Here is a 115,343-nt window from a genome sequence, read left to right on the forward strand (position 1 = left end):
AATTGCGGGGGGGGAGGATACGGCGACGATTATCAACGGGATGTTGAATGATCATTCGTTGAAGGTTGATACGGTGTGACTTGAAGGCTGAAACGACAAAACCCGCGATCCCGGTGATAGGGGGTGGCGGGTTTTTTGTTGTTCCTCTGCGCGACGGCTGCGATCTGATGGACGTGATTGGGTGACGGTTGCGGGCGCAGATGGCGTGATAAACAAAAACGGGCGACCTCAGGGGGGCGCCCGTTTTTTTGGGTTGGTTGATACCTGCTGCGCCTTCCTGGCATGAAGCGACAGAGCACGATTAATTAATATCGTGATCTGTCCCCGGATTTCGGTCGGGGTTAATGTCCGTTGAGAAGCTGGAACGTGTATGCAAACCGGGAATAGGGCGGTGCGGCAATGGAACGGTCGGTGGTGGTGGTTGGACTGGTAGCCCATGTTTCAAACAGCCCTCCGTAAGGGGGCGTGACATGGGCTGGATAAAAAGTAGTGTAAATGCTGCCGGCTTCACCGATGGGGGCATAAATTTGGGTGAGGTCCTGGAATTGGGAGGGGAAAAGGAAGGGGACGTAGCCAAGACCGCCAGATTCCGGATTGGCGTAGTTCCATGAAACTGCTGCTGGTCCCGAAAGGGGGGTGGGCGAGCGTATGAGGCGACAGACCCGAGAAGCGGATACTGTGTAGGAGAGACTATCACCGTTGCTGTCTGTGACGGTGATAATGGTGGTTCCGTTGCCTCGTGCTCTCACTTTTCCGTCAGTAGCGCCGACCGTTGCCACTGATGGGTTCTGCGATGTATAGCGATAAGGAGGGGTGCCCGCGGTCGCCTGTCGTGTTTCCGTTGTTCCGGGTGCGTCTTTTTCGGTCCAGCCGAAATCTTGAATGAGCTTGATACCGTTGAGTCCCATGTGGGTTGTGGGTATTTGTATTTTTTGCACCACTCTAAAGGTCCGTGCCAGTGATACGGGCAAGCTGCCATAAGTGGCTTTGGCTGTAATGCTGTGCGCAGCCACTGTCAGGCCGGTGAGGGTGTAGTTCCATTCGCCTGTTGAATCAATGGTGACCGTGTCTTTTATTGTTCCGTTGACCAGGATCTGCACCTGCAAGTTAGCGGTGGCTCTACCGGTCAACTTGACCGTGGTGTCGGCCGTGGTGCCGCCCTGCGGGATCTCTACATTCTTGGAGTTCCTCACATAGGTAATAGTGGGCTCAATCAACGCCACCGCTTTGATGGTATAGGTCCGATCCGGAAACACCGTGGCCGTGGCCAGATTGTTGCTCTTGTCCAGCGAGACCTTGAACTTGATCGTCAGCGTGGTGCCGTGTCCGAGTTGCTTGAGATAGCTGTTGGCCAGCGCGTTGGGCCAGAATCCTTGACTGATCCAGGTGGCGTTGACCTGGGACGGGAGGCCGTTCCACCGGGTCAGGTTGTGCGCCGTGCCGTCCGCCTTCTTGCCTTCCAGACTCAGCCAGCACGGCTGGCCCGCTTCGATCAGCGTGTGGAGCAGAGCGTGAATGGTCGCGTTGTTGCTGCCCAGCGCCATCACATCCAGAAAGTTGTTGGCGTCGGCCTCGACGATTTTTGGCGCGATCAGTGCCGTCGCTGGCAGCGTCAGGATGTTCAACGGCAAAGGCAATGAGGGGGCGGGTTTGCCGTTGCGTTCGACGACGTAAGTGACCGTCACCTGTTTACCCAAGCTGTAGGCCAGCACCGAGCGCGGCACGGCGATTTCCAGACCTGCGCTGACCAGCCGCTGCGGGCTGGTGTAGGAGCCCGCCACCGCTGAGCCGGTCGCGCCTTGCCAGATCACGCTCAGTTTGTCGGTGGGCAGCAGCGAGCCTTGCGGCACCAGCACTCGGACTTCTGGCTGGGTCGGGCTGAAGTTGGTGCCGGTCATGCCCTTGACAGTCGGGGCCCGCAGATCAAGTCGGTCGAGATGAATGTCCAGCCGCTTCTCCGGGGATTTGACCTGGTTGAGCAACTGGTCGACGACAAAGAACTCCGCCACCGCACTCGCGTTGTCACCCGCCTTTCGGAACGTGTCGGTGAACAGTGTGTGGGTGATTGGCGCCGTGCCATCGGGGACATCGAACTCGACTAGGGTGTCGCCCAACCAAAACTTGATGCGGTCGTGGTTGCGCCGGTTGGCATAGGTGAACCCGAACTCCACCCCTTGCGCCGCGCGTGCGGCGCTGACGCCGTCCTTGAGCACGTCGGCCGGGATTATCAGATTCAGGTTTTCCGCAGGCCGTAGGTGATACAGCACGAGCAGATCCCGAGAGGGTACCGAGTTCCCGCTGGGACGAGTGACCATGTAATGCAGCCGATTGACGCCTTGTCTCAAATTCCCGTGTGGCAGGCACAGGCGCTGGCGCAGCGTTTCCTCCCCCGGCTTGACGGTCTGGCCTGCTCCTGGGATGAGATCGCCGTTGCAATACAAATCCACGTGATCATCGGCCGCCATGATCCAGGAGCGCTGCTGCAGTTCGGTCCAGGAATCGACCAGGCATACAAGGCCCTGTGCCTGGCCGTCGTAAAGGGCTTTGGAAATACCGCCGTCGGCGATGCCGGCCGGTTTCACCGGCGTGACCCAGCCCTGGATGATCATGGGATGCAGCACAAACAATTCGTTCAACACCGCGGACTGGATATCCATTACGTTCTCCTTGGAGGTGGCAAGCCCTGAGTCCTCTCGGGACGCGGGCTCATCACACACCAGGCTGGGAAGATTGGCTACTGTCAGATCTGACAGGTAAGCGTGACTTCCAGACGAACGGTCGTACCGCATCACATCGGCTCCGGTGGCCCAATCAACCGGCCCATCACCCCAAACAATCCCCCAATCAACGGCAAATCAATGCTGTTGGTTGCCCGGAAAATCCACGCGACTGCTGGCGTCATGGTCAATCTGGGCGTGGTCGGTGCGCAGAACACCCCTGGCGCCGAGACCGACTCTGACGACGATTGAAAACCTGACCGGCATGTTGAATGATCATTCGTTGAAGGTTGATACGGTGTGATCTGAAATGCGTCCCCAATTCCCTACCACTTTCTCCAAACATCTGGTTCTGGACTTATCGTGGGTTGCTTCTTTAATTCCCGATTACCCAAACATTGTTGTCCGTGTAATTGCAGATATAGACGCGAGTGCTGTCCGGGCTGAAGGCTACACCAGCAGAGTCGCGGCCGACCGGGATTCGACGGACGCTAAAGGTCGTGGTATCGACTAACACGATGGCCTTGCCGTTAAACCACTCACTGGCACAGAGAGACTTGCCATCCGGACTGAGTGCCAATTGCCACGCGCCAAATCCGATTGGGATGTTGTGAATGACTGCATGGGTACGCGCATCGATCACCACGAGCAGGTTGCCTTCTGTCCTGACGGTATAAATGCGGGTGCCGTCCCGGCTGACCACTATGCCGTGAGGATTGGACCCAACTTCAATGTTGCTGATCACTGAGTAAGTACTCGTATCAATCACCGAGACCGTTCCGCTGTAGGCAGTGCCATTGCCATTCGCGTTGGTGGCATAGACACGACTACCGTCCGGGCTGACGGTAACTTCACTTGCATTGTTTTGAAGCACCAAGGTCCGGAGAGTCTCGAAGCGAGTCGTATCGACTATCGCCAGCCTGCCATTGGGGAAACCGGTAAAAGGATAAGTGCCACTACAAATATAGGCACGAGAGCCATCCGGGCTTATCGCAACGCCCGCTGGAGAATAACCCGTGAACGAGACATTGCGAATAATGTCGAGGCTGGTGGTATCAACTACGGTCAAAACGAAGTTAAGAGAATCAACGCCACCCCGGGTGATATAGACTCGGCTGTTATCCGGACTGACTGCAACACCGAACACATTCCTCCCTAGTGCGATAGAGCCCATCGCTTTGTGAGTGGCGGTATCAACCACCGTGAGTGCGCCATAGTTAGCGGGATGTGAAGTACTGACAACATAGGCTCGGGTGCCGTCGGGACTAATTGCGATGTTGTAAGGGTAGGGTATTCCCGGGATGGTCCCCGCGGATGTCTGAGGTGTAACTGTTGCCACGCCCGTCACGGTCTGGTTTCCATGCAAGGCAGTCAAGGAATAAGCACCGGGCACCGTGTGCCCCTTCACCCCGTTTACAGTGATCTTTCCATCTTTGTCGGTGACGAAGCGGCGGCTACCCCCGACGTTGTCGCTGAAAGTAAAATCCTCTGCCAAGGACAGTTCGACGGTTTCGTCAGGTAGATCCACGCCATTCGTCGCCAGCGCCAGCCTGACTGTAAACCGGCCTGCCGGGGCGAGCGTGTAGGGGTCATTATCAAAGGTCAGGGTCACTACCGGGGCCGAAATCCTGAGCCGCAACTCGGGTGAGGGCGTCAACGATCCCTTGCGGATCAGAACCCAGCGCAGTCTGAGGTTTCTGCCCTGATGCGCCTTGAGCAACTCGGGGCTTAGCGTAAAGTTGGCGCGTTTGTTCTGGTTCAACTTGACCGTCGCAAACGTCGGTGTGCCTGGAAGTGCATTGAGCGCCTCCAACCGCGCTTCGTCGCCCTCTTGAGCGGTCAGTAGTTCGACTCGCACTTTCACCCCTTGCGGATAAAGAGACGATTCAATCGGGTTCTTGGCCGGTGCCACCAGAAACGGTGCCTTCAGCTCAATCTGGGCATTGCCTGTCACCATGACGGGGGTTGAGTAAGAGCGTCCCAGTTCCCGGCCATTTCTAAATTGCTTGTAGTACACCCATATCTGCCAACCACTTGCGGCGGCAAAGTAGCTATTGTCCAGTGGTAGCTCGGGAAAGTCCGGGACAATTTTCACCTCCTTTGTCGTCACAAAAGTTACGTCCTTGCCCTCCGCGTTCCGGTAAGTGCAGGTCAGTTCCAGTGTGTCGCCTGTGGCCCATGGCGTGCGCACATGTACCTTGGCGATCACCGGTTGACCATTGAGTTCACCCAGGTCGATGGTTTCAGGCCCGTGCTGTGGGCTGAGGATGGGTTTGTCGAACCAGTTGCCTTTGAGGTTCACCCACAGCGGGATACTCTCCGAATACGGTTCTGGGGCAGGACCGTTACCGATCCAGTCCTCGACCGTATAGGAGAAGCGAACTGCCGTCCCTTCGCCAGCGGCAACAAGAGCGGCATGATTTACCAGAATCGGTAGCGGATTCTGGTGAGAAGTTTGCTCAGCTTCTTCGACGCTCACATTGTGTTTGATGACATGGTCGTTGCAATTGAACAGGACCATGTCGAACGCTCTAATCAACGGGTAAAACACGTAAAACCAGACCCCGCGCTGCGCCAGTTCCGGCCCTACGCCGTACTTGGCGGCGTCCTCGACCTGGATCTGTAATTGTGAATTCACACCATCGCCTGGCTGGTCGTCCCGCCCTCCCGGGCCTTCTCGGTGAAACCATGCCGCCAGGTCGTCAGAGGTGCCGATGTTCTGCGAACCGTTGGTGACGGTGTAGTGGAGGAGGTTCTGGCCATCGCGCAAATAGTCCGTCGGGATTTGGAGGTTGGCGGTTTTGTTTTCATCTCCGGGGTTCAGGTAGGTGTGGAAGTCGACCTTGAGCTTGTTTACGTACAAAGTGATGGTTTGGCCCTGCTGGCTACCGGGAAAAGGGTCCACGACAGCGACGTACCCGGAGTCCGTCTTTGCAAGAATCGGGATGCCGCACTGCGCGTTGATCCCTCCAGGCACGGTGGTTTCCATGCCCTCGATCCTGACCAGATCCAACTTGAGAATCTCTATAACTGTCATAACCTCACTCCCTGTTCGAGGCGCCCACGAGTTAGAAGCAGGGCGGCGATGAGAGTCATGACACCTGATGTCGGGTGATTTGCCTACTGTCATATCTGACAGGTTAATGAGGATTTAAGACGAACGGTCTACCGCATCACATCGGCTCCGGCGGCCCAATCAACCGCCCCATCACCCCAAACAGTCCCAACTCCCGGATCACCTCCAGCTCCCCCTTGGTCTCGACCATCTCCGCAATCAACGGCAAATCAATGCTGTTGGTCGCTCGAAAAATCGCCTCGATAAACAGCCGTTTATCACTCTGCTCATCAATGTGACGGATGTACGCCCCATCGATTTTCAAGTAAGCCAGCCCCAGTTGAGCCAGGTTGCCGATCTGGCCGAAGCTGCCGCCGAAATGCTGCAGACCGATGCGGTAACCGGTGTTGAGCAGGCTGTGGCTCAGGCGTTGCAGTTCTTCCTGAGGTGGCAGTTGGCGTTCGTCGATTTCCAGTATCAGCAACTCAGCGAGTTCGGGCAGCGATTCGAGCATGTCGAGGATGTGTTGCAGTTGCGCTGGGTCGCGCAGGGTGCTGCCGGACAGGCTTAACGCCAGGGGCCAACGGTTGACCACGAGGTAGTCGAGGGTGGCTTCGAGCATGGCCAGGTCGAATCGGGCCGACCAGCCGAGTCGCTCGATCCACGGCAGGAAATGCCCGGCGGCAATGGCCTCGCCCTGCGGGTCGAGCAGGCGTGCGAGCACTTTGTGATGCAGCACCTGGCTGGTGTCGGCGCATTGCACCACCGGCTGGAAATACAGTTGCATCTTGCCTTGGTTCAGGGCGTCGTCAATCCAGGTTTGCCAGTCGTTTTGGGGCGGGTTCGGCGCGGTGATGGAATCGGCCAAGTGGACCCACGGGCGCTCGGGATGTTGCCGGGCTTCGGTCAACGCCCGGTCCAGTCGCGTCAGCACAACACTGGCTGGTTCACCGGGGTGGTAAGGGGCGATCCCCAAATGCGCCACCGGCATGGCGTCGCTGGCGCCAGTCAGGCGCAGGTTTTCCAGGGTGGCGCTGATTTCGCAGGCCAGGCGTGCGGCGTCGGTGCTATCCAGGCCAGGCGTCAGCAGGCTGAATTCACCACCACGATTGCGCGCGGCTAGCCAGGTGCGACGTTCCGGTGGCTGGGTCAGGCGCTTGAGCAATTCGCCGACGGCGCTGATCAACGCATCGGTGCGCTGGCCGCCCAAGCGTTGGTTGAGACCGGCCAGATCGTTGATCCGCAGCATCAGCAAATGGCCGTCGCTGCTCTGCTCGGAGACCAGCAATTCGTCGGCCAGCTCTTCATCCAGCAAGCGCCGATTGGCCAAGCCCGTAAGGCTGTCCTGATAAGACTCGACCCGCAGTTTTTCACTGCGTGCGACCTCTTCGGCGAACAGCGCCTTGAGCTTCTCGACCATCTGATTCATGGCCAATACCACGCGTTTCAACTCCGGTGTGCGCGGCAGTTTCGGCAGGCTGAGGAACTCGCGTTTGCTGATGGCTTCAGCCTGTTTGACCATGGTGTCGAGTGGACGAAATTGCCGGCGCAGCAGCCAGCCTCCAAACACGGCACTGAGCAGGCCGCACACCAGTAACCAGATCAGGCTGCCGAGGGTGCTGTCCCAAAGTTTGGCCAGGGCGAACTGCGGATTGCTCAACACCTCGACCCGTGCCGCCTGGGCCCAGCCACGCATGATCAGCGCTTCGCCACCGGGTGGGTGCAGGTTGACCAGGTTCACAAACCAGGCGGGAACGCCCTCGATTTGCCCCGGCGCGCTGCGCTCTACCAGTACCTGCGCATTCTCGATGTTAATGATTCGAATGCTGCTGAAATAACCGCTGTCGAAAATCGAGCTGACCATTAATTCGATCATGGCCGGGTCATCGATTTGTGCCGTCAACGACAAACCCAGCGCGGTGGCCGCGTCCTGAGCGTGGGAGCGCAACTGGCTGAGCATCTGGTCGCGAGAGCTTTCCAGGCTGACAAAAAAACTGCCGCTGAACGCCACCAGCAAGAACAGGCAGATGGCGAGAAACAACTGTTTACGCAGTGACATAAATCGCTCCTTGCTCAGGTGGCTAGCCGTCGCCCACGGCGAACCCTTCAGCCTGCATTTTTTTCAGTACGTCCTGCCAGCGCGACAGTTTTTTCGAGTCGCCGCTGCGTTTGCCACCATTGGCTCCGGGCAAGTACAGGCCTTCTGCGTTGAAGGCGTACACCGGCAGCAGGTCTGTGCGTTGGGAGGCGGGGCGGACCTCGCCGATCAAGTTGTCCAGCACCAGTGGATCGGCCGTGGGGCTGTTGTAGAACGTCAGCACCATGTGCGCCTGGTTCTGGGTCAGGGCTTTCACGTAGGTGATGCGTAGTTTTTCGCTGGGAATTCCCAGGTAGCGCAGGCTGAAATATTTCGCCAGTGCGTAGTCCTCACAATCAGCGGCACCCTTGATCAGGGATTCGACGGGCGTGGCCCAGTAATCGGTCTGATGCCAAATGCGGGTGTCGTCCAGAAAACTCAGTTGCTGATTGAAGAAGCGATTGACTGCGTTCAGCTGCTCGCGCTCGGGCGCGTTGACTTCGCTACTGATCATTTGACTCCAGGCCTCGATCCTTCCCCGTCCCGGGCCTAGGGTGCCGTAGCGATTTTCGGCGGTTTGCAGAATCTGCGCAAAATCCCAGTTGGCCCCGACACTGCCCAGCCCGGCCAACAGAAAAGTGATCAGCAACAGCCATCCGCCGAACCGAAGTCGGAGCGTTGACCATCTTGGGCTACGCGGACTGCGGGACATGTCTGGCCGCTCGGGTGCAGATGCTTGAAGTCTAGGCGGTGTTTTTTGAAAGGTAGGGTTGATCGTCGGGTCAGTTCGCGGACTGATCGTTCCCACGCTCTGCGTGGGAATGCCGCCCGGGACGCTCCGCGTTCCTTCGACGCGGTGACGCAGAACGTCACTGGATGCATTCCCACACCAGAGCGTGGGAACGATCATTGTGGCGTTTTCAAGGTTTATGCAGGGTTTTCTGTTTGAGGATGTAGAGGGTCACCAGCACGGCGCTGGTCAGCATGAACCCCCGCGCCCACGGCAGGGGCACCAGATAGCAGGAGAGCAGGATACTCGCCCACATCAGGCCGATGGCGTAGACCTTACCCTTGAGCGGAATGCCGTTGCCGCTCAGGTAATCGCGAACCCACGGCCCAAGCCGCGGATGTTCAACCAGCCAATGATAAAAGCGCGGCGAACTGCGGGCGAAGCAGGCGGCCGCCAGCAGCAGGAAGGGCGTGGTGGGCAATACCGGCAGGAAAATCCCGATCACCCCCAGCGCTACGCTTAGCCAGCCGATGGCCAGCAGCACGTAGCGCAACATCAGGGAGCGGTTGCCTATGGGGTTGTCCATAGGCAAAACCTTAGTGGTGACGAGGCTTGAGGATCGCCGGTTTTTCGTCTGGCGCCTGGCACAGCAGGTACAGCGCGGTCAGGGCTTCCGGGATCTGCACGATCATGTCGTCCATCAGGTTGGCGTCTTTGGCGATGTCTTCGAACTCAGGCTGTTCGTCGAACAGGCCCGAACCGACCATGATCGGCAGCAGCATTTCGCTGACTTCGTCTTCGGCGGTCTCGAACCAGGCTGCTTCGCGCAGGAACACGCCTTCCATGAAACCGATGCACCAGCCGCGCAGGTCGGAATCGTCCGGCTCTTCGCCCAGGTCCAGGTCGCAAGGCAACTCGAACTCTTCATCGGACGCCAGTTGGCGAGCGATGTGAGCCTTGAGGGCCAACAGGGTGGATTCGATCGCTTCACGCTCGGTGTCGTCGGCGTAATGCGGCTCTTCGGCGAAAAGGGCGTCGATCCATTCACGGTCAGGAACGGTTTCGGAACAGATCGACAGCGCCGTGAGGTAGCCGTGGGCGGCCACGTAGTCCAGCGCCTCGTCATGCAGTTCGTCGGCGTCGAGGAAGACTTGCAGGCGGGTTAGTTGCTCAGCGAAGGACATTAAAGGGCTACCTTGGGGAATATACGATGCAGGAATTCTAGGCCTTCTTGAGCGTTGGGGCCAGCCGCGCGGCATTTTTGCGCCATTGCGGCCCTGCGAAACACCGCAACCCCTGTGGGAGCAGGCTTGCTCGCGAAAGCGGTGTGCCGGCCAGCATTAATGTCGACTGACATGCCGCTTTCGCGAGCAAGCCCGCTCTCACAAGGTCTGCAGTGCATTGACCTTCGCGTGTCTTATCAGCGGCACCCTTTGCAGGGGAGGGCTCGGGTATACTCCCGCGTTTTGTGATGCCCTGCCGGCGTCGCGGCTGAAATGTGACGCGTCATGCAATGCGCACTTACGATTTGTCGGTGCAGCCTTCGTGGTTCTGAACCAGCCTTGCAGGGATGTTTTTGTGATTTTTGGAGTTTCTATGCTCGAACAGGCTCAACGCGTCCTCAAGGACATCTTCGGCTACGACAGTTTCCGTGGCCGTCAGGGTGCAATCATTGAGCGCGTGGCCAGTGGCGGCGATGCCCTGGTGCTGATGCCTACCGGTGGCGGCAAGTCCTTGTGCTTCCAGGTGCCGGCGCTGTTGCGCGAAGGCCTGGCAGTGGTGGTGTCGCCGCTGATCGCTCTGATGGACGACCAGGTCGCTACCCTCGAAGAGCTGGGCGTCGCTGCGGCGGCATTGAACTCCACGCTCAGCGCCGAGCAGCAGCGCGATCTGGCGGCACGGATCAAGCGCGGTGAAGTGAAAATGCTTTATCTCGCGCCCGAGCGTCTGGTTCAGCCACGAATGCTGGCGTTCCTGCAAAGTCTTGAAATTTCCCTGTTCGCCATCGACGAAGCCCACTGCGTGTCCCAATGGGGCCACGACTTTCGCCGCGAATACCTGCAATTGGGCCAGTTGGCGGAATTGTTCCCCAACGTCCCGCGTATCGCCCTGACCGCGACCGCCGACAAGCGTACCCGGGAAGAAATCGTCGACCGCCTTCATCTTCAGGATGCCGAGCGCTTCCTGTCGAGTTTCGACCGTCCCAACATCTTCTATCGCATCGTGCCCAAAGAGCAGCCGCGCAAGCAGTTGCTGGCGTTCCTCGCCGAGCGGCGCAGCGATGCCGGCATCGTCTATTGCCTGTCGCGCAAGAAAGTCGACGAAGTGGCAGTGTTCCTCAGCGAGCAAGGTTTCCCGGCGCTGCCGTATCACGCCGGTTTGCCCAACGATACCCGGGCTCACCACCAGAAGCGCTTCCTCAATGAGGAAGGCCTGATCATGGTCGCCACCGTGGCGTTCGGCATGGGCATCGACAAGCCCAACGTGCGCTTTGTCGCTCACCTCGACTTGCCAAAATCCCTTGAGGCTTACTACCAGGAAACCGGTCGCGGCGGCCGTGACGGTCTGCCGGCAGACGCCTGGATGGCTTACGGCCTGCAAGACGTGGTGATGCTCAAACAGATGTTGCAGAACTCCGAGGGCGACGAGCGCCACAAGCGTCTGGAGCAGCACAAGCTCGACGCCATGCTCTCGCTCTGCGAAGAAACCCGCTGCCGTCGCCAGACGCTGTTGGCTTATTTCGACGAAGACATGCCCGAGCCGTGCGGCCATTGCGACAACTGCGTCGATGGCGTGCAGACCTGGGACGCCACCGAGCCGGCCCGTCAGGCGCTTTCGGCGATCTACCGCACCGGCCAGCGCTATGGCGTCGGGCATTTGGTCGATGTATTGCTGGGCAAGGACAACGAAAAGGTCCGCAATTTCGGCCATCAACACCTGTCGGTATTTGGTGTAGGCAAGGCGATGGGGGAGAGCGAATGGCGCTCCTTGTTCCGTCAGCTGGTTGCCCGCGGTCTGGCGGACATCGACCTGGAAGGCTACGGCGGTCTGCGCCTGAGCGACACCTGTCGACCGCTACTCAAGGGCGAAGTAACCCTGGAGCTGCGTCGCGACCTCAAGCCGCAAACCACGGCCAAAAGCAGCAAGAGCCAGGCGAGCCAACTGGTTCGCGGCGAAGAGCGCGAACAGTGGGAAGCCTTGCGCGCCCTGCGTCGAAAACTCGCCGAAGAGCATGGCGTGCCGCCGTACGTCATTTTCCCCGACTCGACACTGCTGGAAATGCTCCGCAGCCAACCGACCTCGCTGTCGGAAATGGCCACGGTCAGCGGCGTTGGTGCGCGCAAGCTGGAGCGTTACGGCGAGGCCTTCCTCGAAGTCCTCGGTGGGCAAGTCGAGGCGCCGAAAGTGGTGGCCGACCTGCGCCACGAACTGATCACCCTGGCCCGAGCCGGCATGACACCGTTGCAGATCGCCAGTCAGCTGCAATGCTCGGAAAAGAACGTCTATACCCTGCTCGCCGAAGCGATTGGCAAGCAGCAGTTGTCGCTGGAGCAAGCGCTGGATCTGCCTGAAGAATTGATGGGTGAGATCCAGGATGCGTTCCTTGACGGCGAGGGCGAATTGCCGCCCGTGTCGGAGATTGCCGCACTGTTTGCCGGGCGAGTACCGGAAGGCGTTTTGTACTGTGTTCGGGCGGCGCTGCAATCCGAATTCGAGATTTAGGTGATCTGCCACATAGATGTAACGATTCAGTACAGAGCAAGCCTTGCCTCTGGCCAAGGGTCATGCTTAGCTGACTAATAATTAGTTTTTCTTTATTTCAGTCTAATCATGAGTGTTTTATGCCGTTAACCGAACAACACCGCTTTGGCATGCAACTGGCCCAGATGTCGCGCGGCTGGCGTGCCGAACTGGACCGCCGTCTGGCTGGCTTGGGGCTGTCCCAGGCGCGCTGGCTGGTGCTGCTGCACCTGGCGCGTTTTGATGATGCCCCGACCCAACGTGAGCTGGCGCAGAGCGTCGGCGTTGAAGGGCCGACCCTGGCTCGTCTGCTCGACAGCCTCGAAAGCCAGGGACTGGTGCAACGTCAATCGGTGCTGGAAGATCGCCGGGCGAAGAAAATCGTCCTTTGCGCGCCTGCGCTTCCCTTGATCGAACAAATTGAAACCATTGCTACCCAACTGCGCCACGAGTTGTTCGAAGGCGTCGATGAGGCAGACTTGAAGGTCTGCATGCGTGTCCACGGGCACATTCTGGCCAACCTGGAAAAATCTTGAGGCATTAACGCCCCCAAGACTTTTGAGATACTCCGTTGGGCAGACTATAAAGAACTACTTGGCAATATCGTGTTCGTACCGGATGTGCGAACGCGCACAAGATGGTTCTGGTTATCTAAGGGATGCTCATGCTCGAGAGTTGGCACATGGCTTTACGGTGTTGCGCCAGGCTGCTTCTGGTCGGTGGTGCTGTCACTTACTCGGCATTGGCGCCCGCCTTGGGCTTGGGTGATATCACCCTGCATTCAGCGCTGAATCAGCCGTTGCGCGCCGACATCGCACTGGAAGATGCCGCAGGTCTGGAGGAGGGCGAGCTCTCCGTCAGCCTGGCGACTGCAGACGAGTTCAGCCGCGCCGGCATCGATCGGGTGTTCTTTCTCAATAATCTGAAATTCACCCCGATCCTGCGCGGCAACCGCAGCCTGATCCGGGTGAGCTCCAGCAAACCGGTCAATGAACCTTTCCTGAATTTCCTGGTGCAGCTCAATCAGCCCAACGGGCGGGTGCTGCGCGAGTACACGGTGCTGATCGATCCGCCGGGTTCGCCGGGGATTGTTCCCGTCAATGACGAACCGGTGACCGACGTTCAGCCCTCTGGATTCCCGACTGTTGAGCCGGCTGTTGCGAAGCCACCCGCGGCGAAAGGCAAACAGTCGCCACCCCCTCCTGCCGCCGCGCCTGTGAGTGATCCCGTTGCCGAACAACTGGCCGCCAGCGTGCTGCGAAACCAGCAGCTGCAAGCAACTATCGATGAATTGACTGCGAAGCTTCAGGCCCAGGAGGAGCAGATCTCCGGTCAGAAAAAGCAGGTGACTGAACTGCAAACCCAATTGGCGGAAATCAAGACCGCAACGGTGGAGCCGGCTGCACCCGCCGTTGTGGCTCCCGCGCCGGCTATTGTTGAAGAGCCTGAGGCTACTAACTGGGGGCTGATTCTCGGGTTGTTGGCGGTGGTGGCTCTGGTGTTGCTGGGGTTGTTCGTGAGGCGTCAACGACAACAGGTTCAGGCATTGCCCGACGCTTTACCTGATTTGCCGTCACGGCATGAACCGGTGCTCAATCGCACGGCAGAACCGGTTTCACAATCGTCAGAGGTGCAACCGGCAACTGAATCGGGTGAAGAGTCGCCCGCAGGCGATGTGCTTGAAGGGGTTGATATCTATCTGGCCTATGGCCGTTTTTCCGAAGCCGCCGGTTTGTTGCGAGAGGCGCTGATCAAAGAGCCGCAACGCACGGATCTTGCCGTTCAGCTGTTGGAAGTCTTGGGTAAACAGGGTGACGCACCCGCTTATGAAACACAGGAAAACAACCTGCGTGACGCCGGATACGACCTGCAAGAACTTCAGAATATTCGCGCCCGACACCCGAAATTGAACAGTGCGGCACCGTTGGCCGTTGCAGCGTCAATGACTCCCCCCAAGGCGGCGATCGCCGAAGCAGCACCCAACGATGAGTTCCAGTTGAACCTGGATGACCTGTCGATGGATTCGAGTTGGGACCTGATCAGCCCTTTTGAACACTCGCCGTCGGCCGCGAAGCCATCGAGCGAATCCGCGCCGGTCGAGCCGCCGTTTGCCTCGAACCTGCACGTCTTGCCCGAGGTGTTTGAAATGCCCGACGAGTCGACGCTGGACGAGCCTGAACTTGAATGGGTCGCCGAGCCTGATTCACAGACTCTGGATGACACCTTTCTCAACGAGTTCAGCGATCCCGGCCAGTCGCTGGAACTGCAACCGCTGAACTTGGAACCGCCCGAGCCGAGCAGCGCCGAAAAACTCGAACAAGCCCAGACCTGCATTGATGACGGCGATCTGGACAGCGCCATCGAATTGCTCAACGAGTTGCTCAAGGAAGGTAACGAGCCGCTTAAGCAGACCGCCCGGAACCTGCTCGCCGGGCTATCATAGCGGCGCCCTCTGGCTCAGGAGTTTCGCCGATCATGACTGCACGCAAACCGGAAATCATCATCACGTATTGCACGCAATGCCAGTGGCTGTTGCGTGCTGCCTGGCTGGCCCAGGAACTGCTCAGTACCTTCGGTGACGATCTGGGCAAAGTGTCGCTGGTGCCCGGCACCGGTGGGGTGTTTCACATTTTCTGTGACGATGTGCAGATCTGGGAGCGCAAGGCTGATGGCGGTTTCCCGGAGGCCAAAGTGCTGAAGCAGCGGGTCCGTGATCAAATTGATCCGGAGCGCGACCTGGGGCACAACGACCGCACTCAGTGAGAGGCGGCTTCTACCGCAACGGCTTTCTTGCTTGAGCCGCCCGAGAGTCGGCTGGAGACCACGATCGCCACGATGATCAACGCGCCGCCGATCAGCATGCGCAGTGTCGGGTTTTCATCAAACAGCAGCCAGGCCATGGTGATGCCGTAAACCGGCTCCAGGGCGAACACCACGGCCGCGGTCCGCGCCTTGATCACTGCCAGGCTGGCGACAAAAAGACTGTGAGCGACGCCAGTGCAGAACACCCCGAGCAGACCGATCCACAACCAGTCGATGGCGCGCACTTCGCTTAACTGCGGTGCCGCCACCGGCAACAGGCACAACGCGACCACCACGTTCTGACACAGCGCTGCCTGCACCGCCGGGATTCGCCCGGAGCTGGCGCGGTTGGTCAGCGATAGCAGAGAGAACAGCAAACCTGAGCCGACCGCCCACAGCAGACCCATTGTGGCGCCGCTGGCCAGATCGAAATCAGGGGTGACCAGCACCAGCCCGACACTGACCAGCACCACCAGCAGGATTTCGTTGGCGCGAATTCGCTCGCGGAAGATCAACCCTTCAAGGATCACGGTAAACGCCGGGAAGCTGGCGAAACCCAGGGTCGCAATCGCCACGCCCGCGACCTTCACAGCAATGAAAAAGCTCACCCAGTGTCCGGCCAGCAGTAAGCCGCTGAGCAACAGTCGGCGCCAGTCCACAGCCTCGAGTTTCTGCCAGCGAGTAGTGCTGGCGAATCGCGCAAAAACGGCCAACGCCAGCACAGCGAATGCAGCACGCCCGAAGACGATGACGGCGGGGGAGGCGGCAGCCAGTTTGCCGAAGACACCGGTCAGGCCGAACATCAATGCGCCAATATGCAAAGCGCCAAGGGCGGTACGGGGGGTCATTGCAATCCTTGAAAAACGTATAAAACCAGGCCCTACATTGAACCGCGCAACGTCCCGTTGTGTCTGTCGCCAGACTATCGTCCTTTGTCGCCAGCCTCTCGGCGCAACTTGCCAGGCGATGCGCCAAACTCCCGCAACACCGCTGCAGCAAATGCACTCTGGGAACTGTAACCGACCCGACTGGCAACCTCGCCGATGGGCAATGGCGAATCCCGCAGCAGTCCCACAGCGATATGCAAACGTCGACTGCGGATGTAATCCATCGGCGTCTGCCCGCATTCAGCAACGAACCGCGCATGCAGCCGTGCGCTGGACAGACCGGCGACGCGTGCCAGATCGGCGACTTGAAGTGGATAGGCGGCGTACTGATCGATGTGCGCATTCAGCGCCGCATAAGGCAGGCGCCGACCGCCGACGATCTCGGGTTTGGCGTTGTTGAGGCTGGCCAGCAACAACACCGCGCCTTGTTGCGCGATCAATGGATCGTTGACCTGACTGCCCGCCAACCAACTGACCAATTGGCTTTGCCCGGCATCCAGCGGCAGGCGACCGGCATTGTCGAGCAAACGACGGCTGGCCTCGGCGTGGTCACCCAGGGACTGAGAAACCCATTGGTCGCTGGGCACATCCAGCACCAGGCAACGGCTGCCATTGGCGCTACCGCAGGCGTGATGGAAACCGGACGGCACCACCACGAAACTCTGTTGAACCACCTGACTGCCACGCCCGTCGACCTCGAAATCCAGCGCACCCGACAGCCCGAACACCAGTTGCGCGTGGTCGTGACTGTGGATGATCAGGTCATGAGTGTATTGGCGTAGCGTGAGGATCGGTCTCATCGCAGGTCTCCTGGTCAAGGTGCGGTCAGTCTACACCGGCCCGGCGCTGTCACAGGACTGACTCGCCACTGTCATGGGCGATTAACCCGACCGGCGCAAGCTTGCAAAAACTTTTCCAGAGGGTTGCCCATGACCAGCGCCGAGCTCGCCAAACCCAGTCGTAAGCAACGTGTGCGAACCTTGTGGATTTCCGACGTGCATCTGGGCACCCGGGATTGCCAGGCCGAACACCTGTCGCAGTTTCTCAAGGGCTATCACGCGGACAAGATCTACCTGGTCGGCGACATCATCGATGGCTGGAAGCTGCGCGGCGGCATGTACTGGCCTCAGGCGCACACGAACGTGATCCGCCGCTTGCTGACCATGAGCAAGCGCGGTACCGAGGTGATCTACGTCACCGGCAACCACGACGAATTCCTGCGCCGCTATTCGAAGCTGATTCTGGGCAATATCCAACTGGTGGATGAAGCCGTGCACGTGACCGCCGATGGTCGCCATCTCCTGGTCATTCATGGCGACCAGTTTGACGTGATCACGAGGTATCACCGCTGGCTGGCCTTTCTCGGCGACTCGGCCTACGAATTCACCCTGACCCTCAACCGCTGGCTCAACCATTGGCGCGCACGCTATGGCTACGGTTACTGGTCGCTGTCGGCGTACCTCAAGCACAAGGTCAAAACCGCGGTCAGCTTCATCAGCGATTTCGAAGAAGCCATCGCTCACGAATGCGTCAAACGCGAGTTGCACGGCGTGGTATGCGGGCACATTCACCATGCCGAGATACGCAAGGTCGGCGGGGTGGATTACCTCAATTGCGGGGATTGGGTGGAGTCGTGCACCGCGCTGATCGAGCATTGGGACGGAACGATCGAGTTATATCGATTGGCGGATGCCCAGGCGCGGGAGGCCGAGTTGAAAGCCATCAAAATCGCAGAGCCGGCTTGAATCGTTAGAGATGTGGTGTATGGATTGGCCTCTTCGCGAGCAAGCCCACTCCCACAGTTGACCGCATTCTCAAGTTAGACAAAGTCCAATGTGGGAGCGGGCTTGCTCGCGAATGGACCGCGCAGCGGTCCCACTGGATCGATCAGGCCGACGCGTGTTCTTCCATCGCCGCCTTGTAAATCGAGTACTTGGGCTGCGCAAACAACCGTTCCATCATCGGTTCAAAGAAGCTCAGCGGCAGCGTGTCATACGCTGGGTCAAACGCCGCGGCGTCATATTTGGCGCAAAACTCAATGGTCGCCTGATACTGCGGATGCCCGCTGAATTGCTCGCGCAAATGCCGGTCCATCCCTAGATGATGGAAGAAGTAATACCCCTGGAAAATTCCGTGTTTCTCGACCATCCACAGGTTCGCGGCACTGACGAACGGCTTGAGGATTGCCGCAGCGATGTCCGGGTGGTTGTAGGAACCCAAGGTGTCGCCAATGTCGTGAAGCAGCGCGCAGACCACGTATTCTTCATCGCGGCCATCACGCCAGGCACGGCTGGCGGTTTGCAGGGAATGGGTCAGACGATCCACCGGGAAGCCGCCAAAATCACCCTCCAGTAATTTCAGGTGCGCCACAATCCGTGTCGGCAATTGCCTCGCATAGGCACTGAAATCTGCGGCGATGATCGCCCAGTCTTCCTGCGTGCCGTCCTGCATGTGGGTGAAACGGGCGTGGGCGTTCATCGGCTCTCCGCTTGTTCTTATCGAAAGGGATTTTTTGAGTGTAGAGCCTGGATCCAATACCGCACTGGCTGCGCAGGACGCTTTTGTGGCCCGTCGGGCCTAGAACGGCACGCGACCCAGAATCATGTCTCGGTACATGACGAAATCGCCGAGCAGACTGTAAAACGGATGTTGAAAGGTCGCGGGACGGTTCTTCTCGAAAAAGAAATGCCCGGCCCAGGCGAAGCTGTAACCCGCCAGAGGAAGGGCCCATAACAGCAGCCAGGCGCCTTTGCCGATGGTCAGGGCCAGGATGAAAATAACCAGCGTCGTGCCGATAAAGTGCAATCGTCGGCAGGTGCTGTTGCTGTGTTCGCTGAGGTAATACGGGTAGAACTCAGCGAAGCTGTTGAAACGTTTGATGTTTTCCACGACTGCGATCTCTGTGGTTATTGTTCTGACTGCAAGTTGTTCTGCGGGTAGCTTATTTGAGTCTAGAGTGATCATTGGCATCAGCCAGTGACAATAGGCGCCACTTTAGTATCCTTCGGAAATTGGCCGCGATAGACGGCTCACTAAGTAGTAAGTAAACGCCATGAGCGAACGAACGACTTCTGCAAGCTGGGCGATGGGGATTGTCAAAGCACTGGAGATGGACGGCCTGGATTGCCGGGTGCTGTTCAAACAGCTGGGGCTCGACTACGCGGCACTGGATGATCCGGACGCGCGCTTCCCGCAGGATTCCATGACGCGGCTGTGGCAGCGCGCGGTTGAGCTGTCCGGTAACCCGGCGATTGGCCTGAACATGGGCAAGGTCGTGCGACCGGCCTCCTTTCATGTGGCCGGTTACGCCTTGATGTCCAGCCAGACCCTGGCCGAAGGCTTTCAACGGCTGGTGCGCTATCAGCGGATCATTGCGGAAAGTGCCGACCTGAGTTTCCGATTGTTGGAAGAAGGCTACGCGCTGATTCTGACGGTCCACGGCGACCATCTGCCACCGACCCGGCAGAGTGCCGAAGCGTCACTGGCCTGTGCCCTGGCGCTGTGCGGCTGGTTGACCGGGCGCACCTTGCAACCGCGCAAGGTGCTGGTGCAGGGCGAAGAGCCCGCCGATCTCGAACCCTATAAACAAGCCTTCCATGCGCCTTTGGTGTTCAACGCACCGTATGACGCCTTGATCTTCGAACGCGCTGACATGGAGGCTCCGCTGCCTACCGCCAACGAGGCGATGGCGCTGTTGCATGACCGGTTTGCCGGTGAATACCTGGCGCGATTTTCCGAGAGTCGCGTGACCCACAAGGCGCGACAGGTGCTGTGCCGTTTGCTGCCCCAGGGCGAACCCAAGCGCGATACCGTGGCGCAGACGCTGCACCTGTCGCAACGCACCTTGCAGCGACGCTTGCAGGAAGAGGGCACGAGTTTTCAGACGTTGCTGGACGACACCCGACGTGAACTGGCCGAGCAATACCTGGCGCAGCCGACCATGACCTTGCTGGAAATTGCCTACCTGCTGGGGTTCGCCGATCCGAGCAACTTCTTCCGCGCTTTCCGCCGCTGGTTCGACGCCACCCCCGGCGAGTACCGCGCGCGGCTGATGGACGCGCTTGCGCCTGTCAGTGACGCCAGAACGCCGGAATACACAGAACAAACACCGTAATGATTTCGAGTCGGCCCAGCAGCATGCCGAACGAGAGAATCCACTTGGCCGCGTCCGGCAGGGTGGCGAAGTTACCCGCCGGGCCAATGGTCTCGCCCAGGCCCGGGCCAACGCCGGACACTGTGCTGGCGGCGCCGGTAAGGGCGGTCATCCAGTCCACGCCGAGCAGCGACAACAGCAGCGCGATCACGCAGATGGTGATGGCGAAGAAAAACGAAAAGGTCAGAATCGAACGCACGATCTCTTCGTCGAGGCGGTGACCGTTGTACTTCTGCTTGATCACCGCGCGTGGATGAATCAACTGGTTAAGGTTGGCCTTGAGCAGGATGTACGCGACCTGGAAGCGGAAAATCTTGATCCCGCCGGCGGTCGAGCCCGAGCAGCCGCCGACAAAACCCAGATAGAAGAACAGCATCAGTGAGAAGTTGCCCCACAGGCTGTAGTCCCCCAGCGCAAATCCTGTGGTCGTTACCACCGAAGTCACGTTCAGCGCCACATGCCGCAGCGCCTCCAGCCAATGCAACTGAGTGGTCCACCAGTACCAGGTGCCGAGCACCAGCCAGGTCACCAGCAACATGCCGAGCAAGCCTTGAACCTGCTGATCCTTGATCAGTGCTTTGCGGTTACCGCGCAAGGTCGCTACATACAGGGTGAACGGCAGGCTGCCGAGGATCATGATGACGATCGCCACCCAGTGCACCGCCGGTTGCGTCCACTTGGCCAGAGACTGGTCGGACGTTGAGAAACCACCGGTGGAAATCGCCGACATCGCGTGGTTGATCGCATCGAACAGGCTCATACCGGCCCACCAGAACGCCAGGCTGCCGAAAATGGTGATGCCGACGTAGGCCGCAACGATCAAACGCGCCACCATGTGCGATCGGGGCATGATTTTTTCGGAACGGTCTGACGACTCGGTCTGAAACAGCCGCATGCCACCGATGCGCAGCAGTGGCAGAATCGCTACCGCCATGCCGATAAAGCCGATGCCGCCGATCCAGTGCAGCAACGAGCGCCACATCAGAATGCCGGGGGACATGGCGTCCAGGCCCGTGAGCACCGTCGACCCGGTGGCGGTAATGCCGGACATGCTTTCGAAGAACGAGTCGGTATAGCTGATGTGCTGGGTCAGCAGGAACGGCAGCGCGGCGAAGATGCACACCACCAGCCAGCTGCTGACCGTCAGCAGGTACATGTCCCGCGGGCGCAGGTGTACATGTTCCGGGCGACCGGGGATGACCAGCGCGAGGCCGGCGACAAAGGTAATCATGCTCGCCCAGAGGAACGACGTCAGGTCGCTGGTACGGTCGAAAATCACCAGCGTGGCCATGGGCACGACCATGGCGATGGCCAGGGTGATCAGGAAGATGCCGATGATGAAACCAATGAGACGTAAGGTCGGCAACGCCATGAAGTCCGCTCGGGCTGAAATAAGGAAGGGCGCCATTCTACCTGCGGGGTCTGCTATGTAAACCGGCACTCCCGAGGTGGTTGCAGCTAGAATAGCTTCACATTTTTTTCAGGAGGTGGCCGATGCAGGCTCTCGACGCTTTGCTCAACCGTGTTTCCGTTCCACGACTGATAGAACCGGCCCCCACCGCAGAACAGCGTGAAGTGCTGTTTGGCGCTGCGATGCGAGCGCCAGACCATGGCCACTTGCAGCCTTGGCGCTTCCTGACAGTCGAAGGCGCGGCGCGCGAGCAAATGGGCGAGTTGCTGGCCGAAGCGGCGAAGCTGCAGGACAGCGAAGTGTCCGAGGCAGCGCTGGACAAGGCGCGTAACGGTCCGCTGCGTGCGCCACTGGTGGTTGTGGTGATCGCCCGGTTGCAGGATCACGTCAAATATCCGAAGTCCGAACAACGGCTGGCGGCGGGTTGTGCGGCTCACGGGATTTTGCTGGCGGCTTATGCGCAAGGGATTGGCGCGGTGTGGCGCACGGGTGAGCTGGCGTATTCGGCGCATGTGGCCAAGGGGTTGGGTTTGGCGGAAGGGGAAGAGGTGATTGCGTTTCTTTACCTCGGCACTCCACAGAAAGAACCGCGCGTGGCGGAGAAAGTCGACCTGGCTGAATTCGTCAGTGCCTGGCCCGGAAAAGCCTGACACCATCAAACTCCTGTGTGCGAGCCTGAACTCGCGAAAGCGTCGGTTCAGTCAACATATCTATTGAATGTTAAGCCGCCTTCGCGAGCAGGCTCGCTCCCACAGGTGATCAGGGTTGGACGACGATTCCCGGTACTAACGGTAATTCGAGGCTGGCGATAAACCCGCCATCGGGATGATTGGCCAACACCAGACTACCGCCATGCCGTTCCGCCGCACGGCGCGCAATCGCCAATCCCAAACCATGCCCGGCCGCCGTCTGCCCCGGCGCCCGGTAGAACGGCTCACCCAACTGACTCAAATGCGCAGCCTCTACACCCGGCCCATGGTCGCGCACGCTGACCACAATCCGCTCACCCTGACGCACCGCCTGCATTTCAATCGATTGTCCCACCGGGTTGAACCGCTGAGCATTGCGCAGCAGGTTGTCGAGGGCGCGCTCGATCATCGTCGGCCAGCCTTTAAGGTTCAGCTGCGGCTCGGCCTCAAGCTGCACGTTTTGCTCAGGCGAACCCAATTGAGCATCCTTTTGCAGGGTGTTGAGCAGCGCATTGAGATCAACCTCTTCAGCGCTGGCGTTGTCGGCATCGACCCGCGCCAGAACCAGGATTTCGCTGATCAGCGCTTCCAGTCGGTCGCACTCCCGAGTGAGGCGTGGCCAGAGTTTTTGCCGTTCTTCAGGGTTGGCCCGCTCGGCCAGTGCCAGCGCAATGCGCAGCCGGGCAAGCGGTGAGCGCAGCTCATGGGACACATCCCGCAGCAACTGCCGCTGACTGCCGATCAAACTTTGCAGACGCGCGCCCATGCGGTTGAAGTCGTTGGCCAGCACGCCGAACTCATCGCGCCGGTTGGCCAGTTTTACCAGGCTGTTTTGTTGGTAGGTGGTTTGCCCCAGATCATGCACTGCGCCGCGCAAGCGGTTGAGTGGGCGAGTAATGGACATCGTCACGAACAGGCTGAACAAGGTCAGGACCACCAGCGCGATACCCAGCGCACTCAACGGCCAGAGCAGGCTTTCGCGGTGCCACGCGTCCAGCTCCGGGTGCGGAATTCGATAGATCAGCAGGTAGGTGTCGCCGGTTTTTTCGCTGGTGTATTCCGCGGTCAGACGACGCCACGGCAGGCGACGGTCGTCGTTGTTCTGTCGCGCTTCGAAGGCGGCCGCCCTGCGTGGGAAGGTGCCGCGCACCACTGGATCACCGCTCTCGTTGAGCACTTGAACGTCGATGTGATATTGGCGCTTGCGCTGTTCCAGAATGTCCTGGGCCGCGTCTTCACCCTGTGATTCGTAGGTTTGCGTCCACTGTTCGGCCAAAGTATTGAGGCCCGGATGGCGGCTGAGAATCCACGCGTCCTGGTTGAGCATGTGCCCCAGCAGAATGGAAAGCCCTGCAACCAGAGCGATGGCCAACCAGAAGCTGGCCAGAATACGCCAGAACAATGAGCGCACAGAAAATCCTCAGACAAACACAAATCCCACATTAGTACTGGGTGGCAACAGACCCGACGGTGTTAGCCGTCGGGTCCGGGGGTTAGCGCATTATTGCGCCTTTTGTGCCTGTTGCGCTTTCCAGGCCTTGAACTCGGCCCATTCGGCGCGACGTTCAGCCTGTTTTTTCTGGATCTCGTCGAATTGCTTCTGTTGATCCGGTTTCAGCAAGGCGCGCACGTCGGCTTCGGCTTTCTTGTGGTTGGCCGCCATTTCATCTTTCATGGCTTTCTGGTCGGCTGGCGAGAGTTTTTCCAGGTACTTTTCGACCACTTGCTTACGCTCGTGCATCTGCTCACCCATGATTTTACGGATCTGCTCGCGCTGTTCGCGGCTCAGGTCCAGCTGGCTGTACGGGCCTTTGCCGTGCATGCCGTGCATCTGACCGCCATGGCGTGAGTCGTCCATCGGGCCACCCATCGGGCCGGCACCTTCAGGCATGGCGGCCATGGCAACGGTTGGCAGGGCGGCAGCGAACATCAGAGCGATAAGAGTCTTGCGCATGGTGAATCTCCTTGTCTCGTTCCCGGTACGTTCCGGATGAGTACAGATTACGCAGATCAAGGTCAGTGGCGGTCAGCGGAGCGTAAAGCTTGGGTAAAGACGATTTCTCGCCGACCTGACAAAACAGGCATCGTAGGAGCACGGCTTGCTGGCGATGGCGTCCTTGAGATAGTCATCGCCGGCAAGCCGTGCTCCTACGGGGGAAGATATTCGGGATTAGAGGCTGTAGTAATAGCCGCGGCTGCGCAGGGCGACGATGCGTGGGCGACCGTCGGGGTGCGGACCGATCTTTTTGCGCAGGTTGCTGACGTGCATGTCCAGGCTGCGGTCGTACAGCGTCAGTTTGCGGCCGAGGGCGATTTGCGCCAGTTCCTGTTTGTCCAGCGGCTCGCCGGGTTGCTTGAGCAGGGCTTCTAGCAAGCGGCTTTCGGAGACGGTGAGGGTGAATTCCTGTTCATCGATGCTGACCACGCCACGTACCGGGCTGAAACACAGGTCGCCCAGTTCGAGCTGACTGGAGACGGCTGCCGGATGACTGCGGCGCAACACGGCGCGCAGGCGGGCTGTCAGTTCCCGTGGGTCGCACGGTTTGGCCAGGTAATCGTCGGCGCCGAGTTCCAGGCCGAGGATGCGGTCCAGCGGTTCGCCGCGAGCCGAGAGCATCAGCACCGGCAAGTCCGGGTGATCGCTGCGCAATTGCTTGAGCAGCTCCAGACCGCTGCCGTCCGGCAGCATCACATCCAGCACCACGGCTGCCGGCGATGTTTCGGCCAGTGCGCGACGGGCGCTCTGACCATCGTGGCAGGCGCGGACGTGGAAGCCTTCCTGGCTCAGCCAACTGCTCAGGAGCTCGCACAGCTCCTGGTCATCATCAATTAATAACAGCTCGCTCATGACTCACTCAATTTAGCCATTGCCTACGTTTTCTGGTGGCACCACTGGCGAAGATACCGCAGAGCAGCGCCAATAGCGCTACCCCGGCGCCGATGACGAACCACTGTTGCTGGTCGGTCAATAGACGCGGCAGCGGGTTGCCGGCCTGGGTTTCCTTGAGTTGCAGCTTGAGGCGCTGATTCTCTTGGCGCAACCGGCTCAGCTGAGCGCTTTCGCGTTCGGCATCGGTATTTTGCAGTTGTTTACTCAGTTCTTCTCGTTGCTGTTCGCTTACCTTCAAGCGCTGTTGCAACTGGGTGATCTGGCTGCCGGCGCTCAGGGACAATGGCGTGGAACTGCCGCCCTCGGCGCTTTCTTCACCGTGGGCAGGGGCCACAATCGACAACGTCACCAACATCAGACACAACGGACCTTTGCGCATCGCCACTCCTGATTCCAATACGAGTATTGGGCAGGTTGTCGGCCGGTAAACGAGAATAATGAGCGTTGAGAGCACGATGAACCGACAAGGTTCATCGTGGGGGGAGAAATTACGGGAGGACTTGCTTGAACGGCTTGACCGAAACGTTGGCGTAGACGCCTGCGGCGATATACGGATCAGCGTCGGCCCAGGCCTGTGCGGCGCTCAGGGAATCGAATTCGGCGACGATCAGGCTGCCGGTGAAACCCGCAGCGCCCGGATCATTGCTGTCGACCGCCGGGTGTGGACCGGCCAAAACGATGCGACCTTCACCTTTGAGTACTTGCAGGCGCTCAAGGTGTGCAGGCCGTGCGGCCAGGCGGGCTTCCAGGGAGTTGGCGACGTCTGTGGCAATGATTGCGTAAAGCATGTCAGTCCTCGGTTTTTGGCGTAGTGGTATCGGCGTCGTGCAGGTGGCGGGACAGGTAAATGCCCTGGCCGACCAGGAACAGCAGCGTCATGCCCAGGCTGCCGAAGACTTTGAAGTCGACCCAGTAGTCCTGAAAGGTGAACGCGACGAACAGGTTGGCGGCACCGCAAAACAGGAAAAACCCGATCCAGGCGATGTTCAGGCGGGTCCAGACCGGATCCGGCAGGGTCAGCGCGTGGCCCATGATGCGTTTGATCAGCAGTTGCTCACCGACGAAGTGGCTGCCAATGAACGCCAGGGCGAACAGCCAGTTCACCACCGGGGCTTTCCATTTCAGGAAGGTTTCGCTGTGGAACGCCAGGGTCAGGCTGCCGAAGACCAGGCAGGCGATGAGGGTCAGCCACTGGCTCTTCTCCAGCTTGCGCTGCTTGATGAACAGCGTGCCGTAAACCACCAGGGAGCTGATGATCAGCATGGCGGTGGCGCTGTAAATACCGCCTACAGTGACCTCGTGACCGGCGATGTCGACGACCCGGGGATCGAGCTTGAAGACGATGAAGAACAGCAGAAGCGGGATGAAATCGATGAATTGTTTCACAGTGGCAGCCAGAAGCAGGATGTGGCGGCATAATAACAAACATATGGGCGCGCGATAGCGCCAGCTGATTTGAGGTAAAAAAGTCCTGTGAATGTTGATTTGCACTGCCATAGCACGGCCTCCGATGGCGCTCTCGCGCCTGCAGTACTGGTTGCGCGTGCGTTCGAGAAAGGCGTGCGAGTCCTGGCCTTGACCGATCACGACACCCTCGAAGGCCTTGATGAGGCCCGCAGCACTGCGACTGCGCTGGGGATGCAACTGGTCAATGGCGTCGAATTGTCCTGCACCTGGGGCGGCGCGACCATTCACGTGCTGGGCTATGGTTTCGACGTCAACGCTGTGCCGTTGGTCGAAGCCATCGCGAAATTGCACGATGGCCGCTGGTTACGGTCCGAAGAAATAAGCCGCAAGTTGGCGCTTAAAGGCATGCCGGGGGCGCTGGAAGGTGCCCGGGCGATCCAGCAGGAACTGGGCGACAGCGGCAACGCTCCGGCCCGTCCGCATTTCGCCGACTGGATGGTGCGTGAAGGTTTCGTCAAGGATCGCGCCGAAGCGTTCCGCAAATGGCTGGGTGCCGGCAAGCTGGGGGACGTCAAGCAACACTGGCCGACCCTGGAAGACACGGTCGAAACCCTGCGCGCCGCCAAGGCCTGGGTCAGCCTGGCGCACCCGTGGCACTACGATTTCACTCGCAGCAAACGTCGCCGGCTGATTGCCGACTATATTCAAGCAGGGGGCCACGCAATCGAAGTGGTCAATGGCCATCAGCCCGCCGAGCAAGTGGGCAGCCTGGCGATTCTCGCCCGTGAGTTCGGTCTGCTGGTCAGCGCCGGCAGTGATTTTCATGGTCCTGGAGGCTGGTCCGAGATCGGTGAATACCGCCCGCTCCCGGAGGATCTGCCGCCACTGTGGTGTCGATTCAAACATGACCCAATTATTGCCGCCGTCTGAACAGGTAGAGAATGTGAGTCAATTTTTCCAGATTCATCCGGAAAACCCGCAAGCGCGCCTGATCAAACAGGCTGTCGAAATCATCCGCAGCGGCGGGGTGGTGATTTATCCCACAGACTCGTCCTACGCCATTGGTTGCCAGATCGGCGACAAGAATGCCGTGGAGCGCGTGCGTCGGTTGCGTGGACTGGATGACAAGCACAACTTCGCACTGATTTGCAGCGACCTGTCGCAACTGGGGCTGTTCGCCAAGATCGACACCGGCCTTTTCCGTTTGCTCAAGGCCCACTTGCCGGGTCCGTATACCTTCATTCTCAACGCCACCCGCGAAGTGCCGCGGCTGTTGTTGCACCCGAAAAAACGCACCATCGGCCTGCGTGTGCCGAGTCATCCGATTGCCCTGGCACTGTTGGAGGAACTCGGCGAACCGCTGATGAGCGTGACCCTGATCATGCCCGGCGACACTGACCCGATGACCGATCCTTACGAAATGCGTCAGTTGCTTGAGCATCAGGTCGACCTGATCATCGACGGCGGTTTCGGCGGAATCAAGGCGTCCACCGTGATCAATCTCGCCGACGGCGAGCCGGAAGTGATCCGTGTTGGCTGCGGCGACCCGACGCCGTTCATGGCCGAGGCGTAGATGTCTGCAGTAGAACCCGTTGTTGACAGTCAGGCCGGAGCCCAGCAAGAGCTGCCCTTCGCGATGGTCTATGGCCAGGCGGTCATGGAAATGCCGCTGGACCTGTACATTCCGCCGGATGCGCTTGAGGTCTTTCTCGAAGCCTTCGAAGGCCCTCTCGACTTGCTGCTGTACCTGATCCGCAAACAGAACATCAACATCCTCGACATCCCGGTGGCGGAAATTACCCGTCAGTACATGGGCTATGTCGAGTTGATGCAGTCGGTGCGCCTGGAGCTGGCCGCCGAGTACCTGGTCATGGCCGCAATGCTGGCCGAGATCAAATCGCGGATGCTGCTGCCGCGTGCCGAAACGATCGAAGCCGAAGAAGACGACCCCCGCGCTGAACTGATTCGCCGCTTGCAAGAGTACGAACGCTTCAAGGCCGCAGCCGAAGGCATCGATGGCCTGAGCCGTGTGGGCCGTGACGTGGTAGTCCCCAAGCTCGACGCCCCGGAAGCCCGGGCACGCAAGCTGTTGCCAGACGTGCGTCTTTCAGAGCTGCTGTTGTCCATGGCCGAGGTCCTGCGCCGAGGCGACATGTTCGAAAGTCACCAGGTCAGCCGCGAGGCACTGTCCACCCGCGAACGCATGAGCGATGTGCTGGAGCGCCTCAAGGGCGGCGGTTTCGTGCCCTTTGCCGAGCTGTTCACCGCTGAAGAAGGACGTCTGGGGGTGGTGGTGACCTTTATGGCGATTCTCGAACTGGTCAAGGAATCTTTGGTCGAGCTGGTGCAGAATGAGCCGTTCGCAGCGATCCACGTGCGGGCCCGAGCCGAATAACGAGTTGAATCATGAACCTGACTGAACCCCGCGAGCTGGCGCCACTGCTTGAAGCCTTTCTGTTGGCCTCGGGAAAACCGCAATCGCTTGAACGCCTGTTCGAACTCTTCGAAGAGGGCGAGCGCCCGGAGCCGCCGGTCTTCAAGAAAGCCCTGACAATTCTCGCCAAGTCCTGCGACGGCCGCGCCTTTGAGCTGAAGGAAGTGGCCTCTGGGTATCGCTTGCAGATCCGCGAAAAGTTCTCGCCATGGGTCGGACGTTTATGGGAAGAGCGGCCGCAGCGCTATTCCCGCGCCATGCTCGAAACCATCGCGCTGATCGCCTATCGCCAGCCGATCACCCGGGGCGAGATCGAAGACGTGCGGGGCGTGGCGGTCAACAGTCACATTGTCAAAACCTTGCTGGAGCGCGAGTGGATCCGCATCGTCGGTTACCGCGACGTGCCGGGTAAACCAGCGATGTTTGCGACCACCAAGGCCTTTCTCGATCACTTCAACCTGAAAAACCTCGACGATTTGCCACCGCTGGCCGAATTGCGCGAGCTTGAGCCTGACCCGGTGCTCGATTTCGACGACGCGCCGGTGCCTGCCGCACTGCAGGAGTTGGCCGACGCCAGCGCCGAGCCGGAAGAGCCGAAGGAAGAAACCAGTTTCCACACCCTGTTGCTGGAACTGGACACCATGGAGGAGGGGCTCAAGACCGACTTCGACGATCTGTTGCGCGATGGGGCGGTGACCGAGACCGAAGGGGCGTTGGCAGAGCCCGAGCCTGACACTGAAGTTGAACTTCAAGTCGAGGCTGAAGCCACTGTCGAAGAAGAGCAGGAACCAGAGCAGGAACCAGAGCAGGAACCAGAGCAGGAACCAGAGCAGGAAGATGACATTCTTGGCGTCGCCGAAGCTCGCGCAAAGCTCCTGGCCGCTGTAGCCGCGTTGGAGCAGTCGACACCTGAGCTCAGCGATGAAGAGGCCGAAGCCCAGGCCCTCGCCGAAGCGATCGAAAACGAACGCCGCCAGCACGAAGACTGACACGAGCCCAATGTGGGAGATCTATGTTGCAGCGCAACCTTGCCTTCAGGCGCCGTTCTTGAGCAACTGGCTGAACGCCTCCAGCTCACTTTTCTCCAGATCGGAAACCAGTACAAATTGCATGTGGTTTTCTTGCCAGAACACGACGTTAAAGCCGCGGACCATCTGACTCTGACGCGGCTTGTCCGCCTCCTGCGTGGGCAGGATAAACACATTGATAATGTGCTTGGCGCGCCCATAACTCAGGGCCGCCGTGGTCTGATGTTGCAGGTAATCCAACCGTCCACCCAATAATGGAAAGCCCTGCGCCGAGTAATCGAATACCGGTGGCGAGAAGTCGAGCTTGCCGGTGAACCAAGGTTTCACTGTATGGCGGTCGGATGAAACCACATCGTTCAAATGTTCACCCATTAACGAGCGGACATGGCTGGAGACCGCCTCATCCATCAACGGCTGTTCGCTGGCCGGCGTGACGACATACAGCATCACTGCCAAGGCCAGCGCTGTCGCCGAAAAAACAGGCGCGAACCATTTTCGCCAACGTTCCACTGCACGGGTTTGTGGCGCAACAGGGGCGAAAAGGTTGGTAGTCAATGACGCCGGTGCCGAGTAATACGGCGCATGTCGCTTCACGCTGACCTTCAGTAGCCGCGCCTGATCATGCAACCGCGCGCAGTTGGCACATACAGCCAAATGCCCGGCGACCCGGGCAGCCATCACCGTATCGAGTTCCTTGTCCAGATAGCCATGAACCAGCATCTGGCAAGCCGTGCAGTCGAGTTCATTCATGATCATGCAACTTCAGTAGTTCGAGCTTGAGCATGGCGCGAGCCCGGGCCAGTCTCGACATGACGGTGCCGATCGGGATGTCGGCGACCAAGGCGATGTCCTTGTAGGGCATGTCTTCGAGCTCCTTCAGAATAATCACCTCGCGAAATATGGGCGGCAGGGCGCACAGGGCTTGCTGGACAAGCATCGCGTTTTCCGTGTGTATGGCCAGCAACTCCGGGGTTTGGCCGTGACTCAACGCGGCATCGTCTTCGGGCAGTTCATCGCCGATAGCCACCCAGTGGTGGCCGGCCGAGGCCTTGAGCCAGGTGTAGCTTTCGTTACGCACGATGGTCAGAAACCAGGCCTTGGCATTGCCGTCGGCGAAACGGTGCAGGAATCTGAAGGCCCGCAGGGCGCTTTCCTGCACGACGTCGCGCGCGGCACTGTCGTTACCGGTGAGCCAGCGCGCGAGGTTGTAAGCGGCGTCCATGTGGGGCGCAAACAAGTCCTCAAATCGCTTCATAGTGATTCCCGCAACGTCCCACCCCTATAACTGTCATTCGCTGTGTTTTATTCCCGGGGAAAAAATAATTTTGCGACGTGGAATAAAGACTCGTCCCACAAGGTTGTATCTCGTGTCAGCTACATCACTGTAGTCCGCTAACGAGGGCACACCGATGGACATTCTCAGGAAACACGAACGACGCACCGACGGTCCGCTTAACCCCGACCGCCGGACACTGCTCAAGTGTTCCGCGTGGGCCGGGGCCGGGGTGCTCTGGGCCCTGAGCGGCGGTATTCCGCGGGCCTTTGCACTGGACGATTCCGGCAACGTCTCCGACCCCAAAGCGCTGGCCAGCACGTTCCACTTTGTGCAGATCAGCGACTCGCACATCGGTTTCAACAAGGAGGCCAATCCGGAACCGTCGAAGACCTTGCAGGTGGCCATCGACAAGGTCATCGCATTGCCGAAACGGCCGTCGTTGATCCTGCATACCGGCGATATCACCCACCTGTCGAAACCGGAAGAATTCGATACGGCGGCGCAACTGCTCAAGGGCCTTCCGTCCACCGTGCACTACGTGCCGGGCGAGCACGACACCCTCGACGAGGGCGGTGGCAAGCTCTATCTGGAGCGTTACGGCAAAGGCACCAAAGGCAATGGCTGGTACAGCTTCGATGACCACGGCGTGCATTTCATCGGGTTGGTGAATGTCTTCAATTTCCAGGCTGGCCATGAAGCGACGCTTGGCGCCGATCAACTGGCCTGGCTGGCCGATGACCTGCGCGCCGTGACGAGCAGCACGCCAATCGTGGTGTTTACCCATATTCCGTTGTGGACGATTTATCAGCCGTGGGGTTGGGGCACCGAAGATGGCGATCAGGCGATTGCCATGCTGCGCAAGTACGGTTCGGTGACGGTATTGAACGGGCATATCCATCAGGTCATCCAGAAGGTTGAAGGCAATATCACCTTCCACACCGCCCGCGGCACGGCTTATCCACAACCTGCACCGGGTACGGCGCCGGCACCGGGACCGATGACGGTGGCGGCTGATCAACTGCGCAATTATTTAGGGCTCACCGATGTGCGAGCGACGCAGGGCGAGCATCCGCTGGCGCTGATCGATTCGACACTGGTTTAGCGGAGGAACGGGGATGAAAACGCGACTGTTGGCCGTTGTCTGCCTGATGCTGTCGATGCCGGTGTGGGCTCAGGAGGTGAAAATCGATATCAAAGAGTTCATGTTTGCGCCCAAGGATTTGAACGTGGCCGTGGGCACCAAAGTGACGTGGGTAAACGATGACCAGATCCCGCATACGGTGGCGGAAACCCATAAGGTGTTTCGCTCAGGGGCGCTGGATACGAATGACAGCTTTTCCTGGGTGTTCAACACGCCGGGGGAGTTTGAGTATTTTTGTGCGCTGCATCCGCAGATGATCGGGAAGATTGTGGTCAGCCAGTGATGTCGCAAGCAACTTGCGATAGATCGAGCTAAAGAAACCCTAACCCCTGTGGGAGCGAGCAGGCTCGCTCACACAGGGGGGGGCGGTGTCGCGGTTGAGCAAACTCGGCACCACCGGTCGGCGGAAAATCAAGTAAGTCTCCATTGATCAGCTAGTCTCTGATGCGCGAACGCTCCCATGAGCGTATGATTCGCGACCCTTCGGCGATCCCTTTGCCCTAGACCCAGCTTTCAACTCTTCAGGTCCCTCACTTCAGAGCTGCCTGAACAGACCACACCGGGAGGTGCCCAGATGAGTATCAACGACCAGAAAGACGACCAGGAAATCGGCCCAGCAGGCGAAAAACTGCAGAAAGTCCTCGCCCGTATCGGCGTCGGCTCGCGCCGTGACGTAGAAGCCTGGATCAGCCACGGCCGCATCAAGGTCAATGGCAAAGACGCCACCCTCGGGCAGCGCGTCGACATGCACGACGCCATCACCATTGATGGCAAGGTGATCAAGCGCGAAGAAGCCGCCGAGTCGGTACGCCGCGTGATCATGTACAACAAGCCGGACGGCGAAATCTGCACCCGCCTCGATCCGGAAGGCCGTCCGACCGTTTTCGACAAGATGCCGCGCCCGAAAGAAGGTCGCTGGATCAACATCGGTCGTCTGGACATCAACACCACCGGTCTGCTGATGTTCACCACCGACGGTGAACTGGCCAACCGCCTGATGCACCCTTCCTACGAAATGGACCGTGAGTACGCGGTGCGTGTCCGTGGCGAAGTCGATGACGAGATGATCGAGCGTCTGAAAGCAGGTGTCGTCCTCGAAGACGGCCCGGCCAAGTTCACCGACATCAAGCAGGCGCCAGGTGGCGAAGGTTTCAACCACTGGTACCACTGCGTGGTGATGGAAGGTCGCAACCGCGAAGTCCGTCGTCTGTGGGAATCCCAGGGCCTGGTGGTCAGCCGTCTGAAACGCGTGCGTTTCGGTCCGGTGTTCCTCAACTCCGACCTGCCGATGGGTCGCTGGCGCGAAATGAGCCAGTACGAAGTCGACATTCTGAGTGCTGAAGTCGGCTTGACCCCGGTGGCCATGCCGCAAATGAACGCCAAGAGCAAAGACAAGCTCGATCGCATGCAGCGTAAATCGTCGCGTCCGATGGGCAAGACCGAGCGCGTGCGTTCGTTGCGTCCAGCCATCGGTAACCAGAGCGCTGCTACGCCGCGTGATACCCGCGAACCGCATATCGAAGGCGAACGTCCAGCCCGCAAACCAGCAGCACCTCGTGCTGACGGCGAGCGCGGTCCACGCACGCCACGTCCGGCCAATGGTCGCACCGAACGCGGCGAAGGCCGCAGTGCGCCAAGCGGTGGTCGTAGCGATCGCGGTGCTCCAGCCGGTCGTGGCGAGTCTCGTGGTGAGTCGGGTCGCGGTACGCCCGTGGCAGACCGTCCTTCCGACACCAAGCGCCCGGCCAAGGCCCCGGCGAAGAAGCGTCCAGGCATCGTTCTGGTCGACAAGGACGCGCCATCGGGCAAACGCCGTGGTGCACCAGCCGGTTCGGGCCAACGTCCGGGCTTCGGTCGTCGCAAGCCTGAGTAATCGGTAAGCGCCCCATAAAAAACGCCAACCTTCGGGTTGGCGTTTTTTTATGTCTGACTTTAAGTAAGGTGGTGACTGTTCGGGCCTCATCGCGAGCAGGCTCGCTCCCACAGTGGACCGAAATGTCAGGGAGGAACGCGGTCACCTGTGGGAGCGAGCCTGCTCGCGATGAGGCCCGTAGCGGCACCGCCTACTTTGTGGCTAAAACACAAACCGCCCATCAAACACCGGCTCATCATCCAGCGCCAACACGCCACTGGAAAAGATCAGGTCCAGATGATGGCTACCCTTCGCGCCACCGCCCAATCCCAGATGCAGCCCGCAATGGCGCTCCTCGAACCCGGCATTGCGCGCATACAGCGTCTTCACGCCTTCGTTGGTGCCGATCCCCAGCTCCTCAATCCGTCGATTGGATGGATTGGCCTCCAGGTACTTGTTGAAGTCATGTTCCAGCCCCGGCACCTCGGTGGCGATTTTGCTGATGGTCGAATTCTCGATCCACAACTCCAGTGGCGACTCCAGCACCCCGTATTTGCGGGCAAATGGAATGGTGCTGAGAAAAGTCCCCATGAACTTGACCCTGCCGTTAATGGCCTCGCTGTGCGTGGCAATCTCACCCGGCGCCAGATCGAAGTTGCCGACACCGTTGATGTCGGTCCACTTCTTGATACTGCTCAACGGTGTTTCGAACCACGAGCCGTGATCATCTTTGAAACTTAACGTGGTGGCATGGGACATGCGCTGGATCAAGTGGCTGTTCAACCCGGCAATGCGCTGCGGGGTGACACTGAACGTGTCGTAGAAGTAATCGCCGTAATCCTTGAACAGCAGCGACTTCTTCCAGTTCTCGGCCATGACGCCTTGCAGCGCGCGGACAAATTCCGGGCCGTCGGGGCGCGGGTTGGGCAGGGTGGAAGAGTCGTAGAAGAAAATGTACAGATCGCTGTCGGCAATCGCCTGGGCCAGCAATTCCGTGGGCTCCAGATCCAGTCGCATTGCGCTGAAACTGAAGCGTGGGCTGGCACCGGCCTGTTCGGCGATGGCGCTCGTCAGTGCCTGATAATCAGCCGTGTGGCCGAGCAAGACCTTCGCCGGGTTGATGCCGACAAGGGCAGGGTGCTGTTCGAGGTAGTAAAGGAAATGCGAAATGGCGCGTTGCTTATCCATGTAGTCCTCCCTGACAAACCGAGAAAAAGTGGCAGGCACAACCGGCCGGATCGTGCCTGCCGGGATGACTTACAGAGGCCACATCGCTGTGCCGAACGGAACAACCGCATCGGCTTGCATCATTTCAACGGCGGCGTCATGGGTCGGTGCTTCAAACCAATCGTCCAGTTGCAGTTCAGTTTCCAAGTCTTTTTCAAGTGCTTGCATTGTGAATCTCCTAGATGACTTTTTCGGTAGGTGCTGCGGCGCGTTTTCAGTCATTGAATAACCCGCCAACTTGCTGATTGATGCGCCTCGGCAAGTCGCTGAAAACCTAGTTCACAGGTTTTTAAATTGCAAAAAAATAATCAAATAAGATTTGTTTGAACTTTTTTTTCTGTTTTTTATTAAGCAATTTGTTAATAAAAAACAGAAAACTAACTCGACCTTTTCCTTAGGAAGCTTCCTACCGTCAATTTGCAGTCAGGCTAACGTCAAATCTGATTCGGCAAATTTACGTTACGGCATGTAAAGAAATGCTGACGAAATAGAGCCTCAAAGCCCTTGGTTTGACGCTTGCGGAAGGGATGTAAGGAAAACCTTCCGCCCAGCAGCCATTTAACCTGCGCGCAGGGCTCTGGCCCGCTTGTTTCAGGCGCGGTTGAAGGGTGAGATGCGCCCCATGCCTGTCGTGCAGGTGCATAACAAGAAGGAGGCGCAATGTACGCCGTGACTCATTTCCACTTCTCTCCGAGGGGCGATTTTTCCGCCGTCCCCGTCGATGACCCGCAAAGGTCTGACTCAATTTTTGCAGCCGCCCGAGACCCTCGAGGCGGACACAGGCAATCCCGGCTAATGACACGCTGATCCAGCAGTGTCTGGCAGCAGGGGGTTACAGGTGTACAATGCGCCGCGTTTTAACTGTGACCTCCTGCGCATCTGCGCAAACCTCAAGGCTATCCGTCTTGTTCACTCCGCCGCGCCACAAGCGTGTCGGGTTCGATTTCGTCACAGATAAAAACAAACAGGTGACGCATGACCGTTGTAAAAACGCTGAACTCCTTTTGCCTTCGCTGGGGTTTGATCGGCGCTGCTTGAAATCGCAACCGAGCAGCAACGTCTAACGAACATCATCAAACCTTGCGTGAGACCCTTTTCATGAGTGGACAAAACTCGCATTCAGGCGAGCTGAAACGCGGCCTGAAAAATCGCCACATTCAACTGATCGCCCTCGGTGGCGCGATCGGTACCGGGCTGTTCCTCGGCTCGGCCGGCGTACTGAAATCCGCCGGCCCGTCGATGATCCTCGGCTACGCCATCTGCGGCTTCATTGCTTTCATGATCATGCGCCAGCTCGGCGAAATGATCGTCGAAGAGCCAGTCGCCGGTTCCTTCAGCCACTTCGCCCATAAATACTGGGGCGGTTTCGCCGGCTTCCTGTCGGGCTGGAACTGCTGGATTCTGTACATTCTGGTGGGCATGTCGGAGCTGACCGCGGTCGGCAAATACATCCACTACTGGGCGCCAGACATCCCGACCTGGGTCTCGGCAGCCGGCTTCTTCGTCTTGATCAACCTGATCAACCTGGCGAACGTCAAAGTCTTTGGTGAGGCCGAGTTCTGGTTTGCGATCATCAAGGTCGTGGCCATCGTCGGCATGATTGCGCTCGGCAGCTACCTGCTGGTCAGCGGCGACGGCGGCCCGCAAGCGTCGGTGACTAACCTGTGGGCCCACGGCGGCTTCTTCCCGAATGGCGTCAGCGGTTTGGTGATGGCCATGGCGATCATCATGTTCTCCTTCGGCGGCCTGGAAATGCTCGGTTTCACCGCCGCGGAAGCCGACAAGCCGAAAACCGTGATCCCGAAAGCCATCAACCAGGTGATCTACCGGATCCTGATTTTCTACATCGGTGCGTTGGTTATCCTGCTTTCGCTGACGCCATGGGACAGCCTGTTGGCGACCTTGAACGCGTCGGGTGATTCCTACAGCGGCAGCCCGTTCGTGCAAGTGTTCTCGATGCTCGGCAGCGACACCGCTGCGCACATCCTCAACTTCGTGGTCCTGACCGCGGCGCTGTCGGTGTACAACAGTGGCACCTACTGCAACAGCCGCATGCTGCTGGGCATGGCCGAGCAGGGCGATGCGCCGAAAGCCTTGTCGAAGATCGACAAGCGCGGCGTGCCAGTGCGTTCGATCCTTGCGTCGGCGGCGGTGACATTGATTGCCGTATTGCTGAACTACCTGATCCCGCAAAACGCGCTGGAACTGTTGATGTCGCTGGTGGTTGCCACCCTGGTGATCAACTGGGCGATGATCAGCTTCTCGCACTTCAAGTTCCGCCAGCACATGAACAAGACCAAACAGACACCGCTGTTCAAGGCCCTGTGGTACCCGTACGGGAACTACATCTGCCTGGCATTCGTGGTGTTCATTCTGGGCGTCATGCTGCTGATTCCGGGGATTCAGATCTCGGTGTATGCGATTCCGGTGTGGGTCGCGTTCATGTGGATTTGCTACGGCATCAAGAACAAGCGTCGTGACCGGCATGCGTTGCAAGCTGCGGGTTCCGTAGCGAAATAATGTAAGTACAGAAACAACAAACCCGGCCATGTGCCGGGTTTGTTGTTTTCGGGTTTTACACAAATCCCTTGTAGGAGTGAGCCTGCTCGCGATAGCGGTGTGTCAGTCAACATCTTAGTTGCCTGACACACCGCTATCGCGAGCAGGCTCACTCCCACAGGGACCGAATTCTTTCAGTTCATTCGCGGTATCCTGAGCGTTCTGAACCCGGACGCTTTTCCATGCTGGTAATTTCCAACAACGTGCATCTGCCGGATGCCGAGATCGAATTGACCGCCATCCGCGCCCAAGGCGCCGGAGGGCAGAACGTCAACAAGGTCTCCAGCGCGGTGCATCTGCGTTTCGACATTCCGGCCTCGTCCTTGCCCGAGTTCTACAAGGAGCGGCTGCTGGCGCTGCGTGACAGTCGTATCACCAGCGAAGGGGTGTTGATCATCAAGGCCCAGCAATACCGCACGCAAGAAGCCAATCGTGCAGATGCGCTGGAGCGGCTGACCGAGTTGATCCTCAGTGCCACCAAGGTCGAAAAGAAACGTCGCCCGACCAAACCGACCCTAGGTTCGAAGAAGCGTCGGTTGGAGTCCAAGACCAAGCGCGGCAGCATCAAGGCCGGGCGTGGCAAGGTCGATTTTTAGCGGGCTTGGCGCTCTTCCCGGTACTTTTCATTGAGATTCTTCGGCGCCTGCCGGTACAAGTAAACACTCAGTGCCAGACCGCTCAACGCGGCGAGCGCGGCGAACAGGAAAATCGAGGCAAAGCCAAAACCTGCCGCAATCGCACCCGCCACCGGCCCGGTGATCCCCAGCGACAAATCGATGAACAACGAATAAGCCCCGACTGCCGCGCCACGACTCGAGGCCGGTACCAGGTTGACCGCTTCCACCCCCAGCGCGGGGAATACCAGCGAGAAACCGAACCCGCTCAGTGCCGCACCGGCCAATGCCCAATGAGCGTCCGGCGCCAGCCACAGCAGCAGCAAGCCGAGCGTTTCCACCGACAGGCAGGCAATCGCCACGCGAAAGCCGCCGAGGCGGTTGATCAGGTTGCCGAACAGCAGCCGCGCACCGATGAAACTGGCACCGAACAGGCTCAGGCACAGCACCGCGTTGTCCCAGTGTTGCGTGGCGTAATACAGGGTGATGAAGGTGGCGATGGTGCCAAAGCCGATCGAGCCCAGCGCCAGACCGCAACCATGTGGCAGTACGCGCCCCAGCACATGCATGAACGGCAAACGCTCGCCGACCACAATCGGTGCGGCGGTTTTCGGCCAGGCCAGCACCAGGCCGAGGACGGCCAGCAACACGATGCTCACGCCCATGCTCCACAAGCCCAGCTGATTAACCAGCAGCACGCCCAGCGGTGCGCCGACTGCCAGTGCGCCATAACTGGCGATGCCGTTCCAGGAAATGACCTTGGCGGTGTTCGCCGCCCCGACCCGGCCGATGCCCCAGCCAATCGAGCCGGAGCCCACCAGGCTTTCCGCGCTGCCGAGTACCAGACGGCCGATCAACAGGCTGATCAGGCTCAAGGTCGGCAAGCTTTGGGTCCAGGCCGAAATAAGCATGAACACGCCGCTCAAACCGCAGCCGGCGAGGCCGTACATCACGGCGAGTTTGCTGCCCTTGTTATCGATGATTTTTCCGGCATACGGGCGGCTGAGCAGGGTGGCCAGGTATTGCACGCTGATCACCAGGCCGGCGATGACGGCGCCGAAGCCCAGATCGCTATGGACGTAGCCCGGTAACACGGCCAGGGGAATGCCGATATTCAGGTAGCCAATGAAGGTGAACAGGACGATGGAAACGACTTGCAGCGTGACCGCCAGGGGGCGCTGGTTTTCAGACATGGGTAAAGATCCACGGGGAAGCAGGATAGATAGGCTGCTTATGATAGCGGCGCGAACGGCTGCGGGTCGTGGAAAAAGTAAAACTATTTGCCGGAAGGGGATGAATCAGGGTTTGGTGGGTGCGACCAGATGCGTGGTGACCAGGGCGGCCAAGGCGTTTTCTTCGCTGCCGAAGCGGGCGAGCAGCGCAGCGCGTTTTTCGGGGGGCAGGCGATTCCAGATCTCGATCATCTTCTCGGTGGTGCCGATCAGGACGCTGGCTTGCTGAGCTTCGTCAAAAGTAGGGCTGAAGTCGTCGGTCATGGTGGGGCTCGGGGTTCAGGCGGTGTGGAAAGCGCATGTTAGCGCTTTCCACACGGTCTGGCATTGCAGGTGAATCAGTCTTCGCTGTCGGCCTTGCGGCGTTCAGTGGCTTCTTTCGGCTCGGGCTGTTGGGCACCGGCTTGTTGCGTGGGCGTCTGCTCAGTTTCGTGCAGGCTTGGGAAGGGGAGATTAGGGATCTCGTGCATATCGCGCTCCTCGCAAAGTCTGTTGATAGATCTGGTAGATCCGCGCTTTTAAAAAGCTTGGGGAGGATACAGCAGAAGAAATGACAAAAAGACTTTTATATCCAATTGTTGCGACGGATGGGATTGTCTAGACAGGTCTGCAAGAGGGAGCGACACAAAACAAATGTGGGAGCGGGCTTGCTCCCACAGGGGGCTGTGCAGGGTTTGATGCTTATTTGCAGACTTCGGCGATTGCCTCGGCCAGCAAATCAAGGCGTGTGGCATCGATTCCGGCGACGTTTGCCCGACCAGTGCCCACCATGTAAACACTGTGATGATCGCGCAGTTGTTTGACCTGTTCCGGCGTCAAACCGGTGTAGGAAAACATCCCGCGCTGCACGCCGATGTGCGCAAAGCGCTCGCGCAAACCATGAGGCTCAAGCGCTTCAACCAAACCGCTACGCAGTTGGGCAATACGCAAACGCATGGCTTCCACTTCGTCGGCCCAGAGGCTTTTCAGCTCTGGATCACCGAGGATGGTCGCTACCACAGCAGCGCCGTGATCCGGCGGTGTCGACCACAGGTTGCGGGCGATGTTGGCCAGTTGGCTGCGGATATCCACTAGCTTGTCAGCGGTTTTCGCGCAGACAATCAGCGCACCGGTACGGTCGCGGTACAGGCCGAAGTTCTTCGAGCAGGAACTGGTGATCAGCACTTCCGGCAAGGCGGCAGCGAACAACCGGGTTGACCAGGCATCCTGTTCCAGGCCATCGCCGAAGCCTTGGTAGGCGAAATCGATCAGTGGCACCAGATCGCGACTGCGCACCACATCCAGCACCCGGCGCCAATCATCATGGGACAGATCGAAACCGGTCGGGTTATGGCAGCAAGCGTGCAGCAGCACCACATCGCCCTTCGGCGCTTCATTGAGTACTGCGAGCATCGCTTCGACGTCGAGGCGGTTATCGCTGCCGACATACGGGTAATGACTGACCTTGACTCCGGCTGCCGCGAAGATGGTTTCGTGGATCGGCCAGGTCGGGTTGCTCAGCCACACGCCACGGCCCGGTAGGCACTGGGCGATAAAATCGGCGCTCAAGCGCAGCGCGCCGGTGCCGCCCGGCGTTTGCGTCGCGCCCGTCCGTTGTTCGGTGATCAACGGAGAATCGGCCCCCAGCACCAACTCAACGATGGCCTTGCCGAACGCCGATTCACCGTGGCCACCGATGTAGGTCTTGGTGGTCTGACGATCCACCAGGCGTTGCTCGGCGAGCTTCACGGACTGGGGGATCGGTGTCAGGCCCTGGGCATCTTTATAGACGCCCACGCCGAGGTCGAATTTGCGCGGGTTGGGGTCCTGCGCATAGGCCTCCATCAGGCCGAGAATCGGGTCGCCGGGTACTCGTCCGATGGCGTCGAAATGCATTATTTGCGGCCCTCGGCGTCCTTGGCCACTTCGTCAGTGCGCGCGGCCATGATGAAATCGTTGCGATGCAGGCCCTTGATGGAATGGCTCCACCAGGTCACGGTGACTTTGCCCCACTCGGTCAGCAGGCCTGGGTGGTGACCTTCAGCCTCGGAGATTTCACCGACGGCGTTGGTGAACGCCAGTGCGTGCTTGAAGTTCTTGAACAGGAAAACTTTTTCCAACTGCATCACGCCGTCGCGCACTTCGATGTTCCAGTCGGGAATCTGCTTGATCAGTACCGGCAGTTCTTCGTCGCTGACTTGAGGGGCATCGGCGCGGCAGGCTTCGCAATGGGCTTGGTTCAATGTGGACATGATGGGTTCCTGAAATCGAATTATTGGAAATCGGCCGTCAGTGTCACCACGCTAAACCAAAGCGTCGGTTCCTGACAGGCTCACTTGATTCTAAAAGCTGCGGATCACGCGGCCTTTGGCGGAAATTTTGGTGTGTGCAAGCCCAGCTGCATGCCTTGCTTGACCATGCCCATGATGTCTTCGTGGGCGAGATCGAACAGGCGCTTGAGGTTCGGCAGGACAAAGTACAGCGGTTGCAGGATGTCGATGCGGTACGGCGTGCGCATGCATTCCAGCGGATCGAAGGTCTGATGCTCAGGTTCGTCCGACAGGCAGTAAACGGTTTCTTTCGGCGAGGAGAGAATGCCGCCGCCGTAGATGCGCAGGCCTTCAGCTGTATCGACCAGGCCGAACTCGATGGTCATCCAGTACAGACGCGCCAGGTAAACGCGTTCTTCCTTGGAAGCCTGTAGGCCGAGTTTGCCGTAGGTGTGGGTGAATTCGGCAAACCAGGGGTTGGTCAGCAGTGGGCAGTGGCCAAAGATCTCGTGGAAAATGTCCGGCTCTTGCAGGTAATCCAGCTCTTCGCGGGTACGAATAAACGTCGCCACCGGGAACTGCTTGTTGGCGAGCAATTCGAAAAAAGTCTGGAAGGGGATCAGTGCGGGTACCCGGGCAACCTGCCACCCGGTGGTTTCACCGAGGACCTTGCTGATCTCACCGAGTTGCGGAATGCGGTCGTGGGGCAGACCGAGTTTTTCGATACCGTCCAGGTATTCCTGGCACGCACGACCCTCGATCACTTTCAGTTGGCGAGTAATCAGCGTGTTCCACACCGCGTGTTCTTCGGCGGGGTAGTCGATAAAACCTTGCGCATCGGGCTCGCGAGCCACGTATTGCGTCTGCTTCATGCTGCTCTCCTGCTAGGGGATTTCGTTCTTGTTATGTCCTGCTATGGACCTAGAAATACCTCAAGAAATGCAGTGTTGCAGCACGCGAGTCGCGCCGTTCGTAGGAAAAATCGTCGATTTTCGTAAAGTATTCGTTACGGATTTGCCGCAATGGCGCAGGGATTGAGATTTGCGGGTTTGAAATGGCTTGCAGGTGTCACATAATCTTGACGACTATCTTCACGCTTGACAGAAAAATCTGCCGGGCGCGTTCAATTGAGCGCTGCGATTCCCGTGTGGGAGTGCGCACAGGTACTGATCTCATTTATCGTTTTTCGGGCCATTTATATGCGTATCAAAGTCCACTGCCAGAACCGCATCGGCATTCTGCGCGACATTCTCAACCTGCTGGTGGAGTACGGGATCAACGTCGCACGCGGCGAGGTCGGCGGTGAGCATGGCAACGCGATCTACCTGCATTGCCCGAACCTGATCAACATTCAGTTTCAGGCATTGCGTCCGAAATTCGAATCGATTGCCGGGGTGTTCGGTGTCAAGCGTGTAGGACTGATGCCCAGCGAGCGTCGGCACATGGAGCTCAATGCCTTGCTTGGTGCGCTGGAGTTTCCGGTGCTGTCGATCGACATGGGTGGCTCGATCGTCGCGGCCAACCGTGCGGCGGCACAGTTGCTTGGCGTGCGGGTAGATGAGGTGCCGGGGATTCCGCTGTCGCGTTACGCCGAGGATTTCGACTTGCCGGAACTGGTGCGCGCCAACAAGTCGCGGATCAACGGCTTGCGGGTGAAGGTGAAGGGCGACGTGTTTCTCGCCGACATTGCGCCACTGCAATCAGAGCATGACGACAGCGAAGCCATGGCTGGCGCGGTGCTCACGCTGCACCGCGCCGACCGGGTCGGTGAGCGCATCTATAACGTGCGCAAGCAGGAGCTGCGAGGTTTCGACAGCATTTTCCAAAGCTCGAAGGTGATGGCCGCGGTGGTGCGCGAAGCCCGACGCATGGCGCCGCTGGATGCGCCGCTATTAATAGAAGGTGAAACCGGTACGGGTAAAGAGTTGTTGGCGCGCGCCTGCCACCTGGCAAGTCCGCGGGGGCAGTCACCGTTGATGGCGCTCAACTGCGCCGGCCTGCCGGAATCCATGGCGGAGACGGAGCTGTTCGGCTACGGCCCCGGCGCTTTCGAAGGGGCGCGGGCCGAAGGCAAACTCGGTCTGCTGGAGCTGACGGCGGGCGGTACGCTGTTTCTCGATGGTGTCGGGGAAATGAGCCCGCGCTTGCAGGTGAAATTGCTGCGTTTCCTGCAGGACGGTTGCTTCCGTCGTGTGGGCAGCGATGAAGAGGTTTATCTGGATGTGCGGGTGATTTGTGCGACGCAGGTCGACCTGTCCGAATTGTGCGCGCGGGGTGAGTTTCGCCAGGATCTGTATCACCGCTTGAACGTGCTTTCACTGCACATCCCGCCACTGCGCGAATGCCTCGACGGTTTGACGCCGCTGGTCGAACACTTCCTCGATCAAGCCAGTCGACAGATCGGTTGCCCGCTGCCGAAACTGGCGCCGGCGGCGATGGAACGGCTCAGTCACTACCATTGGCCGGGCAATGTCCGGCAATTGGAAAACGTGTTGTTCCAGGCGGTTTCCTTGTGTGAGGGCGGGACCGTCAAGGCCGAACATATTCGCCTGCCGGACTACGGCGTGCGTCAGCCACTTGGCGATTTCTCGCTCGAGGGCGGGTTGGATGAGATTGTCGGGCGTTTCGAGAAAGCGGTGCTTGAGCGTTTGTATTCCGAACACCCGAGCAGTCGTCAACTGGGCAAACGGTTGGGGGTTTCGCATACGACCATTGCCAATAAGTTGCGTGAGTATGAAGTTGGCAAGACTGAGTCTTAGCCGATAGCTGTTTTACCTGTGATGGACCTTTCGCGAGCAAGCCCGCTCCCACATTTGATCGAGTCGAACACAAATTAAAGGTGGGAGCGGGCTTGCTCGCGAAGACGGTAGTCCAGTCAGCCTCAAGGTCAGCCGTTGCCACTTACCGGCATAACACCGCCGGTTTTTCGTCTTTGACACAATCCTCCAATCCCTCCTGAACCCCTCAAGTCCTTTGTTTGCCGGGCCCTGCGCCGCCAGAAAAAAGTTGGTCTGCAAATTGCTTATCGCTCAGCAGTACAGCGGTGGACGGCAAACGTCCGGCATGCAGAGGAAAGAGTGTGGACAAGTACCTTTATGTGGCAATGACCGGCGCCAGCCAGAATGCACTGGCGCAGAAGGCTCATGCGAACAACCTGGCGAACATCTCCACCAACGGTTTCCAGAAAGACCTGGAACAGGCGCGTTCGATTCCGGTGTTCGGCGACAGCTTTCCGGCGCGTGCGTTTGCCCTGTCCGAACGTCCGGCCACCGATTTCTCCCCTGGCGCATTGGTGGAAACCGGTCGCGACCTTGATGTCGCGGTGCAAGGCAATGGCTGGATCGCCGTGCAGAACCCTGATGGCGGCGAAAGCTACGTGCGCACCGGCAGCCTGAACGTCGACGCCCTGGGCGTGCTGCGGGCCGGCAACGGTATGCCGGTGATGGGCAATGGCGGGCCGATTGCCGTGCCGCCCGAGCAGCAAATCGAAGTGGGCGAGGACGGCACCATCAGCATTCGTGCGATGGGCGAAGGCCCGCGCGTGATGGCGGAAGTCGACCGCATCAAACTGGTCAACCCGGACTTCAAGAACATGACCAAAGGCCTGGACGGTTCGATTCACACCAAGGACGGCAAGCCTGCGCAAGCCGATGCCAACGTCAAACTGGTGTCCGGTTTCCTTGAGTCGAGCAACGTCAACGCCGTGGAAGAGATGACTTCGGTGCTGGCCCTGGCCAAGCAGTTCGAGCTGCACATCAAGATGATGAACACCGCCAAAGACGATGACCAGGCCATGGCTCGGGTCTTGCAGATCAGCTAATTATCAGAACGTCGCGCCGTAAAACAGGCGCACGAGGAGAATCGAATGCTTCCGGCTCTATGGGTTGCCAAAACAGGTCTGTCCGCCCAGGACACCAACCTGACGACCATTTCCAACAACCTGGCCAACGTGTCGACCACGGGTTTCAAACGTGACCGCGCCGAGTTCCAGGACTTGCTCTACCAGATCAAACGCCAGCCAGGCGCCCAGTCGACCCAGGACAGTGAGCTGCCGTCGGGTCTGCAAGTGGGTACCGGTGTGCGCATCGTCGGCACCCAGAAAAACTTCACCGCCGGCAGCCTGCAAACCACCGAGCAGCCGTTGGACATGGCCATCGACGGTCGCGGTTTCTTCCAGATTCTGCAGCCGGACGGCACGACTTCCTACACCCGTGACGGTACGTTCCACCTGGACTCCAACGGTCAGATCGTGAACGCCAGCGGCTTCGCCCTGGAACCGGCCATCGTCATCCCGAACGATGCCCAGACCTTCACGGTCGGTCGCGACGGCACCGTGTCCATCACCGTTGCCGGCAACCCGGCCTCCCAGGTGATCGGCAACCTGCAAACCGCCGATTTCATCAACCCGGCCGGTCTGCAGGCTGTGGGCAATAACCTGTTCCTGGAAACCGCTGCCAGCGGCGCGCCGCAAGTCGGCACCCCGGGCCTGGCCGGTTTCGGCACCACGCTGCAGAACACTCTGGAAACCTCGAACGTCAGCACCGTTGAAGAGATGGTCAACATGATCACCACTCAGCGCGCTTACGAGATGAACTCCAAGGTGATCTCCACCGCCGACCAGATGCTCTCGTTCGTAACGCAGAATCTGTAATCAAGTCTATGAGGCGGCCATGAGGTCGCCTGCAACACCGTGAGGTAGGGTCATGAATCGCTATGTATCTGTTCTGGCACTGAGTGGGATCGCCGCGCTTTCGGGTTGCGTCGGTCCGACGCCCAAGCCCAATGACCCTTACTACGCCCCGGTGTTACCGCGCACGCCGCTGCCGGCAGCGGCCAATAACGGCTCGATCTACCAGGCCGGTTTCGAACAGAACCTGTACAGCGACCGCAAGGCGTTCCGGGTCGGTGACATCATCACCATCACCTTGAACGAGAAGACCCAGGCCAGCAAAAACGCCAATTCCCAGGTCGGCAAGACCAGCAAGACCAGCATTGGCCTGTCCTCATTGTTCGGTAGTACACCCAACACGAATAACCCGCTCGGCAGCGGTGACCTGAGTCTGGAAGCCGCTTACAGCGGCGACCGCGCGACCAAGGGTGACAGCAAGGCCGGGCAGGGCAACAGCCTCACTGGCTCGATCACGGTGACCGTTGCCGACGTGTTGCCCAACGGCATTATCGCCGTGCGCGGCGAGAAGTGGATGACCCTCAATACCGGTGATGAACTGGTGCGGATTGCAGGGCTGGTTCGCGCCGATGACATCGCGACGGACAACACCGTTTCGTCGACCCGTATCGCCGATGCACGCATCACCTATTCGGGCACCGGTTCGTTTGCCGATGCGAGTCAGCCAGGCTGGTTCGACCGTTTCTTCCTCAGCCCGCTGTTCCCTTTCTAGGTGGCCACGTTGAATTTCAAAAGCCTCATGGTGGCTGCTCTGATGCTGTCCGCGGCCTTCAACGCTCAAGCCGAGCGGCTGAAGGATATCGCCAGTATTTCCGGCGTGCGTTCCAACCAATTGATCGGCTACGGCCTGGTGGTCGGACTTAACGGCACCGGTGACCAGACGACGCAAACCCCGTTCACCCTGCAGACCTTCAACAACATGCTCTCGCAGTTCGGCATCAAGGTGCCGCCGGGTTCGGGCAACGTGCAATTGAAGAACGTCGCGGCGGTGTCGATCAGTGCTGATTTGCCGGCGTTCGCCAAGCCGGGTCAACAGGTCGACATCACTGTATCGTCCATCGGTAACTCCAAGAGCCTGCGCGGCGGCACCTTGCTGCTGACGCCGCTCAAGGGTATCGATGGCAACGTCTATGCGGTCGCTCAGGGCAACCTGGTGGTCGGCGGTTTCGACGCCGAAGGTCGTGACGGCTCGAAGATTACCGTCAACGTTCCGTCGGCCGGTCGTATCCCGGGTGGTGCGTCGGTTGAGCGTTCGGTGCCGAGCGGTTTCAACCAAGGCAACAGCCTGACGCTGAACCTCAACCGTTCGGACTTCACCACGGCCAAGCGCATCGTCGACAAGATCAACGACATGCTCGGCCCTGGCGTTGCCCAGGCCATCGACGGCGGTTCGATTCGCGTCAGTGCGCCGCTTGATCCGAGTCAGCGCGTCGACTATTTGTCGATCATCGAGAACCTTGAAGTCGACCCGGGTCAGGCGGTGGCGAAAGTCATCATCAACTCGCGGACCGGCACCATCGTGATCGGCCAGAACGTCAAGGTTTCCCCGGCCGCCGTGACCCACGGCAGCCTGACCGTGACCATCACCGAAGACCCGATCGTCAGCCAGCCCGGCCCTCTGTCCAATGGGCAGACGGCGGTCGTGCCGCGCTCGCGGGTCAACGCCCAGCAGGAAGCCAAGCCAATGTTCAAGTTCGGCCCGGGCACCACCCTCGACGAAATCGTGCGTGCGGTGAATCAGGTCGGCGCGGCGCCTGGTGACTTGATGGCCATCCTTGAAGCACTGAAACAGGCCGGTGCGCTGCAAGCCGACCTGATCGTGATTTGAGGACGGCGACCATGGATATGCGCAAGGGCGGATTGGGGGTCAGCAGCAACGATTCGGGTTCCTATTCGGACCTCAATCGCTTGAACCAGCTCAAGGTCGGCGACAAGAACAGCGACGGCAACATGCGCAAGGTGGCGCAGGAATTCGAGTCGCTGTTCCTCGGTGAAATGCTCAAGTCCATGCGCTCGGCCACTGAAACGTTGGGCCAGGACAATCCGCTCAACACGCCGGCAGCCAAGCAATACCAGGAAATGTACGACCAGCAGTTGGCCGTTTCCATGTCCCGTGAGGGTGGCGGTATTGGTCTGGCTGACGTGCTGATGCGTCAGATGTCGAAGAACAAGCCGATGGCCCCGGGCGAGGCCGCTGCCGCGTCAGCCGCCAAGCAAGCTGCCGCGAAAGCCGCCGTGGAAACCCCGATAGCCGCCGGTACGGTCGCCACCAACGGGCCGTTGTCGCGCCTCAATGGCGAGCGTCCGTTGTGGGCTTCGCGCTCGGTGAAGTCGGCCAGTGCGGGCGAGGGCACTCATCGCAATGATATGGCGCTGATCAATCAGCGACGTCTGGCGCTGCCGCCGAAACTGGCCGACCGCTTGCTCGCAGGGCTGGTGCCGTCGGCATCGACCCCTGCCGCGACCGCCCCGACGGCGCAGAACAGCATCCAAATGCCGCAGAGCACCAAGACCGGTGCCGGCCCCCTGTACAACGGCGATTGGCTGGCTTCGCAAACGGATGCGACATCCAGCGGGCGCCTGCAGATTTATGGCCGTGCCATGGCTCAGATACCGCTGGCGCCGGCGAAGAAAGCGTTCAGTTCCGCCGACGAATTCGTCAACACCATGCTGCCGATGGCCAAAGAGGCCGCCGAACGCATTGGGGTCGATCCGCGTTACCTGGTGGCGCAGGCCGCCCTGGAAACCGGATGGGGCAAATCGGTCATGCGCGCCCAGGATGGCAGCAGCAGTCACAACCTGTTCGGCATCAAGGCCAGCAGCAGTTGGAAGGGCGAATCGGCGCGGGCAATCACCAGCGAATTCAGGAATGGCGAGATGGTCAAGGAGACGGCGCAGTTCCGTTCCTATGACTCTTACAAGGACAGCTTCCATGACCTTGTGACGCTGCTGCAAACCAACAATCGCTATCAAGATGTCGTGAAGTCGGCCGATAACCCAGAACAGTTTGTGCGCGAGTTGCAAAAGGCCGGTTACGCAACCGACCCGGACTACGCGAGCAAGATTTCGCAGATAGCCAAGCAGATGACGAGTTACCAGAACTACGCTGCGGCGGGCGCTTCCACCACGCCTTTATAGGCACAAGGATTAAGGTCTGAACCATGAGTTTGCTCAATATCGGGATGTCGGGGCTGTCAGCCAGCCAATCGTCGTTGATGACGACGGGTAACAACATCGCCAACGTCGATACCGCGGGTTACTCGCGTCAGCAGACCGTGCAGGGAACCAAAGCCTCGCAGCAGTTCGGCAATGTCTACATCGGTACCGGCACGACCCTGGCCGATGTACGTCGGGTGTACAACAGCTACCTTGACGCCCAACTGCAGACCACCACGTCGCTCAACAGTGATTCGGCCGCGTACCTGGGGCAGGTCACGCCGCTGGACAAACTGCTGTCGGACACCAGCACCGGCCTCAATGGCGCACTGACCAAGTTCTTTGCCTCGGTGCAGAACGTCAACGCCAAGCCGGGTGACGACGCTTCACGCCAGTTGCTGCTCAGCGATGCCCAGGCCTTGAGCAATCGTTTCAATTCAGTGTCCAGCCAGTTGAACGAGCAGAACGCGAACATCAATGGCAACCTGACGAACATGGCCGATCAGGTCAACAAACTGGCCGCCACCGTGGCGCAGTTGAACCAGAAGATTTCCGAGATTTCCAGCTCTGGTGGCATGCCGAACGAGCTGCTCGACGCCCGTAACGAGACCGTACGCCAGCTTTCGACCTTTACCGGCGCGCAGATCGTCGAGCGTGAAGGTAACGTCGATATCTACTTGGGCAGCGGCCAGCCGCTGGTCATGGGCAACACCGTCAACAAACTCGAAGTCGTGCCGGGCAAAGACGACCCGAACCGCTTGTCGCTGCAACTCAATCGTGGTTCGAGCACCATCGATATCACGTCGATCATGACCGGTGGCGAAATCGGCGGTTTGCTGCGCTATCGCAGCACCGTGCTCGACCCGGCCATGAACGAACTGGGTCGCGTCGCTCTGGTCGTCGCCGATCAGATGAACAGCATTCAGGCCCAGGGCATCGACAAGAACGGTGACTTCGGTTCGAACCTGTTCAACAGCATCAACAGTGCCGCGCAGATGGCTCAGCGCAGCATCGCTTCGGGCAATAACAGTGTCGGTTCCGGCAACTTCGCTGTCAGCATCGAAGACACTGGCAAGCTGACCATCAACGATTACAAGGTGACGTTCACCAGTCCTACCGACTACACCGTGCAGCGCCTGCCGGACAACACTGGCATGGGCAGCTTCAGCACGCTGACCACGCCACCGCCGGTGATCGACGGTTTTTCGATGACGCTCGGCGGCACTGCCGCCGCTGGTGATACCTTCAAGATCACCCCGACCCGCAATGCGGCCGCCAACATCAAGACCGAGATGACCGACTCCAAACGTCTGGCCATCGCGGCACCGTTGGGCGCGGCAATTGCAGCGAGCGGCAGTGGCAGCGGCACCCTGACGATCCCGGCCAGCGGCCAACCGACCCTGACCACTAAATTCGATATCTACGACGCGGCGACCACCACCGCGATGCAGAACGGCCTGAAAAATTCCACGCCGACCAAGGTGGTATTTGGTGCGGTGTCCGCCGACGGCACCAGCCAGACCTACCAGTTCCTGGATGCCAAGGGCGGGTTGATCAGCAGCGGCACCATCAAGCCAGGTGAGAGCAACACCCTGAACCTGAACATTCCGCTCAAGGATGCCACGGGGGCGCCGATCCCGCCTGCGCCTGCCACTCAGTACACCGCGACCTTCAGCATGACCTTCGCCGGTGCCCCGAGCAGCGGCGCGGCAATTAACGTCTCGCTCAGTCAGCCGGGCAGCCTGGATAACCGTAACGGCACCACACTGGCCGGCTTGCAGACCGCGCAGACCGTGGACACCGGCTCCGCCAGCAAAGGTATTTCCCTGAACGACGCGTACGGCAAACTGGTCGAAGGCGTTGGCTCCAAGGCCGCCCAAGGCAAGCTCGACAGCGCCGCGACCTCAGCCATTCTGGCGAACGCCAAAGGTGCGCGCGACTCGCTTTCGGGTGTCGACCTCGATGAGGAAACCGGCAACCTGGTCAAGTATCAGCAGTACTACACCGCCTCTTCGCAGATCATCAAGGCTGCGCAGGAAATCTTCAGCACACTGATCAACAGCATTTAAGGAGTCGTAGCCCATGCGCATTTCTACCGCCCAGTTTTACGAGTCCTCGGCTGCCAATTACCAGAAGAACTTCGCCAACGTGGTCAAGAGCAGCGAAGAGGCCAGTAGCCTGGTTCGCGTCAACACGGCCGCCGATGATCCGGTCGGCGCTTCGCGCTTGCTGCAATTGGGGCAGCAGGCTTCGATGCTCGATCAGTTCTCGAACAACATGACAACGATCAAAGCCACGCTTGGCCAGACTGAAGCGGTCATGACCAGCATCGGCAACGTGCTGCAACGCGCCAAGGAACTGGCCCTGGGTGCCGGTAACGCCGGTTATACCGATTCTGACCGTCAGGCCAACGCTTCGGAGCTCAGCCAGATCGAAGAGCAGCTGTTGAGCCTGATGAACTCCAAGGACGAAAACGGCAAATACATTTTCTCCGGTTCCAAGGGCGATACCGTTCCGTTCTCGCGCAATACCGACGGCACCTACAGCTATAACGGTGATCAGGTCACGCTGGACCTGCCGATTGGCGATACCCAGTCGATGGCCACCAACAGCACCGGTTGGGCTGTGTTCCAGCAAGCCATCAACACCAGTCGCACGCAGTCCACCATGACCTCGCCCACGCCGCTCGTCGATGGTGGTCGTGTGGTGCTGTCCAATGGTCAGGTGAATTCGGACGTGACCTATAACGCCAAATTCCGCGGTGGCGAGCCCTACACTGTGAATTTCCTCAGCCCTACGCAATTGGAAATCCGGGATTCGCTGGGTAATGACGTCACGTCCGAGGCTTCTGGCAATGGCGTGTTCAGCTCCACCGGGGGGGCCGCCACACAGACGATCAATTTCCGTGGCGTTGATCTGAAGTTGAACATCAACCTGAAGTCCGGTGACGTTCCGGCGACCGTATTTCCGGCGCCCCCGTCCCCCAATGCCTACAGCTTTACCCTGGCGGCCAAGCCGGACAGCTTCAATGCGTCCCGTGCCCCAGGCAACCTGTCTACCGAAGTCGTCACCAATACGAGCATCACCAACAGTGCCGCCTACCACGCCAGCTTTCCGGAAGGCGAGGCGATTCTCAAGTTCACCAGCCCCACGGCTTTCGACTTGTATGCCGCGCCTCTGACCGCGAACAGCAAGCCGGTTTCCAGCGGCGTTCTGGCGGGCAACGTCGCCACCGCATCGGGTGTCGCCTTCACGCTGAGCGGCGTACCGGCGCCGTCGATGCTTGCCGGTGACCAGTTCTCTGTCTCGGTCAACACTCACCAGACGCAGAACATTCTGGACACCGTCAACCAGCTGAAAACCGCGCTGTCGACGCCGACCAACAACGATCCGCTGGCCATTCAAAAACTCAACGCAGCCATTGGTTCGGGCATCGGCAACCTGACCAGCGGCATTGACCAGTTGACCTCCAGCATCAGTTCCGTGGGTGGTCGCGGTTCGTCGCTGACGACTCAGACCGATATCAACCAGAGCCTGGTGCTGGCCAATACGCAGACCCAGGGGGCGATCCGTGATTCGGACCCGGCCACGGTGATGACCCGCCTGACCTTGCAGCAAACCATGTTGCAGGCCTCACAACTGGCGTTCAGCAAAATCGCTCAGTTGGGGTTGTTCAACAAAGTCTGAGTCAAGGCCTTCGCGCTATGGGCACGAAGGTTCAAAACACCCGAGTGCAAACCGTCATTTTTCAGCGGTTCAGGGCTGCTCCACTCGTTCCAGAGTGAGCGCCCGCCGCTCGCGAGTTCCCCTGTCGTGAAACCAACTCCTCTTGTCAGCATCGCCATTCCCGCCTACAACCCGCTTTACTTTCAGGCAGCGCTGCAAAGCGCTCTGAATCAGACCTATGCATCGCTTGAAGTGATCGTGTGTGACGACAGCGACAGCGACGAAATCCATGCACTGGTCCAGGCCTGCACAGTGCCGCAAACCGTGACATTGCGTTATGTGCGCAATGAACAACGCTTGGGGTTCAAGGGAAATCTGATGGCCTGCGCCGAGCAGGCGACGGGGGAGTACCTCAAACTTCTCTGTGATGACGATCAACTGCTGCCTGAGAGCATTGCCCGTCAGGTGCAGGGTTTCATTGACCATGACGACGTGAATCTGGTGATTGCGTTGCGTCAGTATTGCGACGGCGATTACCTTCTGCTTCCCGAGCGTCTGGAGAACTCCAGCTTTGTCTCGGGAGATACGCTGTTCAAGGGTGAAGACCTGCTGGATGTGCTGGAAAGCACGGCCCTGAACTTTCTCAGCAATTTGAGCGGTGCGCTGATGCGTACTCATCAGGTGCTGGAGTATTTGCCCGCGTTGACCCAGGTCGGCGAAGGGTTTGTCGCCCGTCTCGATTTCGCCTTGTTTGTCTGCCTGTTGCGTCGTGGCAATCTGGCGGTAATGGGCCAGGTGCTCAGCTTCGAACGCTTGCACCCGGCGCGCATGAGCAATCAACTGGAGGTCGAGCAGGCCGTGGCGGTCGAGCTTGGTTGGCTGACCCAAATGCTGGCGGTGCGCAGCGGCGAACCGGCGCCAGCGCCGGGGCATGTGCGCTATATCGATCTGGCCAGTGCCGCCCTCGGTGAACCGTATGACTGGGAGGAAATGGCCCTGAGTCGTTCGCTGGGCTTTACCGCGACCTTGATCCGTTCACGGGTCGGTGAAAACTGTGACAGCTTTGCTGATGTGTATCAGCAATGGCTGGCCTGTCGCACCCTGAACCCCGCCCAGCAGCGCCTGTTGCCCACGCGCCTTGCCTCGTGGGCATGGCAGCCGCGAATTGTGCCGGTGGTGATTGATGCCGACGCTGACGATGCGGCATTGGGCGTCACACTGGAGAGCATCGAACGGCAGGTCTATGCCGCCGAAAGGGTGTTGGTGCTCTCAGGTGAAAATCGCGCCAGTGCCCTTGCCGGTAATGTGATTCGTGTGGCCCTGCAAGGCGACGGGTTTGAGCAACTCAATGGCCTGATGCAGACCGACAGTGCGCACTGGTTCTATCTTCTGCGGGCCGGTGATCGCCTGAATGAACTGGCCTTGCTGCTTCTGGCCGAGCGGATGGTCGAGAGTGCCGACGCGCTGTGTATCTATAGCGATGAAGGTGGCTTGCGCAATGACGTGTCGGTCGAGCCGATCTTCAAGTCCGATTTCAATCTGGACCTGCTGCGCAGTTATCCCTATGTCGGGCGGACACTGGCCATCCAGCGTCAAGGCTTTGTGGCCGCGGGTGGTTTCACCCCGGACTTCGCTGAACTCAGCCCCCATGATCTGGTTTGGCGGCTCGTTGAAAACCATGGCGCGCATGTCATCGAGCATGTCGCCCAAGTACTGGTCGAGTCCTCGTTCGGCCTGTCGCAATGGCTCGCTCTGCCGCAGGTTATCGAGCAAAACTGCCGTGTACTGACGGCGCACCTTGATCGTATCGGTGCGGCACACGAGGTGCGGCCGGGCAACGTGCCGCTCATCAATCGAATTGACTACCAGCATGGCGTTCAGCCGCTGGTGTCCATTGTGGTAGTGGCCCAGGATCAGCTCGGTCGGCTTGAACGTTGTATCGAAAGTGTGCTGGAACACACGGCCTATGCTCACTACGAATTGTTGATCGTCGACAACGCCAGCACCTCGATCGAGGCGCGGGACTGGCTGGCCGCCATGTCGCAAATGGGTGGCGAAAAACTGCGCGTGCTGCATTGCGATTACCCCGATAACCCGGCAGCGGCGCAGAACTTCGCCGTTGCTCAGGCGCGCGGCGAGTATGTGCTGTTGCTCAGCCCGGACAGCCTGATCGTCAATCGTGACTGGCTTGGGGAGCTGCTGAATCACGGCTTGCGTCCGGAGGTGGGCGTCGTCGGTGGGCGAATGGTCAGCCCTCAGGGGCGTATCGAAGGTTCTGCCCTGGTGCTGGGAATGCGCGGCCCTGTCGGCGTGCCTTGGCGCGGTGAGGTGATGACCACTCCAGGGTATATGCAGCGCCAGCAGGCGGTGCAGAATTTGAGTGCTGTGAGAACCGAGTGCCTGCTGGTCCGCAAGCAAGTGTTCGATGAGCTTCGGGGGTTTGACGAGCAGGCCTTTTCCCAAAGACTCGGCGGCCCTGACTTCTGTCTACGTGTCAGGCAGAAGGGGTATCTGGTGGTCTGGACGCCGTATGCCGAGTCGGTCCACGTGGCTGCCGAGGCGGAGAGCGGGCCGGTGGTGTCAGAGCTGCTGGCTGAGCAGAAGCGGTTTTATCAGCGCTGGCTGCCGATCATCGCTAGAGATCCGGCGTACAACGTCAACCTGAGCCTCAACACCAATAACTTCAGCCTTGAACCGGGTTTCAAGAGCGACTGGAATCCGTTCGCCCGTCACATGCTGCCACGGGTGCTGGCGATTCCGATCAATGAGACTGCAGTGGGTCATTACCGCGTCACCCAACCGTTTCTCGAGCTGGAAGCCGCGGGTCAAGTGCTCGGTAATCTATCATTCCATACGCCTTCGGACATTGAGCTGGAACGCCAGTCACCCGACGTCATCATTCTGCAAGGGCGCTACAGTGAGGGCGCAGTGAATGAAGTGGAGCGGGTCAGGAACAGCTCCAAGGCTTTCCGGATCTTCGAGCTCGATGACTATGTCATCGATGTGCCCAAGAAAAATGCTCACGTGCGCAAGGCCATTGTCGGTGTTGAACAGATTGTGCGGCGCGCAATAGGGTTGTGTGATCGGGTGGTGGTGTCGACCCAGCCGCTGGCTGACACCCTCCAAGGCATGCATGACGATATTCGCGTGGTGCCGAACATGCTCGCTCCGCATCTGTGGACCGGTCTGAGCAGCCAGCGACGTACGTCGCGCAAACCGAGGGTAGGTTGGGGTGGGGGGACCAGTCACGATGGCGATCTGGCGATCATTGCCGATGTCGTTCGCCTGCTGGCGGATGAAGTGGAGTGGGTGTTTTTCGGCATGTGCCCACCGGCACTCAAGCCTTTCGTGCATGAATTCCATCCCGCCGTTGGCCTGCAGGCTTACCCAGGCAAACTGGCGAGCCTGAACCTTGACCTGGCTTTGGCGCCGTTGGAATTTCACATCTTCAACGACTGCAAGAGCAACTTGCGCCTGCTGGAATATGGCGCGTGCGGTTATCCGGTGATCTGTACGGACACAGAGGCTTATCGCGGTTACCTGCCGTGTACCAAGGTGGTGAGCAACAGTACCGAGGAATGGCTTGAGGCAATCCGTATGCACCTGGCTGACCCGGACGCGAGTTACCGCATGGGTGACGCGCTGCGCGAGGAAGTGCTGCGTGATTACATGCTGCGGGGCAATAACCTGAATTACTGGGCCGAGGCTTGGTTGCCGAACTGATCCACGGGGTCTATTGCGATCGGGTACATATCCGTTACCGCTAAAACGGATATACACCCAAGCTCAGACCCCGCCCCTCACAGAGAAAGAGCTGGCGCGTTTCCTGCAAGTCCCCCCGATATCGCCATAAAACGAGCACTTCCGGTGAATCCAGAAGCGCCCTGAGCGGCATTGAAGGTTTTATCCAGAAGGCCTGCAAAAGCTTGATACAGCTTGGCTGAGCCCTGTGACGAACAAGAGGGGAGACGATGAAGGCAGTTATTTTGGCGGGCGGCCTGGGCACGCGCATCAGTGAGGAGTCGCACCTCAAACCCAAGCCGATGATTGAAATCGGCGGCAAGCCAATTCTCTGGCACATCATGAAGCAGTACTCCGCTCACGGGATTCATGACTTCGTGATTTGCCTGGGCTACAAGGGCTATGCAATCAAGGACTTCTTCGCCAACTACTTCCTGCACACCTCTGACGTCACCTTCGACATGTGCAACAACCGCATGGACGTTCACCAGAACTACAGCGAGCCGTGGCGCGTCACGCTCATCGATACCGGTGAAGAAACCATGACCGGTGGCCGTTTACGTCGTGCCAGCCGCTATCTGGAAAACGAAGAAGCGTTTTGCTTCACCTACGGCGACGGGGTGTCCGATTTGAACATCGGTGCTCTGGTGGATTTTCACCTGTCCCACGGCAAACTCGCGACCGTCACCGCTGTGCAGCCTCCTGGCCGTTACGGCGCCCTGGAGCGCGACGGTGACAGCGTTAAAGGTTTCATTGAAAAGCCGCGCGGTGACGGCGGCTGGATCAATGGCGGTTTTTTTGTGCTGTCGCCAAAAGTGCTGCCGTACATCGCCGACGACCAAACATCCTGGGAGGCCGAGCCGTTGGCCGCGCTTGCCGACGAACAGCAGCTGCAAGCGTTTCAGCACGACGGCTTCTGGCATCCGATGGACACCCTGCGCGACAAAAACCACCTTGAGCAGCTGTGGCTGAGCGGGGAGGCCCCATGGAAGCAATGGGGCTGAGCCCGGAATTCTGGCGCGGCAAGCGGGTTCTATTGACCGGGCACACCGGATTCAAAGGCAGTTGGCTGACGTTGTGGCTGCAAAGCCTCGGCGCGAAAGTCACTGGGTTTTCCCTTGATCCGTCCACCGAACCGAGCCTGTTCGAACTGGCGCGTGTCCACGAAGGCATCAACGATCAGCGCGGTGACCTGCGTGACCTGGGCGCCTTGCTCGAATTGATCACCGACTCCCAACCGGAAATCGTCCTGCATCTGGCGGCGCAACCGCTGGTGCGCGAGGGTTATCGCGATCCGCTGGGGACTTACTCCAGCAACGTCATGGGCACCTTGAACCTGCTTGAAGCTATCCGTCAGGTCGGTGGCGTGCGCGCCTGCGTGCTGGTGACCACCGACAAGGTCTACGCCAATCAGGAATGGCTGTGGCCATACCGTGAAAACGAAGCCCTGGGCGGCCACGATCCTTACAGCAGCAGCAAGGCGTGTTGCGAGTTGCTGGCGCAGTCTTATGCAGCGTCGTTCTTCCCGGCCGGGAAATATGCCGAACACGGTCTGGCCCTGGCCACGGCCCGAGCCGGCAACGTGTTGGGCGGCGGCGATTTTGCCCCGGAGCGTTTGATTCCCGATGTCCTGAAAGCCTGGTCGGCCGACGAACCGGTGACCCTGCGCTACCCGCAAGCGGTCCGCCCGTGGCAACACGCGCTGGAGCCGCTGGCCGGTTACCTGCAGCTGGCCGCCGGTCTTTACGAGCGAGGTCCCGAGTTTGCCGATGCGTGGAACTTCGGTCCGAGCGAAGCGGACATGTGCAGCGTCGGCGAAGTCGTCGAACTGCTCGCCAACCGCTGGCCACAAGCGCGCGGATTGCGCATAGAACCGAGTGATCTGCATGAAGCAGGCCTGTTGCGCCTGGACAGCAGCCGCGCCCGTCAACTGTTGGGCTGGCAACCGCGCTGGTCGTTGCAGCAATGCCTGACCCAGACCCTCGATTGGCACCTGGCGTGGCAAAACGGCGATGACATGCGCGCCATCACGTTGAGCCAGTTGAACCTGTACCGAGGCGCGCTGTGAGCGAGTTTCTGTTGAAGCCTTTGCCGCTGGCCGGACTGTTCAGCGTGCAGCACAAACGCTTCGAAGATGAGCGTGGGCACTTCGCCCGGCTGTTCTGCGAGGGCAGCCTGAGTGCCTTCGGCCAAGCGTTTCATATTCGCCAGATCAACCATTCCTGCACCCGTGTGCGCGGGAGTGTGCGTGGCTTGCATTACCAGAATGCCAACGCGGCGGAAGCCAAACTGATCAGCTGCCTGCGCGGTGAAGTCTGGGACGTGGCGGTGGACCTGCGGCCCGACTCCGCAACGTTCCTGCATTGGCACGCCGAACACCTGCGCGCCGGCGACGGTCGCAGCCTGCTCATTCCTGCCGGATTTGCCCACGGCTTCCAGACCCTGACCGACGACGCCGAATTGCTTTATCTGCACAGCGCCGACTATGCGCCGGAGCACGAAGGTGGTTTATCGGTGAACGATCCACGGCTGGCGATAGCCTGGCCGTTGCCTGTCAAAAATCTGTCAGCCAGGGACGCCAGCCATCCCTTGCTCGATGAACGCTTCGCTGGAGTGCGTCTATGAACTGTCGTGGTTGCGGAACTTCTTTGGCCTTGCCGCTGATCGACCTTGGCACATCGCCGCCGTCGAACGCCTACGTTCGTGCCGATCAGCTGGAACAGGCCGAACAATGGGTGCCGCTGAAGGTCGCGGTGTGTCAGCAGTGCTGGTTGGTGCAAACCGAAGATTACACCCGTGCCGACAGTCTGTTCGACGCTGAGTATGCTTATTTCAGTTCGTTTTCCAGCACCTGGCTCGCGCATGCCGATCGTTACGTTGCCGAGATGGTCGAGCGCTTCGGCCTGACCGCCGACAGCCGTGTGGTGGAAATCGCTGCCAACGACGGTTACCTGTTGCAGTACGTCGCCGGTCGCGGCATCCCTTGCCTGGGCGTTGAACCGACCCGCAGCACCGCGCAAGCGGCGCGCGAAAAGGGCCTGGAAATCCGCGAGTTGTTCTTCGGCCGTCACACCGCTGCGCAATTGGTCGGCGAAGGCTGGTCTGCGGACCTGATGGCTGCCAACAACGTGTTGGCCCACGTGCCGGACATCAATGATTTCCTCGGTGGTTTCGCCACCTTGCTCAAGCCGACCGGCGTGGTGACCTTCGAGTTTCCGCAACTGCTGACGCTGATGGCCGGCCAACAGTTCGACACGCTGTATCACGAGCATTATTCCTATTTGTCGCTGACGGCTGTGCAGACGTTGTGCATGCGCAACGGCCTGGAAGTGTTCGACGTCAGTCAGCTGTCGACCCACGGCGGTTCGCTGCGGGTCTTCGTCCAGCGCGCTGATGGCGTTCGTCGGGACGTGCAACCTGCGGTTGCTCAGCAACTGCACGCCGAACTCGTTGCCGGGGTGAAAACGCCCGAGTACTACGCGACCCTCGCACCGGCCGCCGAACATATAAAACATGAACTGCTGCGCTTTCTGCTTAAGGCCAAGACTGACGGCAAACGAGTGGTCGGTTACGGCGCCGCCGCCAAGGGCAACACGTTGCTCAACTACGCCGGGGTCAAGCCGGACCTGCTGGCCTGGGTCGCCGACGCCAACCCGCACAAACAGGGCAAGTACCTGCCGGGCAGTCGCATTCCGATTGTTTCGCCAGCCCAGATCGAGCTCGAAAAGCCGGATTTCGTACTGGTGTTGCCGTGGAACCTGCTGCACGAAGTCAGTCAGCAACTGGATCAGGTGCGTCAGTGGGATGGCCGCTTCGTGATCGCCGTGCCTGAGTTGACCATCCTGTGAAAGTGCTGGTGACCGGTGCCACCGGGTTCGTAGGCCGCCATTTGGTCACGGCGTTGCTTGCCCGTGGCTGCGAAGTTCGCGCGGTGGCGCGCAATGCCGAGACCGCCGCGAGCTTGCCGTGGATCAATGCCGTGGAGTTCATCACGGCGGATATTCACGGCGAAGACCTGAACATCACCGCAATGAGCGATGGCGTCGACGCCCTGGCGCATCTGGCCTGGCCGGGCTTGCCGAACTATCAGGCGCTGTTTCACTTCGAGCACAACCTGATGGCCGATTACCGGTTCATCAAGGGCGCGGTCGAAGCGGGCGTATCGCAAGTGCTGGTCACCGGGACCTGTTTCGAATACGGAATGCAAAGCGGCCCGCTCAGCGAGCAGGCCGCGCCGCAGCCCGGCAACCCTTATGGGTTGGCAAAAAATACCCTGCGTCTGTTCCTCGAAAACCTGCAGAGGGTTCAGCCGTTCACTCTGCAATGGGCGCGGTTGTTTTACCTGCACGGCGAGGGGCAAAACCCCAACAGTTTGCTCGCAGCGCTGGATCGGGCGATCGATGCCGGCGACGAGCGCTTCAACATGTCGGCCGGCGAACAATTGCGCGATTACCTGGCGATCGAGACGGCTGCCGGCTACCTCGCGGCGATCTTGCAACAGCGTGACTTCGACGGCGTGATCAATTGCGCCAGCGGCCAGCCGGTTTCGGTGCGGGCGCTGGTCGAGCAGCGAGTGCGAGAACGCGGTGCGTCGATCGATTTGAACCTGGGTCATTACCCATACGCGACCCATGAGCCGATGGCGTTCTGGGGCGTGGCGGACCGTTTGCAACAGCTACTGGGAGCAGAGCATGAGGCATGAGTTGTATCGGGTCGCCGACCTGCCGGTGTTGCAGAACCGCACCTTTGCCGACCCGGCGTCGGCCAGGGCCTCGGCGTGCGCCGACATGGTACTGGTGCAAGATGAAAAGAGCGGGCTGATCTTCAACCAGGCCTTCGACGCCGACAAGCTCAGCTACGACGCCGACTACCAGAACGAGCAGGCGCATTCGGGCCAGTTCCAGAAGCACCTGAACGATGTCGAAGGCATCATTGCCCGCCACTTCACGGGTCAGGAACTGATCGAAGTCGGTTGCGGCAAAGGCTACTTTCTCGAACTGCTCAAAGGCCTGGGCTACGCCATCACCGGCATTGACCCGGCCTACGAAGGCAACAATGCCGACGTGATCAAGGCACCGTTCACCCGTGGCCTCGGCCTGGCGGCTGACGCCATTGTGCTGCGCCATGTGTTGGAACACATTCAGGACCCGGTGAGTTTTCTGGTCGAGATGGCCAACGCCAATCAGGGCGGGCAGATCTACATTGAAGTGCCGTGCTTCGACTGGATCCTCGAACACCGCGCCTGGTTCGACCTGTTCTACGAGCACGTCAATTATTTCCGCCTCGATGACCTGCGCCGGATGTTCGGCACCGTGCATGAGGCCGGTCACCTGTTCGGAGGCCAGTACCTGTACATCGTCGCCGACCTTGCGACCTTGCGCCTGACCCCGGAACAACCGGTGCCACGCCTGGACCTGCCAAGTGGTTTTACCAGCAGCCTTGAGCGCGCGGCGCAAATCATCCAGACAAACCCGGAGCAGGGTTCGGCGATCTGGGGCGCGTCGTCCAAAGGCGTGATCTATTCGCTGTTCCTGCAACGGGCCGGTGTGGCGGTGGATCGCGTGGTGGATATTAACCCGGCCAAACAGGGTCGGTATCTGCCCCTGAGCGGCGCGCGCGTGTCCTCGCCCCAAGAGGCGATGGACGCTTTGCCCGAAGGCGCCAACCTGTTTGTGATGAACTCCAACTACCTCGAAGAAATCAAGCGGATGACCGGTGGACGCTACGTCTATCACGCCGTAGACAGCGCTTCGTTCCAGTGACTATTGAGACTTATAAAATGACAGACGACACCATCAATAAAGCTTTCGAAGCCGAGTGCCAGGCAGAAATCGCACGTCAGGGCGATGACCGGAAGCTGACCGGTCTGGCCCGGGATTTTTTCAACGAATCGGCCAGACACAAGTACAGCTACCACTTCTCGTGGATGGGCCGCCCGATCATCCAGTTGCCGCAAGACATGATGGCGATGCAAGAGATCATCTGGCAGGTCAAGCCGGACCTGGTGATCGAATGCGGCATCGCCCATGGCGGCTCGATCATCTACTACGCGTCCCTGCTGGAGCTGCAAGGCCACGGCGAAGTACTGGGCATTGACCTCGACATTCGTGCGCATAACCGCGAAGCCATCGAAAGCCACCCGATGAGCAAGCGCATCTCGATGATCGAGGGTTCGAGTATCGACCCTGCTATCGCCGCACAAGTGCACGCCGCGGCCGAAGGCAAGAAAGTCATTCTGGTGCTGGATTCCAACCACACCCACGATCACGTGCTGGAAGAACTGCGTCTGTACGCTCCACTGGTTTCGGTCGGTAGCTACTGCGTCGTCATGGACACCGTGGTCGAAGACATGCCGGAAGATGCGTTCCCGGATCGTCCGTGGGGCAAGGGTGACAACCCGAAAACCGCGGTCTGGGCCTACCTGGAAGAAAACCGTGATTTCGAGATTGACCGGGCGATGGACAACAAGCTGCTGATCTCGGTCGCGCCAGACGGCTATCTGCGCCGAGTACGTTAAGCGACACCTTTATTCAAGTGTTCATCAGGCAAACGGTCTGTGGTGGGGAAGGATATGCAAGGCATTTACGGTTCTGAAAACACGCTGCCCCTGAGTGAGCTGTTCACTCTGGTGCTGATTTCACACAATCGCCCGGCGTTCTTGCGCAGGGCATTGCAGTTCTACAGCACGTTGCCTTGCAAGATTCTGGTCCTCGATTCATCGACCGTTGCGCTGGAGGGCGCGGCGGTGGTCGCGGACACCATCGACTATCGGCATTTGCCGCAGTTTGGCTACTGGGGTATCCAGACCAAACTGGTGTATGGCGTAGAGCAGGTCACCACGCCGTACATGGTCTTCGCTTCCGATGATGATTTTCTGTTGCACGGTGCCCTCACCGAGTCGGTGAACTTCCTCGAAGCTAATCCGGACTACGGTCTGTGTCATGGCTATTGCCTGATGTACCTGACCCACTCCAACTACGTGCAGTACTACCGGCGTGACAAGAAAGTGCACGAGGACTACAACGCCGAGCGCGGTCAGGATCGTGTACTCGATTACATGAGCCAGTACATTCCGCCGTTCTATGCGGTGCACCGTACTTCGTTGTTGCGTGACTGGTATGAAGCGCTGCCTGAAGGCACGATCTTCGAGTGGCAGGAAATCGGGCATGTCTACTACATGCTGGCCCGGGCCAAGGCGCGGATTCTTCCGATGCCTTACGTGGTGCGTGAGATCAACTACGGCCGCTCGGATCACAACACCGAAATCATGACGACCTTGAGCTTCAAGGACGCCCGCTCTGTCGCCGACCGCGAGCGCTTTGCCGGGTTTCTGGCGTCGCTGCCGACTGGCATCAGCGGTCTGGACGAAAAGCAGACCGCCGAGGTTGCCCTGCAAAGCTTCGCCGCCCTGGCCGAGAGCCTGACAATCCGTAACGCGTTGACCATCGAGCCGATTTTCGAGTCCTACTGGACAGATCCGACGGTGGGGCCGAAGCGGGTCTTTGGCGCAAAGCAATACGTCGAAATGCCGTTCTACAACAGCGCTTTCTTCGAACAACTCACGCAGTTTGAATTTTTGCTGCATGCGATGCCGGCCGGGCGCCTGCAACTCGAAGAAATGGAAGGCGCATTGCTCAAACAAGAGGCCTTGCAGCGCACCTACTCCAATGACAGTTCGGCGACGATCCAGAACCGTCTACTTGAAGCTGTTCGGCTGGGTGCCTTCAACCGTCGGGTGCTGCAAAAGCTTGGGCAGCAGCTCCAGCAAATGGATGAGCCTGCTGATGCCCAGGTGCTGGCCGACTGGGTTCAGCGTCTGGACAGCGTGCCGATCTTCGACAGTCGCCAGTTACTCGATACGATGCCATCGGGACGTCTGCACAACTGGCTGCAAGCCCGGCAACCGAACGACACCGCGGTGAGAAAAATCAACCAGCACCTGGCGGCCAACGAAGGGGGGCCTCAGTTCGGCATTTTGCTGCTGGATATGGACGCAGACATGGACAAACTCCAAGTCACCCTGGATAGCCTTATGGAGAGTGCGTTCCGGGCGTTCAAAGTGGTGGTCTTCACCACGGGCGACTTGCCGGCGGTCACCACGGCACAAAACACGCTGCATTTCGTCAAGGTCACGGCGACCAATTACGTAGACAAGCTGAACCAGATCGCTCGCCAGTCAACGTCGGACTGGTTGCTGCTGGCCGAGGCGGGCGACGAGTTCACCGCTGCCGGTTTCCTGCGTGCCAGCCTCGAGTTGCAGAACGCCGAGGGTTGCCGCGCGGTGGCGATGGACGAAATTCATCGCCAGACCAATGGCGCGCTGGTCGATGTGTTCCGGCCAGCCTTCAACCTCGACCTGTTGCAGAGCCTGCCGTCACTCATCGCACGGCACTGGCTGATTCGCCGCGAAGCGCTGGTGGAGGTCGGCGGTTTTGCCCGCGAGTTCACCTCGGCGCTTGAGTTCGACCTGCTGCTGCGCTTGATCGAAACCGGTGGCCTGGCCGGCCTTGCTCATTTGGCCGAGCCGTTGCTGATCACCGCAGCCCCGGAGCCGGCAGCCAACGAACACGAGCGTCAGACGTTAGTCCGTCATCTGGCGACCCGCGGTTACCAAGCCCAGGTCAGCGCCGAAGCATCGGCTGGTTTACGTATCGAATACCGCCATGCCGGGCGTCCGAAGGTATCGATCATCATCCACAGCCAGGACAACCTGGAGCATCTGCAGCGCTGCCTGGTCAGTGTCTTGCAGCGCACGCGCTATCAAAACAACGAAGTTGTCATTGCCGATAACCACAGCCAGTCCGCCGAGCTTCACACCTGGCTAGACAGCCTGGAACGAAACGGGCGGGGCCGGATTCGTCTGGTCAAGGCTGCCCAGCGACTGAGCACGTCGGCCCTGATCAACCTCGCAGCCGGCGAGGCGCAGGGTGAATACCTGGTGCTGCTGGCGGCGGACGCCGAAGTGGTCAACGCGAACTGGATCGAAGCGTTACTCAATCAGGCCCAGCGTCCCGAAGTCGGCGTGGTTGGTGCCAAGCTGGTGGACCGCGAGGGTAGCGTGACCAGTGCCGGGCTGATTCTGGGGCTCAACGGCGGGATTGCTTCACCCTTCATCGGTGAGAAAAAGGACGCGTCGGGCTACATGCGCAGACTGCTCGTCGAGCAAAATTACGCGGCCGTCTGCGGTGCATGCCTGATGATTCGCAAGGAAGTATTCGACGCACTCGGTGGTCTGGATCGTGAGCATTTCGATGAGGTGTACGCCGATGTCGATCTCTGCCTGAAAGTCGCCGACGCCGGGTTGCTCACGGTGTGGACGCCGCAAGTGCAAATAGCCCACCCGGGCACCTTGCCGGACGATCCCCAGGCAGTGGCGGCCCTGCGCGACAAGTGGCAGGCGCGCTTTGTGCACGACGAGGCTTACAACAACAACCTGGCCTTGACCGGCAAGGGCTTTGCCCTGGGTGAAGCAGCCCCGGTGAACTGGGCGCAGTTGCTCGCATAAGCCTGACTGACAGGTAAAAGGACTCAAGGCATGTTCAACGGTAAATCGATTTTCATCTCTGGCGGCACCGGCTCGTTCGGGCGCAATTTCATCCGCCGGTTGCTGGAGCAATATCAGCCCAAGCGTGTGGTGGTGTTCTCCCGCGATGAGCTCAAGCAGTACGAGATGCAACAGACCTTCAACGCGCCGTGCATGCGTTACTTCCTCGGCGATGTGCGTGATGCCGAGCGTTTGCGTCAGGCCATGCGCGGTATCGATTACGTGGTGCATGCCGCGGCACTGAAACAAGTGCCGGCGGCAGAATACAACCCCACCGAATGCATTCGTACCAACGTCAACGGTGCGGAAAACATCATTGCCGCAGCCATCGATAACGGCGTGAAAAAAGTCGTCGCGCTGTCCACCGACAAGGCGGCCAGCCCGATCAATCTGTACGGCGCGACCAAGCTGTTGTCGGACAAATTGTTCGTCGCCGCGAACAACATTGCCGGTGACCAGAACACCCGTTTTTCGGTGGTTCGTTACGGCAACGTCGCCGGCTCGCGGGGGTCGGTGGTGCCGTTTTTCAGCAAGCTGATTGCCGAGGGCGCCACGGAGCTGCCGATCACCGATGAGCGCATGACGCGTTTCTGGATCACCCTCGATCACGGCGTGCAGTTTGTGCTCGACAGCTTCGCCCGCATGCACGGTGGTGAAGTGTTTGTGCCGAAGATCCCGTCGATTCGTATCGTCGATCTGGCGTTGGGCATGGCTGAACATTTGCCGCACAGGAACGTCGGTATTCGTCCGGGAGAAAAACTCCATGAGCTGATGGTCCCGCTGGACGACGCGCGCATGACCCTGGAGTTCGGTGATCACTACACGATTCAACCGTCGATTCGTTTCACCAGCGTCGACGTGGATTTTGCTGTCGACAAACTGGGCGAGCAGGGCACGCCTGTGAGCGAGGATTTTGAGTACCGCTCCGACACCAACCCGCACTTCCTGTCGGTCGGCCAGATCGCAGATCTGCACGCGGAGCTGTCGGCATGATTCCCTACGGTCGGCAAAGCCTCGATCAGGCAGACATCGATGCGGTGGTCGCCGTGTTGCAGTCCGACTGGCTGACACAAGGGCCGACCATTGAACGCTTCGAACAGGCCATGGCCGAGCGTTGTCAGGCTGATTTCGCGGTGGCGGTGTGCAATGCCACCGCCGCGTTGCACATTGCCTGTCTCGCTGCCGGGCTCGGCCCGGGAGACCGGTTGTGGACCACGCCGAACACCTTTTTGGCTTCGGCCAATTGTGGTCGCTATTGCGGCGCCGAAGTGGACTTCGTCGACATCGATCCGCTGACCTGGAATCTCGACGCCTATACGCTGGCGGCGAAGCTTGAAGCTGCCGAGCGTGACGGCACGTTGCCGAAGGTCCTGGTGGCCGTGGCGTTTTCCGGTCAGAGCTGCGACATGCGCATGATCGCCGAGTTGGCCGAACGCTATGGCTTTACAGTGATCGAGGACGCGTCCCACGCGGTCGGCGCATCCTATGCCGGGCGTCCGGTGGGCTGCGGCGAATTTGCGGCGATGACGGTGTTCAGTTTTCACCCGGTGAAGATCATCACCAGTGCCGAGGGCGGCATGGTCCTGACCAATCGCCCGGAATTGGCCGGGCGCCTGCAACGCTTGCGCAGCCACGGCATGACCCGCGATCCGCAGCAGATGACTGAACCCAGTCACGGTCCCTGGTACTACCAGCAAGTGGAATTGGGCTTCAACTACCGGATCACCGATCTGCAAGCGGCGCTCGGTTTGTCACAACTGAATAAGCTCGATGGCTTCATCGAGCGTCGTCGTGAACTGGCGGCGCGGTATGACCGATTGCTGGCGTACCTGCCGCTGACCTTGCCCAGTGCGCAGCCCGAAGCCGAGTCGGCGTGGCATCTGTACGTGGTGCGGTTGCAACCTGATCGGATCAACCTCAGCCATCGGCAGGTGTTCGAAGGGTTGCGGGCAGCCGGGATCGGAGTGAACCTGCACTATATTCCGCTGCATTTGCAGCCGTACTATCGCGAGCTGGGATTTGCCGAAGGTGACTTCCCGCAGGCCGAGCGTTATTACGCCGAGGCCATCAGCCTGCCGATGTTTCCTTTGCTGAGCGATGAACAACAGGACTTCGTGGTCGAGCAACTGCGTCGGCTGGTTCTTGAGGAGTAGTGACACTTGAGCTGCGTTGCAATCATTCCGGCCCGCGGTGGCAGCAAGCGAATCCCGCGCAAGAACCTTAAACCGTTCGACGGTGTACCGATGATCGTCCGTTCGATCCGTACGGCGCTCGATTGCGGGTTGTTCGATCAAGTCGTCGTCAGTACGGATGACCAAGAAATTGCCGACGTCGCCCGGGCTCATGGCGCGCAGGTGCCGTTCGTGCGGCCGGTCGAACTGGCTGATGATTTCACCGGGACAGCGGCGGTGATCGTGCATGCCCTGAGCCAATTACCGATCTTCGACTACGTCTGTTGCATCTACGCCACCGCGCCGCTGTTGCAGGCGAAGTATCTGCGTCAGGGGCATGAATTACTGGTGCAGCATCCGCATAAGTCGTTCGCTTTTTCCGTGACCGGTTTCGGCTTCCCGGTGCAACGTGCCTTGACCCTCGACGAGCAGGGTGCCTTGACCTCGCTCTACCCGGAATTTCGCAATACCCGTTCCCAGGATTTACCTGAAGCCTATCAGGATGCCGGCCAGTTCTATTGGGGGCGCACAGAGGCCTGGTTGCGCGGTGATGTGCTGTTTTCTCCGGCGAGCCTTCCGGTGATTCTGCCGCGGCATCTGGTGCAGGACATCGACACCCTTGAAGACTGGAAGCGTGCCGAATACCTCTATGCCGCATTGAAAGCTGGCGGAGAGCTGCAATGAGAGTGCTGATCCGCGCCGATGCGTCGCCGACCATTGGCAGCGGCCACATCGCTCGCTGTTTGACCCTGGCCAGAGTCTTGCGCAAGCAAGGCGCGCAGGTGGCCTTCGCTTGCCGCCTGTTGCCGGGCCATCGACTGGATGCACTGCAAGCCGAGGGCTTTGAAGTCTTCGCCCTGGCGGCTCGTTACCCTGATGAAGATCCGCAGCAGGCAATCGAATCCTTGCTGCCTTGGCAGGCGGACATCGCCGCGCTTGGGCACGCGCTGAGCAATCATCCGGCCTTCGATTGGGTCATCGTCGACCACTACGGCCTCGACCATCATTGGCAGACCGCGGCCCGCCGCTGGGCGCCAAGGATTGCGGCTGTGGACGACCTCGCCACGCGCACCTACAGCGTTGATTTGCTGCTCAACCAGAACTTATCGGGTACGCCACAAGCCTATGCTTCGCTGCTAGCACCTGGCTGCCAGACTTTACTCGGTCCACGTTTTGCCCTGCTGCGCGATGAGTTCTGTTGCCCGGCTATCGAAATCAAACCCAAGGCCAAAAGGGTGCTGGTGAATTTCGGTGGCTTCGATGCGGCGATGCAAACCCACCACGCGATGCTGGCAATGGCGGAGTTGCATGAGCTCGAAGTCGATTTCGTCGCCGGTGCCGACAACCCTGCCTGGGCACAGATGCAGGCCTTGGCGCAGAGTCGACCGAACTGGCGCTTGCACAGTTTTGTCTGCGACTTTTACCGACTGATGACCGAGGCCGACCTGTTTGTCGGTGCCGGCGGTGGCACCAGTTGGGAGCGGGCGGCCATGGGGCTGCCGACGATCTGCATCGCGGTCTCGAATAATCAGCAGGCCAACGGCGAAAGCATGGCGACCTCAGGTTCCCATGTGTATCTGGGCCCCCGCGAGCACGTCAGTGTCGAGCAGTTGCGTCAGGCCATTGCTTTTCTCGCGGGCAATCAGGGGTTACGCCAAAGTCTGGCCGAACACTCGCGTCAGTTGGTCGATGGGCGGGGTGCGCAGCGGGTTGCGGCAGCGCTCGCCGGTGCGGTACTGCAGGTTCGCAAGGCGTCTCTGGACGATGCGCAGCTGCTGTTCGAGGGGCGCAATGCCGAGTCGGTGCGGCGCTGGTCGCTGGACACGCAGGTCATCGATTGGCAACGGCATCAAGACTGGCTGGCCGCGAGCTTGAGTAACCCGGGGCGATTACTGTTGATCGCCGAGGCGGATGATGGCCCGGTCGGGGTACTGCGTTATGACCTGGACGGACTTGAAGCCGAAGTCTCGATTTATCTGCTTGAAGAACGCCTCGGTCTGGGGTGGGGCAGGGCGCTGTTGGCGCGGGGCGAAGACTTCGCGACCAACCACTGGCCGCAACTGCAGGCCATCACCGCTCAAGTGTTGCCGGCGAATCAGCCGTCGCTGAAGCTGTTTCGCGAAGCAGGATTTACCCAGCGTGCTTGCGCGTTCACGCGCATATTGAAGGATCACCGCAATGACTAGCTTCAAGATTGGCAATCGTTCCATCGGTGCCGATGCGCCGCCGTTCATCATCGCCGAGATGAGTGGCAACCATAACCAGTCCCTTGATGTGGCGCTGCAGATCGTCGAAGCCGCGGCCAAGGCCGGTGCCCATGCCTTGAAGCTGCAGACCTACACCGCCGAGACCATGACCCTGGACCTGTCCGAAGGTGAGTTCTTCATCAAGGACCCTAACAGTCTCTGGGCCGGTTCTTCGCTGTACGCGTTATACGAGAAGGCCCATACACCGTGGGAATGGCACGCGCCGATTTTCGCCCGGGCCAAAGAACTGGGCATGCTCGCGTTCTCCACACCGTTCGATGACACCGCGGTGGACTTCCTCGAAAGCCTCGACGTACCGGCCTACAAGATCGCCAGCTTTGAAAATACCGACCTGCCATTGATTCGTCGGGTCGCTGCGACCGGCAAGCCATTGATCATTTCTACCGGCATGGCCAGCATCGCTGAACTCGATGAAACCGTACGTGCCGCCCGCGAGGCCGGTTGCAAGGATCTGGTGTTGCTCAAGTGCACCAGTACTTACCCCGCGACGCCTGCCAACAGCAACGTGCGGACGATTCCTCACTTGCGTGAATTGTTTGGCTGCGAAGTTGGTCTGTCCGATCACTCCATGGGTGTTGGAGTGTCTGTGGCCGCGGTGGCGCTGGGGGCGACGGTGGTGGAAAAACATTTCACCCTCGACCGTTCCGCCGGTGGTGTGGATGCCAGTTTTTCGCTGGAACCGGCGGAGCTCGCCTGCCTGGTGATAGAAACCGAACGCGCGTGGCAGGCCATGGGCCATGTGCATTACGGTGTGACGGACGCCGAGCGCAAGTCGCTGGTGTACCGCCGCTCGCTCTACGTGACTCAGGACATGGCTGCCGGCGAACCCTTTACTGTAGCTAATCTGCGAGCCATTCGTCCGGGGCTGGGGTTGGCTCCCAAACACACGGAAACGCTTCTGGGCCGCCGTGCCCGTCTGGCCATCCCACGCGGAACGCCGCTGGACTGGTCGTTGGTCGAATAACCCCTTGTGGCGCTGATTCGGCAAAATAGAGTGACCTGCGAGTCATAACGCGCATCTTCACTGTATTGTATAAATCGGGGAGGTGGCGCCTGGTGTCTTTTTGACCCGGTGATAGCCTTATATTCTTCCCGCCGTCGCCTCGGTGAGGCGACGTTTTTATCCGTTTGTCGGCGCCCCTCGAATCATTACGAGCGGTGGTATTGGGCTGTTTATTATTGGGAAGCCGTAATGATTGGCATAAAAAGCATTGCGAGCTACGTTCCTGTAGCCGGCGTGGACAATTACGCACAAGGTGCAAAATTCGAAAAGGATGAAGAATTCATCCTGGGCAAAATCGGTTCGGCCTTCCTGCCGCGTAAAGACGCCGGGCAGGAAACCTCGGACCTGTGTGTCGAAGCAGCCAATGCGCTGTTCGCCAACAATCCCGACTTGAAACGTGATGACATCGACGTGCTGATCGTCGTCACGCAGAACGGCGACGAAGAAGGCCTGCCGCACACCGCAGCCATCGTTCAGGACAAACTGGGCCTGCCGACTACCGTGGCCGCGTTCGATATTTCCCTGGGCTGCTCCGGCTACGTCTACGGCATCTACGCGATCAAGGGCTTCATGGAAGCTGCAGGCTTGAAGAATGGCCTGCTGATCACCGCTGATCCTTACTCGAAGATCGTCGACCCGGAAGACCGCAATACCACCATGCTGTTTGGTGATGCCGCCACCGCGACCTGGATGGGTGAAAACGCGCCATGGCAATTGGGCAAGGCCAAGTTCGGCACTGACGGTTCCGGCGCGCCGCACCTGAAGGTGACAGATGGGGTGTTCTTCATGAACGGCCGTCAGGTGTTCAATTTTGCGCTGCTTAAAGTCCCGGCGCATTTGCACGAGTTGCTGGCCGATTCGCAACTGACCGCTGATGATATCGATGCCTTTTGCATCCATCAGGGCAGTGCAGCGATTGTCGATGCCGTGGCGCGACGCTTCGAAGGCGAGCCGGAGAAGTTCATCAAGGACATGGTCGAGACCGGCAACACGGTGTCCTCGAGCATTCCGTTGCTGTTGGAAAAACATGTCATGGACTCCGCCTGGAAGCGCGTCGCATTGAGCGGTTTCGGCGTGGGTCTGTCATGGGGTTCGGCGATCATCTATCGTCCTTGATTCCAGGCTCTTTAATCAAAGAAAGCCAGGCACAAAAAAAGCGTTCAAGGTGTAACCTTGAGCGCTATTTTTTTGCCCGAATGAAAAGCGAGGCTCCATGAGCGAGTTCTTTGAGCGCAACGGCGAGTTGATACAGCGGCGCTGGCCCAAGGTCTGGCATCGACTGGCGGTGGAGAACAGCGCCGCCTTGCAAGCGGATCTGGTGGAAGGCCTGGGCTCGACGTTGAGCATCAATGGCATTCAGTTGACCAGTCGCCATGACCGCACTCGCGAAGCATTGCTTCAGGCCGACAGCCTGCCCGTCGACAGTCCGGTGGTGCATGTCTATGGCACCGGGCTGGGTGATTTGCAGCTGCAATTACTGGAGCGTGCCGGGCTTGAACGGCTGTACGTGCACATTCTGAACGGTGCGGTGTTTGCCCTGGTGCTGCAACTGCTCGATCAACAGTCGTGGCTCGGCGATTCGCGAGTGGTGCTGCTGTATGCCGGCGATCTGTCGGAAATCCAGTTGCCGTACTTCGCGCTACCTTCGGAGCTGGTGCTGGCGGACGACTTCAACGCCAAAATCCGCGACCGGCTGATCAGCGAAACTCACCTGACTTTCAACAATCGCGAATTCGATGCCGACAATCCGGAAATTGCCGAGCGTTTGCAAGCGTGTGTAGAGCACGTTCGCGCCGATGCCGATGCTGCCGAGCTGTTTGCCACCTGTTCCGGCAGGGAAGTGTTTGTCATTGCCACCGGGCCGAGCCTGGAACAACACTTCGATACGCTGCGTACGGTCCGCGAACAGGCGCGGCGGCCGTTGTTCATTTGCGTCGATACCGCCTACCGACCGCTTGTCGAGCATGGGATCAAACCGGATGTGGTGGTCACGATTGACCAGCGCATCTCGACGCGACATTTGCCGTCCGATGCCACGAGCGGTATCACGCTGGTCTACATGCCTATGGTCGACCCAGCGGTTTTGGGGGGCTGGCAGGGCAAGCGTTACGTGGCCTATTCCGCCAGTCCTGTCTATAAGCACATGCGCCAGCAAATACCCAAGGCCCAACTCTTTGTCGGTGGCAGCGTGATTCACCCGGCGGTGGACCTGGCGGTGCACATGGGGAGCAGCCAGATCACTCTGTTCGGCGCCGACTTTGCTTTCCCGAACAACAAGACTCACGCTGGCTGGAGTGACGGTGATCTTGGGCCGCAAGTGGGCGCTGCCCGGCACTGGGTCCTCGATGGCCACGGCCAGCGAGTCAAGACGCAGCTCAATTTCCGCAGTTACCTGTGCGAGCTGGAGCGGTACATCGCCGGGCATCCTCGGGTGGCTTTCTATAACAGCAGTCGGGCAGGGGCGATGATCGTCGGCACGACGTTTCACCCGGAGCTCACGCGATGACTGAATCTTCCCTGGTTGCCGAAGCGCGGCAGTGTTCGCTTTTGTTCCGTCTGGGACGAGATGTCGAAGCTGCGCTGCTGATGGTGCAGATCTGCAGTGATGTGCAATCCGCGATGGGTCGGGAGAATGTCGAGGTCCAATCCCGCTGGACGGCGTTGCTCACCGACATGCTGGCCCGTCAGGAGGCGCAGGACTGGCTGGCGCTGGCGGATCATCTTGATTATGAGCTGTCGGAATTGCTGAAAGCGGCAACCATCGATTAACACTTTTTGATATGTGCCGGTACAGGCGAGTCCTCGCTGTCCCGTTACCGGCATTTCCCTGACGTCACTTTTCTGTATTGAACTGCCGCCAAGCCCCTGTTTCATTGAGGGTGGCAGTGTGATGGCAAATTTTTTTCAAAATCCCCTAAAGCAACCTGCGTTCGCGACGATAACTATTACGAAGGTTCTCTAGGCCATACCCGGCGGTTGCCAGGGCCGGAAGCCGCAGTACCCAACCAACGAGGAATTCGTCATGGCTTTGACAGTAAACACCAACACTACTTCTCTGAGTGTTCAGAAGAACCTGAACCGTGCTTCCGACGCTCTGTCGACTTCGATGACTCGCCTGTCTTCCGGCCTGAAAATCAACAGCGCCAAAGATGACGCCGCCGGCCTGCAGATCTCTACCCGTATGACCTCGCAGATCCGTGGTCAGACCATTGCTATCAAAAACGCCAACGACGGTGTTTCGATCGCTCAGACCGCTGAAGGCGCTCTGCAAGAGTCGACCAACATCCTGCAGCGTATGCGTGAAATCGCACTGCAATCGCGTAACGACTCCAACGGCACTGCTGACCGTACCGCTCTGGACAAAGAATTCCAACAGTCGATCGCTGAGCTGACCCGTATCGCTCAGTCGACCAACCTGAACGGCAAAGCGCTGATCGACGGTAGTGCTGGCGCGATGCAGTTCCAGGTAGGTTCGAACACTACTTCTGACAACCAGATCACTCTGACCCTGTCGACCAGCTTCGACGCTAGCGCCCTGGGCATGACCGGTACTACCATTTCCGGTACTACCAACTCGGGTAACCACAGCTCCGTTGATGCCGCTATCTCGGCTATCAACACTGCTCTGGCAAACATCAACGCCACTCGCGCTGACCTGGGTGCTGCTCAGAACCGTTTCTCGACTACCATTTCCAACCTGCAGAACATCAACGAAAACGCCAGTGCTGCACTGAGCCGCGTACAAGATACCGACTTCGCTGCTGAAACTGCACAGTTGACCAAGCAACAAACTCTGCAACAAGCTTCCACCGCAGTTCTGGCTCAGGCCAACCAACTGCCATCCGCTGTACTGAAACTGCTTCAGTAATAGCTGGGTAAGTTTTGGCGGGGGAGTGCGCACGCGCGCTCTCTCGCTTTTTCAGTTTAAGAGGTGATGGACATGGATATGAGCGTGAAGCTGAACTTGTCTTATCCAGCAGCGAAGCCGGCGACGACTGTTGCTGACAAACCGGTGGAAAAGCCTCGAGCCGATGCTGCCACAGTGGCAACGGTCAAGGATGAGCCAAAAGACGCGGTAACCGAGCAGGACAAACTGAAGATGGCCGTTCAGGAAATTGAAAAGTTCGTTCAATCGGTCAAGCGCAATCTGGAGTTCTCGATCGATGAGCCTTCAGGCAAAGTAATTGTCAGAGTGATTGCCAGCGACTCGGGTGAAGTGGTTCGCCAGATCCCCAACGAAGAAGTGCTCAAGCTGGCCAATAGTTTGAATGATGCAAGCAGCCTGTTGTTCAGCGCTAAAGTCTGACAGCTGGCACGAATTTTGTTGCTATGTTCTTTTGGGCGTTGTAGTGGTCAAAAGACCGGCGACACACTGAAGGGAGTTCAACATGGCAAGTCCAATTCTACCGGGTCTGGGTTTAGGCTCCGGTCTTGACACCACTGCTATCGTCAAAGTGTTGGTTGATGCTGATAAATCAGCCAAGCAGAATCAGATCACCCGTCAGACGGCCACCAATACCTCGCAGATTTCCGGTATTGGGACCCTGAAGAGTGTGTTGGCGAATTTCCAGACCGCGATCAAAAACCTCAGTGATACGAAGACCCAGCAGTTCCTGGGTTACAGCGCCACGAGTTCCGATCCCAAAGTGCTGACTTCTGTCGCCAGCAACTCGGCGGTCAGCGGCACTTATGTCATCAAGGTCAACAATCTCGCGACCTCGTCGAAAGTGGCGACTGCCGCGTTTGCCGGCGGCCCTAGCAGTGCCATTCCGAGTGGAACGCTCAATATCACTCAAAATGGCATTTCCCGTCCTGTCGACATTCCCACCGGCGCCACGCTGCAATCGGTACGGGATGCGATCAACACCCAGCAAGGCGCCAATGGCTTCAGTGCCAACATTGTCACTGACTCCTTCGGCTCTCGTTTGGTGATGGGGTCCACTGTTACTGGTGCAGGTTCTGATATCACGCTCAGTGGTATTGCCGGCCTGGAAATCACCGCGGGGCAGAAAATGGGCGCCACGCCTACGGCAGCCTCGGCCGGTGCGATCGGTGAACTCGCTGTGAACGCCAGCTTCACGGTTGACGGACTGGCGATCACCAGCAAATCCAACACCGTGGATAGCGCCATTTCCGGCCTGACACTGAATCTGGTGGCGGGTGGTGGGGCAACGTCCACTGTGACGGTCGGGCCGAACAGTGACGGTTTGAAAAAATCGGTCCAGGCCTTTGTCGATGCTTACAATCAGGTTGTCACCAGCGTCAATACGCTGACCAAGCCCTCCCTGGACAAAGATGGCAAGACAACCATTGCCGCGGCATTGACCGGTGACCCGCTGGCTCGGGGCGTCCTGGCGTCGATCCGTGAACCGTTGGCCAGTACGGGTGCAGGCGACAAGCTGACCGCACTTTCACAGTTGGGTATTACCACCAACCAGAAAACCGGTGCGCTCGATTTTGACAGCATCAAGTTCTCTGCAGCTATGGATACGCAGAAGCTGGGTGGCGAGGTTCAGAAGCTGTTCCTGGGTGATCCAGCGGCGACCGGTGATGCGGCCAAGGGGCTGCTGGAACGAATGAATGCGGTGATTACGCCTTATACCGTCACTGGCAGCGAAGGCATCCTTGATGCGCGTTCGACCAGCCTGGCGAAGGTCAAAACCAACCTGGCCAGCCAGCAGGTGGCACTGGATCGTCGGATCGAGACGCTGACCGACGTGCTGACCAAGAAGTACAACGCCATGGACGCCCTGGTCGGTAAGCTAAAGGCCACTGCCAGCAACATCACCTCGATGTTCGAGGCGATGAACGCTCAGAAAAACGCCTCATAGCGCATAAACGCCAAAAGCCCGGCAGCGGATTCCGCTTGTCGGGCTTTTTTTGGTTTGGTCTAAAGATTTTTGACGCCGTGTCGATACACTGGCTATACGAATCACAAAGTTTTGATGAGGTACAGCATGAACCCGATGTTAGCCCTTCGGCAGTACCAGAAGATTGGCGCTCAGGCCCAGACTTCCGAAGCCAGCCCCCATCGCCTGGTGCAAATGCTCATGGAAGGTGGGCTGGATCGCATCGCTCAGGCCAAGGGTGCCATGGAGCGCAAGGATATCCCCAACAAAGGCATTTTCATCGGCAAGGCGATCGGGATCATCGGCGGCTTGCGTGAAGGTCTGGATTTGGAAAATTCTGTCGAGTCCGTGGGTGAGTTGGACAAGCTGTACACCTACATGATGAAGCGTCTGACAGAAGCGAACATCAAGACAGATCCAAAGATTCTCGACGAAGTCGCTGATTTGCTTCGCACCGTCAAAGACGGCTGGGATGCTATCGCTGCGCCGGGTCCGCAGTTTTAAGGAGATCACCATGAGTCTTGTATTGCAGCGAATCGAACAAACCCGTGAAGGCCTGGTCGGTGCTTTGGCCGAGCGTAACTGGGAAGCCATTGGTGAGTTGGACCTGGCTTGCCGTTCCTGCATGGAAGACGTCTTGAGTGAAGCTTCGGTGGACGAGGCCGCGTTACGCGACAATCTTGAGGAGTTGTTGGGGGTGTATAAACAGCTTCTTGAGGCGGCTACGGGGGAGCGGCAAGCGATAGTTGATGAGATGTCGCAGATCCACCAAGCACAGAACGCGGCAAAGGTTTACCATCTGTTCGGTTAATTAATCCCCGGTTAATCCAAACATAGTGCGCCATAAATTTGACTGTGCACGGTTTTTTGACTTAACTAGTGGCTGGTTCCAGATTTCAGGCGTCTACAGGCATAACGTGTCTGCAAGCGTCTAGCTTGCCCCATCATTTTGGGCATTGAGTTGACTAGGGAAGTTGCTATTGCATGTGGCGTGAAACCAAAATTCTGCTGATTGATGACGATAGCGTCCGCCGCCGCGACCTGGCGGTGATTTTAAATTTTCTTGGCGAAGAAAATTTACCCTGCGGTAGCCATGACTGGCAGCAGGCTGTCGGCTCATTGTCATCAAGTCGTGAAGTAATCTGTGTCCTCATCGGGACGGTCAATGCTCCTGGCGCACTCGTGGGCCTGTTAAAGACACTCTCGACCTGGGATGAGTTCCTTCCGGTTTTGTTAATGGGTGATAATTCTTCCGTTGACTTGCCTGAAGACCAGCGCCGCCGAGTGCTTTCGACCCTCGAGATGCCACCCAGCTACAGCAAGCTGCTCGACTCCCTGCACCGTGCCCAGGTCTATCGCGAGATGTACGACCAGGCCCGCGAGCGCGGCCGTCACCGTGAGCCCAATCTTTTCCGCAGCCTTGTCGGCACCAGCCGGGCGATTCAACACGTCCGTCAGATGATGCAGCAAGTCGCCGACACCGATGCCAGTGTGCTGATCCTCGGTGAGTCCGGGACCGGCAAGGAAGTGGTCGCGCGCAACCTGCACTATCACTCCAAGCGTCGTGAAGCGCCGTTCGTACCGGTCAACTGCGGCGCGATCCCGGCCGAGTTGCTGGAAAGCGAACTGTTTGGCCACGAGAAGGGCGCCTTCACCGGGGCAATCACCAGCCGCGCCGGGCGTTTCGAACTGGCCAATGGCGGCACGCTGTTCCTCGATGAAATCGGTGACATGCCGTTGCCGATGCAGGTCAAGTTGCTGCGCGTATTGCAGGAGCGCACCTTCGAGCGCGTGGGCAGCAACAAGACCCAGAGCGTCGACGTGCGGATCATCGCGGCAACCCACAAGAATCTCGAAAGCATGATCGAGGTCGGTACCTTCCGCGAAGACTTGTACTATCGTCTGAACGTGTTCCCGATCGAAATGGCACCACTGCGCGAGCGTGTCGAAGACATTCCGCTGCTGATGAACGAGTTGATCTCGCGCATGGAGCACGAGAAGCGTGGGTCGATCCGTTTCAATTCCGCAGCGATCATGTCGCTGTGCCGCCACGGCTGGCCGGGCAACGTCCGCGAACTCGCCAACCTGGTGGAGCGCATGGCGATCATGCATCCGTACGGGGTGATCGGCGTGGTCGAGCTGCCGAAGAAATTCCGTTACGTCGACGACGAAGATGAGCAACTGGTCGACAGCTTTCGCAGCGATCTTGAAGAGCGCGTGGCCATCAACGGTCATACTCCCGACTTCTCTGCCGGCGCCATGCTGCCACCGGAAGGTCTGGACCTGAAGGACTACCTCGGTGGTCTGGAGCAAGGGCTGATTCAGCAGGCGCTGGATGATGCCAATGGCATCGTGGCGCGCGCGGCAGAGCGGCTGCGTATTCGTCGCACCACGCTGGTGGAAAAGATGCGCAAGTACGGTATGAGCCGTCGTGACGGTGATGAGCAGGCGGATGATTGACGCCTGTTTTTCAAGTCCTTCATTTGTAGGCGGTTTTTTTTAGGCACGGGTATTGCTACATCCCTCGCAACGTTCCGTTTCACTGACGGTCAGCCAAGCGAGAGAGCACGATGCCCCAAGCCGCCCAGATGTCTCCTGTCCCTGACGCTTCGGGGCAACCGTCGTCCGTAGAGCAGGCGAGCCGGCTTGGCCTCGAGCAGGCGTTTGCACTGTTCAGCCAGATGTCGAGCCAATTGACCGATTCCTACAGCATGCTCGAAGCCCGGGTCACCGAGCTCAAGGGTGAGCTGGCGGTGGTCAGTGCTCAGCGCATGCAGGAGCTGGCGGAAAAAGAACGCTTGGCCAACCGGCTGCAAAACCTCCTCGATCTGTTGCCCGGCGGCGTCATCGTCATCGACGCCCAAGGCATCGTGTGCGAAGCCAACCCCGCTGCCTGCGAACTGCTCGGTCTGCCCCTCGAAGGCGAGCTGTGGCGTCATGTCATTGCCCGCTGCTTTGCGCCCCGTGAAGACGACGGTCACGAAATCTCGCTCAAGGACGGTCGGCGCTTGTCGATCTCAACGCGCTCGCTGGATGCCGAGCCCGGTCAGTTGGTGTTGCTCAACGACCTGACTGAAACCCGTCATCTGCAAGATCAGTTGGCCCGCCACGAGCGTCTGTCATCCCTCGGCCGAATGGTCGCTTCGCTTGCTCATCAGATTCGTACCCCCTTGTCCGCCGCCTTGCTCTACGCCAGTCATTTGACTGAGCAAGCGTTGCCGGTCGAGACCCAGCAACGTTTTGCCGGGCGCCTGAAAGAGCGTCTGCATGAGTTGGAACATCAGGTTCGCGACATGCTGGTGTTTGCGCGCGGCGAGCTGCCGCTGACCGATCGCGTCACGCCCAAAGTGCTGATGCAGTCGCTGCAGGCGGCAGCGCTGACCCATGTGCAGGATCTGCCGATTCGTTGGCAGTGCGACAGTCATTCGGGCGAGTTGTTGTGCAATCGCGACACGCTGGTCGGGGCGATCCTGAACCTGATCGAGAATGCCATTCAGGCCAGCGCCGGCGATGTGCGTTTGAAAATCCACTTCTATACCCGTGACAACAACCTGCGTGTAGCGGTCAGCGACAGCGGTAGTGGCATCGATACGAAAGTACTGGCGCGTCTGGGTGAACCCTTCTTTACCACTAAAACCACCGGAACCGGCCTCGGCCTGACCGTGGTCAAGGCAGTGACGCGTGCTCATCAAGGAGAATTGCAGCTGCGCTCGCGACTTGGTCGCGGCACGTGTGCGCAGGTGATCCTGCCACTTTTTTCGGGTGAAAAGCCCAGCGCTCAAGGCGCGGAGTGAAGGACATGGCAATCAAGGTTTTACTGGTCGAGGATGACCGCGCGCTACGCGAAGCACTGGCCGATACGCTGTTGCTCGCCGGCCACGATTTCAAAGCCGTAGGCTCGGCCGAAGAAGCGCTGGGGGCGGTCGGTGCCGAGGCGTTCAACCTGGTGCTGAGTGACGTCAACATGCCGGGCATGGACGGCCATCAACTGCTCGGATTGCTGCGCACTCGTCAGCCGCAGCTGCCGGTGTTGCTGATGACCGCTCACGGTGCTGTCGAGCGGGCGGTCGATGCGATGCGTCAGGGCGCAGCGGATTACCTGGTCAAGCCATTCGAGCCCAAAGCCTTGCTCGATCTGGTGGCGCGACATGCGCAGGGCAGTCTCGGTGCGACCGAGGGCGAGGGGCCTGTAGCGTTCGAGCCGGCCAGTGCGCAATTGCTGGAATTGGCCGCACGGGTGGCGCGCAGTGATTCCACGGTATTGATCTCCGGTGAGTCCGGGACCGGCAAGGAAGTGCTGGCGCGTTACATCCATCAGCACTCTCACCGCGCCAGTCAGCCGTTCATTGCGATCAACTGTGCAGCGATCCCGGACAACATGCTCGAAGCCACCTTGTTCGGTCACGAAAAGGGTTCGTTCACCGGCGCCATCGCAGCGCAGGCCGGCAAGTTCGAGCAAGCCGATGGCGGCACGATCCTGCTCGATGAAATCTCCGAAATGCCCCTGGGCCTTCAGGCCAAGTTGCTGCGGGTATTGCAGGAGCGCGAAGTCGAGCGAGTCGGCGCTCGCAAGCCGATCACGCTGGATATTCGAGTCGTGGCGACCACCAACCGTGACCTGGCCGCTGAAGTGGCAGCGGGGCGTTTTCGTGAAGACCTTTACTATCGCTTGTCGGTGTTTCCGCTGGCCTGGCGTCCGTTGCGCGAACGTACCGCCGACATCCTGCCATTGGCTGAGCGTCTTCTGGGCAAGTACGTCAATAAAATGAAGCATGCCGCGGCAAGGCTGTCGCCCGAGGCTCAGGCGTGCCTGATCGGTTATCCGTGGCCGGGTAATGTACGTGAGCTGGATAATGCGATTCAGCGGGCGCTGATTCTGCAGCAGGGCGGATTGATACAGCCTGAGGATTTCTGTCTGGCCGGGCCCGTCGCCTGTGCGCCGTTGCCAGCCTTGGCGCCAGCGTCCATGCGAACCGTGGAGGTCGAATCCGAGTCGGCCGGAGCGCTGGGTGATGACCTGCGTCGCCGTGAGTTCCAGATGATCATCGACACCTTGCGCTCCGAACGCGGCCGTCGCAAAGAGGCCGCCGAGCGCTTGGGCATCAGCCCGCGCACCCTGCGTTACAAGCTGGCGCAGATGCGCGATGCCGGAATGGACGTGGAAGCTTATTTGTTCGCCACCTGATTCGTTAGCCATGCAAAGCCCGGGACGGCTTTTGTTTGGAGCGGCCACGGAGCTGGCACCCTTGTTGCTAACACCTCACTACCCGCCGAGTGAGTGTCAAAAAATTGCGGGTCGCCAGAGAGAGTAGACCATGAGCCAAGGTATTGAATTCAATCGATTGATGTTGGACATGCGCTCCATGCAAATGGATGCCATGTCTGCGTCGAAATCGACTGCCGCTGTTCCTGAAATGGGTGGCAGCAGCTTTTCCGACATGCTCGGTCAGGCCGTCAATAAAGTGAACGACACCCAACAGGCGTCCAATCAGTTGGCCAGTGCCTTCGAGATCGGCAAGAGCGGCGTAGACCTGACGGACGTGATGATTTCCTCGCAGAAGGCCAGCGTGTCTTTTCAGGCGTTGACCCAAGTGCGCAACAAACTGGTTCAGGCATACCAAGACATCATGCAGATGCCGGTTTAAGGACGAGATTGAGTCATGGCAGAAGCAGTCGCCGATAATGTTCCGGCCAAGGCCACTCCAATAGACGGCAAGCCGCCGCTGTTCGGGTTGTCCTTCCTGGAAAACCTCTCCGAGATGACCATGTTGCGTCAGGTGGGCCTGTTGGTCGGCCTGGCTGCGAGCGTGGCGATTGGCTTTGCCGTGGTGTTGTGGTCCCAGCAGCCGGACTACCGGCCTCTGTATGGCAGCCTTGCCGGTATGGACGCCAAACAGGTCATGGATACCCTGGCCGCAGCCGACATTCCCTATACCGTTGAACCGAACTCCGGTGCCTTGCTGGTCAAGGCCGATGACCTGTCCCGTGCGCGAATCAAACTCGCGGGCGCTGGTGTCACTCCCAGCGATGGCAACATCGGTTTTGAAATCCTCGACAAGGACCAGGGCCTGGGTACCAGCCAGTTCATGGAGGCGACCCGTTATCGTCGCGGTCTCGAAGGCGAACTGGCTCGCACCATCTCCAGCCTGAACAACGTCAAGGGTGCTCGCGTGCACCTGGCGATTCCGAAAAGTTCGGTGTTCGTGCGCGATGAGCGCAAGCCGAGCGCTTCGATTCTGGTGGAACTGTACGCCGGCCGCTCGCTGGAGCCGGGTCAGGTGCTGGCGATCATCAACCTGGTGGCCACCAGCGTTCCCGAACTCAGCAAATCCCAGATCACTGTTGTCGACCAGAAGGGCAACCTGCTGTCGGATCAGGCGGAAAATTCCGAGCTGACCATGGCCGGCAAGCAATTCGATTACAGCCGTCGCATGGAAAGCATGCTGACTCAGCGTGTGCACAACATTCTGCAACCGGTGCTGGGCAATGATCGCTATAAAGCCGAAGTCTCGGCCGATGTCGATTTCAGCGCTGTCGAGTCGACCTCCGAGCAGTTCAACCCGGACCAACCGGCGTTGCGCAGCGAGCAGTCGGTCAACGAACAACGTACCGCCAGCAATGGCCCGCAAGGTGTGCCGGGTGCCCTGAGCAACCAGCCGCCGTCGCCTGCCTCGGCGCCGCAAACCACTGGTGGCGCTACCGCGTCGGCCGGCATGGTGCAGCCAGGCCAGCCACTGCTCGATGCCAACGGTCAGCAAATCATGGACCCGGCCACCGGCCAGCCTATGCTCGCACCGTACCCGGCGGACAAGCGTCAACAGTCCACCAAGAACTTCGAACTCGACCGTTCCATCAGCCACACCAAACAACAGCAGGGCCGTTTGAATCGCCTCTCGGTGTCGGTGGTGGTGGATGACCAGGTCAAGATCAACGCGGCCAACGGTGAAACCACCCGTGCGCCGTGGACCGCCGATGAATTGGCGCGCTTCACTCGCCTGGTACAGGACGCCGTCGGCTTCGACGCCAGCCGTGGCGACAGCGTCAGCGTGATCAACATGCCGTTCTCCGCCGAGCGCGGTGAAGTGATTGCCGAAATTCCGTTCTACTCCCAGCCTTGGTTCTGGGACATCGTCAAGCAAGTGCTGGGTGTCTTGTTCATCCTGGTGCTGGTGTTCGGTGTGCTGCGTCCGGTGCTCAACAACATCACCGGCGGCGGCAAAGACAAACATCTAGGCATCGGCAGCGACGTCGAGTTGGGTGGCATGGGCGGCCTGGACGGCGAACTGGCCAACGACCGCGTCAGTCTCGGTGGCCCGACCAGCATTCTGCTGCCGAGCCCGAGCGAAGGCTATGACGCACAGTTGAACGCAATCAAGAGTCTGGTGGCAGAAGATCCGGGTCGTGTGGCCCAGGTCGTGAAAGAGTGGATTAACGCAGATGAGTGATAACCGAGCCGTTGCCGCCAAACTGTCCAAGGTCGACAAAGCCGCGATTCTGCTGCTGTCCCTGGGTTCGACCGACGCCGCCCAAGTGCTGCGCCACATGGGGCCTAAAGAGGTCCAGCGAGTGGGTGTGGCCATGGCCCAGATGGGTAATGTGCACCGCGAGCAGGTCGAGCAGGTGATGAGCGAGTTCGTCGACATCGTCGGCGACCAGACCAGCCTCGGCGTTGGCTCCGATGACTACGTGCGCAAAATGCTCACCCAGGCCTTGGGCGAAGACAAGGCCAACGGCCTGATCGACCGCATCCTGCTGGGCGGCAACACCAGTGGCCTCGACAGCCTGAAGTGGATGGAACCGCGCGCCGTCGCCGACGTGATCCGTTACGAGCACCCGCAGATCCAGGCGATCGTGGTGGCCTATCTTGATCCGGACCAGGCCGGTGAAGTGCTCGGCAACTTCGACCACAAGGTGCGTCTGGACATCATTCTGCGGGTCTCCTCGCTGAATACCGTGCAGCCAGCAGCCCTGAAAGAACTCAACCAGATTCTCGAGAAGCAGTTCTCCGGCAACTCGAATGCTTCGCGCACCACCCTGGGTGGCATCAAGCGTGCGGCGGATATCATGAACTTCCTCGACAGCTCGATCGAAGGTCAGCTGATGGACTCGATTCGCGAAGTCGACGAAGACCTGTCCGGTCAGATCGAAGACCTCATGTTCGTGTTCAACAACCTGTCCGATGTCGACGATCGCGGTATTCAAGCGTTGCTGCGTGAAGTGTCCTCCGACGTACTGGTGCTGGCCCTCAAGGGTTCGGACGAAGGCGTCAAAGAGAAGATCTTCAAGAACATGTCCAAACGGGCGGCCGAACTGTTGCGCGACGACCTCGAGGCCAAAGGCCCGGTGCGCGTCAGCGACGTGGAAACCGCGCAGAAAGAAATCCTCACCATTGCCCGCCGTATGGCCGAAGCCGGAGAAATCGTTCTCGGCGGGAAGGGCGGCGAAGAGATGATCTAAGGTCACTATGTCGTCCAAACATGATGAGTCCAACACCGACCTGATCCGCGGCAAGGACGTCGATGGTTTCGACGTCTGGTCGCTGCCCAGTTTCGATCCGTTCGTGCCGGAACCCGAGCCGGAACCTGAGCCCGAGCCGCCGGAAATGGAAGAAGTGCCACTGGATGAAGTCCAGCCACTAACCCTCGAAGAACTCGAAAGCATTCGCCAGGAGGCCTACAACGAAGGCTTCGCCACGGGCGAGAAAGAAGGTTTTCACAGCACTACGCTCAAGGTCCGCCAGGAGGCCGAGGTGGCCTTGGCCGCCAAAATTGCCGCTCTGGAGCAACTGATGGGGCATTTGTTCGAGCCTATCGCCGAGCAGGACACCCTGATCGAAAAGTCCCTGGTCGACCTGGTGCAGCACATCACCAAGCAGGTGATTCAGCGCGAACTGGCCATCGACTCGACACAAATCGAACACGTCATGCGCGAGGCCCTCAAACTCTTGCCGCTGGGCGTGGGCAATGTGCGGCTGTACATCAATCCGCAAGATTTCGAGCAGGTCAAAGCCCTGCGCGAGCGCCATGAAGAAACCTGGCGCATCGTCGAGGACGAGGCATTGTTGCCCGGCGGTTGCCGGGTCGAGACTGAACACAGTCGCATCGATGCCACGGTCGAAACCCGCGTTGCGCGGGTCATGGACAAGCTCTTCGATCAGTTGCACGAACAGGTCTTGCATCCGGCCGAGCCGGATCTGAGCCTGGAGCTGCCGATCAGCGACAAGCCAGCGGTCGTGCCGGTCGAACCTGAACCGGATGTTCCCGATGCGCCTTGATCGCACCAGCTTCGCCAAGCGCATCGGCAGTTACGCCGAGGCCACGGAGCTTGCAGGCGCGCCGATCCTTGAAGGCCGCTTGTTGCGCATGGTCGGTCTGACCCTCGAGGCCGAGGGCTTGCGCGCCGCCATGGGCAGCCGCTGCATGGTCATCAACGACGACAGTTATCACCCGGTGCAGGTCGAAGCCGAAGTCATGGGCTTCTCCGGCAGCAAGGTGTTTCTGATGCCGGTCGGCAGCGTTGCCGGCATCGCTCCCGGTGCTCGTGTGGTTCCTCTGGCCGATACCGGCCGTCTGCCGATGGGCATGAGCATGCTCGGGCGGGTGCTCGATGGCGCCGGTCGCGCGCTGGACGGCAAGGGCGGGATGAAGGCCGAAGACTGGGTGCCGATGGACGGCCCGACCATCAACCCGCTCAAGCGCGAACCGATCAGCGAGCCGCTGGACGTGGGCATTCGCAGCATCAACGGTTTGTTGACGGTCGGTCGCGGTCAGCGTCTGGGCCTGTTCGCCGGTACTGGCGTGGGCAAGAGTGTGCTGTTGGGCATGATGACCCGCTTCACCGAGGCCGACATCATCGTCGTCGGGCTGATCGGTGAGCGGGGTCGTGAAGTTAAAGAATTCATCGAGCACATCCTCGGTGAAGAAGGCCTCAAGCGTTCGGTCGTGGTGGCGTCCCCGGCGGACGATGCGCCGCTGATGCGTCTGCGCGCGGCGATGTACTGCACGCGAATCGCCGAGTATTTCCGCGACAAGGGCAAGAACGTCCTGTTGCTGATGGACTCCCTGACCCGTTTCGCTCAGGCCCAGCGGGAAATCGCCCTGGCCATCGGCGAGCCGCCAGCGACCAAGGGCTATCCGCCATCGGTGTTCGCCAAACTGCCGAAACTGGTGGAGCGGGCCGGTAATGCCGAGAAGGGCGGCGGTTCGATCACCGCGTTCTACACCGTACTGTCCGAAGGCGATGATCAGCAGGACCCGATTGCCGACGCCGCGCGAGGCGTGCTCGACGGGCACATCGTGCTGTCCCGGCGCCTGGCCGAGGAAGGTCATTACCCGGCCATCGATATCGAAGCGTCCATCAGCCGGGTCATGCCGTCGGTGGTTACGCCGGAACACATGATGCGCGCCCAGTATTTCAAGCAACTGTGGTCGCGTTATCAACAGAGTCGAGACCTGATCAGTGTCGGTGCCTACGTCGCCGGTGGTGATCGGGAAACCGACCTGGCGATCTCCTTGCAACCGCAGTTGGTGAAATACCTGCGCCAGGGCCTGAACGACAGCATCGGCCTGGGCGAAAGCGAAGCCTATCTCGGCACGATTTTCGCTCCCGCGGCCGGCGGCTAACCGGCCATGGCCCAGAGCCGAGCCTCGCGCCTGGCCCCCGTGGTCGAAATGGCCGAAAAGGCCGAGAAAACCGCGGTCCTGCGTCTGGGACACTTTCAGGGGCAAGTCCGTCTGGCGGAAAGTAAACTCGCTGACCTCGAAGCCTTTCGTCTCGATTACCAGGAGCAGTGGATCGTGCGCGGCAGCAGTGGCGTGTCGGGCCAATGGCTGCTGGGTTATCAAGGCTTTCTTGCGCAACTGGGGACCGCCATCGACCAGCAGCGACAAAGCCTGGTATGGCATCAAAACAACCTGAACAAGGCGCGGGAGTCCTGGCAGCAGGCGTTTGCCCGGGTCGAAGGCTTGCGCAAACTGGTGTTGCGCTATATGGATGAAGCGCGGCGGCTGGAAGACCGGCGTGAGCAAAAGCTGCTGGATGAGTTGTCCCAGCGGTTGCCGCGTCAGGATCCCTATTGATCAGGCAGGGTTCAACCGTTTCCCGCCTTGCTCCTGCCCTCGCCAAGTGCTAAACCTTGTACACGTACGTTCACCAATGACAAGGAAGCCGTTAAATGCCAGTTGTTACAGAAGTCTCCCAAGATGGGCAAAAGCTGACGATATCGGTCAAGGGACGTTTCGATTTCGCCAAGCATCAGGAATTTCGTGAATCCTACGAAAATCTTTCGCCAAAACCCGAGTCCTTCGAAGTGGATCTGAAAGATGCCACCTACCTCGACAGCTCGGCGCTCGGCATGCTTCTGCTATTGCGTGATCACGCGGGCGGCGAGAATGCCGAGATCACGTTGACCAACGCTAACGCAGATGTGCGCAAGATTCTCGCCATCTCCAACTTCGAACAAATCTTCGACGTGGCGTGACCGCCATGCAGGCCTTGTTCGAACCGCTGACGATCCTGATCGCCGAAGACAGCGCGGCCGATCGCATGCTGCTGTCGACCATCGTTCGTCGCCAGGGGCATGAGGTGCTGACCGCCGCCAACGGTGCCGAAGCGGTTAAAGCGTTTCGCCAGCAACGACCGCAACTGGTGCTGATGGACGCGATGATGCCGGTGATGGACGGTTTTGAGGCGGCGCGGCAGATCAAGGTATTGGCAGGGGAAACCCTGGTGCCGATCATCTTCCTCACCTCGCTGACCGAAAGCGAAGCGCTGGCCCGCTGTCTGGAGGCCGGGGGCGACGACTTTCTGGCAAAACCCTACAACCAGGTGATCCTCGGCGCCAAGATCAAGGCGATGGACCGCTTGCGACGATTGCAGGCCACGGTGTTGCAACAGCGCGACCAGATCGCCAAGCACCACGAGTACCTGCTCAACGAGCAGCGCGTGGCCAAGGCGGTGTTCGACAAGGTGGCCCACTCCGGCTGCTTGAGTGCACCCAATATTCGCTACCTGCAATCGCCCTATGCGTTGTTCAACGGCGATCTGCTGCTGGCCGCGTTCACCCCCGCCGGCGACATGCACGTGCTGCTCGGTGATTTTACCGGTCACGGTTTGCCGGCCGCGGTCGGTGCCATGCCCTTGGCCGAAGTTTTCTATGGCATGACCGCCAAGGGTTACGGCCTGTCCGAAACCCTGCGCGAGATGAACGCCAAGCTCAAGCGCATCCTGCCGGTGGACATGTTCTGTTGTGCAACGATGCTGTGCCTGAGTTTTCAGCGACGCTCGGTGGAGGTCTGGAACGGCGGAATGCCGGACGGTTACCTGCACAGCATCGCCAACGGTGAGCGAACGCCACTGACGGCTCGGCATTTACCGCTCGGCGTGCTGAGCCCGCAATCCTTTGTTGACCGCACCGAGGTGTTTCCGATGGCGGTCGGGGATCGGGTCTTCCTGTTGTCCGACGGGGTGATTGATACCTGCGATGCCAACGAACAGTTGTTTGGTGTGGAGCGATTGCAGCAGGTGTTTGCGGCCAATCGTCAGCCTGATGAGCTGTTCGAAGAGATCGAGCAGGCGTTGCGGGACTTTCGCGGCGAGGCCCGTGATGACGTGAGCATGGTCGAGGTCAGTCTGCTGGAGGCCGCACAACTGAGCCCGCCGGCGCCGGTGTATTCCGACAGTGGTCAGTCCTGCCCGCTGGACTGGTCAGTGAGTTTCGAATTTCGCGGCGCCACGCTCAAACGCTTCAATCCGCTGCCGTATCTTCTGCAATTGCTGCTTGAGGTCCACGGTCTGCGGGCTCAGAGCGGGGCGCTCTACAGTGTTTTGGCCGAACTGTATTCCAATGCCCTGGAGCATGGGGTGCTGGGGCTGGATTCGGCGCTCAAGCGCGATGCCTCGGGTTTTACCCGCTATTATCAACAGCGCAATACACGCCTGGACGCGTTGCAGGACGGCTTCGTGCGGGTGCATTTGCAGGTGACACCCAAGGGCGAGGGCGGGTGCCTGATTGTTCGGGTTGAAGACAGTGGCAAGGGTTTCGATGTCGCGCGGGTGATGGAGCGGCCCGTCGATGGTGTCCGGCTGTCGGGACGTGGCGTCAATCTGATCCGTCAGATGGGCCACAATGCGAGTTGGTCTGATGATGGTCGAAGTGCCCGCGTGGAGTTTTTCTGGGAGGCTCTGGCATAATCCACGCATTCTTGATCAAGGAGTGAGCAAGTGGCTGACACACACCTGGACCGCGACGTGTTGAACGCGTTGCAAGAGGTCATGGAGGATGAGTATCCGATGTTGCTGGATACCTTTCTCGCCGATTCCGAAGAGCGTTTACGCATCTTGCGAAAGGCTGAAGATGCCGCGCAGCTCATGAATGCTGCCCATAGCTTCAAGGGCAGCAGCAGCAACATGGGCGCCATTCGCCTGGCTGAGTTGTGCCATGAGCTGGAGGAGCGCGCCAAGCAAAAAAGCCTCACCGGCATTGAAAAACTGGTGGACGAAATTGATGACGAATTTGCGTTCGTCCGGCCGCTCTATGAGGCCGAGCGTCAGCGTTCCCTCTCTGCCAATGAGACCGTCCGGCGCTTTTAGCGCCTGTCGCTCAAATCTGGCGCGACCTTTGCACTAATCTCAGTCAACTGTACCTACGATCCCAGTGCAGCGGAGACCGTTCCATGCCCGTTACCCCCAATATGCTTCTTCAGGCCGCCGCGCAGGCCAAGACTCAAGTCGCTTGCGCCAATACTCCGGCGCTGGCCGCTGAGCCTGGGGACAAGGCATCCAGCTTCGCTCAGGTCTACGCCAATCAAGCCCGGAACAAACCGTCTGCGGTGGATGATGGATCGGCCAGGCCGATACGCGATAAAGCGCCGGACAGCCCCGATAAAAAGGACGTCAGCAACGACGAGTCTGCCGCCCCGGAACCTGCGGTTGCCGATAGCGGCAAATCCTTGCCCGCCGATAAACCGGCGCAGGCTGACGACGAGGCCACCAGTGATGACGGGTCGGATACTGCGCAGACGCCGGTTGCCGATGCCGCGCCCGTTGACCCGACGCTGGATCCTGCGTTGATGCAGGCAGTACAACCTGCGGTGCCAGCGCCGGTACCGGCCGCTCCGCCCGTTGTAGTCACCCCGCAACCGCAGGTCGAGGTGGCTGTGACGGCGGCAACGACTCCGGTCGTTGCAAGCACTGACACCGATTTCGATCCCGAAGCTGATCCTCTCGATGCATTGCCGGCCGTGCGTATGGCCATGGAGCAGGGCGGCCATATTTCGGCTGCGAGTCAGGCCCAGCCCAAAGCGGCACCGACCTCGGCCCAGGCACAGGCCGACGGCGAGTCAACCTCGGCGCAGACCTTCGCCGCCGGCATGGCGAGCATGCTCGATGTGCAAGCCGACAAGGACAGCACCAGCCAGGGCGGCGACAAGGCCTTCAGTGGTCTTATCGATGACGGTCTCAAGGACCTGAAGTCCGCGAGTAGCGATACCCGGGTCGACGATTTCGCCAACCGTCTGGCGGCACTGACCCAGGCGGCCACGCCGAAAACCGCCAACGCGTTGCCGGTGAATCAACCGATCGCCATGCATCAGAGCGGCTGGACCGAAGAAGTGGTGAACCGGGTCATGTACCTGTCCAGTGCCAATCTCAAGGCCGCCGACATCCAGTTGCAACCGGCCGAACTGGGGCGCCTGGACATTCGGGTGAACATGGTTCCGGATCAGCAGACCCAAGTGACGTTCATGAGTGCTCATCCAAGTGTTCGCGAAGCGCTGGACGGGCAGATGCATCGCTTGCGTGACATGTTTGCGCAGCAGGGCATGGGTCAGGTCGATGTCAATGTGTCCGATCAGTCTCGTGGCTGGCAGGGCCAGGGGCAGGAGCAGGCTCAACAGGGTCAAAGTCAGGGGGGGCGCACCAGCGCCAGCGGTGGTCGTCTCGATTCCATGGACGAAGAGCTGGCACCAACAGCTGCCGAAGTAGCGGCCAGCACCACCAGCGTCATTGGCTCCAGCGCCGTCGACTACTACGCCTGATAAAGCCCAACACCAATCCCTGTGGGAGCGGGCTTGCTCGCGAATACGGTTGGACATTCAACATTTCTGTTGTCTGACACACCGCCTTCGCGAGCAAGCCCGCTCCCACTGGGTTTTGTGTGGGGCGTCATCCGCCGTCTCCCCTGTCTCCCAGACACTTCTGGCATAACACTTGCTCTTGCCTTGCCGTGCGACTGTGAAAACCCGAATAGTGACGGATTATTGGCATGGCGAAGAGCGAAGCAGCAGTAAAAGACCCCGCAACCAAAGGCAAACTCAAGCTGATCATTGTGATCGTGGTGGCCCTGCTGCTGGCGATCGGTTTGTCCGTGGGAGCAACCTGGTTCTTCATGCACAGCGCCCAGAGCAAGCCTGCCGCCGCGGCTGAAACCGCGCCGGTCGGCAAGCAGCCAGCGATTTTCGAGCCCATGGCGCCAGCCTTCGTGGCCAACTACAACCAGAACGGCCGTCAGCGCTACATGCAGGTGAGCATCACCATGCAGGGACGCAATCAGGCCGATCTGGACGCGCTCAAAGTCCACATGCCTGTCATCCGCAACAACCTGGTCATGCTGTTCTCCGGGCAGGACTTCGCCACCCTGGCATCGCCGGTCGGGCAGGAAATGTTGCGTCAGAAAGCCACGGCCAGCGTCCAGGAAGTGGCGCAGAAAGAACTCGGCAAAGTGGTCATCGAACAGTTGCTTTTCACTAATTTCGTACTGCAGTAGGAACACGACATGGCCGTGCAGGACCTGCTGTCCCAGGATGAGATCGATGCGCTGTTGCATGGTGTCGACGATGGTCTGGTACAGACCGATACCGCTGCTGAACCCGGCAGTGTCAAAAGCTACGACCTGACCAGTCAGGATCGCATCGTCCGTGGACGCATGCCGACCCTGGAAATGATCAACGAACGTTTCGCCCGTTACACCCGCATCAGCATGTTCAACATGCTGCGCCGCTCGGCGGACGTTGCCGTCGGTGGCGTGCAGGTAATGAAGTTCGGCGAATACGTGCACTCGCTGTACGTGCCGACCAGCCTCAACCTGGTCAAGATCAAACCGTTGCGCGGCACCGCGTTGTTCATCCTCGACGCCAAGCTGGTGTTCAAGCTGGTGGACAACTTCTTCGGTGGCGACGGCCGTCACGCGAAGATCGAAGGGCGTGAATTCACCCCCACCGAATTGCGTGTAGTGCGCATGGTGCTGGAACAGGCCTTCGTCGATTTGAAAGAAGCCTGGCAGGCGATCATGGAAGTGAACTTCGAGTACATCAACTCGGAAGTGAACCCGGCCATGGCCAACATCGTCGGCCCGAGCGAAGCGATTGTGGTGTCGACGTTCCACATCGAACTCGATGGCGGTGGCGGCGACCTGCACGTGACCATGCCCTACTCGATGATCGAACCTGTACGCGAAATGCTCGACGCCGGCTTCCAGTCGGACCTCGACGATCAGGACGAACGCTGGGTCAACGCCTTGCGCCAGGACGTGCTGGACGTTGACGTACCGATCGGTGCCACGGTTGCCCGTCGCCAGTTGCGCCTGCGGGACATTCTGCACATGCAGCCGGGGGACATTATCCCGGTCGAGATGCCGGACGAAATGATCATGCGCGCCAACGGCGTGCCTGCGTTCAAGGTCAAGATGGGGTCGCACAAAGGCAACCTCGCGTTGCAAGTGATCGAGCCGATCGAGCGCCGCTGACCGGCGCTCCAAACCCCCTGTGCTTTTAACTGACGGCTCCTGATTGAAGGGATGCCCGCCGAGGACAAATTGATGGCTAACGATATGAACACCCAGGACGACCAGGCGCTGGCCGATGAGTGGGCTGCGGCCCTGGAAGAAACCGGTGACGCCGGGCAGGACGATATCGACGCCTTGCTGGCCGCCGACGCCGCCAGTTCACCGTCCAACCGTCTGCCGATGGAAGAGTTCGGCAGTGTGCCGAAAAACCACGAACCGGTTACCCTCGACGGTCCGAACCTGGACGTGATTCTTGATATCCCGGTGTCGATTTCCATGGAAGTCGGCAGCACTGACATCAACATCCGCAACCTGCTGCAGCTTAACCAGGGTTCGGTGATCGAGCTCGATCGTCTGGCCGGTGAACCGCTGGACGTGCTGGTCAACGGCACGCTCATCGCTCACGGTGAAGTAGTGGTGGTCAACGAGAAGTTCGGCATCCGCCTGACTGACGTGATCAGCCCAAGCGAACGCATCAAGAAGTTGCGCTGAGTGAAAAAGGTTCTGGGGTTTGTGCTGGCGTTGCCGTTCAGCGTTCTGGCTGCCGAGCCGGTAGCGACCGCTACTGCGGCCGCTGCCCCCGCGGTCAGCAGCGGCGTGGCCGGGCAATTGACGCAGTTGGTGCTCGGTTTGCTGCTGGTGCTGGGGTTGATCTTTTTCCTCGCCTGGTTGCTGCGTCGGGTCCAGCAGGCCGGGCCCGCCGGCAAGGGGCAGGTCATCGAGCTGATCGGCTCACGCGCGCTGGGCCCTCGCGACCGGTTGATGCTGGTGCAAGTCGGCAACGAGCAGATCCTGCTCGGCCTGAGCCCCGGCACCATCACCGCGTTGCATGTGCTCAAGGAGCCGGTGCAAGTGCCGAGCGGTACTGAAAAAGCGACCCCCGAGTTTGCCCAGCGCCTGATGGAGCTGTTGGGCAAGGATCAGAAGGATAAGAAGTAATGGGTGCGTTACGCATCGTCTTGACGCTGGCCCTGATGCTGGCCGCGCCGCTGGCGTTCTCCGCCGATCCGTTATCGATCCCGGCAATCACCCTGGGCACCAACGCCAACGGCGCTCAGGAATACTCGGTCAGCCTGCAAATCCTGCTGATCATGACCGCGCTGAGTTTTATCCCGGCGTTCGTCATGCTGATGACCAGTTTCACCCGGATCATCATCGTCTTCTCGATCCTGCGTCAGGCCCTGGGCCTGCAGCAGACACCGTCTAACCAGATACTTACGGGTATGGCGCTGTTTCTGACTATGTTCATCATGGCGCCGGTATTCGACCGTGTTAACCAGGATGCCTTGCAGCCGTATCTGGCGGAGAAACTCACCGCTCAAGACGCCGTGGCCAAGGCGCAGGTGCCGATCAAGGATTTCATGCTCGCCCAGACTCGCAGCAGCGATCTGGAGTTGTTCATGCGCTTGTCCAAACGCACTGATATCGCATCGCCCGATCAGGCGCCGCTGACGATTCTGGTGCCGGCGTTCGTCACGTCCGAGCTGAAAACCGCGTTCCAGATCGGTTTCATGATCTTCATTCCGTTCCTGATCATCGACCTGGTCGTGGCCAGTGTCCTGATGGCGATGGGGATGATGATGCTCTCGCCACTGATCATTTCCCTGCCGTTCAAGATCATGCTCTTCGTGCTGGTGGATGGCTGGGCGTTGATCATCGGTACGCTGGCGAGCAGCTTCGGCGGTGTATCGCCATGACGCCAGAAGTTGCGGTAGACATCTTCCGGGAAGCACTGTGGCTGACCACCATGATGGTTGCCGTGCTGGTGATTCCGAGTTTGCTCGTGGGCCTGTTGGTGGCGATGTTCCAGGCCGCGACCCAGATCAACGAACAGACCCTGAGCTTCCTGCCGCGCCTGCTGGTAATGCTGGTGACGCTGATCGTCGCCGGTCCGTGGCTGGTGCAGACCTTCATGGAATACATCCTGCAGTTGTATGGCAGTATTCCTCAGGTCATCGGCTAAACCATGTCGCTGCTTCAGCTGACCGATACCCAGATCAGCACGTGGGTAGCTTCCTTCATACTGCCGCTGTTTCGCATCGGCGCGGTACTGATGACCATGCCGATCTTTGGCACGACCCTGGTGCCGACCCGTGTACGTTTGTATTTCGCCCTGGCAATCACAGTGGTCGTCGTGCCCGGCCTGCCACCGATGCCACAGGTTCATGCGCTGGACCTGAGCGCGCTCCTGCTGATCGCTGAACAGGTGATTATCGGCGCATTGATGGGGCTCTCCCTTCAGTTGTTTTTTCAAGCGTTTGTCGTCGCCGGGCAGATCATTTCGATTCAGATGGGGATGGGCTTCGCGTCTATGGTCGACCCTACCAACGGCGTGTCGGCAGCGGTGATCGGTCAGTTCCTGACGATGCTCGTTACCCTGTTGTTTCTCGGCATGAATGGGCATCTGGTGGTGTTCGAGGTGTTGACGGAAAGCTTCACCACCTTGCCGGTCGGCAGCGCGATGTTGATCAACCACTTCTGGGAAATGGCCAACAAGCTGGGGTGGGTGCTAGGTGCGGCGATGCTGCTGGTTTTGCCCGCGATTACGGCGTTGTTGGTGGTTAACATCGCTTTCGGGGTGATGACGCGGGCGGCACCGCAATTGAACATCTTTTCCATCGGTTTTCCGCTGACCCTGGTTCTGGGGCTGGTGATCTTCTGGGTCGGTCTCGGCGACATTCTCAATCAGTATCAGCCCTTGGCCACCGAGGCCCTGCAGCTATTACGTGATATGGCACAGGCGCGCTAGCCATGGCCGAGAGCGAGAGTGGTCAGGATAAAACAGAAGACCCCACGGATAAGCGCAAAAAGGACTCCAGGGAAAAGGGTGAGATTGCCCGATCCAAAGAGCTCAATACCTTGGCAACCATGCTGGCCGGTGCTGGTGGGTTGTTGATCTACGGCGGCGGGTTGGCCCAGGATCTGCTGGAAATCATGCGTCTGAACTTTTCGCTGCCGCGGGAAGTGTTGCTCACTCCGGGGGCGATGGGGCAGTACCTGCTGCATTCCGGCAAGATCGCGATTCTGGCGGTGCAGCCGATATTGCTGACGCTGCTGCTGGCGGCATTCCTGGGGCCTGTCTCCTTGGGTGGCTGGTTGTTCGCCGGTAGTAGCCTTGCCCCAAAATTCAGCCGGATGAACCCGGCGGCGGGTCTCAAACGGATGTTCTCCAGCAGTGCCCTGATCGAACTGCTCAAGGCGCTGGCCAAATTCCTGCTGATTTTATTCGTTGCATTGTCCGTCCTGCGTTCGGACATTGACGATCTGTTACGCATTGCCCATGAACCGCTGGAGCAGGCGATCATCCATAGCGTTCAGTTGGTGGGCTGGAGTACGTTGTGGATGGCTTGTGGGCTGATTCTGATTGCCGCGGTGGATGTCCCGGTGCAGCTTTACCAGAGCCACAAAAAATTGCTGATGACCAAGCAGGAAGTGCGCGACGAGCATAAGGATCAGGAAGGGCGCCCGGAGGTCAAGCAGCGGATTCGCCAGCTGCAGCGCGAAATGTCCCAGCGCCGGATGATGGCGGCGATCCCCGACGCCGATGTGGTCATCACCAACCCTACCCACTACGCCGTAGCGCTCAAGTACGATCCGGACAAGGGCGGGGCGCCGATGCTGATCGCCAAGGGCAGCGACTTCCTGGCCTTGAAGATCCGGGAAATCGCGGTGGCCAACGAAGTGCTGCTGCTTGAGTCGCCGGCACTGGCGCGTTCGATCTACTACTCCACTGAACTTGATCAGGAAATCCCTGGCGGGCTCTACCTTGCTGTCGCCCAGGTGCTCGCTTACGTCTACCAGATCCGCCAGCACCGCGCCGGCAAGGGTAAGCGTCCTGATCCGCTCAAGGACGACCTGCCGATTCCACCGGATTTGCGGCGCGATTCCTGATTTGCGCTGGCAATGCCGGCCTCTTCGCGAGCAAGCCCGCTCCCACATTTGATCTGCTGCATACACAAATCCAATGTGTGCGGGCTTGCTCGCGAAGGCGCCGGTTCAGACGCCACAAATCCCCCGAAAAAAGCCTCTGTTTCAAACCCCTGTGAAAGTTGGAAGGCTTCTTGCAGTAGCCGCTCTGCGCCCGCTTCAGGCGTCAAAAAGTTTGCTTTAAGGGACGGGGAAAACCGGTGGATCGCTCTCAGTTATTCAACACTGCACGCACAAACGTTGCCGACCTGAGTCGAGGCAATCTGGGTGTGCCGTTGTTGCTGCTGGTCATGCTGGCGATGATGATGTTGCCGGTGCCGCCGTTCCTGCTGGACGTGTTCTTCACCTTCAACATTGCCTTGTCGATTGTCGTGTTGCTGGTCTGTGTTTACGCGTTGCGGCCGCTGGATTTCGCGGTGTTCCCGACCATCCTGCTGGTGGCGACCCTGTTGCGACTGGCGCTGAACGTGGCCTCCACGCGAGTGGTGATGCTCCACGGTCAGGACGGTCATGCCGCCGCGGGTAAGGTGATCCAGGCCTTCGGCGAGGTGGTGATCGGCGGTAACTACGTGGTCGGTATCGTCGTCTTCGCAATTTTGATGATCATCAACTTCGTCGTGGTGACCAAAGGTGCCGGGCGGATTTCCGAGGTGAGCGCGCGTTTCACCCTCGATGCGATGCCCGGTAAACAAATGGCCATCGACGCCGACTTGAACGCCGGCCTGATCGACCAGAACCAGGCCAAGCTGCGCCGGATGGAAGTGGCCCAGGAAGCCGAGTTCTACGGTTCCATGGACGGTGCCAGCAAGTTCGTTCGCGGTGACGCCATTGCCGGCCTGCTGATTCTATTCATCAACCTGATCGGCGGCATGGCGGTCGGTATCTTCCAGCACGGCATGTCCTTCGGCGATGCCGGTCGGGTGTACGCCTTGTTGACCATCGGTGACGGTTTGGTGGCGCAATTGCCATCACTGCTTTTATCGACAGCTGCAGCGATCATGGTGACCCGTGCTTCCGGTTCGGAAGACATGGGCAAGCAGATCAATCGCCAGATGTTCGCCTCGCCCAAAGCGTTGGCCGTGGCGGCGGGTTTGATGGCGGTGATGGGCCTCGTGCCGGGCATGCCGCACTTTTCCTTTCTCAGCATGGCAGCGCTGGCGGCTGGCGGTGCGTACCTGTTCTGGAAGAAGCAGAACGTGGTCAAGGTCCAGGCCTTGCAAGAGGTCAAGCGTCAGCAGGAGCTGCTGCCATCGCCGGCTCGCGCTCAGGAAACCAAGGAGCTTGGCTGGGATGACGTGACGCCGATCGACATGATCGGCCTGGAAGTCGGCTATCGGCTGATTCCGCTGGTGGACCGCAATCAGGGTGGTCAATTGCTGGCGCGGATCAAGGGTGTGCGCAAGAAGCTGTCCCAGGATCTGGGCTTCCTGATGCCGACGGTGCATATCCGTGACAACCTCGACCTGGCTCCGAGCGCCTACCGCCTGACCCTGATGGGGGTGATCCTGGCCGAAGCGGAGATTTACCCGGACCGCGAACTGGCAATCAACCCGGGCCAGGTCTACGGCACGCTCAACGGCATTACCGCCAAAGATCCGGCTTTCGGTCTGGAGGCGGTCTGGATCGAAATCAGCCAGCGTGCCCAGGCTCAATCCCTCGGTTACACCGTGGTCGATGCCAGTACGGTAGTGGCAACCCACTTGAACCAGATTTTGTACAAGCACTCGAGCGAGTTGATCGGTCACGAAGAAGTGCAGCAACTCATGCAATTGCTGGCTAAAAGCTCGCCAAAACTGGCCGAAGAACTGGTGCCGGGCGTGGTGTCGCTGTCCCAGCTGCTCAAAGTATTGCAGGCGTTGCTGGCCGAACAGGTGCCAGTACGGGACATTCGCAGCATTGCCGAGGCCATCGCCAACAATGCCAGCAAGAGTCAAGATACTGCCGCGCTGGTGGCCGCGGTGCGCGTCGGTGTATCCCGCGCAATCGTCCAAAGCATTGTGGGGACTGACTCCGAGCTGCCAGTGATCACCCTGGAGCCAAGGTTGGAACAAATATTGCTCAATAGTCTTCAGAAGGCAGGACAAGGCTCGGAAGAGGGCGTTCTGCTGGAGCCAAGCATGGCTGAGAAACTGCAACGCTCGTTGATCGATGCGGCGCAGCGTCAGGAAATGCAAGGTCAACCGGTGATTCTGCTGGTAGCCGGTCCGGTTCGCGCGATGCTGTCGCGATTCGGCCGATTGGCAGTCCCGGGTTTGCATGTGTTGGCTTACCAGGAAATTCCTGACAACAAGCAAGTGACCATTGTTGCGACAGTAGGGCCCAACGGCTGAGGTAGTGGTTTATGCAAGTTAAGCGTTTTTTCGCCGCCGATATGCGTCAGGCCATGAAGCTGGTTCGTGATGAGCTGGGCGCTGATGCCGCCATCATTGGCAACCGCCGGATCGCTGGTGGTGTCGAGCTGACGGCTGCCCTGGATTACAAGTTGTCGGCGCTGGCTCCGCGCGTTCCGAACATGGAACTCGAAGACGAGCTGCGCAAGACCCAATCGCGGATCGTCACCGCCCAGGCCGAACTGAGCCTGCGCAGCGATGGCGAGAGCGATAAGTCCACCAATCGCCAATTGTTCGCCGGCCTGCCACTGACCGCCGCCGAGCCGCTGATCGAACCGACCTACACCGAACCCCGTCGTCCTGCACCGGCTGCGGCACCTGCCTCCGGCGGCGTCGACCCACGGGCGTTCGACTCGATGCGTTTCGAGCTCAACAGCCTGCGCGAACTGATGGAAGTGCAACTCGGCTCCCTGGCCTGGAATCAACTGCAAGGCAGCCGTCCGGCCCAGGCCAATCTTTGGCGTCGCCTGCAACGCATCGGCCTGTCCGGCCCGTTGTCGCGCGATTTGCTGGCACTGATTACCGATATTGAAGAACCTCGTCAGGCCTGGCGCATGTTGCTGGCCCACCTGGCGCGGATGATCGCCACACCGGAAGTCGAGCCTCTGGAAGAGGGCGGCGTGATTGCCATGGTCGGCCCCGCCGGCATGGGCAAAACCACCACCCTGGCCAAACTCGCGGCCCGTTACGTGCTCAAGTACGGCGCGCAAAATATCGCGCTGGTCAGTATGGACAGCTACCGTATCGGTGCTCAGGAACAACTCAAGACGTTGGGCCGGATCCTCAATGTGTCGGTGACTCACGTCGATCCGGGGCAGTCACTGGTACAGGCGCTGGAGCCCTTGCTGCGCAAACGCGTGGTGCTGATCGATACTGCCGGCCTTCAGGCCAGCGATCCGGCACTGCGCATGCAGCTCGAAAGCCTGGCCGGTCGTGGCATCAAATCGAAAAATTATCTGGTTTTGGCAACCACCAGCCAGAAACAGGTTCTAACGGCCGCTTATCACAGTTACAAGCGTTGTGGGCTGGCTGGCTGCATCCTGACTAAACTGGATGAAACGGCAAGTCTGGGCGAGGTGTTGAGCCTGGCCATCAGTCATGAATTGCCGGTGGCCTACCTGACCGATGGCCCGCGGATTCCGGATGATTTGCATCTCCCGCGTCGTCATCAGTTGGTCAGTCGCGCCGTAAGCGTGCAAATGCAAGAAGAACCCAGCGAAGAAGCCATGGCTGATATGTTCGCTGATATTTACCACAGCCCGACCAAGCAGGTCGGCTGAGGTACTAATGACAGTTTTTGTACCTACATCGATGGTCTGCCATGCATTGTTCCGTTTGTGAACGCGCAGCCAGTAATGTGGCCTCCGTCTAAGTAAGACAAGGTAAAGAAATTCATGGGCAGCATGCATCCCGTACAGGTGATCGCGGTGACCGGCGGCAAAGGTGGCGTCGGGAAGACTAACGTGTCAGTGAACTTGTCCCTGGCTCTAGCTGAGCTCGGTCGGCGCGTCATGCTGTTGGACGCCGATCTGGGGCTGGCGAACGTCGACGTCCTGCTGGGACTGACACCCAAACGTACGTTGGCCGACGTGATCGAAGGCCGCTGCGAGCTGCGCGACGTACTGTTGCAAGGCCCTGGCGGCATCCGCATCGTCCCGGCCGCGTCCGGCACACAGAGCATGGTTCATTTGAGCCCGGCCCAACACGCCGGCCTGATCCAGGCGTTCAGCGATATCGGCGACAACCTCGACGTGCTGGTGATCGACACCGCGGCGGGCATTGGTGACTCGGTCGTCAGCTTCGTGCGCGCAGCGCAAGAAGTCTTGCTGGTGGTTTGCGATGAGCCGACTTCCATCACTGACGCCTACGCACTGATCAAACTGTTGAACCGCGATTACGGCATGAACCGCTTCCGCGTCCTGGCCAACATGGCCCAGAGCCCGCAGGAAGGTCGCAACCTGTTCGCCAAGTTGACCAAGGTCACGGATCGCTTCCTCGACGTCGCCTTACAATACGTCGGTGCTGTGCCTTACGACGAAAGCGTGCGCAAGGCTGTGCAGAAGCAGCGCGCCGTCTACGAAGCCTTCCCGCGGTCCAAGTGTTCACTGGCGTTCAAGGCCATTGCACAGAAGGTCGATACCTGGCCGCTGCCTGCCAACCCGCGTGGGCACCTGGAGTTTTTCGTCGAGCGCCTCGTGCAACAAACCGCAGGACCGGTGCTATGACAGCCAGTGGCTACAACCTCTACAAGAAGTCGGCACGTGACGCGCAGTACGAGCTGATCGAGCGTTACGCGCCACTGGTTAAACGCATTGCCTACCACTTGCTGGCGCGTCTGCCGGCCAGTGTCCAGGTTGAAGATCTGATCCAGGCCGGGATGATCGGCCTGCTTGAAGTGTCAACCAAATACGACGCCAGCAAAGGCGCGAGTTTCGAGACGTACGCGGGCATACGAATCCGCGGCGCGATGCTCGACGAAGTACGCAAAGGGGACTGGGCGCCACGTTCGGTCCACCGCAATACCCGGATGGTCAGCGACGCAATTCGTTCGATTGAAGCTAAAACCGGTCGTGACGCTAAAGATCACGAGGTTGCGGCCGAACTCCAATTGAGTCTCGACGATTATTACGGGATTTTGAACGACACCCTGGGCAGCCGGTTATTCAGTTTCGACGATCTGTTGCAGGACGGCGAACACGAAGGGCTGCACGAGGATGGCGCCAGTGCACATCTGGAGCCGTCACGCGATCTGGAAGATGAACGCTTCCAGGCGGCGCTGGCGGACGCGATTGCCAATTTGCCGGAGCGTGAGCGACTGGTGTTGGCGCTGTACTACGACGAAGAGTTGAACCTCAAGGAAATCGGTGAGGTCCTGGGGGTCAGCGAATCTCGGGTCAGCCAGTTACACAGCCAGTGCGCGGCCCGTTTGCGGGGGCGTTTGGGGGAGTGGCGAGCGCGCTGAAGGCAGTGTGGGGACACTGCGAACGCGACTGGTGGGGTGTTGAACCGTACCGGTCCCGATCTGTTGTGCTCCAGACAGTCATCGAGTGCTTTGCCGGATTGATTGAAATGGCGCGTCCAGGTGCTGGGCGCGTTTAAGACTGCTTGGAGGTCGAATTGGACAAGAACATGAAAATCCTCATCGTTGATGACTTCTCAACGATGCGGCGGATCATTAAAAACCTGTTGCGTGACCTTGGGTTCACCAACACGGTCGAGGCCGACGATGGCACTACTGCCATTCCGGTGCTCAACAGCGGCAGCATCGACTTTCTGGTAACAGACTGGAACATGCCTGGCATGACCGGTATCGACCTGTTGCGCCACGTGCGTGCCGATGAAAAGCTCAAGCACCTGCCGGTGCTGATGGTGACCGCTGAAGCCAAGCGCGAGCAGATCATCGAGGCAGCCCAGGCCGGTGTTAACGGCTATGTGGTCAAGCCCTTCACGGCCCAGGCGTTAAAAGAAAAAATCGAGAAGATTTTCGAACGCATCGGTTGATGTGCGAAGCCACTGCGCCACGGGGGGAGCTATGGAGCATTACGAGTCTTCACAGGGCGATTTCGAATCGACTCTGAAAAAACACGCGGTCGAACTGGTCGAAAGCCTTGAAAAAGGCAGGTTCGGCGACGCTGTGCAATTGATCCATGAGCTCAATCAGACCCGTGACCGTGGCCTGTATCAAGAGGTGGGCAAGCTCACTCGCGAGCTGCATAGCGCGATCGTCAATTTCCAGATTGACCCGAACATGCCGCAAGCCGAGGAAGTCTCGCAGATCACGGACGCCACCGAGCGTCTGGGTTATGTGGTCAAGCTGACCGAGGCTGCTGCCAACCGCACCATGGACCTGGTGGAAAACGCCACGCCGCTGGTCAACGGCCTGAGCAACGAAGCCCAGGCCTTGAGCACCGACTGGGGACGGTTCATGCGTCGCGAAGTCGGGGCTGAAGAGTTCCGCGAGCTGGCTCGGCGAGTCGACGGTTTCCTGACACGCAGCAGCGAAGACAATCGCGTTGTGTCGAGCAACCTCAACGACATTCTGCTCGCTCAGGATTACCAGGACCTCACCGGTCAGGTGATCAAGCGTGTGACCCAATTGGTCACCGAAGTTGAAAGCAACCTGCTCAAGCTCGTGCTTATGGCCAGTCAGGTGGACCGCTTTGCGGGCATCGAACATGACCGTGAAGCGATGCTGGCAGAAAAAGATCCGCAAAAACATCTCTCTCAGGGTGAAGGTCCGCAGATTCATGCCGATAAAAGAGAAGACGTTGTGTCCGGTCAGGACGATGTAGACGATTTGCTTTCCAGCCTTGGATTCTAGGAGCACCCCTACACATGAGCTTCGGCGCCGATGAAGAGATCCTTCAGGATTTCCTGGTTGAGGCCGGCGAGATTCTAGAGCAACTGTCCGAACAGCTGGTCGAGCTTGAAAGCCGACCTGATGATGCGGACTTGCTCAATGCAATTTTTCGCGGTTTTCACACTGTAAAAGGAGGCGCCGGCTTCCTCCAGCTCAACGAGCTGGTGGAGTGCTGTCACATCGCCGAGAACGTGTTCGACATCCTGCGCAAGGGTGAGCGTCGCGTCGACTCGGAACTGATGGACGTAGTTCTCGAAGCGCTGGATGCGGTGAACGGCATGTTTACCGAAGTCCGCGAGCGCAGCCCGATCACGGCTGCCACGCCAGAATTGCTGGCGGCACTGGCCCGTCTGGCCGAGCCGCAAACCGCCGATGAAACGGCACCGGTCGCCGACGTGGTGGAAGAACCTGCCGCCGAGAGCGAATCGGGTGACATCACCGATAACGAATTCGAACAACTGCTGGACTCGCTGAACGCCGTCAAGGCTCAGGCAGAAGCCCCGGCCGCTGTGCCAGCGCCGAGCAGCAATGCAGCGGCCAGCGACGAAATCACCGATGCCGAGTTCGAGTCGTTGCTCGATCAACTGCACGGTAAAGGCCAGTTCGCCGTCGATGCGGTAGCCCCGGCGCCAGCCACACCGGCTGCCCCGAAAGCGGCAGGCGACAGCTCCGATATCACCGACGACGAGTTCGAAGCACTGCTCGATCAGCTGCACGGCAAGGGCAACTTTGCCGTTGATGCGCTGGAATCGGCCATTGCTGCGGTCCCGGCCCCGGCTGCGCCCACCGCTAAAGCGGCTGGGGGCGATCTGATCTCCGATCACGAGTTCGAATCGCTGCTCGACGAATTGCACGGCAAAGGCAAGTTCACTGAAGTCGGTACCGCGTCGGGCGCCAGCGCTCCGGTTGCGGCGCCAGCGGCCAAGGCTGTTGCACCGAAACCCGTTGCCAAAGCGCCCGAGCCTAAAGCCGAAGCGCCGAAGCCTGCCGCTGCTGCCCCGGCTCCGGCCCGTGCCGCGTCCGCGCCGCCAGCGGAAAAACCGGCCAGCGAAGCCGAGACCACCGTGCGGGTCGATACCGCGCGTCTCGACGAAATCATGAACATGGTCGGCGAGTTGGTACTGGTGCGTAACCGCTTGGTCCGTCTGGGCCTCAACAGCGGCGACGAAGCCATGTCCAAGGCCGTGTCGAACCTCGACGTGGTCACGGCCGACCTGCAAACCGCGGTCATGAAGACCCGGATGCAACCGATCAAAAAGGTCTTCGGGCGCTTCCCGCGTCTGGTTCGCGACCTGGCTCGCCAGCTCAAGAAAGAGATCAACCTGGAACTGGTCGGCGAAGAAACCGACCTCGACAAGAACCTCGTCGAGGCCCTGGCCGACCCGCTGGTCCACTTGGTGCGCAACTCGGTCGACCACGGTATTGAAGAACCGGCCGAGCGTGAAGCGATGGGCAAGCCTCGCAGCGGCAAGGTGATCCTGTCCGCTGAACAGGAAGGCGACCACATCCTGCTGTCGATCTCCGATGACGGCAAGGGCATGGACGCCGACGTTCTGCGCGGCATTGCCGTGAAGAAAGGCTTGATGGACAAGGATGCAGCGGATCGCCTCAGCGAATCCGATTGCTTCAACCTGATCTTCGCGCCGGGCTTCTCGACCAAGACCGAAATTTCCGATGTCTCCGGACGCGGCGTGGGCATGGACGTGGTGAAAACCAAAATCGCCCAGCTCAACGGCACCATCAATATCTATTCGACCAAGGGCAAGGGCTCGAAGATCGTCATCAAGGTCCCGTTGACCCTGGCGATCATGCCGACGCTGATGGTCATGCTGGGCAACCAGGCGTTTGCGTTCCCGCTGGTGAACGTCAACGAGATCTTCCACCTCGACCTGTCGCGCACCAACGTGGTGGATGGCCAGGAAGTGGTGATCGTGCGGGACAAGGCGCTGCCCTTGTTCTACCTCAAACGCTGGCTGGTCAGCTCCGCCGCTCACGAAGAGCAGCGCGAAGGCCATGTGGTGATCCTTTCGGTGGGCACTCAGCGGATCGGCTTCGTCGTCGATCAACTGGTGGGCCAGGAAGAAGTGGTCATCAAGCCATTGGGCAAAATGCTCCAGGGAACCCCGGGCATGTCCGGCGCCACCATCACCGGTGACGGCCGCATTGCGCTGATTCTCGATGTTCCGAGCATGCTCAAGCGTTACGCCGCACGGCGTATTTGATTCTGGTGGGGCGGGGCGACTGAGCCTCGCTCCCCCTAACGGAGTGTTTATGGCAGTTAAAGTCCTGGTGGTGGACGATTCGGGGTTTTTCCGCCGCCGCGTCTCGGAAATTCTTTCAGCGGATCCGAATATCCAGGTCGTCGGCACGGCGACCAACGGAAAAGAGGCGATTGATCAGGCGCTGGCCCTCAAGCCAGACGTGATTACCATGGACTACGAGATGCCGATGATGGATGGCATCACGGCAGTGCGGCACATCATGCAGCGCTGCCCGACCCCGGTGTTGATGTTCTCCTCGCTGACCCACGAAGGCGCTCGGGTAACCCTCGACGCGCTGGACGCTGGCGCAGTGGATTTCCTGCCGAAGAATTTCGAAGACATCTCCCGCAACCCGGAGAAGGTCAAGCAACTGCTGTGCGAGAAGATTCTCAGCATCTCGCGCAGTAACCGTCGCGCCAACACCTACAGTGCTCCGGCACCTGTCGCCGCACCTGCCCCGACGCCTGCACCTTCGAGCGTCAGCAGCTACGGCAGCAGCGCGCCTGCGCGTCCGGCACCGGCCCCGATTCCGGCGCGTACCCACGCGCCAGCCTCGTCGTCGCCCGCGCCTAAACGCAAAGCCTACAAACTGGTCGCCATCGGCACGTCCACTGGCGGCCCGGTTGCCTTGCAGCGGGTTCTGACCCAGTTGCCGGCGAATTTCCCCGCACCGATCGTACTGATCCAGCACATGCCGGCTGCCTTTACCAAGGCTTTCGCCGAGCGTCTGGACAAGCTCTGCCGCATCAGCGTCAAGGAAGCCGAGGATGGCGACATCCTGCGTCCGGGCCTGGCGTTGCTGGCGCCGGGTGGCAAGCAAATGATGATCGACGGCCGTGGCGCGGTGAAAATCCTGCCGGGCGACGAACGTCTGAACTACAAGCCGTGTGTGGACATCACCTTCGGTTCCGCGGCCAAGTCTTACGGTGACAAAGTTCTGGCGGTCGTATTGACCGGCATGGGCGCCGATGGTCGCGAAGGCGCGCGTCTGCTCAAGCAGGGCGGCAGTGCAATCTGGGCTCAGGATGAAGCCAGCTGCGTGATCTACGGTATGCCGATGGCCATCGTCAAAGCCGAACTCGCCGATGCGGTGTACGGCCTGGACGATATTGGCAAGCATCTGGTCGAGGCTTGTATCTGATGGATGTTTTAAGCCTTATCGGGATCATCATGGCGTTTGTCGCCATCATTGGCGGCAACTACCTTGAAGGCGGTCACCTCGGTGCCCTGGCCAACGGCCCGGCAGCGTTGATCGTTCTCGGTGGGACCATCGGTGCGGCGCTGTTGCAGGCGCCGATGAGCGCCTTCAAGCGCGCCATGCAGATTCTGGCCTGGATCCTGTTTCCTCCGCGCATCGACCTCGCCGGCGGCGTCGATCGCGTCGTCAACTGGAGCCTGACCGCGCGCAAGGAAGGCTTGCTGGGTCTGGAAGGGGTGGCCGACGCCGAACCTGACAACTACTCGCGCAAAGGCCTGCAACTGTTGGTGGACGGTGCCGAGCCGGAAGCGATTCGCAGCATTCTGGAAGTGGATTTCTACACCCAGGAAAGCCGCGACATCGAAGCCGCCAAAGTCTTCGAAAGCATGGGCGGCTACGCGCCGACCATCGGCATCATCGGTGCGGTGATGGGCCTGATCCATGTGATGGGCAACCTGGCGGATCCCTCGCAACTGGGTAGCGGCATTGCCGTGGCCTTCGTCGCGACCATCTACGGCGTGGCCAGTGCCAACCTGGTGCTGCTGCCGATTGCCGCCAAACTCAAATCCATCGCTTTGCGGCAGTCGCGTTATCGCGAAATGTTGTTGGAAGGCATTCTGTCGATCGCCGAAGGTGAAAACCCTCGCTCTATTGAGTTGAAGCTTCAGGGCTTCATGGATTGATGGGGGTAATGGACTATGGCTCGTCGTCGGCAACCTGAAGAACATGTAAACCATGAACGTTGGCTGGTTTCGTACGCCGACTTCATTACGTTGCTGTTCGCTTTCTTCGTGGTGATGTACTCGATCTCTTCGATCAACGAAGGCAAGTACAAGGTTATTTCCGAAGCGTTGATCGGGGTCTTTACCGACTCCGACCGCGCCCTCAAGCCGATCCCGATCGGTGAAGAGCGACCGAAGACCGTGACCCCGGCCAAGCCGCTGGTTAAAGACGCCGAGCAGGTCGACGCCGGCATCGCGGGTGCCAGCGATCCGCTCAAAACCATCGCCGACGACATCAGCGCGGCGTTTGGCGACTTGATCAGTTCCAACCAGATGACCATTCGCGGCAACGAGCTGTGGGTCGAGATCGAACTCAATTCCAGCCTGTTGTTCGGCAGTGGCGATGCCATGCCCAGCGACATCGCGTTCAACATTATCGACAAGGTCGCTGCGATTCTGAAGCCGTTCGACAACCCGATTCACGTCGAAGGTTTCACTGACGATCAACCGATCCGCACCGCGCAATACCCGACCAACTGGGAGCTGTCCTCGGCCCGTTCGGCGAGCATCGTGCGCATGCTGGCGATGCAGGGTGTAAACCCCGGTCGCCTGGCGTCGGTGGGGTACGGCGAGTTCCAGCCAGTGGCCAACAACGCGACGGCCGAGGGGCGGGCGCGTAACCGTCGCGTGGTGCTGGTGGTGTCGCGAAATCTCGATGTGCGCCGCAGCCTCACGGGTACCGGAACGGCCAATGCGAAACCGGATGCCGCGTTGAAGCGTGCTGGCACACAAACTGCACCGACCCCGGTCAAGTCGCCGGGACGAGAGAGCGCCGTCAATTCTCCGTCACCCGCATTAATACGTTGAGCTATTTCTCGGTCCGCCATTTCGACCGGGAGGAACAATCCGAATGAGAGTCTGGGCCGTTGCCAATCAAAAGGGTGGTGTTGGTAAAACCACTTCCTCTATCGCTTTAGCCGGTTTGCTGGCCGAGGCGGGCAAGCGCGTGGTTGTGGTCGATCTCGACCCCCACGGCTCCATGACCAGCTACTTCGGTTACGACCCCGACAGCCTGGAACACAGCAGCTACGACCTGTTCCTGCACAAGGGCAGTGTGCCGCAAGGCCTGCCCGGTCAGTTGCTGTTGCCCACCAGCCACGAGAGTATTTCCCTGCTGCCGTCGAGCACCGCGCTCGCGACCCTCGAGCGCCAGTCGCCGGGGCAGAGCGGCTTGGGCCTGGTGATTGCCAAGAGCCTGGCGCAACTGTGGCAAGACTTCGATTACGCCGTGATCGACAGCCCGCCGTTGCTCGGCGTGCTGATGGTCAATGCCTTGGCGGCGAGCCAGCAATTGGTGATCCCGGTGCAGACCGAACACCTGGCGGTCAAAGGCCTGGAGCGCATGGTCAATACCCTGGCGATGATCAACCGTTCGCGTAAACAGGCGCTGCCGTTCAGCATCGTGCCGACCCTGTTCGACCGCCGCACACAGGCGTCCCTCAGCACGCTGCGGGTATTGCGCGACAAATACCCGGAAGAAATCTGGCAGGGCTACATCCCGGTTGATACCCGCTTGCGCGACGCTAGCCGTGCCGGCGTGACGCCTTCGCAGTTCGACGGCAAGAGCCGTGGGGTGCTGGCGTATCGCGCGCTGCTCAAGCATCTGCTGGCCGCACAACTTGTCCCGCAGGTGGCGTGAGATGAACTCATTACCTGTAGGAGCAAGGCTTGCCCGCGAAAGCTTCACTGCGGTTTTCATAGCTACACCGAGTTATCGTTCATCGCGGGCAAGCCTTGCTCCTACAACAACGGTGCGCGCATGAATCGGCCGGTCAAGATCACCTCGCGTCCGCAACTGGCGCTGCAGTCTTATCTGGACAGCTTGCTGATGGAGGCGACTGAAGAGTTGCCGCCGGAAATCGAAGCGTTGGTTGAAATCGTTGAGGTTGTTGAAGCGGTCGAAGTTGAAGCTGCGCTGGACGAGTTCCAGGCAGCGGTGCTTGAAGAGCAGGCTCGCGATGCGCAGAAACCCGCCGTGGTTGCCGCGCCAGTAGCAGCGCCTGTGGTGAAGGCTCCAGTGGCGTTGATCGAAGCACCCGCGCCGGTTCTCGCGCCGGTATCGACCATCGCACCGCTGCTGCAAGCCTTGGTGCCGCCGGTGGTCGAAGTCCATCGGCCGCCGAGCAACACGCCGCCACCCGTGGAAACCGATGGTCGCCCGTCCTGGGCCGCCGAGCCGTTCGAATGCCTGTTGTTCGATGTTGCCGGGTTGACCCTGGCGGTGCCGCTGGTGTGTCTGGGCTCGATTTATTCGTTGGCCGGCCACGAGCTGACGCCGCTGTTCGGTCAGCCGGAATGGTTCCTCGGGATCCTGCCGAGCCAGGCTGGCAATCTGAAAGTATTGGACACCGCGCGTTGGGTCATGCCCGACCGTTACCGCGACGATTTCCGTCAGGGCCTGCAATACGTTATTTCGGTTCAGGGCTACGAATGGGGGCTGGCGGTGCATCAGGTCAGCCGCTCGTTGCGCCTGGACCCGAACGAAATCAAATGGAGAAGTCATCGAGGTCAGCGGCCATGGCTTGCCGGCACGGTGATTGAGCACATGTGTGCGCTGCTGGACGTTTCCGCCCTGGCCGAGTTGATCGCCAGCGGCGGGGCAAAGCACATGAGCGGCAGCAAGCCGCTACACAAACCGACATAGCTGCCGACATAACAAGTATGCGACGGCATTGTTGAATGCCGCCTGAAGAACACACACCGCCAGAAGCGGTTTTTCGAGGGGTCAGGGTATGAGTAATCAAGCGACGAATGCAAAAGGTTCTGAAGATCCGATCCTGCAATGGGTAACCTTCAAACTGGACAACGAAACCTACGGCATCAACGTGATGCGCGTTCAGGAAGTCCTGCGTTACACCGAGATCGCCCCGGTCCCGGGTGCCCCGAGCTACGTGCTGGGCATCATCAACCTGCGCGGTAACGTGGTCACCGTGATCGACACCCGTCAGCGCTTCGGCCTGATGAATGCCGAGATCAGCGATAACACCCGTATCGTCATCATCGAAGCCGACAAGCAAGTCGTCGGGATCATGGTCGACAGCGTGGCCGAAGTGGTTTACCTGCGTCAGTCGGAAATCGAGACCGCGCCGAACGTCGGTAACGAAGAATCCGCCAAGTTCATTCAAGGCGTGTGCAACAAGAACAACGAACTGCTGATCCTGGTCGAGCTGGACAAGATGATGAGCGAAGAAGAATGGTCGGACCTGGAGAACATCTGATTGATTCTTGAGGTAGCGGTCATTGTCCTGTTCCTCTTCTGGGCAGGCACGCTGGCGATGTTTCTGGCGTACATACGAGGCCAACGACTGATCGCCGCGCAACAGGCTCAGGGCGATGCGCTGCGCGATCAGCGCATCAAGGACCTGGCCAGGCGCGTCGAGGACTACCAAAGCGGCAACGTGCGCATGGGTGAAGACCTGCACGAACTGCGCGCGGTGGTTGGCCCGTTGCCGGACAAACTGGCTCAGCTGGAACAGCGCGATCCGTCGAGCCTGTCGTTTGCCCAGGCGGCAAAACTGGTCGGTATGGGCGCGAGCGTCGATGAACTGACTCAGTCCTGCGGCTTGACCCAGGCTGAGGCGGAGTTGATGAGCAAGTTGCACAAGAACTAAGCAATCAAGAGATCGTAGCCTTTGGCAGTGCCTGCTGGATATTCAGTGTAGGCACTGCTGAACGCTACGATTTTTTTTGCCTGGATATTGAACATCTTGTGCATTTTGGAGGGGGAAGTCGAACTGGTTAGTACGATTGTTTGGTGTGTGCGCCCAAAATCCACATTCCAGTATTTAATATTTAAATTGTAGCGATATTTTTACGGGGTATCGCATAGGTAGCCGTTTTTTGATGGAGGGTCCTGTTGATTTATATTATTTCAACTGATAAGTTTCCAGCCTTCGATTTTGTTGTGTGTTTTCGTGATACATAACGTCAGGATATCCATAAAAATAATACAAGGATGATCGGGGATGTTGTCGGACAAGGAGTGCATGGATGCCGAGCCCAAGGAAAGACTTTATCGACTTCATGATGGTCGGGGCCTGTATCTTGAAGTGAAGTCCACGGGTGTAAAAGCGTGGCGTTACCGATTCACCCTGCACGGCAAGGCTTCGATGTATGCCTTGGGTAAGTTTCCCGAACTAAGCCTGGAAGACGCACGTCTGGCGTGTATTGCAGCCAGCCATCAGGTAGAACGCGGTATCAATCCGGCTCACGCGCGCAAATCCGAAAAAATAAAATACATCCTTGATGCTTCCCAGACATTTGAGCTGATGGCGCAACGTTGGCTGGTGTCCCGCCCGTGGGCGTCGATCACTAAAATTCGTAGGCTTTCATTGCTGCAAAAAGTGGCTTTTCCGGTTATCGGAAAACAACCCGTGTCCGCAGTTACCGCCGACCATATTCGCTTTATTGTCGACGCGGCGGTAGAGCGCGGTGCGGTCAGCGTTGCCTTGCAAGTGGGGCGAACAATCAACGCTATTATTGAGTTTTCGCTGCGCAACAGGGGAGTGTTCCATGAAGCCCCGTCGCATTATTACAATCCAAAGCACACAACAGCCCAGGCATTACCCGGTCGCGATGCAATATTGACTGAGTATGAGGCGCGACAGCAGAAGTTGAAGTTTCGGTGTTATGCCGAGCTGCAGAAGTTGAGTTCCTGCGGCACCCAGACTCTGTCAATGGCCGAGTGGCCCGAGTTCAATCTTGATCAGCAAGTATGGGAAATCCCCGCGCAGCGTAGTCCGACAGGGGATCAGTTGTCGCTGCGTCTTCCCGGGTCGGTCGTGGGGTTGTTGAAGGAGCTGGCGGCTATCATTGGCCAGCAACGGTACGTGTTTCCCAACAAGCATCGCAGTGGCCCTATGTCAGTGCGGTCCTTGAAACAGGGCCTTGCCGTTCTATCCTGATCTTCACGGCCGGGCCTTTGTTTCGCTTTCTCAATCAAAAAATTCTCCACTCTCTTCGTTGTATTGACAGGTCGGCTGCCTCGGCACCGGCCTGTTATTCATTTTTGACCTTGATTAATCATGATGTTGCCGTCGCCTCGGTTGATGCGGTCTTATGGGGCTGCCTCAAAAAAGTGCATTCGCGTCGAGTGTGAAATAAAAAGGGGTGATTAATCTTTGGGTCAATAATACTTCATCAGTTTGTTTGTTCTCGAATTGACAAAGTACCCATCGTATCTGGCTTTTTAGATGTTCTCCTTGTCGAGTATTATGATGAGTACAAATCTGCACTATGTCGCTCGGAAGCTCTACTTTGCTGGGCCTTGTATTGGTTGAATTGCACGGAGTGCAATTCTGATATAAAAACTGTATTGGGGGTAGAGGGACGCTCAAAAAAAACAATTGATTGTCTCTTGGGTGAGGGGTTTTCTTCTGTTGGGATTTGAA

General features: G+C 59.3%; 109 protein-coding genes. 82 read left to right on the forward strand and 27 right to left on the reverse strand.

From position 1 onward, the window contains the following. Positions 1-341 precede the first annotated feature (341 nt). The 6 genes from KGB03_RS23115 to KGB03_RS23140 all read right to left on the reverse strand — a co-directional run bounded on the left by KGB03_RS23115 (position 342) and on the right by KGB03_RS23140 (position 9,763). Complete coding sequence (locus KGB03_RS23115) at positions 342-2,657, reverse strand: Ig-like domain-containing protein (protein WP_223529161.1); 2,316 nt, start codon at positions 2,655-2,657, stop codon at positions 342-344. Between the two features lie 436 nt (positions 2,658-3,093). After that, positions 3,094-5,706, reverse strand: a complete 2,613-nt coding sequence (locus tag KGB03_RS23120; protein WP_223529164.1) for a YncE family protein — start codon at positions 5,704-5,706, stop codon at positions 3,094-3,096. Between the two features lie 184 nt (positions 5,707-5,890). Beyond that, positions 5,891-7,831, reverse strand: a complete 1,941-nt coding sequence (lapD, locus tag KGB03_RS23125) for a cyclic di-GMP receptor LapD (RefSeq protein WP_223529167.1) — start codon at positions 7,829-7,831, stop codon at positions 5,891-5,893. Between the two features lie 22 nt (positions 7,832-7,853). Then, on the reverse strand, positions 7,854-8,561 hold the full coding sequence (lapG, locus tag KGB03_RS23130; protein ID WP_223529170.1) for a cysteine protease LapG: 708 nt from the start codon (positions 8,559-8,561) through the stop codon (positions 7,854-7,856). Between the two features lie 208 nt (positions 8,562-8,769). Next, positions 8,770-9,165 carry a YbaN family protein gene (locus tag KGB03_RS23135; RefSeq protein WP_008156164.1) on the reverse strand — a complete coding sequence of 132 codons (396 nt, stop codon included), beginning with the start codon at positions 9,163-9,165 and terminating at the stop codon, positions 8,770-8,772. Between the two features lie 10 nt (positions 9,166-9,175). Then, a complete protein-coding gene (locus KGB03_RS23140) occupies positions 9,176-9,763 on the reverse strand; it encodes a YecA family protein (protein WP_008156162.1) in 588 nt (195 codons plus the stop codon). Between the two features lie 412 nt (positions 9,764-10,175). Here KGB03_RS23140 and recQ point away from each other — a divergent pair, with 412 nt between their 5' ends. The 4 genes from recQ to KGB03_RS23160 all read left to right on the forward strand — a co-directional run bounded on the left by recQ (position 10,176) and on the right by KGB03_RS23160 (position 15,083). Beyond that, the gene (gene recQ / locus KGB03_RS23145; protein ID WP_223529173.1) at positions 10,176-12,302 is read left to right on the forward strand and encodes a DNA helicase RecQ; all 2,127 of its coding nucleotides are present in this window, start codon (positions 10,176-10,178) and stop codon (positions 12,300-12,302) included. Between the two features lie 119 nt (positions 12,303-12,421). Then, positions 12,422-12,856 (forward strand): MarR family transcriptional regulator, encoded by a 435-nt coding sequence (locus KGB03_RS23150; protein WP_111451824.1) that lies wholly within the window; start codon positions 12,422-12,424, stop codon positions 12,854-12,856. A gap of 128 nt (positions 12,857-12,984) precedes the next feature. After that, complete coding sequence (locus tag KGB03_RS23155) at positions 12,985-14,763, forward strand: FimV/HubP family polar landmark protein (protein ID WP_223529176.1); 1,779 nt, start codon at positions 12,985-12,987, stop codon at positions 14,761-14,763. 32 nt (positions 14,764-14,795) lie between these two features. After that, positions 14,796-15,083, forward strand: coding sequence for a SelT/SelW/SelH family protein (locus tag KGB03_RS23160; protein WP_008156153.1), 288 nt, complete (start codon positions 14,796-14,798; stop codon positions 15,081-15,083). Here the strand turns inward: KGB03_RS23160 and KGB03_RS23165 are convergent. After that, positions 15,077-15,970 carry a DMT family transporter gene (locus KGB03_RS23165; RefSeq protein ID WP_223529179.1) on the reverse strand — a complete coding sequence of 298 codons (894 nt, stop codon included), beginning with the start codon at positions 15,968-15,970 and terminating at the stop codon, positions 15,077-15,079. The genes KGB03_RS23160 and KGB03_RS23165 overlap by 7 nt on opposite strands. Before the next feature lie 74 nt (positions 15,971-16,044). Then, complete coding sequence (locus tag KGB03_RS23170; protein WP_223529182.1) at positions 16,045-16,809, reverse strand: helix-turn-helix transcriptional regulator; 765 nt, start codon at positions 16,807-16,809, stop codon at positions 16,045-16,047. Between the two features lie 129 nt (positions 16,810-16,938). Here KGB03_RS23170 and KGB03_RS23175 point away from each other — a divergent pair, with 129 nt between their 5' ends. Continuing rightward, entirely contained in the window at positions 16,939-17,754 is an 816-nt protein-coding gene (locus tag KGB03_RS23175; protein ID WP_192406705.1) for a UDP-2,3-diacylglucosamine diphosphatase, read from the forward strand. 142 nt (positions 17,755-17,896) lie between these two features. Here the strand turns inward: KGB03_RS23175 and KGB03_RS23180 are convergent, their stop codons facing one another. Continuing rightward, on the reverse strand, positions 17,897-18,487 hold the full coding sequence (locus KGB03_RS23180) for an HD domain-containing protein (RefSeq protein ID WP_218536455.1): 591 nt from the start codon (positions 18,485-18,487) through the stop codon (positions 17,897-17,899). Between the two features lie 99 nt (positions 18,488-18,586). Then, on the reverse strand, positions 18,587-18,898 hold the full coding sequence (locus KGB03_RS23185; RefSeq protein WP_008156143.1) for an Mpo1-like protein: 312 nt from the start codon (positions 18,896-18,898) through the stop codon (positions 18,587-18,589). Positions 18,899-19,061: 163 nt separating this feature from the next. Between KGB03_RS23185 and KGB03_RS23190 the strand changes: the two genes are divergently transcribed. After that, complete coding sequence (locus tag KGB03_RS23190) at positions 19,062-20,123, forward strand: AraC family transcriptional regulator (protein WP_218536456.1); 1,062 nt, start codon at positions 19,062-19,064, stop codon at positions 20,121-20,123. Here the strand turns inward: KGB03_RS23190 and KGB03_RS23195 are convergent. After that, a complete protein-coding gene (locus KGB03_RS23195; protein WP_192406706.1) occupies positions 20,080-21,534 on the reverse strand; it encodes a TrkH family potassium uptake protein in 1,455 nt (484 codons plus the stop codon). The two genes, KGB03_RS23190 and KGB03_RS23195, sit on opposite strands and share 44 nt — an antisense overlap. Before the next feature lie 122 nt (positions 21,535-21,656). Here KGB03_RS23195 and KGB03_RS23200 point away from each other — a divergent pair, with 122 nt between their 5' ends. Beyond that, positions 21,657-22,223, forward strand: coding sequence for an NAD(P)H nitroreductase (locus tag KGB03_RS23200; RefSeq protein ID WP_111451832.1), 567 nt, complete (start codon positions 21,657-21,659; stop codon positions 22,221-22,223). 109 nt (positions 22,224-22,332) lie between these two features. Here the strand turns inward: KGB03_RS23200 and KGB03_RS23205 are convergent, their stop codons facing one another. From KGB03_RS23205 to KGB03_RS23230, 6 genes are all read right to left on the reverse strand, one after another. Beyond that, positions 22,333-23,673 carry a sensor histidine kinase gene (locus tag KGB03_RS23205; RefSeq protein ID WP_223529185.1) on the reverse strand — a complete coding sequence of 447 codons (1,341 nt, stop codon included), beginning with the start codon at positions 23,671-23,673 and terminating at the stop codon, positions 22,333-22,335. Positions 23,674-23,763: 90 nt separating this feature from the next. Further along, the gene (locus tag KGB03_RS23210) at positions 23,764-24,216 is read right to left on the reverse strand and encodes a Spy/CpxP family protein refolding chaperone (RefSeq protein ID WP_192406712.1); all 453 of its coding nucleotides are present in this window, start codon (positions 24,214-24,216) and stop codon (positions 23,764-23,766) included. Between the two features lie 216 nt (positions 24,217-24,432). Then, the gene (locus tag KGB03_RS23215) at positions 24,433-25,110 is read right to left on the reverse strand and encodes a response regulator transcription factor (RefSeq protein WP_008156129.1); all 678 of its coding nucleotides are present in this window, start codon (positions 25,108-25,110) and stop codon (positions 24,433-24,435) included. A 7-nt stretch (positions 25,111-25,117) separates the two neighbouring features. Further along, entirely contained in the window at positions 25,118-25,531 is a 414-nt protein-coding gene (locus KGB03_RS23220; RefSeq protein WP_111451835.1) for a translation initiation factor 2, read from the reverse strand. Between the two features lie 109 nt (positions 25,532-25,640). Beyond that, positions 25,641-25,940 carry a YciI family protein gene (locus tag KGB03_RS23225; RefSeq protein ID WP_008156126.1) on the reverse strand — a complete coding sequence of 100 codons (300 nt, stop codon included), beginning with the start codon at positions 25,938-25,940 and terminating at the stop codon, positions 25,641-25,643. Between the two features lies 1 nt (position 25,941). Continuing rightward, positions 25,942-26,538, reverse strand: a complete 597-nt coding sequence (locus tag KGB03_RS23230) for a septation protein A (protein WP_218536459.1) — start codon at positions 26,536-26,538, stop codon at positions 25,942-25,944. Between the two features lie 87 nt (positions 26,539-26,625). Here KGB03_RS23230 and KGB03_RS23235 point away from each other — a divergent pair, with 87 nt between their 5' ends. Genes KGB03_RS23235 through scpB form a run of 4 tightly spaced genes read left to right on the forward strand, consistent with a single transcriptional unit; the run spans position 26,626 to position 29,982 of the window. Further along, on the forward strand, positions 26,626-27,489 hold the full coding sequence (locus KGB03_RS23235) for a PHP domain-containing protein (RefSeq protein WP_218536460.1): 864 nt from the start codon (positions 26,626-26,628) through the stop codon (positions 27,487-27,489). Between the two features lie 13 nt (positions 27,490-27,502). Next, the gene (locus KGB03_RS23240; RefSeq protein WP_111451925.1) at positions 27,503-28,132 is read left to right on the forward strand and encodes an L-threonylcarbamoyladenylate synthase; all 630 of its coding nucleotides are present in this window, start codon (positions 27,503-27,505) and stop codon (positions 28,130-28,132) included. Beyond that, entirely contained in the window at positions 28,133-28,954 is an 822-nt protein-coding gene (locus tag KGB03_RS23245) for a segregation and condensation protein A (RefSeq protein WP_008156118.1), read from the forward strand. It begins immediately after the preceding gene. A gap of 11 nt (positions 28,955-28,965) precedes the next feature. Further along, positions 28,966-29,982 (forward strand): SMC-Scp complex subunit ScpB, encoded by a 1,017-nt coding sequence (gene scpB, locus KGB03_RS23250; RefSeq protein WP_223529187.1) that lies wholly within the window; start codon positions 28,966-28,968, stop codon positions 29,980-29,982. A 45-nt stretch (positions 29,983-30,027) separates the two neighbouring features. On the opposite strand, the gene KGB03_RS23255 is transcribed toward scpB, so the two are convergent. Together KGB03_RS23255 and KGB03_RS23260 are read right to left on the reverse strand one after the other, a co-directional pair. Next, positions 30,028-30,771 carry an anti-sigma factor family protein gene (locus tag KGB03_RS23255; protein ID WP_223529189.1) on the reverse strand — a complete coding sequence of 248 codons (744 nt, stop codon included), beginning with the start codon at positions 30,769-30,771 and terminating at the stop codon, positions 30,028-30,030. Next, positions 30,764-31,276 carry a sigma-70 family RNA polymerase sigma factor gene (locus tag KGB03_RS23260; RefSeq protein ID WP_223529191.1) on the reverse strand — a complete coding sequence of 171 codons (513 nt, stop codon included), beginning with the start codon at positions 31,274-31,276 and terminating at the stop codon, positions 30,764-30,766. The genes KGB03_RS23255 and KGB03_RS23260 overlap by 8 nt, the downstream gene beginning before the upstream one ends. A gap of 154 nt (positions 31,277-31,430) precedes the next feature. Here KGB03_RS23260 and KGB03_RS23265 point away from each other — a divergent pair, with 154 nt between their 5' ends. The 3 genes from KGB03_RS23265 (at position 31,431) to rluB (ending at position 34,311) form a co-directional block, all read left to right on the forward strand. Continuing rightward, positions 31,431-32,399 (forward strand): metallophosphoesterase family protein, encoded by a 969-nt coding sequence (locus KGB03_RS23265; RefSeq protein ID WP_223529193.1) that lies wholly within the window; start codon positions 31,431-31,433, stop codon positions 32,397-32,399. A gap of 13 nt (positions 32,400-32,412) precedes the next feature. Next, positions 32,413-32,721 (forward strand): cupredoxin family copper-binding protein, encoded by a 309-nt coding sequence (locus KGB03_RS23270; RefSeq protein ID WP_111451841.1) that lies wholly within the window; start codon positions 32,413-32,415, stop codon positions 32,719-32,721. A 291-nt stretch (positions 32,722-33,012) separates the two neighbouring features. Further along, positions 33,013-34,311, forward strand: a complete 1,299-nt coding sequence (rluB, locus tag KGB03_RS23275; protein ID WP_111451842.1) for a 23S rRNA pseudouridine(2605) synthase RluB — start codon at positions 33,013-33,015, stop codon at positions 34,309-34,311. 201 nt (positions 34,312-34,512) lie between these two features. On the opposite strand, the gene KGB03_RS23280 is transcribed toward rluB, so the two are convergent. Both KGB03_RS23280 and KGB03_RS23285 read right to left on the reverse strand, forming a co-directional pair. After that, positions 34,513-35,478 carry a leucyl aminopeptidase gene (locus KGB03_RS23280; protein WP_218536463.1) on the reverse strand — a complete coding sequence of 322 codons (966 nt, stop codon included), beginning with the start codon at positions 35,476-35,478 and terminating at the stop codon, positions 34,513-34,515. 69 nt (positions 35,479-35,547) lie between these two features. After that, complete coding sequence (locus KGB03_RS23285) at positions 35,548-35,685, reverse strand: hypothetical protein (RefSeq protein ID WP_008156111.1); 138 nt, start codon at positions 35,683-35,685, stop codon at positions 35,548-35,550. Between the two features lie 930 nt (positions 35,686-36,615). Here KGB03_RS23285 and KGB03_RS23290 point away from each other — a divergent pair. Then, the gene (locus KGB03_RS23290; RefSeq protein ID WP_218536464.1) at positions 36,616-38,037 is read left to right on the forward strand and encodes an amino acid permease; all 1,422 of its coding nucleotides are present in this window, start codon (positions 36,616-36,618) and stop codon (positions 38,035-38,037) included. Positions 38,038-38,258: 221 nt separating this feature from the next. Then, positions 38,259-38,672: an alternative ribosome rescue aminoacyl-tRNA hydrolase ArfB gene (arfB, locus tag KGB03_RS23295; protein ID WP_008010994.1), complete on the forward strand. Its 414-nt coding sequence runs from the start codon at positions 38,259-38,261 to the stop codon at positions 38,670-38,672. On the opposite strand, the gene KGB03_RS23300 is transcribed toward arfB, so the two are convergent. From KGB03_RS23300 to phhA, 6 genes are all read right to left on the reverse strand, one after another. Then, complete coding sequence (locus KGB03_RS23300) at positions 38,669-39,883, reverse strand: MFS transporter (RefSeq protein WP_223529196.1); 1,215 nt, start codon at positions 39,881-39,883, stop codon at positions 38,669-38,671. The two genes, arfB and KGB03_RS23300, sit on opposite strands and share 4 nt — an antisense overlap. Positions 39,884-39,988: 105 nt before the next feature. After that, positions 39,989-40,186 (reverse strand): hypothetical protein, encoded by a 198-nt coding sequence (locus tag KGB03_RS23305; protein ID WP_218536467.1) that lies wholly within the window; start codon positions 40,184-40,186, stop codon positions 39,989-39,991. 74 nt (positions 40,187-40,260) lie between these two features. After that, positions 40,261-40,392 (reverse strand): hypothetical protein, encoded by a 132-nt coding sequence (locus tag KGB03_RS31130; protein ID WP_008156098.1) that lies wholly within the window; start codon positions 40,390-40,392, stop codon positions 40,261-40,263. A gap of 211 nt (positions 40,393-40,603) precedes the next feature. Next, entirely contained in the window at positions 40,604-41,797 is a 1,194-nt protein-coding gene (locus KGB03_RS23310) for an amino acid aminotransferase (protein ID WP_111451848.1), read from the reverse strand. After that, positions 41,797-42,153, reverse strand: coding sequence for a 4a-hydroxytetrahydrobiopterin dehydratase (locus KGB03_RS23315; RefSeq protein ID WP_060541364.1), 357 nt, complete (start codon positions 42,151-42,153; stop codon positions 41,797-41,799). Before KGB03_RS23315 ends, KGB03_RS23310 begins: the two co-directional genes overlap by 1 nt. 104 nt (positions 42,154-42,257) lie before the next feature. After that, positions 42,258-43,043 (reverse strand): phenylalanine 4-monooxygenase, encoded by a 786-nt coding sequence (phhA, locus tag KGB03_RS23320; RefSeq protein ID WP_223529199.1) that lies wholly within the window; start codon positions 43,041-43,043, stop codon positions 42,258-42,260. A gap of 327 nt (positions 43,044-43,370) precedes the next feature. Between phhA and KGB03_RS23325 the strand changes: the two genes are divergently transcribed. From KGB03_RS23325 to KGB03_RS23655, 66 genes are all read left to right on the forward strand, one after another. Next, a complete protein-coding gene (locus KGB03_RS23325) occupies positions 43,371-44,930 on the forward strand; it encodes a sigma-54-dependent transcriptional regulator (RefSeq protein WP_111451850.1) in 1,560 nt (519 codons plus the stop codon). Between the two features lie 320 nt (positions 44,931-45,250). Beyond that, positions 45,251-45,991: a flagellar basal body rod protein FlgF gene (locus KGB03_RS23330; RefSeq protein ID WP_111451851.1), complete on the forward strand. Its 741-nt coding sequence runs from the start codon at positions 45,251-45,253 to the stop codon at positions 45,989-45,991. Between the two features lie 45 nt (positions 45,992-46,036). Then, positions 46,037-46,822 carry a flagellar basal-body rod protein FlgG gene (gene flgG, locus KGB03_RS23335; RefSeq protein ID WP_008011001.1) on the forward strand — a complete coding sequence of 262 codons (786 nt, stop codon included), beginning with the start codon at positions 46,037-46,039 and terminating at the stop codon, positions 46,820-46,822. Positions 46,823-46,874: 52 nt separating this feature from the next. Next, positions 46,875-47,570, forward strand: coding sequence for a flagellar basal body L-ring protein FlgH (gene flgH, locus KGB03_RS23340; RefSeq protein ID WP_218536469.1), 696 nt, complete (start codon positions 46,875-46,877; stop codon positions 47,568-47,570). Positions 47,571-47,597: 27 nt separating this feature from the next. Continuing rightward, positions 47,598-48,686, forward strand: a complete 1,089-nt coding sequence (locus KGB03_RS23345) for a flagellar basal body P-ring protein FlgI (RefSeq protein ID WP_111451853.1) — start codon at positions 47,598-47,600, stop codon at positions 48,684-48,686. Between the two features lie 11 nt (positions 48,687-48,697). Next, a complete protein-coding gene (flgJ, locus tag KGB03_RS23350) occupies positions 48,698-49,996 on the forward strand; it encodes a flagellar assembly peptidoglycan hydrolase FlgJ (RefSeq protein WP_223529214.1) in 1,299 nt (432 codons plus the stop codon). Between the two features lie 23 nt (positions 49,997-50,019). Then, the gene (flgK, locus tag KGB03_RS23355; protein ID WP_223529216.1) at positions 50,020-52,083 is read left to right on the forward strand and encodes a flagellar hook-associated protein FlgK; all 2,064 of its coding nucleotides are present in this window, start codon (positions 50,020-50,022) and stop codon (positions 52,081-52,083) included. A gap of 13 nt (positions 52,084-52,096) precedes the next feature. Further along, a complete protein-coding gene (locus KGB03_RS23360; protein WP_218536472.1) occupies positions 52,097-53,701 on the forward strand; it encodes a flagellar hook-associated protein 3 in 1,605 nt (534 codons plus the stop codon). A gap of 126 nt (positions 53,702-53,827) precedes the next feature. Beyond that, on the forward strand, positions 53,828-57,403 hold the full coding sequence (locus KGB03_RS23365; protein WP_223529218.1) for a glycosyltransferase: 3,576 nt from the start codon (positions 53,828-53,830) through the stop codon (positions 57,401-57,403). A gap of 248 nt (positions 57,404-57,651) precedes the next feature. Further along, positions 57,652-58,425, forward strand: a complete 774-nt coding sequence (rfbF, locus tag KGB03_RS23370; protein ID WP_223529228.1) for a glucose-1-phosphate cytidylyltransferase — start codon at positions 57,652-57,654, stop codon at positions 58,423-58,425. Further along, positions 58,407-59,489, forward strand: a complete 1,083-nt coding sequence (rfbG, locus tag KGB03_RS23375; protein WP_223529239.1) for a CDP-glucose 4,6-dehydratase — start codon at positions 58,407-58,409, stop codon at positions 59,487-59,489. The genes rfbF and rfbG overlap by 19 nt, the downstream gene beginning before the upstream one ends. Then, positions 59,486-60,046, forward strand: coding sequence for a dTDP-4-dehydrorhamnose 3,5-epimerase family protein (locus KGB03_RS23380; RefSeq protein WP_218536476.1), 561 nt, complete (start codon positions 59,486-59,488; stop codon positions 60,044-60,046). The genes rfbG and KGB03_RS23380 overlap by 4 nt, the downstream gene beginning before the upstream one ends. After that, entirely contained in the window at positions 60,043-61,269 is a 1,227-nt protein-coding gene (locus KGB03_RS23385; RefSeq protein WP_223529241.1) for a class I SAM-dependent methyltransferase, read from the forward strand. Before KGB03_RS23380 ends, KGB03_RS23385 begins: the two co-directional genes overlap by 4 nt. Further along, positions 61,266-62,123 carry an NAD-dependent epimerase/dehydratase family protein gene (locus KGB03_RS23390; protein ID WP_218536478.1) on the forward strand — a complete coding sequence of 286 codons (858 nt, stop codon included), beginning with the start codon at positions 61,266-61,268 and terminating at the stop codon, positions 62,121-62,123. The genes KGB03_RS23385 and KGB03_RS23390 overlap by 4 nt, the downstream gene beginning before the upstream one ends. After that, a complete protein-coding gene (locus KGB03_RS23395; protein ID WP_223529243.1) occupies positions 62,113-63,183 on the forward strand; it encodes a class I SAM-dependent methyltransferase in 1,071 nt (356 codons plus the stop codon). Before KGB03_RS23390 ends, KGB03_RS23395 begins: the two co-directional genes overlap by 11 nt. Before the next feature lie 17 nt (positions 63,184-63,200). Continuing rightward, positions 63,201-63,938 carry a cephalosporin hydroxylase family protein gene (locus tag KGB03_RS23400; RefSeq protein ID WP_223529245.1) on the forward strand — a complete coding sequence of 246 codons (738 nt, stop codon included), beginning with the start codon at positions 63,201-63,203 and terminating at the stop codon, positions 63,936-63,938. Between the two features lie 54 nt (positions 63,939-63,992). Further along, positions 63,993-66,926: a glycosyltransferase family 2 protein gene (locus KGB03_RS23405; RefSeq protein ID WP_223529247.1), complete on the forward strand. Its 2,934-nt coding sequence runs from the start codon at positions 63,993-63,995 to the stop codon at positions 66,924-66,926. Between the two features lie 30 nt (positions 66,927-66,956). Beyond that, a complete protein-coding gene (gene pseB / locus KGB03_RS23410) occupies positions 66,957-67,958 on the forward strand; it encodes a UDP-N-acetylglucosamine 4,6-dehydratase (inverting) (protein ID WP_223529250.1) in 1,002 nt (333 codons plus the stop codon). Continuing rightward, positions 67,955-69,118, forward strand: a complete 1,164-nt coding sequence (gene pseC / locus KGB03_RS23415; RefSeq protein WP_074874518.1) for a UDP-4-amino-4,6-dideoxy-N-acetyl-beta-L-altrosamine transaminase — start codon at positions 67,955-67,957, stop codon at positions 69,116-69,118. Before pseB ends, pseC begins: the two co-directional genes overlap by 4 nt. 6 nt (positions 69,119-69,124) lie before the next feature. Next, the gene (gene pseF, locus KGB03_RS23420) at positions 69,125-69,820 is read left to right on the forward strand and encodes a pseudaminic acid cytidylyltransferase (RefSeq protein WP_223529262.1); all 696 of its coding nucleotides are present in this window, start codon (positions 69,125-69,127) and stop codon (positions 69,818-69,820) included. Then, positions 69,817-71,322 (forward strand): UDP-2,4-diacetamido-2,4,6-trideoxy-beta-L-altropyranose hydrolase, encoded by a 1,506-nt coding sequence (gene pseG, locus KGB03_RS23425; protein ID WP_223529267.1) that lies wholly within the window; start codon positions 69,817-69,819, stop codon positions 71,320-71,322. The genes pseF and pseG overlap by 4 nt, the downstream gene beginning before the upstream one ends. Next, entirely contained in the window at positions 71,315-72,367 is a 1,053-nt protein-coding gene (pseI, locus tag KGB03_RS23430) for a pseudaminic acid synthase (protein ID WP_111451868.1), read from the forward strand. Before pseG ends, pseI begins: the two co-directional genes overlap by 8 nt. A 228-nt stretch (positions 72,368-72,595) precedes the next feature. Then, the gene (locus KGB03_RS23435; protein ID WP_074874525.1) at positions 72,596-73,522 is read left to right on the forward strand and encodes a ketoacyl-ACP synthase III; all 927 of its coding nucleotides are present in this window, start codon (positions 72,596-72,598) and stop codon (positions 73,520-73,522) included. Between the two features lie 97 nt (positions 73,523-73,619). After that, complete coding sequence (locus tag KGB03_RS23440) at positions 73,620-74,912, forward strand: motility associated factor glycosyltransferase family protein (RefSeq protein ID WP_223529270.1); 1,293 nt, start codon at positions 73,620-73,622, stop codon at positions 74,910-74,912. Beyond that, on the forward strand, positions 74,909-75,175 hold the full coding sequence (locus KGB03_RS23445; RefSeq protein WP_218536486.1) for a hypothetical protein: 267 nt from the start codon (positions 74,909-74,911) through the stop codon (positions 75,173-75,175). Before KGB03_RS23440 ends, KGB03_RS23445 begins: the two co-directional genes overlap by 4 nt. 253 nt (positions 75,176-75,428) lie before the next feature. Then, positions 75,429-76,274: a flagellin domain-containing protein gene (locus KGB03_RS23450; protein WP_218536487.1), complete on the forward strand. Its 846-nt coding sequence runs from the start codon at positions 75,429-75,431 to the stop codon at positions 76,272-76,274. Between the two features lie 72 nt (positions 76,275-76,346). Further along, on the forward strand, positions 76,347-76,712 hold the full coding sequence (locus KGB03_RS23455) for a flagellar protein FlaG (RefSeq protein WP_218536488.1): 366 nt from the start codon (positions 76,347-76,349) through the stop codon (positions 76,710-76,712). Between the two features lie 82 nt (positions 76,713-76,794). Continuing rightward, positions 76,795-78,237: a flagellar filament capping protein FliD gene (gene fliD, locus KGB03_RS23460; protein WP_218536489.1), complete on the forward strand. Its 1,443-nt coding sequence runs from the start codon at positions 76,795-76,797 to the stop codon at positions 78,235-78,237. 126 nt (positions 78,238-78,363) lie between these two features. Beyond that, positions 78,364-78,759: a flagellar export chaperone FliS gene (gene fliS, locus KGB03_RS23465; protein WP_218536490.1), complete on the forward strand. Its 396-nt coding sequence runs from the start codon at positions 78,364-78,366 to the stop codon at positions 78,757-78,759. A 10-nt stretch (positions 78,760-78,769) separates the two neighbouring features. Continuing rightward, complete coding sequence (locus tag KGB03_RS23470) at positions 78,770-79,066, forward strand: hypothetical protein (RefSeq protein WP_056742091.1); 297 nt, start codon at positions 78,770-78,772, stop codon at positions 79,064-79,066. Between the two features lie 173 nt (positions 79,067-79,239). Continuing rightward, positions 79,240-80,715, forward strand: a complete 1,476-nt coding sequence (locus KGB03_RS23475) for a sigma-54 dependent transcriptional regulator (protein ID WP_218536491.1) — start codon at positions 79,240-79,242, stop codon at positions 80,713-80,715. A 128-nt stretch (positions 80,716-80,843) separates the two neighbouring features. After that, a complete protein-coding gene (locus KGB03_RS23480) occupies positions 80,844-82,049 on the forward strand; it encodes a sensor histidine kinase (protein ID WP_223529273.1) in 1,206 nt (401 codons plus the stop codon). 5 nt (positions 82,050-82,054) lie between these two features. Further along, positions 82,055-83,440 (forward strand): sigma-54-dependent response regulator transcription factor FleR, encoded by a 1,386-nt coding sequence (gene fleR, locus KGB03_RS23485; protein WP_223529299.1) that lies wholly within the window; start codon positions 82,055-82,057, stop codon positions 83,438-83,440. A gap of 130 nt (positions 83,441-83,570) precedes the next feature. Then, positions 83,571-83,900, forward strand: a complete 330-nt coding sequence (gene fliE, locus KGB03_RS23490) for a flagellar hook-basal body complex protein FliE (protein WP_111451874.1) — start codon at positions 83,571-83,573, stop codon at positions 83,898-83,900. Positions 83,901-83,915: 15 nt separating this feature from the next. Beyond that, positions 83,916-85,700, forward strand: a complete 1,785-nt coding sequence (gene fliF / locus KGB03_RS23495; protein ID WP_111451875.1) for a flagellar basal-body MS-ring/collar protein FliF — start codon at positions 83,916-83,918, stop codon at positions 85,698-85,700. Continuing rightward, on the forward strand, positions 85,693-86,712 hold the full coding sequence (gene fliG, locus KGB03_RS23500) for a flagellar motor switch protein FliG (protein WP_007948903.1): 1,020 nt from the start codon (positions 85,693-85,695) through the stop codon (positions 86,710-86,712). Before fliF ends, fliG begins: the two co-directional genes overlap by 8 nt. Before the next feature lie 7 nt (positions 86,713-86,719). Beyond that, the gene (fliH, locus tag KGB03_RS23505; protein ID WP_111451876.1) at positions 86,720-87,529 is read left to right on the forward strand and encodes a flagellar assembly protein FliH; all 810 of its coding nucleotides are present in this window, start codon (positions 86,720-86,722) and stop codon (positions 87,527-87,529) included. Then, positions 87,519-88,877 (forward strand): flagellar protein export ATPase FliI, encoded by a 1,359-nt coding sequence (gene fliI / locus KGB03_RS23510; RefSeq protein WP_223529301.1) that lies wholly within the window; start codon positions 87,519-87,521, stop codon positions 88,875-88,877. Before fliH ends, fliI begins: the two co-directional genes overlap by 11 nt. Before the next feature lie 6 nt (positions 88,878-88,883). Then, positions 88,884-89,333: a flagellar export protein FliJ gene (gene fliJ / locus KGB03_RS23515; protein WP_033055981.1), complete on the forward strand. Its 450-nt coding sequence runs from the start codon at positions 88,884-88,886 to the stop codon at positions 89,331-89,333. Between the two features lie 95 nt (positions 89,334-89,428). Continuing rightward, complete coding sequence (locus tag KGB03_RS23520; RefSeq protein ID WP_111451877.1) at positions 89,429-89,734, forward strand: STAS domain-containing protein; 306 nt, start codon at positions 89,429-89,431, stop codon at positions 89,732-89,734. 5 nt (positions 89,735-89,739) lie between these two features. Next, entirely contained in the window at positions 89,740-91,446 is a 1,707-nt protein-coding gene (locus tag KGB03_RS23525) for a fused response regulator/phosphatase (RefSeq protein ID WP_223529304.1), read from the forward strand. 30 nt (positions 91,447-91,476) lie between these two features. Next, the gene (locus tag KGB03_RS23530) at positions 91,477-91,845 is read left to right on the forward strand and encodes an Hpt domain-containing protein (protein ID WP_218536495.1); all 369 of its coding nucleotides are present in this window, start codon (positions 91,477-91,479) and stop codon (positions 91,843-91,845) included. Positions 91,846-91,928: 83 nt separating this feature from the next. Next, entirely contained in the window at positions 91,929-93,290 is a 1,362-nt protein-coding gene (locus tag KGB03_RS23535; protein WP_223529318.1) for a flagellar hook-length control protein FliK, read from the forward strand. A 227-nt stretch (positions 93,291-93,517) separates the two neighbouring features. Continuing rightward, a complete protein-coding gene (fliL, locus tag KGB03_RS23545; RefSeq protein WP_111451881.1) occupies positions 93,518-94,018 on the forward strand; it encodes a flagellar basal body-associated protein FliL in 501 nt (166 codons plus the stop codon). 9 nt (positions 94,019-94,027) lie between these two features. After that, the gene (fliM, locus tag KGB03_RS23550) at positions 94,028-94,996 is read left to right on the forward strand and encodes a flagellar motor switch protein FliM (RefSeq protein ID WP_008151077.1); all 969 of its coding nucleotides are present in this window, start codon (positions 94,028-94,030) and stop codon (positions 94,994-94,996) included. Positions 94,997-95,068: 72 nt separating this feature from the next. Further along, positions 95,069-95,527 carry a flagellar motor switch protein FliN gene (gene fliN, locus KGB03_RS23555; protein WP_111451927.1) on the forward strand — a complete coding sequence of 153 codons (459 nt, stop codon included), beginning with the start codon at positions 95,069-95,071 and terminating at the stop codon, positions 95,525-95,527. Then, entirely contained in the window at positions 95,528-95,974 is a 447-nt protein-coding gene (gene fliO, locus KGB03_RS23560; protein ID WP_111451882.1) for a flagellar biosynthetic protein FliO, read from the forward strand. Continuing rightward, positions 95,974-96,732 carry a flagellar type III secretion system pore protein FliP gene (gene fliP, locus KGB03_RS23565; RefSeq protein WP_008151084.1) on the forward strand — a complete coding sequence of 253 codons (759 nt, stop codon included), beginning with the start codon at positions 95,974-95,976 and terminating at the stop codon, positions 96,730-96,732. The genes fliO and fliP overlap by 1 nt, the downstream gene beginning before the upstream one ends. After that, positions 96,729-96,998, forward strand: a complete 270-nt coding sequence (fliQ, locus tag KGB03_RS23570) for a flagellar biosynthesis protein FliQ (RefSeq protein WP_007948918.1) — start codon at positions 96,729-96,731, stop codon at positions 96,996-96,998. The genes fliP and fliQ overlap by 4 nt, the downstream gene beginning before the upstream one ends. 3 nt (positions 96,999-97,001) lie before the next feature. Continuing rightward, entirely contained in the window at positions 97,002-97,784 is a 783-nt protein-coding gene (gene fliR / locus KGB03_RS23575; RefSeq protein ID WP_008151086.1) for a flagellar biosynthetic protein FliR, read from the forward strand. A 2-nt stretch (positions 97,785-97,786) separates the two neighbouring features. Further along, a complete protein-coding gene (gene flhB, locus KGB03_RS23580; RefSeq protein ID WP_111451884.1) occupies positions 97,787-98,926 on the forward strand; it encodes a flagellar biosynthesis protein FlhB in 1,140 nt (379 codons plus the stop codon). Positions 98,927-99,162: 236 nt separating this feature from the next. After that, the gene (flhA, locus tag KGB03_RS23585; RefSeq protein ID WP_111451886.1) at positions 99,163-101,292 is read left to right on the forward strand and encodes a flagellar biosynthesis protein FlhA; all 2,130 of its coding nucleotides are present in this window, start codon (positions 99,163-99,165) and stop codon (positions 101,290-101,292) included. A gap of 11 nt (positions 101,293-101,303) precedes the next feature. Further along, on the forward strand, positions 101,304-102,632 hold the full coding sequence (gene flhF, locus KGB03_RS23590) for a flagellar biosynthesis protein FlhF (protein ID WP_008155822.1): 1,329 nt from the start codon (positions 101,304-101,306) through the stop codon (positions 102,630-102,632). 114 nt (positions 102,633-102,746) lie between these two features. Further along, a complete protein-coding gene (fleN, locus tag KGB03_RS23595) occupies positions 102,747-103,577 on the forward strand; it encodes a flagellar synthesis regulator FleN (protein WP_008001746.1) in 831 nt (276 codons plus the stop codon). Then, the gene (gene fliA, locus KGB03_RS23600; protein ID WP_007894214.1) at positions 103,574-104,314 is read left to right on the forward strand and encodes an RNA polymerase sigma factor FliA; all 741 of its coding nucleotides are present in this window, start codon (positions 103,574-103,576) and stop codon (positions 104,312-104,314) included. The genes fleN and fliA overlap by 4 nt, the downstream gene beginning before the upstream one ends. Before the next feature lie 167 nt (positions 104,315-104,481). After that, positions 104,482-104,853: a chemotaxis response regulator CheY gene (locus KGB03_RS23605; protein WP_003183998.1), complete on the forward strand. Its 372-nt coding sequence runs from the start codon at positions 104,482-104,484 to the stop codon at positions 104,851-104,853. Between the two features lie 31 nt (positions 104,854-104,884). Further along, positions 104,885-105,673, forward strand: a complete 789-nt coding sequence (locus KGB03_RS23610; RefSeq protein ID WP_111451887.1) for a protein phosphatase CheZ — start codon at positions 104,885-104,887, stop codon at positions 105,671-105,673. A gap of 14 nt (positions 105,674-105,687) precedes the next feature. Then, the gene (locus KGB03_RS23615) at positions 105,688-107,934 is read left to right on the forward strand and encodes a chemotaxis protein CheA (RefSeq protein WP_223529320.1); all 2,247 of its coding nucleotides are present in this window, start codon (positions 105,688-105,690) and stop codon (positions 107,932-107,934) included. A 49-nt stretch (positions 107,935-107,983) separates the two neighbouring features. After that, positions 107,984-109,114, forward strand: coding sequence for a chemotaxis response regulator protein-glutamate methylesterase (locus KGB03_RS23620; protein WP_150655113.1), 1,131 nt, complete (start codon positions 107,984-107,986; stop codon positions 109,112-109,114). Then, positions 109,114-109,854, forward strand: a complete 741-nt coding sequence (locus KGB03_RS23625) for a flagellar motor protein (RefSeq protein ID WP_111451890.1) — start codon at positions 109,114-109,116, stop codon at positions 109,852-109,854. Before KGB03_RS23620 ends, KGB03_RS23625 begins: the two co-directional genes overlap by 1 nt. A 15-nt stretch (positions 109,855-109,869) precedes the next feature. Next, positions 109,870-110,760 carry a flagellar motor protein MotD gene (motD, locus tag KGB03_RS23630; protein WP_111451891.1) on the forward strand — a complete coding sequence of 297 codons (891 nt, stop codon included), beginning with the start codon at positions 109,870-109,872 and terminating at the stop codon, positions 110,758-110,760. Between the two features lie 43 nt (positions 110,761-110,803). After that, complete coding sequence (locus tag KGB03_RS23635) at positions 110,804-111,592, forward strand: ParA family protein (protein WP_008155810.1); 789 nt, start codon at positions 110,804-110,806, stop codon at positions 111,590-111,592. A 120-nt stretch (positions 111,593-111,712) separates the two neighbouring features. Next, positions 111,713-112,597: a CheW domain-containing protein gene (locus KGB03_RS23640; RefSeq protein ID WP_192406814.1), complete on the forward strand. Its 885-nt coding sequence runs from the start codon at positions 111,713-111,715 to the stop codon at positions 112,595-112,597. A gap of 88 nt (positions 112,598-112,685) precedes the next feature. After that, positions 112,686-113,171: a chemotaxis protein CheW gene (locus KGB03_RS23645; protein WP_008155806.1), complete on the forward strand. Its 486-nt coding sequence runs from the start codon at positions 112,686-112,688 to the stop codon at positions 113,169-113,171. Next, positions 113,172-113,564 (forward strand): DUF2802 domain-containing protein, encoded by a 393-nt coding sequence (locus KGB03_RS23650; RefSeq protein ID WP_074874590.1) that lies wholly within the window; start codon positions 113,172-113,174, stop codon positions 113,562-113,564. Between the two features lie 354 nt (positions 113,565-113,918). Beyond that, on the forward strand, positions 113,919-114,857 hold the full coding sequence (locus tag KGB03_RS23655; protein ID WP_223529323.1) for a tyrosine-type recombinase/integrase: 939 nt from the start codon (positions 113,919-113,921) through the stop codon (positions 114,855-114,857). The last annotated feature ends 486 nt before the right edge of the window (positions 114,858-115,343 follow it).

It is taken from the genome of Pseudomonas sp. BF-B-26, assembly GCF_019956495.1.
In the GTDB taxonomy this organism is placed as follows: domain Bacteria; phylum Pseudomonadota; class Gammaproteobacteria; order Pseudomonadales; family Pseudomonadaceae; genus Aquipseudomonas.

Coding starts and splice junctions, on each gene's coding strand:
- pseB (WP_223529250.1), top strand. CDS start 66,957: ATGTTCAACGGTAAATCGATTTTCATCTCTGGCGGCACCGGCTCGTTC.
- KGB03_RS23635 (WP_008155810.1), top strand. CDS start 110,804: ATGAGAGTCTGGGCCGTTGCCAATCAAAAGGGTGGTGTTGGTAAAACC.
- lapD (WP_223529167.1), bottom strand. CDS start 7,831: ATGTCACTGCGTAAACAGTTGTTTCTCGCCATCTGCCTGTTCTTGCTG.
- recQ (WP_223529173.1), top strand. CDS start 10,176: ATGCTCGAACAGGCTCAACGCGTCCTCAAGGACATCTTCGGCTACGAC.
- KGB03_RS23115 (WP_223529161.1), bottom strand. CDS start 2,657: ATGGATATCCAGTCCGCGGTGTTGAACGAATTGTTTGTGCTGCATCCC.
- KGB03_RS23475 (WP_218536491.1), top strand. CDS start 79,240: ATGTGGCGTGAAACCAAAATTCTGCTGATTGATGACGATAGCGTCCGC.
- KGB03_RS23360 (WP_218536472.1), top strand. CDS start 52,097: ATGCGCATTTCTACCGCCCAGTTTTACGAGTCCTCGGCTGCCAATTAC.
- KGB03_RS23290 (WP_218536464.1), top strand. CDS start 36,616: ATGAGTGGACAAAACTCGCATTCAGGCGAGCTGAAACGCGGCCTGAAA.
- motD (WP_111451891.1), top strand. CDS start 109,870: ATGGCTCGTCGTCGGCAACCTGAAGAACATGTAAACCATGAACGTTGG.
- pseI (WP_111451868.1), top strand. CDS start 71,315: ATGACTAGCTTCAAGATTGGCAATCGTTCCATCGGTGCCGATGCGCCG.
- KGB03_RS23190 (WP_218536456.1), top strand. CDS start 19,062: ATGAGCGAACGAACGACTTCTGCAAGCTGGGCGATGGGGATTGTCAAA.
- KGB03_RS23315 (WP_060541364.1), bottom strand. CDS start 42,153: ATGTCCACATTGAACCAAGCCCATTGCGAAGCCTGCCGCGCCGATGCC.
- fliP (WP_008151084.1), top strand. CDS start 95,974: ATGGGTGCGTTACGCATCGTCTTGACGCTGGCCCTGATGCTGGCCGCG.
- KGB03_RS23385 (WP_223529241.1), top strand. CDS start 60,043: ATGAACTGTCGTGGTTGCGGAACTTCTTTGGCCTTGCCGCTGATCGAC.
- fliE (WP_111451874.1), top strand. CDS start 83,571: ATGAGCCAAGGTATTGAATTCAATCGATTGATGTTGGACATGCGCTCC.
- scpB (WP_223529187.1), top strand. CDS start 28,966: ATGAACCTGACTGAACCCCGCGAGCTGGCGCCACTGCTTGAAGCCTTT.
- KGB03_RS23455 (WP_218536488.1), top strand. CDS start 76,347: ATGGATATGAGCGTGAAGCTGAACTTGTCTTATCCAGCAGCGAAGCCG.
- KGB03_RS23520 (WP_111451877.1), top strand. CDS start 89,429: ATGCCAGTTGTTACAGAAGTCTCCCAAGATGGGCAAAAGCTGACGATA.
- fliL (WP_111451881.1), top strand. CDS start 93,518: ATGGCGAAGAGCGAAGCAGCAGTAAAAGACCCCGCAACCAAAGGCAAA.
- KGB03_RS23625 (WP_111451890.1), top strand. CDS start 109,114: ATGGATGTTTTAAGCCTTATCGGGATCATCATGGCGTTTGTCGCCATC.
- fliQ (WP_007948918.1), top strand. CDS start 96,729: ATGACGCCAGAAGTTGCGGTAGACATCTTCCGGGAAGCACTGTGGCTG.
- KGB03_RS23345 (WP_111451853.1), top strand. CDS start 47,598: ATGGTGGCTGCTCTGATGCTGTCCGCGGCCTTCAACGCTCAAGCCGAG.
- arfB (WP_008010994.1), top strand. CDS start 38,259: ATGCTGGTAATTTCCAACAACGTGCATCTGCCGGATGCCGAGATCGAA.
- fliR (WP_008151086.1), top strand. CDS start 97,002: ATGTCGCTGCTTCAGCTGACCGATACCCAGATCAGCACGTGGGTAGCT.
- KGB03_RS23155 (WP_223529176.1), top strand. CDS start 12,985: ATGCTCGAGAGTTGGCACATGGCTTTACGGTGTTGCGCCAGGCTGCTT.
- flgH (WP_218536469.1), top strand. CDS start 46,875: ATGAATCGCTATGTATCTGTTCTGGCACTGAGTGGGATCGCCGCGCTT.
- KGB03_RS23480 (WP_223529273.1), top strand. CDS start 80,844: ATGTCTCCTGTCCCTGACGCTTCGGGGCAACCGTCGTCCGTAGAGCAG.
- KGB03_RS23620 (WP_150655113.1), top strand. CDS start 107,984: ATGGCAGTTAAAGTCCTGGTGGTGGACGATTCGGGGTTTTTCCGCCGC.
- KGB03_RS23325 (WP_111451850.1), top strand. CDS start 43,371: ATGCGTATCAAAGTCCACTGCCAGAACCGCATCGGCATTCTGCGCGAC.
- KGB03_RS23470 (WP_056742091.1), top strand. CDS start 78,770: ATGAGTCTTGTATTGCAGCGAATCGAACAAACCCGTGAAGGCCTGGTC.
- KGB03_RS23160 (WP_008156153.1), top strand. CDS start 14,796: ATGACTGCACGCAAACCGGAAATCATCATCACGTATTGCACGCAATGC.
- KGB03_RS23280 (WP_218536463.1), bottom strand. CDS start 35,478: ATGGATAAGCAACGCGCCATTTCGCATTTCCTTTACTACCTCGAACAG.
- fliG (WP_007948903.1), top strand. CDS start 85,693: ATGAGTGATAACCGAGCCGTTGCCGCCAAACTGTCCAAGGTCGACAAA.
- flgK (WP_223529216.1), top strand. CDS start 50,020: ATGAGTTTGCTCAATATCGGGATGTCGGGGCTGTCAGCCAGCCAATCG.
- fliH (WP_111451876.1), top strand. CDS start 86,720: ATGTCGTCCAAACATGATGAGTCCAACACCGACCTGATCCGCGGCAAG.
- KGB03_RS23165 (WP_223529179.1), bottom strand. CDS start 15,970: ATGACCCCCCGTACCGCCCTTGGCGCTTTGCATATTGGCGCATTGATG.
- KGB03_RS23525 (WP_223529304.1), top strand. CDS start 89,740: ATGCAGGCCTTGTTCGAACCGCTGACGATCCTGATCGCCGAAGACAGC.
- rfbF (WP_223529228.1), top strand. CDS start 57,652: ATGAAGGCAGTTATTTTGGCGGGCGGCCTGGGCACGCGCATCAGTGAG.
- pseC (WP_074874518.1), top strand. CDS start 67,955: ATGATTCCCTACGGTCGGCAAAGCCTCGATCAGGCAGACATCGATGCG.
- KGB03_RS23260 (WP_223529191.1), bottom strand. CDS start 31,276: ATGAAGCGATTTGAGGACTTGTTTGCGCCCCACATGGACGCCGCTTAC.
- KGB03_RS23220 (WP_111451835.1), bottom strand. CDS start 25,531: ATGCGCAAAGGTCCGTTGTGTCTGATGTTGGTGACGTTGTCGATTGTG.
- KGB03_RS23605 (WP_003183998.1), top strand. CDS start 104,482: ATGAAAATCCTCATCGTTGATGACTTCTCAACGATGCGGCGGATCATT.
- flhF (WP_008155822.1), top strand. CDS start 101,304: ATGCAAGTTAAGCGTTTTTTCGCCGCCGATATGCGTCAGGCCATGAAG.
- KGB03_RS23400 (WP_223529245.1), top strand. CDS start 63,201: ATGACAGACGACACCATCAATAAAGCTTTCGAAGCCGAGTGCCAGGCA.
- KGB03_RS23285 (WP_008156111.1), bottom strand. CDS start 35,685: ATGCAAGCACTTGAAAAAGACTTGGAAACTGAACTGCAACTGGACGAT.
- fleN (WP_008001746.1), top strand. CDS start 102,747: ATGGGCAGCATGCATCCCGTACAGGTGATCGCGGTGACCGGCGGCAAA.
- phhA (WP_223529199.1), bottom strand. CDS start 43,043: ATGAAGCAGACGCAATACGTGGCTCGCGAGCCCGATGCGCAAGGTTTT.
- fliF (WP_111451875.1), top strand. CDS start 83,916: ATGGCAGAAGCAGTCGCCGATAATGTTCCGGCCAAGGCCACTCCAATA.
- KGB03_RS23135 (WP_008156164.1), bottom strand. CDS start 9,165: ATGGACAACCCCATAGGCAACCGCTCCCTGATGTTGCGCTACGTGCTG.
- fliM (WP_008151077.1), top strand. CDS start 94,028: ATGGCCGTGCAGGACCTGCTGTCCCAGGATGAGATCGATGCGCTGTTG.
- KGB03_RS23310 (WP_111451848.1), bottom strand. CDS start 41,797: ATGCATTTCGACGCCATCGGACGAGTACCCGGCGACCCGATTCTCGGC.
- KGB03_RS23305 (WP_218536467.1), bottom strand. CDS start 40,186: ATGACCGACGACTTCAGCCCTACTTTTGACGAAGCTCAGCAAGCCAGC.
- fleR (WP_223529299.1), top strand. CDS start 82,055: ATGGCAATCAAGGTTTTACTGGTCGAGGATGACCGCGCGCTACGCGAA.
- KGB03_RS23225 (WP_008156126.1), bottom strand. CDS start 25,940: ATGCTTTACGCAATCATTGCCACAGACGTCGCCAACTCCCTGGAAGCC.
- KGB03_RS23300 (WP_223529196.1), bottom strand. CDS start 39,883: ATGTCTGAAAACCAGCGCCCCCTGGCGGTCACGCTGCAAGTCGTTTCC.
- fliD (WP_218536489.1), top strand. CDS start 76,795: ATGGCAAGTCCAATTCTACCGGGTCTGGGTTTAGGCTCCGGTCTTGAC.
- rfbG (WP_223529239.1), top strand. CDS start 58,407: ATGGAAGCAATGGGGCTGAGCCCGGAATTCTGGCGCGGCAAGCGGGTT.
- lapG (WP_223529170.1), bottom strand. CDS start 8,561: ATGTCCCGCAGTCCGCGTAGCCCAAGATGGTCAACGCTCCGACTTCGG.
- KGB03_RS23450 (WP_218536487.1), top strand. CDS start 75,429: ATGGCTTTGACAGTAAACACCAACACTACTTCTCTGAGTGTTCAGAAG.
- KGB03_RS23140 (WP_008156162.1), bottom strand. CDS start 9,763: ATGTCCTTCGCTGAGCAACTAACCCGCCTGCAAGTCTTCCTCGACGCC.
- KGB03_RS23610 (WP_111451887.1), top strand. CDS start 104,885: ATGGAGCATTACGAGTCTTCACAGGGCGATTTCGAATCGACTCTGAAA.
- KGB03_RS23395 (WP_223529243.1), top strand. CDS start 62,113: ATGAGGCATGAGTTGTATCGGGTCGCCGACCTGCCGGTGTTGCAGAAC.
- KGB03_RS23645 (WP_008155806.1), top strand. CDS start 112,686: ATGAGTAATCAAGCGACGAATGCAAAAGGTTCTGAAGATCCGATCCTG.
- KGB03_RS23150 (WP_111451824.1), top strand. CDS start 12,422: ATGCCGTTAACCGAACAACACCGCTTTGGCATGCAACTGGCCCAGATG.
- KGB03_RS23270 (WP_111451841.1), top strand. CDS start 32,413: ATGAAAACGCGACTGTTGGCCGTTGTCTGCCTGATGCTGTCGATGCCG.
- KGB03_RS23200 (WP_111451832.1), top strand. CDS start 21,657: ATGCAGGCTCTCGACGCTTTGCTCAACCGTGTTTCCGTTCCACGACTG.
- KGB03_RS23615 (WP_223529320.1), top strand. CDS start 105,688: ATGAGCTTCGGCGCCGATGAAGAGATCCTTCAGGATTTCCTGGTTGAG.
- KGB03_RS23435 (WP_074874525.1), top strand. CDS start 72,596: ATGATTGGCATAAAAAGCATTGCGAGCTACGTTCCTGTAGCCGGCGTG.
- flgJ (WP_223529214.1), top strand. CDS start 48,698: ATGGATATGCGCAAGGGCGGATTGGGGGTCAGCAGCAACGATTCGGGT.
- fliS (WP_218536490.1), top strand. CDS start 78,364: ATGAACCCGATGTTAGCCCTTCGGCAGTACCAGAAGATTGGCGCTCAG.
- KGB03_RS23640 (WP_192406814.1), top strand. CDS start 111,713: ATGAATCGGCCGGTCAAGATCACCTCGCGTCCGCAACTGGCGCTGCAG.
- fliN (WP_111451927.1), top strand. CDS start 95,069: ATGGCTAACGATATGAACACCCAGGACGACCAGGCGCTGGCCGATGAG.
- KGB03_RS23405 (WP_223529247.1), top strand. CDS start 63,993: ATGCAAGGCATTTACGGTTCTGAAAACACGCTGCCCCTGAGTGAGCTG.
- flgG (WP_008011001.1), top strand. CDS start 46,037: ATGCTTCCGGCTCTATGGGTTGCCAAAACAGGTCTGTCCGCCCAGGAC.
- KGB03_RS23265 (WP_223529193.1), top strand. CDS start 31,431: ATGGACATTCTCAGGAAACACGAACGACGCACCGACGGTCCGCTTAAC.
- KGB03_RS23215 (WP_008156129.1), bottom strand. CDS start 25,110: ATGAGCGAGCTGTTATTAATTGATGATGACCAGGAGCTGTGCGAGCTC.
- KGB03_RS23255 (WP_223529189.1), bottom strand. CDS start 30,771: ATGAATGAACTCGACTGCACGGCTTGCCAGATGCTGGTTCATGGCTAT.
- KGB03_RS23245 (WP_008156118.1), top strand. CDS start 28,133: ATGTCTGCAGTAGAACCCGTTGTTGACAGTCAGGCCGGAGCCCAGCAA.
- fliI (WP_223529301.1), top strand. CDS start 87,519: ATGCGCCTTGATCGCACCAGCTTCGCCAAGCGCATCGGCAGTTACGCC.
- rluB (WP_111451842.1), top strand. CDS start 33,013: ATGAGTATCAACGACCAGAAAGACGACCAGGAAATCGGCCCAGCAGGC.
- KGB03_RS23210 (WP_192406712.1), bottom strand. CDS start 24,216: ATGCGCAAGACTCTTATCGCTCTGATGTTCGCTGCCGCCCTGCCAACC.
- KGB03_RS23195 (WP_192406706.1), bottom strand. CDS start 21,534: ATGGCGTTGCCGACCTTACGTCTCATTGGTTTCATCATCGGCATCTTC.
- KGB03_RS23120 (WP_223529164.1), bottom strand. CDS start 5,706: ATGGAAACCACCGTGCCTGGAGGGATCAACGCGCAGTGCGGCATCCCG.
- pseG (WP_223529267.1), top strand. CDS start 69,817: ATGAGAGTGCTGATCCGCGCCGATGCGTCGCCGACCATTGGCAGCGGC.
- KGB03_RS23170 (WP_223529182.1), bottom strand. CDS start 16,809: ATGAGACCGATCCTCACGCTACGCCAATACACTCATGACCTGATCATC.
- fliJ (WP_033055981.1), top strand. CDS start 88,884: ATGGCCCAGAGCCGAGCCTCGCGCCTGGCCCCCGTGGTCGAAATGGCC.
- KGB03_RS23175 (WP_192406705.1), top strand. CDS start 16,939: ATGACCAGCGCCGAGCTCGCCAAACCCAGTCGTAAGCAACGTGTGCGA.
- KGB03_RS23440 (WP_223529270.1), top strand. CDS start 73,620: ATGAGCGAGTTCTTTGAGCGCAACGGCGAGTTGATACAGCGGCGCTGG.
- KGB03_RS23535 (WP_223529318.1), top strand. CDS start 91,929: ATGCCCGTTACCCCCAATATGCTTCTTCAGGCCGCCGCGCAGGCCAAG.
- KGB03_RS31130 (WP_008156098.1), bottom strand. CDS start 40,392: ATGCACGAGATCCCTAATCTCCCCTTCCCAAGCCTGCACGAAACTGAG.
- KGB03_RS23445 (WP_218536486.1), top strand. CDS start 74,909: ATGACTGAATCTTCCCTGGTTGCCGAAGCGCGGCAGTGTTCGCTTTTG.
- fliA (WP_007894214.1), top strand. CDS start 103,574: ATGACAGCCAGTGGCTACAACCTCTACAAGAAGTCGGCACGTGACGCG.
- KGB03_RS23655 (WP_223529323.1), top strand. CDS start 113,919: ATGTTGTCGGACAAGGAGTGCATGGATGCCGAGCCCAAGGAAAGACTT.
- flhB (WP_111451884.1), top strand. CDS start 97,787: ATGGCCGAGAGCGAGAGTGGTCAGGATAAAACAGAAGACCCCACGGAT.
- KGB03_RS23180 (WP_218536455.1), bottom strand. CDS start 18,487: ATGAACGCCCACGCCCGTTTCACCCACATGCAGGACGGCACGCAGGAA.